Origin of the sequence: Candidatus Poriferisodalis sp. (assembly GCF_965237655.1) — a bacterium.
GTDB lineage: Bacteria > Actinomycetota > Acidimicrobiia > Acidimicrobiales > Poriferisodalaceae > Poriferisodalis.
The window spans coordinates 965,289-1,077,999 of record NZ_CBDEGB010000001.1 but is presented as its reverse complement, the minus strand read 5'-3'; the positions used below and the strand labels follow the sequence as shown (position 1 = coordinate 1,077,999).

General features: G+C 65.8%; 105 protein-coding genes (2 of these 105 only partly in view). 58 read left to right on the top strand and 47 right to left on the bottom strand.

Annotated features, from left to right (window positions below; all coding sequences use genetic code 11):
- Nucleotides 1-432, top strand: the 3' portion of a protein-coding gene (locus ACPXYO_RS05235) for a hypothetical protein (protein WP_423917299.1). 36 nt of this gene lie to the left of the window's left edge; 432 of the gene's 468 nt are visible here — the last part of the coding sequence; the start codon falls outside the window, past its left edge; it ends in the stop codon at nt 430-432.
- A gap of 10 nt (nt 433-442) precedes the next feature.
- Here the strand turns inward: ACPXYO_RS05235 and ACPXYO_RS05230 are convergent, their stop codons facing one another.
- From ACPXYO_RS05230 to ACPXYO_RS05180, 11 genes are read right to left on the bottom strand one after another with little or no spacing between them, the layout of a single operon-like run.
- Nucleotides 443-805 carry a hypothetical protein gene (locus tag ACPXYO_RS05230; protein ID WP_419551928.1) on the bottom strand — a complete coding sequence of 121 codons (363 nt, stop codon included), beginning with the start codon at nt 803-805 and terminating at the stop codon, nt 443-445.
- Nucleotides 802-1,092, bottom strand: coding sequence for a hypothetical protein (locus ACPXYO_RS05225; protein ID WP_419551927.1), 291 nt, complete (start codon nt 1,090-1,092; stop codon nt 802-804). The genes ACPXYO_RS05230 and ACPXYO_RS05225 overlap by 4 nt, the downstream gene beginning before the upstream one ends.
- Before the next feature lies 1 nt (nt 1,093).
- Nucleotides 1,094-1,360, bottom strand: coding sequence for a hypothetical protein (locus tag ACPXYO_RS05220; RefSeq protein WP_423917291.1), 267 nt, complete (start codon nt 1,358-1,360; stop codon nt 1,094-1,096).
- Between the two features lie 13 nt (nt 1,361-1,373).
- Nucleotides 1,374-1,601 (bottom strand): hypothetical protein, encoded by a 228-nt coding sequence (locus ACPXYO_RS05215; RefSeq protein WP_423917288.1) that lies wholly within the window; start codon nt 1,599-1,601, stop codon nt 1,374-1,376.
- Nucleotides 1,602-1,612: 11 nt separating this feature from the next.
- Nucleotides 1,613-1,864: a hypothetical protein gene (locus ACPXYO_RS05210; protein WP_420446347.1), complete on the bottom strand. Its 252-nt coding sequence runs from the start codon at nt 1,862-1,864 to the stop codon at nt 1,613-1,615.
- Between the two features lie 10 nt (nt 1,865-1,874).
- On the bottom strand, nt 1,875-2,459 hold the full coding sequence (locus ACPXYO_RS05205; protein ID WP_423917286.1) for an SRPBCC family protein: 585 nt from the start codon (nt 2,457-2,459) through the stop codon (nt 1,875-1,877).
- Nucleotides 2,459-3,418 carry an XdhC family protein gene (locus ACPXYO_RS05200; RefSeq protein ID WP_423917284.1) on the bottom strand — a complete coding sequence of 320 codons (960 nt, stop codon included), beginning with the start codon at nt 3,416-3,418 and terminating at the stop codon, nt 2,459-2,461. Before ACPXYO_RS05200 ends, ACPXYO_RS05205 begins: the two co-directional genes overlap by 1 nt.
- Nucleotides 3,415-5,796, bottom strand: coding sequence for an aerobic carbon-monoxide dehydrogenase large subunit (locus ACPXYO_RS05195; RefSeq protein ID WP_423917281.1), 2,382 nt, complete (start codon nt 5,794-5,796; stop codon nt 3,415-3,417). Before ACPXYO_RS05195 ends, ACPXYO_RS05200 begins: the two co-directional genes overlap by 4 nt.
- A 1-nt stretch (nt 5,797) precedes the next feature.
- Nucleotides 5,798-6,385 (bottom strand): (2Fe-2S)-binding protein, encoded by a 588-nt coding sequence (locus ACPXYO_RS05190; RefSeq protein WP_423917279.1) that lies wholly within the window; start codon nt 6,383-6,385, stop codon nt 5,798-5,800.
- A 1-nt stretch (nt 6,386) separates the two neighbouring features.
- On the bottom strand, nt 6,387-7,262 hold the full coding sequence (locus tag ACPXYO_RS05185) for an FAD binding domain-containing protein (protein ID WP_423917276.1): 876 nt from the start codon (nt 7,260-7,262) through the stop codon (nt 6,387-6,389).
- A 3-nt stretch (nt 7,263-7,265) separates the two neighbouring features.
- Complete coding sequence (locus ACPXYO_RS05180) at nt 7,266-7,520, bottom strand: hypothetical protein (protein ID WP_420622789.1); 255 nt, start codon at nt 7,518-7,520, stop codon at nt 7,266-7,268.
- Nucleotides 7,521-7,677: 157 nt separating this feature from the next.
- On the opposite strand from ACPXYO_RS05180, the gene ACPXYO_RS05175 reads away from it, so the two are divergent.
- Both ACPXYO_RS05175 and ACPXYO_RS05170 read left to right on the top strand, forming a co-directional pair.
- Nucleotides 7,678-8,220 carry a DUF2269 family protein gene (locus tag ACPXYO_RS05175; protein WP_423917272.1) on the top strand — a complete coding sequence of 181 codons (543 nt, stop codon included), beginning with the start codon at nt 7,678-7,680 and terminating at the stop codon, nt 8,218-8,220.
- 84 nt (nt 8,221-8,304) lie between these two features.
- Nucleotides 8,305-9,360: an isocitrate/isopropylmalate dehydrogenase family protein gene (locus ACPXYO_RS05170; protein WP_423917269.1), complete on the top strand. Its 1,056-nt coding sequence runs from the start codon at nt 8,305-8,307 to the stop codon at nt 9,358-9,360.
- A 338-nt stretch (nt 9,361-9,698) separates the two neighbouring features.
- Here the strand turns inward: ACPXYO_RS05170 and ACPXYO_RS05165 are convergent, their stop codons facing one another.
- From ACPXYO_RS05165 to ACPXYO_RS05150, 4 genes are all read right to left on the bottom strand, one after another.
- Nucleotides 9,699-11,297, bottom strand: coding sequence for an HNH endonuclease signature motif containing protein (locus ACPXYO_RS05165; RefSeq protein ID WP_423917266.1), 1,599 nt, complete (start codon nt 11,295-11,297; stop codon nt 9,699-9,701).
- A 360-nt stretch (nt 11,298-11,657) separates the two neighbouring features.
- Complete coding sequence (locus ACPXYO_RS05160; protein ID WP_423917264.1) at nt 11,658-13,025, bottom strand: ATP-binding protein; 1,368 nt, start codon at nt 13,023-13,025, stop codon at nt 11,658-11,660.
- Between the two features lie 102 nt (nt 13,026-13,127).
- Nucleotides 13,128-13,535, bottom strand: a complete 408-nt coding sequence (locus tag ACPXYO_RS05155) for a retroviral-like aspartic protease family protein (protein ID WP_423917261.1) — start codon at nt 13,533-13,535, stop codon at nt 13,128-13,130.
- 103 nt (nt 13,536-13,638) lie between these two features.
- Nucleotides 13,639-13,956, bottom strand: coding sequence for a hypothetical protein (locus tag ACPXYO_RS05150; protein ID WP_423917259.1), 318 nt, complete (start codon nt 13,954-13,956; stop codon nt 13,639-13,641).
- A 389-nt stretch (nt 13,957-14,345) separates the two neighbouring features.
- On the opposite strand from ACPXYO_RS05150, the gene ACPXYO_RS05145 reads away from it, so the two are divergent.
- From ACPXYO_RS05145 to ACPXYO_RS05135, 3 genes are all read left to right on the top strand, one after another.
- Nucleotides 14,346-14,582: a type II toxin-antitoxin system HicA family toxin gene (locus ACPXYO_RS05145; RefSeq protein ID WP_423917257.1), complete on the top strand. Its 237-nt coding sequence runs from the start codon at nt 14,346-14,348 to the stop codon at nt 14,580-14,582.
- An 88-nt stretch (nt 14,583-14,670) separates the two neighbouring features.
- The gene (locus ACPXYO_RS05140) at nt 14,671-15,792 is read left to right on the top strand and encodes an Ldh family oxidoreductase (RefSeq protein WP_423917254.1); all 1,122 of its coding nucleotides are present in this window, start codon (nt 14,671-14,673) and stop codon (nt 15,790-15,792) included.
- Between the two features lie 78 nt (nt 15,793-15,870).
- Nucleotides 15,871-17,064: an acyl-CoA dehydrogenase family protein gene (locus ACPXYO_RS05135; RefSeq protein WP_423917251.1), complete on the top strand. Its 1,194-nt coding sequence runs from the start codon at nt 15,871-15,873 to the stop codon at nt 17,062-17,064.
- Between the two features lie 21 nt (nt 17,065-17,085).
- On the opposite strand, the gene ACPXYO_RS05130 is transcribed toward ACPXYO_RS05135, so the two are convergent.
- The 4 genes from ACPXYO_RS05130 to ACPXYO_RS05115 form a co-directional block, all read right to left on the bottom strand.
- Nucleotides 17,086-18,759: a thiamine pyrophosphate-binding protein gene (locus ACPXYO_RS05130; RefSeq protein ID WP_423917248.1), complete on the bottom strand. Its 1,674-nt coding sequence runs from the start codon at nt 18,757-18,759 to the stop codon at nt 17,086-17,088.
- A 90-nt stretch (nt 18,760-18,849) separates the two neighbouring features.
- A complete protein-coding gene (locus ACPXYO_RS05125) occupies nt 18,850-19,434 on the bottom strand; it encodes a DUF4389 domain-containing protein (protein WP_423917245.1) in 585 nt (194 codons plus the stop codon).
- A gap of 39 nt (nt 19,435-19,473) precedes the next feature.
- Nucleotides 19,474-20,310 carry a phytanoyl-CoA dioxygenase family protein gene (locus tag ACPXYO_RS05120; protein WP_423917242.1) on the bottom strand — a complete coding sequence of 279 codons (837 nt, stop codon included), beginning with the start codon at nt 20,308-20,310 and terminating at the stop codon, nt 19,474-19,476.
- A 239-nt stretch (nt 20,311-20,549) separates the two neighbouring features.
- Complete coding sequence (locus ACPXYO_RS05115) at nt 20,550-22,085, bottom strand: FMN-binding glutamate synthase family protein (RefSeq protein ID WP_423917239.1); 1,536 nt, start codon at nt 22,083-22,085, stop codon at nt 20,550-20,552.
- Nucleotides 22,086-22,220: 135 nt separating this feature from the next.
- Between ACPXYO_RS05115 and ACPXYO_RS05110 the strand changes: the two genes are divergently transcribed.
- Together ACPXYO_RS05110 and ACPXYO_RS05105 are read left to right on the top strand one after the other, a co-directional pair.
- A complete protein-coding gene (locus ACPXYO_RS05110) occupies nt 22,221-23,303 on the top strand; it encodes a sucrase ferredoxin (RefSeq protein WP_423917237.1) in 1,083 nt (360 codons plus the stop codon).
- Between the two features lie 114 nt (nt 23,304-23,417).
- Nucleotides 23,418-24,641: a CaiB/BaiF CoA transferase family protein gene (locus ACPXYO_RS05105; RefSeq protein WP_423917234.1), complete on the top strand. Its 1,224-nt coding sequence runs from the start codon at nt 23,418-23,420 to the stop codon at nt 24,639-24,641.
- A 28-nt stretch (nt 24,642-24,669) separates the two neighbouring features.
- On the opposite strand, the gene ACPXYO_RS05100 is transcribed toward ACPXYO_RS05105, so the two are convergent.
- The 5 genes from ACPXYO_RS05100 to ACPXYO_RS05080 form a co-directional block, all read right to left on the bottom strand.
- Entirely contained in the window at nt 24,670-25,191 is a 522-nt protein-coding gene (locus tag ACPXYO_RS05100; protein ID WP_423917232.1) for a shikimate kinase, read from the bottom strand.
- Between the two features lie 9 nt (nt 25,192-25,200).
- On the bottom strand, nt 25,201-26,793 hold the full coding sequence (locus ACPXYO_RS05095) for a trimethylamine methyltransferase family protein (RefSeq protein ID WP_423917229.1): 1,593 nt from the start codon (nt 26,791-26,793) through the stop codon (nt 25,201-25,203).
- A 144-nt stretch (nt 26,794-26,937) separates the two neighbouring features.
- On the bottom strand, nt 26,938-29,436 hold the full coding sequence (locus ACPXYO_RS05090) for an FAD-dependent oxidoreductase (RefSeq protein ID WP_423917226.1): 2,499 nt from the start codon (nt 29,434-29,436) through the stop codon (nt 26,938-26,940).
- 151 nt (nt 29,437-29,587) lie between these two features.
- Nucleotides 29,588-32,137 (bottom strand): GcvT family protein, encoded by a 2,550-nt coding sequence (locus ACPXYO_RS05085; protein ID WP_423917223.1) that lies wholly within the window; start codon nt 32,135-32,137, stop codon nt 29,588-29,590.
- Between the two features lie 10 nt (nt 32,138-32,147).
- Nucleotides 32,148-33,386, bottom strand: coding sequence for an alpha-hydroxy acid oxidase (locus ACPXYO_RS05080; protein WP_423917220.1), 1,239 nt, complete (start codon nt 33,384-33,386; stop codon nt 32,148-32,150).
- Nucleotides 33,387-33,599: 213 nt separating this feature from the next.
- Here ACPXYO_RS05080 and ACPXYO_RS05075 point away from each other — a divergent pair, with 213 nt between their 5' ends.
- Nucleotides 33,600-34,889: an aspartate aminotransferase family protein gene (locus ACPXYO_RS05075; protein ID WP_423917217.1), complete on the top strand. Its 1,290-nt coding sequence runs from the start codon at nt 33,600-33,602 to the stop codon at nt 34,887-34,889.
- Nucleotides 34,890-34,902: 13 nt separating this feature from the next.
- Here ACPXYO_RS05075 and ACPXYO_RS05070 read toward each other — a convergent pair whose 3' ends face one another.
- On the bottom strand, nt 34,903-35,967 hold the full coding sequence (locus ACPXYO_RS05070) for a zinc-dependent alcohol dehydrogenase (RefSeq protein ID WP_423917215.1): 1,065 nt from the start codon (nt 35,965-35,967) through the stop codon (nt 34,903-34,905).
- A gap of 196 nt (nt 35,968-36,163) precedes the next feature.
- On the opposite strand from ACPXYO_RS05070, the gene ACPXYO_RS05065 reads away from it, so the two are divergent.
- Nucleotides 36,164-37,642 (top strand): MFS transporter, encoded by a 1,479-nt coding sequence (locus ACPXYO_RS05065; protein WP_423917212.1) that lies wholly within the window; start codon nt 36,164-36,166, stop codon nt 37,640-37,642.
- 65 nt (nt 37,643-37,707) lie between these two features.
- On the opposite strand, the gene ACPXYO_RS05060 is transcribed toward ACPXYO_RS05065, so the two are convergent.
- A complete protein-coding gene (locus ACPXYO_RS05060; protein ID WP_423917209.1) occupies nt 37,708-41,187 on the bottom strand; it encodes a carboxyl transferase domain-containing protein in 3,480 nt (1,159 codons plus the stop codon).
- Nucleotides 41,188-41,250: 63 nt separating this feature from the next.
- On the opposite strand from ACPXYO_RS05060, the gene ACPXYO_RS05055 reads away from it, so the two are divergent.
- From ACPXYO_RS05055 to ACPXYO_RS05045, 3 genes are all read left to right on the top strand, one after another.
- Nucleotides 41,251-41,925, top strand: a complete 675-nt coding sequence (locus ACPXYO_RS05055) for a nitroreductase family protein (RefSeq protein ID WP_420622754.1) — start codon at nt 41,251-41,253, stop codon at nt 41,923-41,925.
- A 72-nt stretch (nt 41,926-41,997) separates the two neighbouring features.
- The gene (locus ACPXYO_RS05050; RefSeq protein ID WP_423917205.1) at nt 41,998-43,248 is read left to right on the top strand and encodes an acyl-CoA dehydrogenase family protein; all 1,251 of its coding nucleotides are present in this window, start codon (nt 41,998-42,000) and stop codon (nt 43,246-43,248) included.
- A gap of 48 nt (nt 43,249-43,296) precedes the next feature.
- Nucleotides 43,297-44,019 carry a TSUP family transporter gene (locus tag ACPXYO_RS05045; RefSeq protein WP_423917202.1) on the top strand — a complete coding sequence of 241 codons (723 nt, stop codon included), beginning with the start codon at nt 43,297-43,299 and terminating at the stop codon, nt 44,017-44,019.
- Nucleotides 44,020-44,057: 38 nt separating this feature from the next.
- Here ACPXYO_RS05045 and ACPXYO_RS05040 read toward each other — a convergent pair whose 3' ends face one another.
- The gene (locus ACPXYO_RS05040) at nt 44,058-45,284 is read right to left on the bottom strand and encodes a pyridoxal-phosphate-dependent aminotransferase family protein (RefSeq protein ID WP_423917199.1); all 1,227 of its coding nucleotides are present in this window, start codon (nt 45,282-45,284) and stop codon (nt 44,058-44,060) included.
- 222 nt (nt 45,285-45,506) lie between these two features.
- Between ACPXYO_RS05040 and ACPXYO_RS05035 the strand changes: the two genes are divergently transcribed.
- From ACPXYO_RS05035 to ACPXYO_RS05000, 8 genes are all read left to right on the top strand, one after another.
- Nucleotides 45,507-46,736, top strand: a complete 1,230-nt coding sequence (locus ACPXYO_RS05035) for an aspartate aminotransferase family protein (RefSeq protein ID WP_423917196.1) — start codon at nt 45,507-45,509, stop codon at nt 46,734-46,736.
- A gap of 142 nt (nt 46,737-46,878) precedes the next feature.
- The gene (locus ACPXYO_RS05030) at nt 46,879-47,310 is read left to right on the top strand and encodes a nuclear transport factor 2 family protein (RefSeq protein ID WP_423917194.1); all 432 of its coding nucleotides are present in this window, start codon (nt 46,879-46,881) and stop codon (nt 47,308-47,310) included.
- A 113-nt stretch (nt 47,311-47,423) separates the two neighbouring features.
- Complete coding sequence (locus tag ACPXYO_RS05025) at nt 47,424-49,121, top strand: N-acyl-D-amino-acid deacylase family protein (RefSeq protein ID WP_423917191.1); 1,698 nt, start codon at nt 47,424-47,426, stop codon at nt 49,119-49,121.
- Between the two features lie 31 nt (nt 49,122-49,152).
- Nucleotides 49,153-49,749 (top strand): hypothetical protein, encoded by a 597-nt coding sequence (locus ACPXYO_RS05020; protein ID WP_423917188.1) that lies wholly within the window; start codon nt 49,153-49,155, stop codon nt 49,747-49,749.
- 31 nt (nt 49,750-49,780) lie between these two features.
- Nucleotides 49,781-50,008, top strand: coding sequence for a type II toxin-antitoxin system CcdA family antitoxin (locus ACPXYO_RS05015; protein ID WP_423917185.1), 228 nt, complete (start codon nt 49,781-49,783; stop codon nt 50,006-50,008).
- Complete coding sequence (locus tag ACPXYO_RS05010; protein WP_423917182.1) at nt 49,992-50,396, top strand: type II toxin-antitoxin system VapC family toxin; 405 nt, start codon at nt 49,992-49,994, stop codon at nt 50,394-50,396. Before ACPXYO_RS05015 ends, ACPXYO_RS05010 begins: the two co-directional genes overlap by 17 nt.
- 101 nt (nt 50,397-50,497) lie before the next feature.
- Entirely contained in the window at nt 50,498-51,658 is a 1,161-nt protein-coding gene (locus ACPXYO_RS05005; RefSeq protein WP_423917180.1) for an amidohydrolase family protein, read from the top strand.
- 96 nt (nt 51,659-51,754) lie between these two features.
- Nucleotides 51,755-52,354 (top strand): isochorismatase family protein, encoded by a 600-nt coding sequence (locus ACPXYO_RS05000; protein WP_423917177.1) that lies wholly within the window; start codon nt 51,755-51,757, stop codon nt 52,352-52,354.
- 39 nt (nt 52,355-52,393) lie between these two features.
- Here ACPXYO_RS05000 and ACPXYO_RS04995 read toward each other — a convergent pair whose 3' ends face one another.
- Complete coding sequence (locus ACPXYO_RS04995; protein ID WP_423917175.1) at nt 52,394-52,681, bottom strand: chorismate mutase; 288 nt, start codon at nt 52,679-52,681, stop codon at nt 52,394-52,396.
- Nucleotides 52,682-52,800: 119 nt separating this feature from the next.
- Here ACPXYO_RS04995 and ACPXYO_RS04990 point away from each other — a divergent pair, with 119 nt between their 5' ends.
- From ACPXYO_RS04990 to ACPXYO_RS04980, 3 genes are all read left to right on the top strand, one after another.
- Nucleotides 52,801-53,991 carry a thiolase C-terminal domain-containing protein gene (locus tag ACPXYO_RS04990; RefSeq protein WP_423917172.1) on the top strand — a complete coding sequence of 397 codons (1,191 nt, stop codon included), beginning with the start codon at nt 52,801-52,803 and terminating at the stop codon, nt 53,989-53,991.
- Nucleotides 53,988-54,446, top strand: a complete 459-nt coding sequence (locus ACPXYO_RS04985) for a Zn-ribbon domain-containing OB-fold protein (RefSeq protein WP_423917170.1) — start codon at nt 53,988-53,990, stop codon at nt 54,444-54,446. Before ACPXYO_RS04990 ends, ACPXYO_RS04985 begins: the two co-directional genes overlap by 4 nt.
- A gap of 85 nt (nt 54,447-54,531) precedes the next feature.
- Nucleotides 54,532-55,443 (top strand): MBL fold metallo-hydrolase, encoded by a 912-nt coding sequence (locus ACPXYO_RS04980; RefSeq protein ID WP_423917167.1) that lies wholly within the window; start codon nt 54,532-54,534, stop codon nt 55,441-55,443.
- Between the two features lie 23 nt (nt 55,444-55,466).
- Here ACPXYO_RS04980 and ACPXYO_RS04975 read toward each other — a convergent pair whose 3' ends face one another.
- Nucleotides 55,467-55,745 carry a pyridoxamine 5'-phosphate oxidase family protein gene (locus tag ACPXYO_RS04975; protein WP_423917164.1) on the bottom strand — a complete coding sequence of 93 codons (279 nt, stop codon included), beginning with the start codon at nt 55,743-55,745 and terminating at the stop codon, nt 55,467-55,469.
- Between the two features lie 35 nt (nt 55,746-55,780).
- Here ACPXYO_RS04975 and ACPXYO_RS04970 point away from each other — a divergent pair, with 35 nt between their 5' ends.
- From ACPXYO_RS04970 to ACPXYO_RS04920, 11 genes are all read left to right on the top strand, one after another.
- Nucleotides 55,781-56,794: an LLM class flavin-dependent oxidoreductase gene (locus ACPXYO_RS04970; RefSeq protein ID WP_423917161.1), complete on the top strand. Its 1,014-nt coding sequence runs from the start codon at nt 55,781-55,783 to the stop codon at nt 56,792-56,794.
- An 86-nt stretch (nt 56,795-56,880) separates the two neighbouring features.
- On the top strand, nt 56,881-57,591 hold the full coding sequence (locus tag ACPXYO_RS04965; protein WP_423917158.1) for a helix-turn-helix domain-containing protein: 711 nt from the start codon (nt 56,881-56,883) through the stop codon (nt 57,589-57,591).
- Complete coding sequence (locus tag ACPXYO_RS04960) at nt 57,563-57,823, top strand: hypothetical protein (protein ID WP_423918760.1); 261 nt, start codon at nt 57,563-57,565, stop codon at nt 57,821-57,823. Before ACPXYO_RS04965 ends, ACPXYO_RS04960 begins: the two co-directional genes overlap by 29 nt.
- A 32-nt stretch (nt 57,824-57,855) precedes the next feature.
- Nucleotides 57,856-58,257: a hypothetical protein gene (locus ACPXYO_RS04955; protein ID WP_423917156.1), complete on the top strand. Its 402-nt coding sequence runs from the start codon at nt 57,856-57,858 to the stop codon at nt 58,255-58,257.
- A gap of 229 nt (nt 58,258-58,486) precedes the next feature.
- Nucleotides 58,487-59,875, top strand: coding sequence for an ammonium transporter (locus ACPXYO_RS04950; protein ID WP_423917153.1), 1,389 nt, complete (start codon nt 58,487-58,489; stop codon nt 59,873-59,875).
- 164 nt (nt 59,876-60,039) lie between these two features.
- Nucleotides 60,040-60,255 (top strand): hypothetical protein, encoded by a 216-nt coding sequence (locus tag ACPXYO_RS04945; RefSeq protein WP_419551869.1) that lies wholly within the window; start codon nt 60,040-60,042, stop codon nt 60,253-60,255.
- Nucleotides 60,256-60,265: 10 nt separating this feature from the next.
- A complete protein-coding gene (locus tag ACPXYO_RS04940) occupies nt 60,266-60,394 on the top strand; it encodes a hypothetical protein (RefSeq protein ID WP_419551868.1) in 129 nt (42 codons plus the stop codon).
- A gap of 98 nt (nt 60,395-60,492) precedes the next feature.
- Nucleotides 60,493-60,924: a hypothetical protein gene (locus ACPXYO_RS04935; protein WP_423917150.1), complete on the top strand. Its 432-nt coding sequence runs from the start codon at nt 60,493-60,495 to the stop codon at nt 60,922-60,924.
- Nucleotides 60,925-61,005: 81 nt separating this feature from the next.
- Nucleotides 61,006-63,390 carry a DUF1989 domain-containing protein gene (locus ACPXYO_RS04930; protein WP_423917148.1) on the top strand — a complete coding sequence of 795 codons (2,385 nt, stop codon included), beginning with the start codon at nt 61,006-61,008 and terminating at the stop codon, nt 63,388-63,390.
- 89 nt (nt 63,391-63,479) lie between these two features.
- Entirely contained in the window at nt 63,480-64,823 is a 1,344-nt protein-coding gene (locus tag ACPXYO_RS04925) for a flavin-containing monooxygenase (protein ID WP_423917145.1), read from the top strand.
- A 29-nt stretch (nt 64,824-64,852) separates the two neighbouring features.
- Entirely contained in the window at nt 64,853-66,064 is a 1,212-nt protein-coding gene (locus ACPXYO_RS04920) for an NAD(P)/FAD-dependent oxidoreductase (RefSeq protein ID WP_423917142.1), read from the top strand.
- Here ACPXYO_RS04920 and ACPXYO_RS04915 read toward each other — a convergent pair whose 3' ends face one another.
- From ACPXYO_RS04915 to ACPXYO_RS04870, 10 genes are all read right to left on the bottom strand, one after another.
- Nucleotides 66,065-67,396 carry an NAD(P)/FAD-dependent oxidoreductase gene (locus ACPXYO_RS04915; protein ID WP_423917139.1) on the bottom strand — a complete coding sequence of 444 codons (1,332 nt, stop codon included), beginning with the start codon at nt 67,394-67,396 and terminating at the stop codon, nt 66,065-66,067.
- Between the two features lie 52 nt (nt 67,397-67,448).
- Nucleotides 67,449-67,919 (bottom strand): hypothetical protein, encoded by a 471-nt coding sequence (locus ACPXYO_RS04910; RefSeq protein WP_423917136.1) that lies wholly within the window; start codon nt 67,917-67,919, stop codon nt 67,449-67,451.
- A 1-nt stretch (nt 67,920) separates the two neighbouring features.
- On the bottom strand, nt 67,921-69,324 hold the full coding sequence (locus ACPXYO_RS04905) for an FMN-binding glutamate synthase family protein (protein ID WP_423917134.1): 1,404 nt from the start codon (nt 69,322-69,324) through the stop codon (nt 67,921-67,923).
- A 37-nt stretch (nt 69,325-69,361) separates the two neighbouring features.
- Nucleotides 69,362-70,156: a GXGXG motif-containing protein gene (locus ACPXYO_RS04900; protein ID WP_423917131.1), complete on the bottom strand. Its 795-nt coding sequence runs from the start codon at nt 70,154-70,156 to the stop codon at nt 69,362-69,364.
- Complete coding sequence (locus ACPXYO_RS04895) at nt 70,144-71,073, bottom strand: glutamine amidotransferase (protein ID WP_419551859.1); 930 nt, start codon at nt 71,071-71,073, stop codon at nt 70,144-70,146. The genes ACPXYO_RS04900 and ACPXYO_RS04895 overlap by 13 nt, the downstream gene beginning before the upstream one ends.
- A gap of 83 nt (nt 71,074-71,156) precedes the next feature.
- Nucleotides 71,157-72,575: a glutamine synthetase family protein gene (locus tag ACPXYO_RS04890; protein ID WP_423917129.1), complete on the bottom strand. Its 1,419-nt coding sequence runs from the start codon at nt 72,573-72,575 to the stop codon at nt 71,157-71,159.
- A gap of 158 nt (nt 72,576-72,733) precedes the next feature.
- Complete coding sequence (locus ACPXYO_RS04885; RefSeq protein ID WP_423917126.1) at nt 72,734-73,345, bottom strand: hypothetical protein; 612 nt, start codon at nt 73,343-73,345, stop codon at nt 72,734-72,736.
- Complete coding sequence (locus ACPXYO_RS04880) at nt 73,338-76,202, bottom strand: 2Fe-2S iron-sulfur cluster-binding protein (RefSeq protein WP_423917124.1); 2,865 nt, start codon at nt 76,200-76,202, stop codon at nt 73,338-73,340. Before ACPXYO_RS04880 ends, ACPXYO_RS04885 begins: the two co-directional genes overlap by 8 nt.
- On the bottom strand, nt 76,199-76,471 hold the full coding sequence (locus ACPXYO_RS04875) for a sarcosine oxidase subunit delta (RefSeq protein WP_423917121.1): 273 nt from the start codon (nt 76,469-76,471) through the stop codon (nt 76,199-76,201). The genes ACPXYO_RS04880 and ACPXYO_RS04875 overlap by 4 nt, the downstream gene beginning before the upstream one ends.
- Nucleotides 76,472-76,541: 70 nt before the next feature.
- Entirely contained in the window at nt 76,542-77,852 is a 1,311-nt protein-coding gene (locus ACPXYO_RS04870; RefSeq protein WP_423917118.1) for an FAD-dependent oxidoreductase, read from the bottom strand.
- Between the two features lie 94 nt (nt 77,853-77,946).
- Between ACPXYO_RS04870 and ACPXYO_RS04865 the strand changes: the two genes are divergently transcribed.
- Nucleotides 77,947-78,843, top strand: a complete 897-nt coding sequence (locus ACPXYO_RS04865) for a LysR family transcriptional regulator (protein ID WP_423917115.1) — start codon at nt 77,947-77,949, stop codon at nt 78,841-78,843.
- Between the two features lie 65 nt (nt 78,844-78,908).
- Here ACPXYO_RS04865 and ACPXYO_RS04860 read toward each other — a convergent pair whose 3' ends face one another.
- Nucleotides 78,909-79,856 (bottom strand): DUF222 domain-containing protein, encoded by a 948-nt coding sequence (locus ACPXYO_RS04860; protein WP_423918692.1) that lies wholly within the window; start codon nt 79,854-79,856, stop codon nt 78,909-78,911.
- Nucleotides 79,857-80,769: 913 nt separating this feature from the next.
- Nucleotides 80,770-81,054: a ribbon-helix-helix protein, CopG family gene (locus tag ACPXYO_RS04855; protein WP_423917112.1), complete on the bottom strand. Its 285-nt coding sequence runs from the start codon at nt 81,052-81,054 to the stop codon at nt 80,770-80,772.
- Nucleotides 81,055-81,341: 287 nt separating this feature from the next.
- Here ACPXYO_RS04855 and ACPXYO_RS04850 point away from each other — a divergent pair, with 287 nt between their 5' ends.
- Together ACPXYO_RS04850 and ACPXYO_RS04845 are read left to right on the top strand one after the other, a co-directional pair.
- Entirely contained in the window at nt 81,342-82,007 is a 666-nt protein-coding gene (locus ACPXYO_RS04850; protein WP_423917109.1) for a DUF6338 family protein, read from the top strand.
- A 4-nt stretch (nt 82,008-82,011) separates the two neighbouring features.
- The gene (locus tag ACPXYO_RS04845; RefSeq protein ID WP_423917107.1) at nt 82,012-82,191 is read left to right on the top strand and encodes a hypothetical protein; all 180 of its coding nucleotides are present in this window, start codon (nt 82,012-82,014) and stop codon (nt 82,189-82,191) included.
- Between the two features lie 44 nt (nt 82,192-82,235).
- On the opposite strand, the gene ACPXYO_RS04840 is transcribed toward ACPXYO_RS04845, so the two are convergent.
- Nucleotides 82,236-82,472 carry a hypothetical protein gene (locus ACPXYO_RS04840; RefSeq protein WP_423917104.1) on the bottom strand — a complete coding sequence of 79 codons (237 nt, stop codon included), beginning with the start codon at nt 82,470-82,472 and terminating at the stop codon, nt 82,236-82,238.
- A 197-nt stretch (nt 82,473-82,669) separates the two neighbouring features.
- Here ACPXYO_RS04840 and ACPXYO_RS04835 point away from each other — a divergent pair, with 197 nt between their 5' ends.
- Nucleotides 82,670-83,512, top strand: a complete 843-nt coding sequence (locus ACPXYO_RS04835) for an IS5 family transposase (RefSeq protein WP_423917101.1) — start codon at nt 82,670-82,672, stop codon at nt 83,510-83,512.
- Between the two features lie 1,093 nt (nt 83,513-84,605).
- Here the strand turns inward: ACPXYO_RS04835 and ACPXYO_RS04830 are convergent.
- Entirely contained in the window at nt 84,606-85,793 is a 1,188-nt protein-coding gene (locus ACPXYO_RS04830; RefSeq protein ID WP_423917100.1) for a phytanoyl-CoA dioxygenase family protein, read from the bottom strand.
- A gap of 170 nt (nt 85,794-85,963) precedes the next feature.
- On the opposite strand from ACPXYO_RS04830, the gene ACPXYO_RS04825 reads away from it, so the two are divergent.
- From ACPXYO_RS04825 to ACPXYO_RS04815, 3 genes are read left to right on the top strand one after another with little or no spacing between them, the layout of a single operon-like run.
- A complete protein-coding gene (locus tag ACPXYO_RS04825; RefSeq protein ID WP_423917098.1) occupies nt 85,964-86,281 on the top strand; it encodes a hypothetical protein in 318 nt (105 codons plus the stop codon).
- Entirely contained in the window at nt 86,278-86,691 is a 414-nt protein-coding gene (locus ACPXYO_RS04820) for a PIN domain-containing protein (protein ID WP_423917096.1), read from the top strand. The genes ACPXYO_RS04825 and ACPXYO_RS04820 overlap by 4 nt, the downstream gene beginning before the upstream one ends.
- Nucleotides 86,692-86,727: 36 nt before the next feature.
- Nucleotides 86,728-87,516, top strand: coding sequence for an enoyl-CoA hydratase/isomerase family protein (locus ACPXYO_RS04815; protein ID WP_423917094.1), 789 nt, complete (start codon nt 86,728-86,730; stop codon nt 87,514-87,516).
- Between the two features lie 80 nt (nt 87,517-87,596).
- Here ACPXYO_RS04815 and ACPXYO_RS04810 read toward each other — a convergent pair whose 3' ends face one another.
- Nucleotides 87,597-88,526: a Dyp-type peroxidase gene (locus tag ACPXYO_RS04810; protein ID WP_423917092.1), complete on the bottom strand. Its 930-nt coding sequence runs from the start codon at nt 88,524-88,526 to the stop codon at nt 87,597-87,599.
- A gap of 215 nt (nt 88,527-88,741) precedes the next feature.
- Between ACPXYO_RS04810 and ACPXYO_RS04805 the strand changes: the two genes are divergently transcribed.
- The 4 genes from ACPXYO_RS04805 (at nt 88,742) to ACPXYO_RS04790 (ending at nt 93,944) form a co-directional block, all read left to right on the top strand.
- Nucleotides 88,742-89,455 carry an alkylhydroperoxidase-related (seleno)protein gene (locus tag ACPXYO_RS04805; RefSeq protein WP_423917090.1) on the top strand — a complete coding sequence of 238 codons (714 nt, stop codon included), beginning with the start codon at nt 88,742-88,744 and terminating at the stop codon, nt 89,453-89,455.
- A 15-nt stretch (nt 89,456-89,470) separates the two neighbouring features.
- Nucleotides 89,471-89,857, top strand: a complete 387-nt coding sequence (locus ACPXYO_RS04800) for a hypothetical protein (RefSeq protein ID WP_423917088.1) — start codon at nt 89,471-89,473, stop codon at nt 89,855-89,857.
- A gap of 125 nt (nt 89,858-89,982) precedes the next feature.
- The gene (locus ACPXYO_RS04795) at nt 89,983-92,748 is read left to right on the top strand and encodes a TrlF family AAA-like ATPase (protein ID WP_423917086.1); all 2,766 of its coding nucleotides are present in this window, start codon (nt 89,983-89,985) and stop codon (nt 92,746-92,748) included.
- Nucleotides 92,749-92,756: 8 nt separating this feature from the next.
- Nucleotides 92,757-93,944, top strand: coding sequence for an RNA-binding domain-containing protein (locus tag ACPXYO_RS04790; RefSeq protein WP_423917085.1), 1,188 nt, complete (start codon nt 92,757-92,759; stop codon nt 93,942-93,944).
- A 95-nt stretch (nt 93,945-94,039) separates the two neighbouring features.
- On the opposite strand, the gene ACPXYO_RS04785 is transcribed toward ACPXYO_RS04790, so the two are convergent.
- Both ACPXYO_RS04785 and ACPXYO_RS04780 read right to left on the bottom strand, forming a co-directional pair.
- The gene (locus ACPXYO_RS04785; RefSeq protein ID WP_423917083.1) at nt 94,040-95,818 is read right to left on the bottom strand and encodes a hypothetical protein; all 1,779 of its coding nucleotides are present in this window, start codon (nt 95,816-95,818) and stop codon (nt 94,040-94,042) included.
- Between the two features lie 103 nt (nt 95,819-95,921).
- On the bottom strand, nt 95,922-96,458 hold the full coding sequence (locus tag ACPXYO_RS04780) for a YbhB/YbcL family Raf kinase inhibitor-like protein (protein ID WP_423917081.1): 537 nt from the start codon (nt 96,456-96,458) through the stop codon (nt 95,922-95,924).
- Between the two features lie 447 nt (nt 96,459-96,905).
- On the opposite strand from ACPXYO_RS04780, the gene ACPXYO_RS04775 reads away from it, so the two are divergent.
- The 9 genes from ACPXYO_RS04775 (at nt 96,906) to ACPXYO_RS04735 (ending at nt 108,682) form a co-directional block, all read left to right on the top strand.
- Nucleotides 96,906-98,729: an alpha-amylase family glycosyl hydrolase gene (locus tag ACPXYO_RS04775; protein ID WP_423917079.1), complete on the top strand. Its 1,824-nt coding sequence runs from the start codon at nt 96,906-96,908 to the stop codon at nt 98,727-98,729.
- Nucleotides 98,726-99,793: a LacI family DNA-binding transcriptional regulator gene (locus ACPXYO_RS04770; RefSeq protein ID WP_423917077.1), complete on the top strand. Its 1,068-nt coding sequence runs from the start codon at nt 98,726-98,728 to the stop codon at nt 99,791-99,793. The genes ACPXYO_RS04775 and ACPXYO_RS04770 overlap by 4 nt, the downstream gene beginning before the upstream one ends.
- Before the next feature lie 173 nt (nt 99,794-99,966).
- Nucleotides 99,967-101,364, top strand: coding sequence for an ABC transporter substrate-binding protein (locus tag ACPXYO_RS04765; RefSeq protein ID WP_423917076.1), 1,398 nt, complete (start codon nt 99,967-99,969; stop codon nt 101,362-101,364).
- Between the two features lie 197 nt (nt 101,365-101,561).
- The gene (locus ACPXYO_RS04760; RefSeq protein WP_423917074.1) at nt 101,562-103,181 is read left to right on the top strand and encodes a carbohydrate ABC transporter permease; all 1,620 of its coding nucleotides are present in this window, start codon (nt 101,562-101,564) and stop codon (nt 103,179-103,181) included.
- Nucleotides 103,178-104,131 (top strand): carbohydrate ABC transporter permease, encoded by a 954-nt coding sequence (locus ACPXYO_RS04755; RefSeq protein ID WP_420622708.1) that lies wholly within the window; start codon nt 103,178-103,180, stop codon nt 104,129-104,131. The genes ACPXYO_RS04760 and ACPXYO_RS04755 overlap by 4 nt, the downstream gene beginning before the upstream one ends.
- 112 nt (nt 104,132-104,243) lie before the next feature.
- Nucleotides 104,244-105,245: an aldo/keto reductase gene (locus ACPXYO_RS04750; RefSeq protein WP_423917073.1), complete on the top strand. Its 1,002-nt coding sequence runs from the start codon at nt 104,244-104,246 to the stop codon at nt 105,243-105,245.
- Complete coding sequence (locus tag ACPXYO_RS04745) at nt 105,242-106,360, top strand: Gfo/Idh/MocA family protein (RefSeq protein ID WP_423917072.1); 1,119 nt, start codon at nt 105,242-105,244, stop codon at nt 106,358-106,360. Before ACPXYO_RS04750 ends, ACPXYO_RS04745 begins: the two co-directional genes overlap by 4 nt.
- Nucleotides 106,357-107,433: an LLM class flavin-dependent oxidoreductase gene (locus ACPXYO_RS04740; RefSeq protein ID WP_423917070.1), complete on the top strand. Its 1,077-nt coding sequence runs from the start codon at nt 106,357-106,359 to the stop codon at nt 107,431-107,433. The genes ACPXYO_RS04745 and ACPXYO_RS04740 overlap by 4 nt, the downstream gene beginning before the upstream one ends.
- A 37-nt stretch (nt 107,434-107,470) precedes the next feature.
- Nucleotides 107,471-108,682: a Fic family protein gene (locus tag ACPXYO_RS04735; protein ID WP_423917068.1), complete on the top strand. Its 1,212-nt coding sequence runs from the start codon at nt 107,471-107,473 to the stop codon at nt 108,680-108,682.
- Nucleotides 108,683-108,845: 163 nt separating this feature from the next.
- On the opposite strand, the gene ACPXYO_RS04730 is transcribed toward ACPXYO_RS04735, so the two are convergent.
- Nucleotides 108,846-110,006, bottom strand: a complete 1,161-nt coding sequence (locus ACPXYO_RS04730; protein WP_423917066.1) for an ABC transporter ATP-binding protein — start codon at nt 110,004-110,006, stop codon at nt 108,846-108,848.
- A 101-nt stretch (nt 110,007-110,107) separates the two neighbouring features.
- Between ACPXYO_RS04730 and ACPXYO_RS04725 the strand changes: the two genes are divergently transcribed.
- The 3 genes in view from ACPXYO_RS04725 to ACPXYO_RS04715 are tightly spaced (at most 44 nt apart) and all read left to right on the top strand, a layout consistent with a single transcriptional unit that may run on beyond the window.
- On the top strand, nt 110,108-110,887 hold the full coding sequence (locus tag ACPXYO_RS04725; protein WP_423917064.1) for a class II aldolase/adducin family protein: 780 nt from the start codon (nt 110,108-110,110) through the stop codon (nt 110,885-110,887).
- Nucleotides 110,884-112,665 (top strand): glycerol-3-phosphate dehydrogenase/oxidase, encoded by a 1,782-nt coding sequence (locus tag ACPXYO_RS04720; RefSeq protein WP_423917063.1) that lies wholly within the window; start codon nt 110,884-110,886, stop codon nt 112,663-112,665. The genes ACPXYO_RS04725 and ACPXYO_RS04720 overlap by 4 nt, the downstream gene beginning before the upstream one ends.
- A 44-nt stretch (nt 112,666-112,709) precedes the next feature.
- On the top strand, nt 112,710-112,711 hold a 2-nt sliver of the coding sequence (locus ACPXYO_RS04715) for a crotonase/enoyl-CoA hydratase family protein (RefSeq protein ID WP_423917061.1). The gene runs 757 nt beyond the window's last position; a 2-nt sliver of its 759-nt coding sequence is all that appears in the window; the start codon is cut by the window's right edge — 2 of its three bases fall inside, at nt 112,710-112,711; the stop codon falls past the right edge of the window.

Sequence of the window (112,711 nt, the reverse complement as noted above, 5' to 3'; positions counted from 1 at the left end):
GAGGGACCCAGGGTGCTCGGCGGCTGGACGCCGCCTGCAATTGCGGCCGTGTTCGCGATCCTGTACCGAGCCGATCCCGACGGCCGACCATACGACTACGCCGTGATCGACGTCGACCACGCGGACAACCTGGCTGCGGCCGGGCTGCCGTTCGGCCACCCGCGAGCAAAGTGCTGGGAGCGGCGCGCCGGCAACAAGTGGAACCTCCACATCTGCACCTATGAGGTCCCAGGCGGGTTGCGCTCGCATCGCGAGCAGATCGTCCGCGAGCTGGTCGCCATCTACCGACCCGGCTGCGCGCCCGAACAGTTCGACCAAATTTGGAAGGACGAGTGGATCGGCAGCTACCGGGCCCCCACCGCAGGCCCGCTCACCACCACGCGCGATCCTGGGCGCTCGACTGGGCGGGCCTCCGAGTCGGACTTGAACTGATCGCTGACGGCTATTCGGGGTGGTAACCGACGGCGTCGTGGAGCCGGCTGCGGCGCGTGCCCATCGCGGGCCGGGCCGGCGCAGGCTCGCGAGGCTCGGGGTCAGGTTCATACGTGGCCCCAGCCACGATGCCTTCGGCCATGCCGTACAGCAGCGGCAACGCTCCCGCGATGACGCCGCTGGTGTTGTTGATGCGCTCGACACCTGGTTCGACAGCTTCGGCGTCTGCCTTGATCTTCCACACGATCTGCGAGCACTCTTCCAGAAGCCCGGCGATCCGGGTCAGCTGGCTTCCCACGATGAACAGGTAGAAGGCCAGCCCGGCGATCAGCAGGCCGATCAGGATGACGGAGAGAACTACAAGTGTCGTCATGTGCGCACCTTGTCGAGAACGCGGCCAAGGAACAGGTGGTGTTCGAGGCCTTCGGTCAGGACCGCATCGACCCCCTCGGCGGTCTCTGCGATGAGGGCGGTGTCGCCGGTGTTAGCGGCGGCACGCTCGAGCGTGCCCTTGATGATCCTCACCCGGCGCTCGATCGTGCGCACGAGCAGCACCAGCATGGTGAGCAGGGCAACGACAGCCACAATCACGACGAAGCCGCCGATGATGACTCCCCACCACAGGTTCTCTTGGGTGTCGGTCAACCCCAGTAGGTCCATCTCAGCCTCCTAACCGGGCCCGACCACGCTTCAGGCCGGCGACGATTGCCGATGCCGACTCGATCGTGGTGTTCAATTCCGCCAGCGACGCCGTGTTGGTGACCGCGTCTTCCAGCCCGGCGTTGATCTCCGATGCCCGATTGCCGATCGAACGAGCCAGCATCAGGATCGGCACGACGAGCGCGACCACCGCGATGACCGCGACGATGCCGATGACGTAGCCGATTATCCACCCGGTTGTCGACTCTTGAGCGAGTAGCAGTATCACGGCATTCCCTCCCTCAGATCGATTCGCAGAAGTCCCGCACGGGTTTGAGCGTCGAATTCACCGACGGCAACACGGTCGGGATTGTCGAGGTCTGGTCGGCGATGACACGAACGCCGCCCGCGACCGCGACGAGCGTGCTGTGGACCGCCCGCAAGTGGAGCGCCACTCGCAGCAACCCGACAGCGGCAGCCACGATGATCAGGCCGCCGATGATGACAGTGACCCAGGCAACAGCAGGCATCAGAACTCCCTTCAGCCCAAGAGCTTCCCGACCGAACCGGCGTAGCGCACCGCACCGTCTGCTACCTCTTCGATCGTCTCGTCAGTCGTTGCAAGCAGATCGCGCGTGGTGTCGAGTTCTCCGATGACCGCCACGCCCGCAGTCAGGATCTCGTCGCTGGCTTTGCGGATCCGCTCGATGGCAGCCAGTACCCGGTTCAGCAGTGCGACTGCCACCGGCACTACCACCAGCAGCAGTATCAGGTTTCCAATCCACCAGAGCACAACAGCCTCCTCAGACGGCCTCGGGGCGGTACGGCAGGACGAATCGACGTAGGACGCGCGCGAGCCCCATTCGCGCGGCGCGCACACCGATGGCAACGCCGCCGGCGGCTTGGGCTTGGCTGAGGGGATCGGGGTCACGGCCCGCCGCGATCGCAGCCAGTCGGTTCTGCACGTTGGCGGCAAAATCGTTCAGCAGCACTGCGGTGATGTCGCTCACCAAGCCACGCCCATACTGCGCGGCCGGCCCGGAGAGCTGCAGATCCATGGCGACGTCGACGGTGGTGCCGTCCGCAGCCGGGGCAAGGCTTGCGTTGAGCGCGAGCGTCGCTTGGCCCCGGCCCTTGCGATCGGCGCCGCTGGCAGCGACGGAGATCGTGCGGGCCTCAACGTCGCGGTGGGTGATCTCAGCGCCACCGTCGAAATCCATCTTGATCGGACCGAGACCGATCGACACCGTGCCGCCGTAGCTGTCGTCTCCCAGCTCGGTGGTCAGCTCCGTGCCGGGCAGGCACGCGGCAACCTGCGGGACGTCACCGAAGAAGTCCCACACAACCTCCAGCGGCTGAGCGACCTCGAACTGATTGGTGATCTCCATCAGGCGACTCCCTGTTCACGCGCATAGGCCGTCCGGCACCCTGCACAGCAGAAGTAGAAGACCTCGTCTCCCACCTCCAGTGAGACAGCAGCCGGATCGATCTGGACCGTCATGCCGCAGACGGGATCGATAGCCGTGGCTGTCGTGGGCGCTTGGGGGGTGACCGGGACAGCGAACGCACCCTGTGCTCGCAATTGCACCAGCTCGGCCAGGATCGACACAGCGACCTCTTTGTGAGAAGTGCTGCCGAGATCCAGTCCTGCCGGGACGCGTAGGGCGTCGAGTTGGGCTTGGTCGGCCCCCTGAGCAACGAGCTGTGCACGCACGCTCTCTCCCCTGCGGCTGGACGCGACGAGGCCCACATAAGCCGGAGCCGCCTTGAGCGCGGCCCCCAGCACGTCTTCGTCGCCGTGTCCTTGGGTGGCGACGACGACGATCGACTGCGGTGTGAGCAAACCCTCGCTGAACTCAGAGCCGGTGACCAGCTCGACACGCCAGTCGAGCTGACTGGCGAGCACCGACAGGGTTGTCGCCATCGGCGAGCTTCCGACGATCACCAAGTGAGGTACGGCCACGACGGGCTCCAGATAGATCTGCAGGGCGCCTTCGCTCTGGCACGACATGGCCACCGCGGTCGTGCCTTGGGGGAGATCGCCGAAACGATCGCTCGCGCCGAGCGCCAGCAACCGCGGCGTCCCGGCTTCAAGCGTTGCCATGGCCTCCCGGATGAACACCGGCTCAGCGCATGCGCCGCCGATCCAGCCGTAGATCTCGCCCGAGGCCGTGTAGATGGCACGAGATCCCTGCTGCCCCGAGGTCGGGGCTTCGCGCCAGACAACCGTTGCCAACACGAATGCCTCGCCGCTGCGTGCGAGTTCGATGGCCTGTTCCAGGACGCCCCAGCCTGCGACGGCCCCGCCCTCGACGGCCCTGTGCTCGGCAAGAACGGGTTCGCTCACGGCTCTGTCTTCACCGGCGGTGCGCCGGAGACGTCGTGACGCTGGGTGATGGCTTCATAGACCCGATCAGGCAGCAGCGGCATGTCGATATTGCGCACGCCGGTGTCGGAGATCGCGTCCATGACGGCGTTGACGAACGCTGCGGGACCGCCGACGGTGGCGCATTCCCCGATGCCCTTGGCCCCGATGGGATGGTGCGGGCACGGGGTCACCACCTCGTGCAGCTCGAAGCCCGGTGTCTCCCAAGCCGTCGGCAGCAAGTAGTCCATGTAGTTGGAGCCGATGCAGTTGCCGTCCTCGTCGAAGGTGATGAACTGCATGTTGGCCATGGCATACGCCTCGGTGAGGCCGCCCATGATCTGGCCCTCGACAATCATTGGGTTGATGCGCACACCGCAGTCGTCCACGGCCACCACCCGCAAGACGTCCCACACGCCGGTCTCGGGATCGACCTCGACGGTCGCGATGTAGCAGGCGAACGGCCACGTCAGGTTGGGAGGGTCGTAGTAGGCGTTGTTCTCAAGGCCCGGCTCCATGCCGTCAGGCATGTTGCTGTAGGCGGCAAATGCGCATTCCTGGATTGTCACGCCTCGGTCAGGGGCGCCGCGAATCGAGAACCGCCCGAGTTCCCACTCGATGTCCTCTTCGGACACCTCCAGCAGGTGAGCGGCAAGCTTGCGGGCCTTGGCGCGGATCTTGCGCGCCACCATTGCAACGGCCGCCCCGGCGACGGGGGTACTACGCGATGCGTAGGTTCCCATGCCGAACGGGGCCGTGTCGGTATCGCCCTCTTCGACGAGCACATCTTCGGCCGGGATACCGAGTTCGTGGGCGACGATCTGTGCCCATGTGGTCTCGTGGCCTTGACCCTGGGATTTGGCACCGGTGCGCAGCAGCGCCTTGCCGGTCATGTGCACCTTCAGCTCGGCGGAGTCGAACATCTTGATGCCCAAGATGTCGTATTCCCGGCTGTTGCCGGCCCCGAGGGGCTCGGTCATCGTCGAGATGCCGATGCCCAAGAGCCGGCCCCGCTTGCGGGCATCTTCCTTCTGCCGCAGGAAGTCGTCGTAGCCGATCGCCTCGAGGCCGAGGTCGAGGCACTTCTGGTACTGGCCGGAGTCGGTCAGGAATCCGAAGGGAGTGCGATGCGGGAAGTCGTCATCTCGAACCAGATTGATCCGGCGGAACTCGGCCTGGTCCATGCCGAGGTCGTCGGCGGCGGCTTGCACCATGCGCTCCTGGAAGTACATGGCTTCGGTGACCCGGAAGGAGCATCGATACGCGACGCCTCCCGGCGCCTTGTTGGTGTAGACGCCTTGGGCGGTGAGGTGGGCAGCCGGGATGTCGTAACAGGCAAACGCCGAGTGCATCAGACCGATCTTGAACTTGCTCGGCTGGGCATCGGAAAAGAACGCTCCATGGTCGGAGTCGGTGTGCATGCGCACGCCCAAAATGCGGCCGTCGTTGCGCAGCGCCAGCTCGCCCTTGAGGTAGATGTCGCGGCCGAATCCGGTGGAGATGAGGTTCCCGCTCTTGTCCTCGATCCACTTGACGGGGCATTCGAGCAGGATCGAAGCCAGGATCGACACCACGTAGCCCGGATACACCGGCACCTTGTTCCCGAAACCGCCGCCGAGGTCGGGAGAGACGATGCGGATCATGTGCTCGGGCAACTCGGCCACCATTGCCACCGCGGCCCGGATGATGTGCGGCGCCTGGGTGGTCATGTACACGGTGAGCTTTGAGGTCGCCCGGTCAAAGTCGGCGATCGAACCGCAGGTCTCGATGGGCGACGGGTGAGAGCGCGGGTAGTGCATCTCGATGGCCGAGACCACGTCGGCCTCGGCGAAGGCCCGATTGGTGCCCTCCCGGTCGCCGACCTCCCAATCGAACACCACGTTGTTGTTCTGACCGGTCTTGTCGTCGCGGATCAGCGGCGCATCGGGGGCCAGCGCCTGGGTCGGGTTGACGATGGGCGGCAACGGTTCGTAGTCGACGACGATGGCCTCGCAGCCGTCCTTCGCGAGATAGGGGTCGTCGGCGATGACACACGCGACCTCCTGCCCCTGGAATCTGACCTTGTCCGTGGCAAGGACCGCCTGAGTGTCATACGACAGCGTCGGCATCCACGCCAGATTCCGTGCAGCAAGCAAGTCGCCTGTGAGCACGAGGCGAACGCCGGGGATCGCCCAGGCGCCGCTGACATCGATGGACCTGATTCGAGCGTGTGCCAACGGGCTGCGGAGGATCTCCATGTGCAGCATCCCGGGCAGGGCGATGTCGTCGATGTAGTTGCCCTTGCCGCGGATGAAGCGGTTGTCCTCGACCCGGCGCCGGCTGGCGCCGAGGCCGCCGATCTTGATCTCGTCGAGCGCCATCTCAGCCCTCCTCTCCGGCCCCGTCGCCGGCGGCACTGCCACCAGCATCCGGGTCGTCGCTGTCGGGTGCGGCGCCGCGTAGCTTCTCGGCGGCCCACATCACCGCCTTGACGATGTTCTGGTAGCCGGTGCAGCGGCACAGGTTCCCGGACAGTGCCCAGCGGATCTCGTCCTCGCTCGGGTTCGGGTTCTCCTCCAGAAGGGCTTTGGCGCTGAGCATCATGCCGGGGGTGCAGAAGCCGCACTGCAGACCGTGCTCGTCCTTGAAGCCTTCCTGGATCGGATGCAGTTCGCTCGCGGTCGCAAGGCCTTCAACGGTGAGGATCTCATGACCGTCGGCTTGGACTGCGAACATCGTGCAGCTCTTGACGGGCACTCCGTCGTACAGCACCGTGCATGCACCGCAGTTCGTCGTGTCGCAGCCGGTGTGGGTCCCCGTCAGTCGGAAGCCGTTGCGCAGCAGGTGTGCCAGCAGCAGCCGCGGCTCGACGTCGGCAGCACGCCGTTCGCCATTCACGGTCAATTCCACCCGGCGAACCGGCACGTCGTCACCAAAGCTCGGCGGGACCTCTTCGAACAACGTGCTCATGTCAGGCCGCCTTCTGTCCAGACCGCTGAATTTGCGCCCCGAGGCGTCTCACGAATGTCGCGACGACGTGGCGCTTGTAGTCGGCGCTTCCCCGGTGGTCGGAGCGGGGCTGGGCCGCTTCGGCGGCGAGCTGAGCCGCCGCATCGACGGCGTCGCTATCGAGCGCCGTGCCGACCAAAGCCGCCGCTGCGTCGGAAGCGTTGATGGTGGCAGGCCCGACACCGGTCAGCCCGATGCCCGCCCGAGCAACACTGTCGCCCGACATCTCCACCGAGACCGCCACGCCGACGGTGGCGAAGTCGCCGACACGGCGTTCAAGCTTGAGGTAACCGCCGGCCCGGGTCCCACCCGCTGGCGGAACCACCGCCTCGACGGCGATCTCGTCGTTGGCGAGCACCGTCTGGAACGGACCGTCGATGAAGTCGTTGACCGGAATGGTCCGTTGCCCGTTCGGGCCTTGGGCCACGATGGCTCCCTCCAGCGAAACCATCACCGAGGCCCAGTCGCCCTGCGGGTCGGCGTGGCACACCGAGCCGACCAGCGTCCCTCGTGTGCGCACGAGCGGGTCGGCCACAATGGGGGCCGCCGCAGCGATTGTGGGTTGATGATCGCCGAGCGTTGCCGATTTCTCGAGATCGGCGTGACGGCACAGCGCACCGATGCGATAGGTGCCATCGGCATCGGCCCGGTGGTAGTCGAGACCACTGACGCCGTTGATGTCGACGAGCATCGCCGGGGCGGCGAAACGCAGCTTCATCATCGGGATGAGGCTCTGGCCCCCCGCAAGGATCTTCGCCTCGCCATCAGCAGCGGCGAGCAGGGCTATGGCCTCGGCGAGTGTCGAGGGGGCTTCGTAGCGGAAGCGGGATGGATACATACCTCAGCCCCCCGTCGACTGCCCACCAGGTCCCTGCGGATCCGGCACAGCTCGCGGCATCGCCTCGGCATCGGGATCGGGACGTCGCTCCTGGTGGGGCGGCCAAGGCCCTTGGACCGGCTGTCCGGCGACCTTGAGATAATCGACAATTTGCGGCCACGCCCAGATCGTCGGGCCGGGACCCTCGCGGGGCGTGCCCTCGATGACCTCGTACAGCCTCGGGTTGCCAGCACTATGGCCTGATGACTCGATCGGCATGGACTCCCCTTCCCCCGGAGATCCGGCCGTGTCTCTGCGGCACTGTGAACCTACCACTGACGGTGCTGGTGGCAAGAACGAAGCCCGATCGGCGGGCTTCACGTCTCGCTCGGCTACCCGCGCACCCATCGACCCGTGGGCACGGAATACTCAGGTCATGGATCACAACGCTGTGAGTTCGCTGCTGGCCGCCGGATTCAACTCAGGGCCATATCAAGTGCTGCTGGTGATTCATTTGCTCACCGCCGGTTTCGGATTCGGCGGCGCAGCGATGACTGCATTTGCAACACGTCGAACCATCAATGACGCGCTTGAGGACTCCCCCGAGTCGAACGAGCCCGTGCACCCAGCCGCAGCGGCGGTGGCGCAGCGATCCAACCGCTACGTCCTGACTCGCTTCGCGGACGTGTCGGTCTACGTTGCCGGTCTGGCGGGTTTCGCTGCGGTGTTGCTCGACGATCGCTGGGACTTCCGCCAAGGCTGGGTCACGATTGGCTTGGTCCTCTATTTCGCCTGGGTGGCCCTCGCGCACGGGGCCGTGCGGCCCACGACGCAGAAGCTGCTCGCAGCACTCGACGCCGGCAACAGCGAGCCAGCGGTGATCAGTGGCCTGCTTCGTCGCTGGCGCACGCTCGACGCAATGGCGAGCCTGGTCGTCGTGGCGGCAATCGCGGTGATGGTGACCAAGCCCGGCCTCTGAGCCCGCCGTCTCACAGCGACGCCGTGATCGCCTCGCGCAGGCGACGCCGGGCAATACGACAACTGGGCCGCGTAGCGTCGGCGCATGACCTCTGTTCGGCGGCACAAGGTGTGCGTGATTCCTGGCGACGACGCTGCGCCCGAGGCGATGTCGGCCTCGCTGCGCGTCTTGGACGCCCTCGACCTGCCGATCGAGTGGGACCACGTCCCAGTCGGCGACGAATTGGCCGCCCGCACACCCGAAGAGCGAGAAGCACTGGTCGGCGAGCACATCGACGCCGCCGACACGGTGCTGTTCGGCTCGTCAAATGGCACGACGCCAGGGGCAGGCTTCATGCGCTGGGGCAAGCGCACGTACGCCAACGTGCGTCCGGTCCGCTGGCGGCCGGGCTACGCCTCGCCGCTGGCTCGGCCCGAGGGCATCGATTACGTGATCGTGCGCGAGAACCTCGAGGACATGTACGTCGGCGTGATGGGTCCCGCCAAGTTGCTGCTGGATGCAGGGCTGACCGAAGGCCGCTCCCGTGTCCCGCCCGACGCCGCAAATGGCCGCTTCGCGGCGAAGATCATCACCCGGCCCGGCACGGAACAGGTCACTCGCTTTGCGTGCGAGCTGGCATTGCAGCGAGGCGGGAAGCTGACCGTGTCTGCCAAGACGAACATGCTGCCCGCCACCGATCGCTGGTTCTGCGACATCGCTCGTGAGGTCGCCTCGGAGTATCCGGGCCTGGAATACGAGCAGTTCATCATCGACGACATGGCACACCGGCTGGTCATGCGCCCGCACGATCTCGATGTGCTGCTGCTGCCCAACCTGTACGGCGACATCCTCTCCGACGAGGGTGCAGGCACCATCGGCGGGATGGGCCTCGCACCATCTGGCTGCTACGGCGACGACTGGGCCTACTTCGAATCGGCGCACGGCACGGCTCCCGATATCGCCGGGCTGGGCATCATCAACCCGACCGCCACGCTCGAATCCGCCGAGATGATGCTGCGCCACCTCGGGCTTGAGGCTCCAGCGGACCGGTTGGACCGGGCGCTGGAAGAGGTCTACGAACAAGGCGAGCGCCTGACGCCTGACCAGGGCGGCACAGCAGGCACCGAGGACTTCGCCTCCGCCGTCATCGACGTTATCTAGTGCTGTGTCCGGCAACGTCGGCGTGGATGAGGGCGACTGTGTGCTGAGGCGCTGAGTCAGCCGCTCGATGTCCGTCCGCCCGCCGGAGGCACCGAGTCGTAGTCGGTTCTCGGTGGACGTTGTGTCGTGGCTGGCTTCGTCGTGGTCGGTTCTCGGTGGACGCTCCGTCGTGGCTGACTCGTCATGGTTGGCTCTCGGCGGTCGTTGTGTCGTGGCTGACCCCGTGTCGCTGGGGGGGCTGTGGCTTAGGAGCCGAGCGAGTAGGCGGGCGACAGGTCGGGCAGGCGTCGTTCTGACGGCGCCCGCGTGCTTGACCAGTCGCCTGCCCGCTCAAGTCCCTATTCGCGTGGTGTGTGCAGCGGGCCGGCTGCTCGTGCAGTAGCGGTAGCGGCGGTGGCGTGGTTGGCGGTGCGGGTGCGGGGCTTGGCGGTCCATTCGCCGGTGGCTCGGTGTCGGTGGAGTTGCTGGTTGTTGTTGTGGAGCTCGTGGTGGCATTTCTTGCACAGAGCAGCGAGATTGGGCACGTCGGTGGTGCCGTTGTCGGCGGCCCATTCCTCGATGTGGTGGTCGTCGCAGCGGTGCATGGGTGCGCGGCACAGCACGCAGCCGCGGTCGCGGATCGCGACGGCGAGATGTTGGGCGACGCTGGCGTCTCGGCGGCTGCGTCCGAGCCACAGGATTTCTCCGTTGGTGTCGAACAGTGCGCCCCTGATGTGAGTGTCGGGTGAGAGGTTGTCGAGGATTGCCGGCGGGACGGGTCCGGTGCCGAGGAGTTCGCAGGTTCCGTGGGGTTTGGTGCCGTCGATGACGCCGATCTCGGCGATGATGATGAGCTGGTTGGGTGCTTGCGCGGGCCGCCACCGATCGATCGAGCGACCCGCCGGGCTGTCGGAGGCGTCATCGCCGTCGGCATCGCTGCGCCAGCCGTGGCCGTCATCGGTTCGTGGGCGGCGCGCGGTGTCGTGGCCGTGTGCGGCGGTGTGGTCGATGGTGGCCAGGGCGTTGCGGTCGGTGACCATCTCGAACAGGCTGTCCGCGAGGCGCTGGCGGTTGTCGCGAATCTGGTTGGGTGTGGCGTCGCGTCCGCCGTCGAGACGCCACAAGGCGTCGTTGTAGTTCTCGAGTGCTTGGCGCACCATTGCGAAGCTGACCGAGTCGAACTGGGCGTGCAACACACCCATCCCGGTGGAATCGTCAACGAACAACGACGCGCAGCGATCGCGGCGCTGACGGCCCAACTCGGTCTGCGCAGCGGCAGGGTCATGACGGGCCGCGAACTTCTTGGCTTGCTCGCGCAGCGTCTCAGGCGACACCACCGCGGCGGCTTCGAGCAGCTCTGCTGCGGAATCGACCGCGTCGGGCCTGGTGCGCCGCGCAGCGTCGGCAAGTACCTGGGCATGCTCGACGTTCAGCTCGCCCACCGCGAGGCCCCGAGCCACATTCGGCATCTGAGCGACCTGCTCGCTGGACTCGACGGTGCGCTTGGCGTTGCGCTTGCTCAGCCGCGCCCGGCCCACCAGCGCACTGCGGCCCGACCCAGGACGGGCGACCTCGAGCGCAGCAGTCGCTGAGAGCACCAGCGCGTCCGCGGCTGAGCGCAGCCGAGACGCCATGTCGATGACATCGGCGAGCGTGTCGCAGCCGGCATCGCCCAACGGCACCCGCGACGCCCGCGCGACGACGTCACGCGCCCCGCACAGCACCGACAACACACCCTCAACCGGCCCGGCCCGAAGCGGCACCGCAATCGATACCGGCTCAACCGGCCCGGCCCGAAGCGGCACCGCAATCGATACCGGCTCAACCGGCTCAACCCGAAGCGATGCCGGTTCGACCGGTGACGCCAGCGCGGGCGGAGCGGCCACGGCCGCGTCGCTCGCCGGCATCAAGCCGGTCGGCATTTCCGTCGAATCGCTGCGAACGTCTGAGCGCTTCATGACAATGACTGTAAATATGGGGTGTGATACGAAAGCCCCCGAACGACCCCCCAACGGCATCACCACACCCAAACCGACGCCAGCGCAACCCCCAGACACCGCAACGCAGCGCACTCGTGGCGGGCTCGCGCCCCTGTCCGATGACCGAGCCCGGACGAGCAGGTCGCGTCGCGCCATCAATCGTGCTGTGCGCACGCATGCACCCTCGCTCCCAGCCGACGCAGCCTGCCAGGACTGCGGAATGCCAGCACCGGGCTCGCCGACTACAGCGCAAACGCTTGCGGACACAGCTCTAGCAGGTGCCCGAACCGCATGACCAGCCGGCTTCCTCCGGCTACACGTCGCGAACTCATCAGCCGTTCATCGGGGCGATTGCCAAAGCGTGTCGAGGGAGGCTGACAGCACGCGATCGTCGTGGGGCAAGGTGTTGGCACCTGAGTGGAGCAGCACACCCGCGCGAAATGCTCCCGGTTCGACGGCATCGAGGCGGTCTCGGAAGTAGACCAGATTGCGCAGATCATCTGGCCTGGGCGACGATGTCGCCTTGATCTCCACCGCCACGACAGCACCGTCGGATCGTTCGAGTACCAGATCAACCTCGCGTTGAGCATTGTCGCGGTAGTGATGCAGTGACACCGGCATCTCCGCTGCTGAGCAGAGCCGCACGATCTCATTGACGGCAAACGTCTCGAAGAGCGGACCAGTCATCGGGTGATTCAGCGCTGCCAAAGCGTCAGCGCTCAGCCCGAGCAGCCCTGCGGCGAGTCCGCTGTCGGTGACGTGCAGCTTTGGGCGCTGTACGACTCTAGAAGTTCGGTTGCGCCGCCACGAGGACAGTTCATGGACCAAGAAAACTATGCGCAGCCAGCCAAGGTAGGACTGCACCGTTGCGCGATCCGCTCCGAGTTGATCAGCCCACCGAGACACGTTGAGCTCCGACGAGGTCTGAGCGGCTGCGAGGCGCAGCATCTGCGGCAACATCGCAGCGCGACGGATGTCGCCGAGCTGCGCTATATCCCGACTCACCACCGTTTCGGCGTAGCCCAAGAACCATCGGTTGCGTCCGTGCGCGCTGAGCTGCTGTACCTCCGGGAAGCCACCGATGCACACCTTCTGCAGGTAATCGCTGCGACTGGTGGAGGAACGCGCTGCTCGCCGTAGGGAGCTGTCTTGGTCGAACCACCGCTCGACGGCGTTGGTGGAGCGCGATGCGCCGACGGCGGATGACGTCAGCTTCGATTGCTGCGTTGGGTGTGCACTGACGGGGGGCATGGCGCCGGTTGCGCTGTGAGTGCCGACGGAAGACCCCCACAGTTCGGCTTGGCTGAAAGGCCACAGCGTCAAGATCGTCGCGCGCCCGGCCAGCGATTCGCTGATCGTCGGCACCGTGAGGAAATTCGTGGAACCGGTCAGCAGGAAGCGTCCTGCTGCATTGGTTCCGTCGTCCACAGCGATCTTCACGGCTCGCACCAATCGATCTCCGGCCCGCTGAACTTCGTCGATGACCACAGGCGGGCGGAATGCACGAACGAAGGCGTGTGGGTCGTCGAGGGCTAGAGCAAGAACGTCGTCGTCGTCGAGGCTGACGTAGTCGCCACCGCGTGCGGTGGCGATTCGTCGTGCCAGCGTGGTTTTGCCGCTTTGGCGCGGCCCATGGAGCACGACCACCCGTGATGTGTCAAGCGCGTCCGTGAGGTTCGCGCCCAGATGCCGCCGGTGCTCTTCCACGCGTCCAAACCTAGCGCCCAATCCACAATCTTCCTGCCTTCCAATCAACAATTAGTCAGGGAGCTCGTCAGCAATCTGTCTGACGCATAATCGACGATTTGTCTAGGTGCTCATCAGCAATCTGTGTGGTTTGCAATCGACCATTTGATCGACGACATGGCACACCGGCTCGTACTGCGGCCGAAGGTGAAGCGTGGCGGCAGGGCCATTCCATTCGAGGTGGCTGTGGCGGAGCACATCGAGACCGAGCAGCATGTCTTCTTGCAGAATGTCGGCACGTCCGACGATCAAATCCTGTGGGCTGCCGATGGGGGTACCTCGCGACACGAACGAGAAGGAAACGGCGTAGCAGACGGTGGCGGTCCGGCCGGTGGCGGTGCGCAGCACGGTGGAGCGGGTGGGGTCGAGACCCAGGGTTTGGGCAATGCGACCGCTGATCAGCGACATCTGGGTACCGGTGTCGATGAGTGCCCTGCCGCGCACAGGCAGGGGCAGGGGGCGTGCAACCATCCTGTGTTCCTGCACGTCGACGGGTGTCGCGTTCAGCTCGAAGTCGATGCGCGCACCACTAGCGCTGATACGCGCCGTCAGCGGCCAAGAACCCGCCAAAGCCTCAATGCCAAGCTCCCAGCGAGTTCACAAACACGTCTTCGTCGGTTTCGATGATTTGCTTCACGCAGAAACGGCGGGCCTGCGGATCGGCATAGCCAGCGCGGATGGCGTCCCACTCGTCGGCCCATACGTCAAGCAGCGGCACCCGTTTCGAGCCGCGGTAGATGAGAAGTGCCCACTGGTTGGGGTGTTCGCGCACCAGCGCAGGGCGCAGCTTCTCAAAACGGGCCTCCAAGCGGGTGAGCACGGTGTCAGGCAGCATCATCGGCGGGTTGACGCCGACATCGTCTATGCCTTCCACCTGCGACATCTTGCGCACGTCGGCAGCATTGCACACCTGCGGACGCAGGTCACGCCATTTTCCACCGCTCGCACCATCGGCCGTCGGCCAACAAACTATGCATCATCAACCCGACTGCCACGCTCGAACCCGCCGGGATGATGCTTCGCTGCCTGGGACTCGAAGCTCCGGCCGATCGGCTGGATCGGACTCTCGCAGAGGCCTTCGAAGCAAGTGAACACCTGACACCGGACCAAGGCGGCACAGCGGGAACTGAAGACTTCGCCTCTGCCGTCATCGAAGTGTTGTAGCGGGCGATTGAGAGCACAGAATTACGCTTGGAGCCATGGCGCAGACCCCGACGCAGCTGCCGCTGGAGAGTTGGCTTGACGCTGGGCTCGCCGGTGCCGCTGTCGAAGAGATCCGTGATGACGAAATCGCCGTTACTGCATGACCAGTCGGCTTCCTCCCGCCACACGTCGCAACTCATCAGATTCCTGAGTGAGCGAGGCTGGGATGGGCCTCGACCCGGCGGCAGTCACGAATTCATGATCAAGGGGACTCACAGACAGGTCATGCCAAGTGACCGCGAGATCCCCGCGCCGTTTCTGCTCCGCCTTCTCAAGCAGGCGGGCTACACACGCCAAGACTGGCTGAACCGCTAGCGGGGGTAACGGCGGTCACACACCGGCAGCGAGTTGCCCATGGGTGTACAAACTTGCTGCAGATCGAGCCGAGGGCGAGCGACCAGACATGAGTGAGAAGTCCACGAACCCCGGTGCACTGCCGCGGGGAATACCTGACGACCGTCCCGCAGCGGGCGATGACCCTGCTCCGCTGTCGTTCCGGCTGGACGAGCTGCGACCGTGGGGCATCGCGGCGTATGTGGCCGCCGGCATGGCGCCCGCCGATGCGGCAACAGTCGTCGACAATCAGCTGTGGTCGGACCGGCGCGGTGTCGACACGCACGGTTTCCAGCGGGTCAGCTGGTACGTGAACTGGTTCCGCGACGGCACCACCGATCCGACAGCGAAGTGTGAAATCGTGACCCGCACGCCGTCGGTGCTGGTGGCCGACGGGCACCACGGACTCGGTCAGCTCGTCATCACCCGCTTCATGGAGCAATTGATCGACGCTGCTCGCGAGAGCGGACTGGTCGTGGGCGTGATCCGTAACTCCAACGACTGGGGCTGCGGTGCGAACTACCCGTATCGCGCAGCTGAGGAGGGCTTCGTCTGCTACGGCACGACGACGTCGGTGCCGAATCTGGCGCCGTTCGGCAGCCGCCGCAAGCTGTTCGGCAACAACCCGATCGTGTGGACGTTCCCCCGCCGCAACGATCCGCCGATCGTGCTCGACATGGCGATCACCCCGGTCGCGCTCGGCAAGGTGCTGCGGGCCCGTTCTGAGGGCAAGGAGATTCCCGAGGCCTGGGGCTTCCTGGATCGCGACGGCAACCCCACCGTGGATCCCGATGTGGCAATGCGGGGCATCGTGCCGGCCATCGGCGGCTACAAGGGCATCGGCATGGTGACCGCTTCGAACGTCGCCGCCGGCATCCTCGCAGGCTCTGCCCACACTGGCGACGTGGCCGTCGGGCACCGGGGACAGTTCTTCCTCCTGATGGACCCCGGCGTGTTCCGCGACCTCGACGGCTACCACGACGACATCGAATCGATGGTCGACCAGATCCGCGCCGCGGGCGCCGAAGACGCCCTGCCGGGCCAGACGGTGTACCTACCGGGCGAACTGGAACAGCTAGAGATGGACCGTCGTACCGCCGTCGGCACAGTCAGCTATCCCGCGTCGGTGGTCCGCTCGCTGCGCCGTATCGGCGACGAGCTTGAGGTGCCGTTCGATTGCGAAGCCTGCTGACGACTGCGCCGAACCGGGGCTAGCAGGACACCCGGCAAGCATGAGGGCCGGCTACGCGGACGCTGTTACCGTGCCGCGATGACGCCCGCCGCTACGTCCGACGTCGTCGATGGTGAGGCGATGCTGGCTGCCGCGGCGAGCTTCTTAGGTGAACTGCGCGAACGCAGCGTTGAGATCGACCGTCTGCGAAAGCTGCCCCAAGACCTGGCGGACTCGCTCGCCGAAGCCGGCTTCTATCGGACGCTGGTGCCGCCGACCCTTGGCGGCCTCGGACTGTCCCCGACCACCGTGGCACAGGTGAGCGAGACACTCGCGACAGGCAATGCGTCGGCTGCTTGGTGCACGTTCATCGGCGCCACGTCGCAGATCATGTTCGCCGCGCTGACGCCGGAACAGCTGGCCGAAGTTCTCAGAAACCCTGACGTCATCACCGCCGGCGTGTTTGCCTCTTCGGGCCGTGCCACACCCGCCCCCGGTCCCGACGGCACTGACGGCTACGTCGTGGGCGGGCGCTGGGCGTGGGCGTCGGGCTGCCAAAACTCCGAGTGGATCTCAGGAGGCGTGCAGATCGACGGTCAGGACTCGGGCGATTCCGGACTGCCAGCACTGGGCCGTGCTTTCTTCCGACCTGACGAGATCCTGATTCACGACGACTGGCACACCAGCGGGCTGCGGGGCTCGGGTTCGAGCACCTTCGAGTGCCACGACGTGTGGCTCCCCACCCCTCGCATCGCCAACGGTGCCGACATCCTGCGATCTCCGTACGCCGCGGAGCCGTTGTACCGCTTTCCGCTCTTCGGACTGCTTGCACTGCCGATAGGTGCGATCGCGCTCGGCATGGCTCGTGCCTGCGTCGACGAGGTCATCGAGGTTGCCAAGGCCAAAGTGCCTCAGGGTTCCCGTCGCACCTTGGCGCAACGGCCGGCACTGCACAGCGCAGTGGCAGTGGCCGACACCGAAGTCCGCGCCGCCCGCACGCTGCTCTACACGACCATCGATGCAGCGTGGGATCGTGCACAACACACGCTGGCCGACATTGCGACCCGGCGCGACCTGCGCACCGCAACCGTCCATGCGATGCAGACCAGTGTGCGGGTGATCGAGTCCATGAACACCGCAGTCGGCGGCACTGCAATCTTCGAGTCGTCACCGCTGCAACGCCACCTGCGTGACGTGCATACGGCGTCGGCTCACTTCATGGTTGCGATGTCGGTCATGGAAGTGGCCGGCCGCACCTTCTTCGATCCCGACATGGATACCTCCGGCCTCTAGCCGGAGCGAAACGCGGGCGGCTCAGTCCTCCCGGCGGCGCTGGTGCGCGGGCAGCGGGAACGTGATGGGGATGAGAGCGGTGAGGTCGATGTCGAGCAGGGTTGGACCCACCGGACCTGAGGCGCCGTTGGCACGGTCGACGGCGCGGCCGAATGCAGCCTCGAACTCGGCAACGCTGGCGACCCGCTCGGCCGGCACGCCCATCGCCTGGGCGACGCCGACGAAGTCGATGCCGCCGATCTCGGTGCCGTGGTGGTCATCCCACAGCGCGTCCTGGATGATGCGCAGCACGCCGTAGCCGCCGTCGTTGAACACGCAGACAATGACCGGCAGGCTGTGCTCGGCCAGCGACGAGATCTCACCAATCGACAGCATCAGCCCGCCGTCGCCTTGGATGACGACCGTCGGCTTCCCAGTGCCGAGCGCGGCGCCCACAGCCATCGGCACACCGGGGCCGATGGCGGCGTTGGCAGCCCGGATTGATGTTCGAGGCGCAACGATCGGCAGTAGACGGTTCCCCCACATGTAGCCGGGAACCGTCGTGTCGCGCACGATGCGCGCATCGTGGGGCAAGAGCTGCCGCATCAGGTCGCAGATGGCGGCGTGATCGGCGCCGATCTCGTCACGCAACGCCTCCATGTCGGCGGCGCGGTGCTTGCGAGAGCGCTCCACGAATCCGTCATCGATCGTCGGCGCACCGTCGCCCAGTCGTTCGACCAGGCCCGCCAAGCTGAGTTTGGCGTCGCCGACCACCGCCAGCGACGGCTTGTAGTTGAGCCCGATCACGCCGGGGTCGACATCGAGGTGGATCAGCTCTGCTGGCAGCTCCAGCGCCCACACTCGCGTGGCGTAGTTCTGGAATCGAGTGCCGACGGCCAGCAGCAGATCGGCTTCTGCGAACACATCGGCCATCTGGGGGCGATCCGAACGGAACCCCAGCGACAGCGGATGCTCTTCGCTGATCGAACCTCGGCCTTCGATGGTGGTAAAAACCGGCGCGCCGAGCCGCTGCGCCAACGCCGCCAGCTCACCGGATGCATCCGCGATGTTGACGCCACCGCCCGCCCAGATGACGGGACGCTCCGCGGTCGCAAGACGTTCTGCGGCGTCGTCCAGCAATGCTCCATTGGGCGCAAGGCGAGCCACTTGCGGCGAACCAGCTTCGGCGGCGTTTCCCACGCGTGCGTACTGGAAGTCGATGGGGATCTCGACGGCACCGGGCTGGGGCCGACCGGTGCGGACGTCGTCGGCAACCCTGGCAATCTCGGTCGAGATCTCTCCCGGATGACGAACCGAGGCGACACTGCGGCACACCGAACGCAGCATGGCCAGCTGGCCCTCGTTCTCGTGCAGGAATCCCTTGCCTTTGCCGTAGAACCGCGATTCGGTCTGCCCCGTCACCATCAGCACAGCCGAGCTGGAGAAACCTGCTTCGTACAGCCCCGCCACGGCGTTCGCTGCGCCCGGGCCAGTCGACGTCAGCAATACCCCCATCTCACCCGTGGCCCGGAAGTAGGCATCTGCCGCGTGTGCGGCCGCCTGCTCGTGCCGGACCTTCACCACCTCGATGTCGTCGCGTACCGACAGCGCCTCGTACATCGGCAGGTTGTGGACGCTGACGATCCCGAACACGTGCCGCACGCCCAGACGCGCCAACGTCGCTGCGACGGCCTCGCCGCCGGTCATCTCACTCATCGCCATTACGCACCTTGGGCCTCGCTCATCGCCCGCACGGTAGCCCTGCGGTGCCGCAGGCCGCCCAAAGGCGGCGTGTCGTGGTGACGCTCAGGCGTCGAGGCTGAAGGGCGGGTACTCGTCGGTGAGAAGGGTCATGTACGCACTCAGCCGCAATTCAACACCCAGTACCGAGACAATCCAATTTCTCAACCCGCCCGGCCAGCGACCGGTGAACAGCACTGCGAAGAAGCCCAGTACGTGACAAACGAGCGAAATGAGACCGACAATGACCGAGAATATGAAGGCCGGAATGGCCAGGATCAGACGCACCAGCGTGGTCAGCCGATTGCGATCGTCGAGCTGAGGTTCGAACGACACCGTCACTGGCGTACCGCCCGGCTCCTCGGCGGTCATCTCGAACGAGAACGGCGGGTACTGCTCGTGCAGGAAACCCACGTAGGCGTTGACTCGCGTGTTGTATCGCAAGTACAGCACCTGAAGTCCGGCCAATCCCGAAGGAAGCCGACCGGTGAACAGAATGATGAACCACGAAATCAGGCCGACAATCTGGGACACATACGACAACACAGCCGTGATGATGATGTGCGGGATCGCCATGAGCCAATGGAGCAAGGGTCGCCAATTGGCCACGCGCTCTGGCGTTTCGACACTGACAGAAGCGGGGTAAGCCATGCGCAGGAACCTACTTGCTGCGCTTCCCTGCCCGGGGGCCTAAACGACCACCAGCGGGAACCGATTGTCGTCGGCCGGGTACTCGCCTGCCACGGCGATCGTGTCGTCGTCAGAGACGATGGGGTCGCAGCCCGGATGCGGGTACCACACCGCATCGTCGCCCAGCCAGCGGGTGGACAGCGCCACACGCCGGTGGTCGCCGGCATTGCCAGGCGAGCCGTGAATGATCCACGACGAGAAGAACAATGCGTCGCCGGGCTCGACGTCGAAGCCGACGATGTCGTAGCTGGCACGATCAGCCTCGACGTCGGGCATCTTCTCGCCTTCAAAGTCGGCCATGAAGCCCTTCGAGCCGTCGAACGACTCGGGCGCGTAGTACGCACCCCAGCTGTGCGAGCCGCGCACGAATTCCAGCGAGCTCTCTGCGACGGTCACCGGCGTCATCGCCACCCACGAAGAGCAGATCTGCTTGCCCATGAAGGGCCAGTACGGGATGTCCTGATGCCATGGTGTGGGGTTCGCGGTCCGCGGTTCCTTGATGAGCAGATGATCGAAATAGAACCGTGCTGACGACGATCCCATGAGTTCGGCTGCCATCTGCGCCATGCCCGAGTCGAAGACGAAGCCGCCGATCACAGGATCTTCCTGCCAGCGGTATCGCGTGGTGAACAGCCGGTTCGAGCTCGCGCCGGGGTTGGTGTCGGACACCCACTTGCCGGGATCGCGCAACTGCTTGTCGGCAACCTCGAGCACCCGCTCAATCCAGTCGTCGCCCACAGCACCGCTGACCTTGACAACTCCCTCGGCTTCGAACGTTGCCTTGTGCTCTGCGGTAATGCGGGCCCTGGCTGCTTCAAGCACCTGCTGTCGACTCATCGTTGTCTCCCGTCACGAGCTATCCCGCGGGGTCCGGCTCGGGCCGATTCCGCAGGCGACGTCGATGAGACAGATTCTGCCAGCGAATCAGGCTCTGCTGAGAGTCTGAGCAGATAGGCGGCGATGCCGGGCAGCCCCGCCGTTCTCGACTTTGCGCAGAAATGCCGCCGCAGGCGGCAAATTTGCACAAAGAACGCTCGACAGCAGCTTTCCGAGACGTCACCTATCCGCGCGGCCTCTTATGCGCGCTCGTCGATTCCGGGCTCGCCGTCGGCGCAAACTGCCCGCCGCAGCCCCGCTATGCGAGCCGGGCTGTGGGTCCGCTCCTGGTGAACGCCGAACGCATGGTGCGCCGGAACGAGATCGCCGAAGGGGCTCACCACGTTCACATTGTCGGCGCCGATCAACCCCGGATGCTCCACCCCGCACGCATCAGCGAGACGGAAGAGCTCCTTGCGAAGCCCGATGATGTAGTTCGCCAGCCGGACGCTCTTGTTCGTCGGATCGAGCCCCCGCGAGAGCCACTTGTTCTGCGTCGCCACGCCCGTCGGGCAGTGGTCGGTGTGACACCGCTGAGCCTGAATGCACCCGATCGCCATCATCGGCTCACGTGCGACGCCGATCATGTCGACGCCGATGTTGAAGGCAAGCGCCGCCGGGGCAGGAAAGCCGAGCTTGGCCGAGCCAATCATGACGATCTCGTCGGTCAGCCCAGCTTCGCCGAACGCCCGATGCACGACTCCGAACGCCCGCCAGAACGGCAGTGCTACGTGATCGGTAAACACCAAGGGTCCTGCACCTGTGCCGCCCTCGGCACCGTCGACCGTCACAAAATCCGGCCCGCGGCGGGTCTGGGCCATGTGCTGGGCCAGCTCGGTCCAGAAGGCCTCCTGGCCGATGGCCGACTTGATGCCCACAGGGAGGCCGGTTGCCCCCGCCACTTCCTCCACAAAGTTCACAAGCTCGACGACCGAGCCGAATGCGGAGTGCCGGCTGGGACTCACTACGTCCTTGCCGATCGGGACGCCGCGCGCCGCTGCAATCTCGGAACTCACCTTTGCCGCGGGCAGCAGGCCGCCGACGCCGGGCTTCGCCCCCTGGGACAACTTTACCTCGATGGCTCGGACCGGTGCTGATTCGACCGTTTCCAGCAGACGGTCCATCGAGAATGTGCCGTCAGGGTTGCGACACCCGAAGTAGCCGGTACCCATCTGGTAGACGAGGTCGCCACCGTTACGGTGGTACTTCGACACGCCTCCCTCGCCGGTGTTGTGCGTGCAGCCAGCCATCTGGGCCCCGCGATTGAGCGCCGCGATGGCCGGACCCGACAGCGAACCGAAGCTCATGGCGGAGATGTTGACCACCGAAGCCGGCCGGTATGCCTTGGCCCGATCCCGCCAACCGCCCATAACCTTTCCGCAGGGGATCGGCGCGTCCGGGGGCACATCCCGGCCAAGCGGGAAGGGGCTGTGGCGAAACGTGATGTGGCCGGGCTTGTCGATCTCATCATCGGTGCCGAAGCCGAAGTAGGTGTTCTGCTGCTTGGCGGTTGAGTAGACCCAGCGGCGTTCGTCCCGGTTGAACGGCCGCTCCTCTTCGTTGTGGGCGACGATGTACTGGCGCAACTCCGGGCCGATCTTCTCCAGAAAGAAACGGAGATGACCGATGACGGGATACGTGCGCAGAATCGAGTGGCGCTTCTGAAAGCTGTCGTGAATGAACACGAATACCAGAAATGCCCCGACGATGATCAGCCCCCACAACCACCACGGCATGAACCTGAACCTACCGCGGGCCTGCCTCATGCCGAAGCCGCGACCCGGTGATGCGTCGTCGACATCTTGGGACGGACACCTGCGGGGGCGAACCGTCATCCGACCCGGTGCGAAGCGGCTTCCTATGCTGGCCCGATGTCATCGGTACCGGCAGCCGGAATGCCCCAGCAGGGCATGCCGCTGGCCGTGCCGCCCCTGGCCCCAGAGGTCTTGGCGCTCCTGCCGGCACCCGACGAGGCGCCACGCTGCGCCGCCCACGCTTCGGCCATCGGCAGCGATCCCGGCGGCACTTCCATTTCGGCGGATGCTGTGGCGCTGGTGGAGATGCCACTGCCATGGCCGAAGCCCGTGTTCGCCAACGGGCTGCTTGAGGGCTTCAGACCGATGACGGACCTGGCGATGGGCCCGACACGGGTGCTCGCCGTTGTGCCACCGGATGAACGCAGTCGGGCGGACAGGATCCCTGTCGTGCTGCATTGGCGCGTGGGTGCGGGCACGCAAACGGCGTACTTCGAAGCTGACGGCGCCGCCGGCCTGCGCCAGCTGTTCGAGCACCTGGCAAGCCGCATGCCATCGGAGCCGATCCCGGACGGGGAGGGGTTCGTCTCGTTCGGACACACCGAGGGCGAGCGGGCCGTGCTCGTGTGCACCCAAGGAAGTCACGACGTGTGCTGCGGCAGTGAAGGCACCCGCCTTGCGGCCGATTTTGAAGCAGTGTTGCGTGCGTACCGCGACTCCGACGTCGATGAACCGTACGCAGGCGCGCCGACCGCCGGCGGACGAGTCTCCGTTCATCGCGTCAGCCACACAGGAGGTCACCGCTTCGCACCGACGGCGATGACGCTGCCCGACGGCCGCATGTGGGCCAGCATCGAGGCAGGCGAAATCGCTGCCATCCTCGACCGAACCGCCGACGCCTCGGCGTTGGCGCCCCGCTGCAGGGGATGGTGGGGGGCAGCTACTGGGCCCGCGCAAGTCGCTGAACGCGCCGTGTTCACCCAGGTCGGCTGGCCGCTCGAAGACATGACCCGCACCGTCAGCTTCAGACCCGCGGCAAACGGTTGGGACGTCGATGTCATCTCAGCGGAGGCGGAACGCGCGTGGACGGTGTCGGTGGTGGCCGGGCGGACCGTGCCGACGATCGCCTGCCGCGCGCTCGGAGGCCTTCCGGCCAAGCCAGCGACGGAGTTCATCGTCACCGGCGTTCGGGAGCACTAAGGGCTTCAGCGGATCGTCCGTCGGGACAGCTGCGAGTCGGGCGATCTAGCCTTGCCGAGTCGCGACCGGGCAAACCGGGACTATCCGGATCACGACTCACATGGGGCAATTGCGATGACATCACCGCTTGAAGGAATCCGGGTCACCGAGTTCGCGAACTTTGCCGCTGCGCCGTCGGCCGTCGCGATCATGGCCGATCTCGGGGCCGAAGTGATCAAAGTCGAAGCCATCGGCGGCGACCCGATCCGCGGCCTGATGAAGCAGGCGAAGGTGCCCGAGGGAGCTCACAACCCTGATGTGGCCTTCCAGTTCATCAACCGCGGCAAACAGTCGATCCAGCTGAATCTGGACGATCCCGACGGCTCAGCCATTGCCCGTCGCCTCGTCGCAGCGTCCGATGTCGTCGTGATGAACCTGCTGCCCGAACGCCGAGATCGTTTTGGCCTCAATACTGACGATCTGCTGGCGATGAAGCCCGACCTGGTGATCGGCCTGCTGTCGGGCTACGGCGAACTGGGCGACGAGATTGACCGGCCTGGCTATGACGTCACGGCGTTCTTCTCGCGCTCTGGGTTGTACGGGGCTTCCACGCCGCCCGGCGGATTGCCTCCCCACGCCCGTCCGGGCCAAGGCGACCACACCACCAGCCTGGCCTTCTTCGGTGCGATCATGACGGGTCTACGCGCCCGCGACGTCACCGGCGAAGGACAAGTCGTCGAGTCGTCGCTGCTGCGCACCGCTGCTTGGACGATTGCGATCGACCTCTCGACCTCGCTGGTGGACGGGCGCCCTAACACCGAGCGCCCGCGGGATCGAGGGCTCTCCCCGATGCTCGAGGCATTCGAGTGCGGTGATGGCCGGTGGATTCACTTCACGATGCCCGATACGGGCAACGCCTGGGAGCGGTTTTGCAAGGCGATCGAACGAGACGACCTGCTCACCAATCCCGACTACGAGACTGGCCGGCAGCGGTTCCGGGCAATGGGTGCCCTCGTGACCGACATCGAAGACACCCTGAAGTCGAAGCCATCCGAGTACTGGATGCCTCGTCTGGACGAGTACCGCTGCATTTGGGCACCGATCAACGACACCGCGTCGGCGGTGCAGGATCCGCAGGTGCGCGCGACGGGCGCCTTCGAGACCATTCACCACCCCGAAGCTGGAGAATTCGAGACGATCGCTGCCCCGTTCCGCATGCACAATGCCCCCGACGTGGGCGTACGCGGGCCTGCGCCACGAGCCGGCGAGCACACCGTCGAGGTGTTGTCGGACGTGCTGGGTCTCGATGCCGACGAGATCGCCGATCTGACCGAGCGCGGGGTCGTCGCCACCGACTGAACGGCCTTCAACGCTGCGTCGGCGCCGGTCAGATGCCGAGGCGCCCGATGATGTCCGCGGCGATGTCCTCAGGGGAATGCCGGGCGGTCGGGACCTGCTCGAACTGCCCGTAGCCAGCCGCTCGTTCGTTCAAGAGGCGAGTCACCGCAGCGGTCGCGTTCTTGCCCGCCAGCAGCGGTCGCACCGGGCCGTCGGTATCCGCCCGCAGGCGGCGGATGATCTCATCGGCGTCTGCAACGAGGCAGAAGACCCGACCTGTGGCGGTGAGAGCGTCGGCATTCGCCGCGTCAAGCAGCAGCCGACCGCCCGTGGCGATGACGTGATGCTGACGCCCGGCCACCTCAGCGGCCACCTCTCGCTCGTGTGCCCGGAATGCGTCCTCGCCGCGCGTCTCAAAGATGGCCTCGATGGTCCCGTGTCGATCCACGATGACATCGTCAGTGTCAACGAAGGCCCAGCCAAGTTCGCGAGCGATGAGCCGTCCGACCGTGGATTTGCCGGTCCCCATGAAACCGGTCAGCACCACGTTGGGAACCGCATCTCGCGCCACGGGCTCAAGCTAGGCGCGGCCCTGGGGTGACAGGCTGATCGGGAAGGCGTCGCGAATGGCGGCGTCGACGGCGGGACTGATGTGCGACGGCCAGTGGTCAGCCAACGTGGCCGTCACCCGATCATGCGCGACATCGTGTGCAGCCCGGCTGCCTGCATCGGCCCAGTCTTCGGGAGTGTCCCGGTTGCTCACCAGCGGGTACAGGTACTCGGTCTCCATGAGCTCGAGCGTCTGCGTTGAGCCGAGGAAGTGCCCTGGACCGGCAATGACCTCGGCGATGAGATCGGCCGACAGGGTGTCAGCGTTCACCTCAATGCCTCGAACGGTGCGGTTGATGGCTCCCAGCATGTCGTTGTCAATCACCAGTGCTTCGTGCGAGCACGCCAGCAGGCTGGCCAGCATCCCTGCCGACTCGTAGACGATGTTCGCTCCGGCGTGCGCGGCCAGCCCCACGTTCAGACCCTTCTCGTAGCCGGCCTGGGCGTCATTCACCTTGGAGTCCGTCATGCCCGCCGCCACGCCGGTGGGCAGTCCGAGCCAGTGGCCGACTTGGGCCGCGGCGGCGTTGAGGATGCCTTCCTCGCCCGATCCCCCGCTCATGGCTCCCGTGCGCAGGTCGGACACGAACGGCCACAAGCCCAGCAAGCATGGATGCCCGGGCGACAGCAGGTTCACGAAGGTCAGCCCGCCAAGGCACTCTGCCAGCGCCTGTGCCAGTGCGCCTCCGAGCGCCGCGGGCGCGGTGGCGCCAGCTTGTAGGGCCGAGAGCAGGTTGATCGGCATGCCTGTGCGCACCTGTGCAACCAAGCACCTCGCCGAATCGTGAGCGAAGCGCAGCGGGGGCACCACGAAGGTGTTGTTCGCAGCCATGAACGGACGCTTCGCAAACTCGCCCGGGCCACCAAGCACGAGGTCGAACATCTCGACCGATTCGTACACCCAACGTGGGTCGAACCACGAGGATCCGCCCGGTTTCGTGGTGCTGCACATCACTGCGTATGCCGTGGTGATGTCGAGGTCACGGGTTTCGGGCAGGTCGCGGGCCACGACTGTGCGCACGTAGAAGTGCAGGTTGTCGAGCGTGTCGACGAGACGGCCGCAGTCGTACACGTCCTGTGCCACCGAGTGCCGGAACGTGCGCGTGACGTGGTCGTATATGAGCACTGCCGCGCCCGAGGTGCCGAAGTAGACGTGCTCGCCGCCTACGTGCACCGACTGGTCGTCGTCGAAGCCGTGCCAGATCCACTCTTTGGCCGCTGTTGAAATGGCCCGCTCGACGATGCCGCGGGGCAGTCGCAGGCGACCGTTGTCGTCCACCCAGCCGCCGAGGGGCGTCGCCGCTTCAATGAACTCGTCGAGCGGCTCGCCCATGCCGATGTCTTCGAGCAGGGACAGGGCCGTCTCGAACACCTGCTGCATATCGGCATCGGTGAGCGGCTTGAAGCGGCCGGCGGGCAAGCCGGGCCGAACTGGACGGCGATCAGCTTCGGGAACGGCCTCGCGTATGGCGATGCGTCCCGCTCGGCCACCGCCGCGGCGTCTCCGCGGCGCTTCGCCAGAGGTTGACGTCGGAGACGCTTCGGGAGGATTGGTATCTGCCATTGCGGGGAACACCTCCAGGGCGCTCGTCGTCGTTGTGCTCGCTGAGGCGCTCACAACCTCGTCTGCTGCTCAGGCTCGAAGCCTGCGTTTCCTCTCAGGCGCGAAGCCAGTTCTTCCTGTCAGGCTCGAAGCCTGCGTTTCCTCTCAGGCGCGAAGCGCTTTGTTGGCGGGGTCATATGCGGCCTCAGCGAGCACGGTGGCGGTGCGGCGCTCGCCGAGCAGGTCGAGTTCGAAGGTGCTGCCGGATGCTTCGAATCGGGGATCCACATACACGAAAGCGAGGCTGCGGCCCACGGTGTGGCCCCAGGCGCCGCTCGTGCCGATTCCCATCGGCTCGTCGCTGCCGGTCGCAAATGCGGGCTCGTTACCTCGCACCTCGTTGTCGGTGGCGTCCACCTCGCAATACACGAGCACCATCGACAGCGGCTCGCCGCGATCTTCGGATTCGCGGCGCGCCGCGGCGGCGTCGCGACCGACAAACGGCCGTTGGTAATCAACGAAACGTCCGAGACGCGCCTCCACCGGAGTGATCTCGGTGGTCAACTCGCTCCCCCACGCCTTGTACGCCTTCTCGATGCGCATGACGTTCATGGCGTAGCTGCCGAAATGCACTAGGCCGTGCGGGCTGCCGGCTTCTGCGACGGCGTCGTAGAGCCGGCCCAAGTCACCCATCGGGCAATGCAGCTCCCAGCCCAATTCGCCGACGTAGGACACCCGCAGCGCGATGACGGGCACTCCCGCCACGGTGATCTGTTGGGCTGTGAGCCAGCTAAACGCGTCGTTGCCGAGATCGGCATCGGTCAGCGGGGCGAGCACGTCGCGAGCGCGCGGGCCGGTGACTCCCAAGATGGCGGTGGCGTCAGTGGCGTCGCGCACGCTCACCTGCTCGCCAGCCTCAACGTGGTCGCGCAGCCAGTCCAGGTCGTGGCTCTCGCCCATGATCGCGGAGGCCAGCCAGAACCGGTCCGGCGCAAGCCGTGCAATCGTCATCTCGCACTCGATGCCGCCCAGCTCGGTCAGCATGTGCGTCAAGCGGATGCCGCCGTCGCGCCCAGGCAAGCGGTTGGCCGACAGCCGGTCCAGCAAGGCGGCAGCGTCAGGGCCGCTCACCTCGAACTTGGCGAACGCGCTCAGGTCGGCGACACCGACACGTTCACGCACGCCCCGAACCTCGGCGCCGACGACGTCGTGCGCGTTGGAACGGCGGAACGAGTGCGCCTCCGGGCTGCCGTCGGGCGAGAAATACTGCGGGCGCTCCCAGCCATAGATTTCCTGCCATTGCGCACCCAAGGCGTCGAAGCGCTCCCACAGCGGAGTGCTCTTCACCGGTCGGCCGGCGGCGCGTTGCTCGCCCGGCAGCCGCACTTGGTACATCTCGTGGTACTCGTCGATGGCCTTCTCAAACGCAAACTGCGACTTGGGGCCGGTGTGGTCGCCGAAGCGGCGAGGGTCCATGCCGCGCACGTTGATCTCGGTCTGGCCGTGGACTATCCACTGCGCCAGGAACCTCCCGGCGCCGGGGCCCTGGGTGATGCCGATGGACGCCCCGTTGCAGTGCCAGTAGTTGCGCACGCCCGGGGCGGGCCCCATCAGGTATCCCGAGTCAGGCGTGTGGGTGATCGGCCCTGACACCACCTGCTTGATGCCGGCTTCGGAGAGCGCGCCAATGCGCTGCTGCGCGAAATCCAAACACTCCTCCAAGACGTCGAGATCCTGACCGGGAAGGTGGAAGTGCAGGTCCCAGTCGATGCCATCGATGCCGTACGACCGTGCGCCGGACATCTCATACGGCCCGATAAGCAGGCCGTCGATTTCCTGGCGGTAGTAGCAGGACGCGCGGGGATCGCGCACAACCGGCAGCTCGGCCTCGAGCGCAGCCACGGCCGGGACGGATTCGGTGACCAGATACTGGTGGATGACCGACACGATCGGCACGTCAAGCCCGATCATCGCCCCCAGCTGCGGTGCGTAGTGCCCCGCGGCATTGACGACGTGCTCGCAATGAATGGTGTCCTGCTCGTCGTCGCCGTTCGACCCGTTGCGGCGCCGCCCTGGTTCCGCGCCGCCGCGAACGATGGTCACGTCCCAGGTGCCGTCTGCACGCTGGGACATGCCGGTCACCAGCGTGTGCCGCATGATCCGGCAGCCGAGATCGCGGGCGCCCTTGGCCATGGCGTTGGTACAACTCGACGGGTCGGTCCAGCCATCGTTGGGGGTGTAGAAGCCGAGACGGACGTCGCTGAGGTCGGTCAGAAGCGGGTGCCGCTCGGCGATCTCATTGGGCCCGATGAGATAGGACTCGACACCGATCTGGGTGAGCATGGCGTGGACGTAGTGGTGCCAGTCGGCCTCGTCGGCAGTGCGTGCCAACCGGAGGGCACCGCAGCCGTGCCAGCCGGCGGAGAGCCCCGTCTCGGCTTCCAGCCGCGGGTAGAGCGCGATCGCCTCCTGATGGCACTTCGCCATGTTCAGATCGCCGATGAAGTTCGGGATCAGCCCAGCGGCGTGCCAGGTCGATCCGGAGGTCAGCTCCCCCTTTTCGACCAGGATCGTGTCGGTCCAGCCCTCGTGCGCGAGGGCATACAGCAGACCGGCGCCCATTGCCCCGCCGCCGATAATGACGCATCGCGCTTGTTCAGGCATGCTCAGTGATGCCGGGCCTGCTCAGCCATACACAGGTCCCCAATGTTCCAGGCCAGACGAGAGCCGTACCCCCCGGTACCGGCCCCGTGGCATGCCGACGTAGTGCGCACAAATTATCACCCGTTCCGCGCACCGCTGCGCGTATCCCGAACTACATGCGGACGCGCTGGTTGGTGGGGTCGTAGAAGCTGCGGATCGAGGGCGTGGCGGCGATGCGTCTCCCGGCGATTTCGATATCGAACGCGCCGGCGTCGAGCCAGGACTTGGTGACGGGCTGCGGATCCGGATCGGCCGCCGCCGGATGCGTCACGTAGCCCATTGCCAGGCAGCGGTCCTCGGTGTAACTCCACATGGCCGAAGTGACCCGGCCGACGAGTTCGCCGTCACGACGGATCGGCTCGTCGTGGTAGGCGAGCAGGTCGGGATCTTCCAGACGGAACTGCACCAAACGGCGGGTGCGCGGCTGGTGACGCTGTGCTTCCAGCGCTGCACGGCCGATGAAGTCGCGTTGCTTGTCCCATGCGATCGCGAACCCGAGTCCTGATTCGAGAGGCGTGTCCTCATCGCTGATGTCGTGCCCCCAGTGGCGGTAGCCGCACTCCAGTCGCAGCGTGTTCATGGCGTGGTAGCCGGCGTGCGCCAGCTCCAACCCGTCGGCGGCCTTGCCAGCGTCTCTCAGCGCCTCGTACACCGCGACCGCCTGCGCATTGGGGACGTACAGCTCCCAGCCGAGCTCGCCCACATAACTCATGCGTACCGCCAGGACCGACGTCTGGCCCGTCGCCGTCGCGATGTCGATGTGCTGAGCGGCGCCGAAGCCGAACGTCTCGTTGTCAAGGTTGGCCTCGGTGAGGGTGCAGAGCAGGTCCCTCGATTGCGGACCCATCAGGCCGAGCACCGCCCAGTCGTCGGTCACATCGGCGATCTTGACGTCGCGGCCACGGCAGGCACGGCGCAGCCACGCCCAGTCGCGTGTCTGACTGGCAGCCGACGTGACAACCCAGAATTCGTCGTCGCCCAGCCGAGTCACGGTCAGGTCGGCTTCGATGCCGCCCCGCTCGTTGCACCACTGGGTGTAGACGGCGCGCCCGGCGGGCACATCCACCGAAGCCACGCTCAGCGTGTCGAGCACATCGAGCGCGTCGGGACCGTGCACCGTGAACTTGGCGAACGACGACTGATCGAACACCGCCACACCGTTGCGAACCGCGTCGCATTCCCGACCCGAATTTTCGAACCAGTTCTGCTTGCCGTAGCTGTAGCGGTACTCGCGCCCCTGGCCCGGCTCGGCAAACCAGTTGGCCCGCTCCCAGCCGGCCGTTTCGCCGAAGACCGCACCGGCCGCATCCATCGCGTCGTGCAGCGCCGAGCGACGCTGATCGCGGGCGCTCGTGTACTGGAAGAACGGCCAGTGCATCGCATACAGCAGCCCGAGGCTCTCGCTGATGCGCTCGGCCAGGTAGCCGTTGTCGGCCTGAAACGGCATGGCACGCCGGATGTCCACTGCTGAGAGGTCCATCGGCGGGTGCCGGTCTGCGATCCAGTCGGCCAGCACCCATCCCGCCCCACCGGCGGACTGGATGCCGACGGAGTTGAAGCCGGCAGCCACGAAACAGCCGTCGACTTCGGGCGCCTCGCCCAGGTAGTACACGCCGTCGGGCGTGAACGACTCGGGACCGTTGAAGAACAGCTGCACGCCGCAGTCCTCGAGTGCGGGCACTCGGTGACAGGAGCGCTCGAACACCGGTCCGACGTGGTCCCAGTCCTCGTCGAGGGTGCCGAAGCTGAAGTCCCGAGGAACGCCGCCGAGGCGCCAGACCTTGGCCTCCGGTTCGAAGAAGCCGACCATGAGCTTGCCGGTCTCCTCCTTGAAGTACGAGAAGTTGCCGGGATCGCGCATGATGGGCGTCGTCGCGTCGACGCCATCGAGTGGCTCGGTCACGACGTAGAAGTGCTCGCAGGCCTGTAGCGGCACGTTGACACCGATCTGCGCAGCCAGATGGCGGGTCCACATGCCCGTAGCCAGCACCACCGTTTCGGTTTCGATGAGGTGATCGGGGGCTTCATCCTCGCCGCCGTTCGCCGATTCAGCGCGCACGCCGCAGATCGCGCCGTTGCGCGTCTCGAGGCCCGTCACCGCTACGCCTTCGACGATGCGGCAGCCGTGCGCTCGCGCCCCCTTTGCCAGCGCCATCGTCACGTCAACGGGCGAGACCATGCCGTCATCGGGCAGGTACAGCGCGCCCACCAGATCGTCGGTGCGGATCAGCGGCCACATCTCCGAGAGCTCGTCCATGTCGATCTGCCGGGATTCGACGCCGATGGAGGCCCCCATCGAGGCGCCTCGCAGGATCTCCTCCCAACGCTCGGCGTCCGACGCCACCGAGATCGAGCCCGGCGCGCGGAAGCCCGTGGCCTGACCCGTCTCGTCTTCCAGCGCTTCGAACAGGCGCACCGAGTAGGTCGCGAGCTTGGTGAGGCTGTAGGTCGATTTGAGCTGCGCCGCCAACCCGGCGGCATGCCATGTCGTGCCCGACGTGAGCTGGTTCTGCTCCAGCAGCAGCACGTCGCGGATGCCCCTCCGCACGAGGTGGTAGGCGATCGCGCAGCCCACGACGCCCCCACCCACGACGACGACCTCGGCTCGATCTGGGAGGGTGCGATTGGGCACTGCGCGGCCGGTCAAGGTCTGTTCTGCCATCAGGTCGGCCTCAGACGCGTTCAAGCAAGTCAGGCGTCAGATCCGCGGTGGAGCGGACGCCGTTCAGGCGCATCGTTCGGGTCATCCCCTCGACGAAGTAGTTGAGCACCCAGTCCACTCCGGTCTCGCCGGCAGCACCGAGGGCATACAGATACGCACGACCGATCATCGCCGAGTCCGCCCCCAGTGCCAGCGCCTTGACGATGTCGCTGCCTCGCCGGATCCCGCCGTCGCAGATCACCTCGCAGCGGTCACCGACTGCCTTGCGAATCGCCGGCACGCACTCCAGCGGGGCCGGGGCCCCGTCGAGCTGGCGTCCCCCGTGGTTGGACACGATCACGGCGTCGAGCTCGATGTCGGCGGCGATCTTCGCATCGTCCGGCGACAGCACCCCCTTGAGCATCACGGGGCCGTCCCAGCGATCACGGAACCACTCGATGTCGTCCCACGACAGCGACGGGTCGAATTGGCTGTTGATGTAGTCGGCGAGGGCGACCGCATCGCCGCCGTCGCCGCCGGTCCCCCCCTCGCAATTGGAGAACTTGATCGGCTCGTTGCTCAAGAAGTCGAGCAGCCATCGCGGGTGCAGCAGGCCATCGATGATCGTGTCGGGACCGAGCTTGGGCGGCAGGCTGAAACCATGGCGCACGTCGCGCTCGCGGCGCCCCAGCACCGCCGTGTCGACGGTGATCATGATCGCCTCATACCCGCAGGCCGCGGATCGCTGCAATAGATCGGCCATCAGCTGTCGGTCACGCCACACGTACACCTGGAAGAACTTGCGCCCTGAGCACACTTGGGCCACTTCTTCGACTGAGCGCGTCCCCATCGTCGACAGCGAGTAGGGAATGCCGGCGCGTTCAGCGGCTCGTGCCACCGCCAGCTCGCCTTGGGAATGGGCGATGCGGTCGAAACCCGTCGGTGCGATCACCAGCGGTATCGGTACGTCCTGGCCCAGCACCTTGCCCGAGATGTCCACCTCGGTCACATCGCGCAACACTCGCGGGCGAAACTGCCACCGGTGGTACGCCGACATGCTTCGCTCGGCGCTGATCTCATCCTCCGCTGCCCCGTCGATGTAGTCGAAGCAGCCACCGGGCATCCGGCGCTTCGCCATGCGGCGCAAGTCGGACACGTCGGCCGCCCGGATCAGGTGCCGCTTGTCGGCATCATGTTCGAACTCGCCGAACTGCATGACGCTGCGGGCGGTCTCGTACGCCTGCGAGACCCATGTCGCCAGACCCACCATCGTCTGTCTCCTCTCTGCCGGCCGCTCAGGGTCCGCTTGGACACGTCAGATCAAAGCCGACCCGAATGCGCGTGCCCGTATCGAGCACCGCCCGATCGGACCGGGTGCTATCAAACTCTACGATGTGGCCGAACTACACAGAGCCTGTCCCGCATGCACCAGCGCGTGCGGTTTGGGCGGACGAACATCCTGCCGACGCGAAAGTGAGCCCAGATGGCCGCTACCGCCGAACTTGCCGAGCGCTACCGGGCGATCATGCCCAGCTTCATCAGCCCGCTCTACGAGCAACCGATCTCGATCGAACGCGGCGAAGGCAGCTACATCTTCGACAACGAGGGCAACCGCTACCTCGACTTCTTTGGCGGGATCCTCACGACCATGATCGGTCACGCCAATCCCGTCGTGGCCCAGGCGGTGCAGGCGCAGGCGGCCAAGGTGATGCATACCTCGACGCTGTACCTGAACGAGGAAATGATCTCGTTCGCCGAGGAGGTCGCTGCTGTCTCGGGGATTCCTGACCCACGGGTGCTGTTCACCACCTCAGGCAGCGAGGCAAACGACACTGCGATTCTGCTGGCCACCAACTACCGCAAGAGCAATCAAGTGCTGGCGATGCGCAACAGCTATCACGGCCGCTCACTCACGGCCCAGGCCATCACCAGCCACCGTGCCTGGTCGACAACCAGTCACAGCGGGCTCGACGTGCAGTTCGTGCAGGGCGGCTACCGGCTGCGCAGCCCGTTCCGGCACCTCGACGACGACGCCTTCACCGATGCTTGTGTGGAGGATCTCATCCAGCTCATCGACATGACCGACTCGGGCGGCTTCTCGGCGCTGATCGCCGAGCCCATCCAGGGCGTCGGGGGATTCGCCATGCCGCCAGATGGCTTCTTCGGGGCAATGGGCAAGGTGCTGGCCTCGGAGGGGATCCTGTTCATCTCTGACGAGGTCCAGACCGGTTGGGGACGCACAGGCGAGCACTTCTGGGGATACGAGGCGCACGGCATCACGCCCGACGCCGTCACGTTTGCCAAGGGTGTCGGTAACGGCATCACGCTGGCGGGCATCGTGGCTCGTGCGGAGCTCATGAACTGCCTCTCTCGCAACTCGATCACCACATTCGGCGGGAACCCCCTCTCGACGGCGGCGGGCCGGGCCACGTTGCGCTATGTCCTTGAGAACAACTTGCAGGCCAACGCCGCTGCTCGTGGGGCGCAGATGCGTGAACGCCTGACACCTGTGTGCGATGCGTCGCCTCACGTCGCCGAGTTGCGCGGCAAGGGGCTCATGCAGGCCATCGAGTTCTGCCACCCCGGCAGCATCGAGCCCGACGCTGCGACCACGGCAGCCCTGCTGGAGTCCGCCAAGGACCGGGGATTGCTCGTGGGCAAGGGCGGGTTGTATGGCAACGTCATTCGCATCACGCCGATGCTGAACGTGACCGAAGCCGAGATGGACGAGGGACTGGACCTCATTGTCGCCGCCATCGAAGCGCTCGACTGAAAGCGGGCGCTCGTCAGTCGAAGCTGATGGAGACCTTCAGCGCGCCGGCTTCGTGCGGCTCGTGCGCGAGCCGGAACGCATCGCCGACGTCGCTGACGTCGAAGACATGACTGAGCAGCGGCGACACGTCGATGTCGCCGGAGGCAATGAGCCGCAGCGCTTGGCGGAATGACATGGAACCAGGCTCGTCCTGGGCGCCATAGCTGCTGGCAGCCGACAGCCGCTTGCGGAAGAACTCCTGGAAGCGCACATGGATGTTGTCGTCGGTCGACGGCAACCCGAACCACAGCAGCTGTCCGTCCATGCGCACCAACTCGACCGAATCGAGGAACGTGTCCGAACGTCCCACCGCCTCGATGACATAGTCGGCCCCGCGCCCACCGGTGATGTCGCACACGGCCTCAATGACGCCACGGTTATCCAGCTCCGAGGCGTTCAGGCACTCATCCGCGCCGTATGCCTCGGCCACCGCCAAGCGCGCTGGTGAGAGGTCCGAGACGATGACCCGCTCAGCTCCGGCCCGCTTCAGCAGGTGCGTGAAGAACAGCCCGGCGGAGCCCTGGCCCATCACCACGACGGTCTCGCCGGAGACGTCGCGGGGATGTTGGCGCATGGCATAGATGACCGTGCCGAGCTGCTGGGCCATGAGCAGGTGCGACCGGGGCAGGTCGCAGGCCGGAAGCGGCACGCAGTACCCGGCGCCGACTCGTTGGTAGGCGTTGAAGCACTCGCCTACCGGCGGATTCGGGAAGGTGAGCACGTGGGTGCCCTCAGGCAGGCTCGGCGTTCGGCTCTCCACCACCATGCCGATGCCCTCGTGGCCGGGGAACCCGTGCGGGCACGGTGTGGGGTGGGCCAAGCCGCTGCCCATCATCACCATGTGCAGGTCGCTGCCACAGATCGAGGCCATCTCGGAGCGCACCAGCACGTCGTAGTTCACCGCTGTCATGCCCAAGGCAGCGTCGGGCCGGGACGACGGTGCGGCGTCCGAGGAGACCCCGCCCAGCGAAGGCACTCCGATCTCCTCGCACTCCATGCGTCCGATGTCGACCATGCGGCCAGCCTTCATCATCTCCATCTGCCCGCTCCCTGCACTCTGGCTGCTGCGGTGGCTCAGTTGCCTCGCGAATACTGGCTCATGAACGCCCAGCCGTCAGCGGTGGCGCTGATGTCTGTGGTGACGTGAACCGCCCCGATCGCCACCGCCACTGCCGCGTGCACCAGAGGCTGCCCGACAGCGCATTCGGGCAAGTTAGCTGGCAGGCTGTCCGGCGATGAATGCCCCGCTCGCCGAAGCACCGCGCAGCGGGCCGTTCATCCGCGGGTGGGTCGTCCTGGCCGGCGTCTTCCTCGTCATGACGCTGACGTCGGGCTTCGCCTTCTACTCCCAGGGCGTCTTCTTGGACGCCCTCATCGACGAGCAGGGCTTCGCCAACGCGTGGGCCAGTGCGGGCGTGACGATCTTCTTCGTCGCCTCGGGCATCTGCGGCTACTTCACGGGCGGGCTCGTCGACCGATTCGACGTGCGCTGGGTCATGACCGTGGGCACTGTTGTGGCATCGGCGGGCTTGGCGATGCTCGGCGAAGTCCGCGAGGAATGGCACCTCATCGTGGTCATGCCGATCTTCGGTGCCGGATTCGCTTTGAACGGCCTCGTACCGACGACCACCCTCGTGACGCGTTGGTTCCAGCGTCGACGCTCGGTCGCGCTGGCGATTGCGTCGACAGGGCTTTCTGTCGGGGGCGTCCTCAGCTCGCAACTGCTCGCCGGTCTCGTCAACCGGGAATCGTTGGCGAAATGGGCGATGCCCTTCGCCCTCATGTTTTTCGGCTCTGTTCTGGCGGCGACCTGGCTATTTGTTCGCGACTCGCCGCAGAAGCTGGGCCTGCAGGCCGATGGCGTGCCGGTCGTGCTCAACGGCTCGGGCGATCAACCGCCGCCCGCGCCACCCGGCACCCCGTTCCGCGAAGCCGTGAGGTCACGGTTCTTCGTGTTCGTGTCCCTTGGATTTGTCTTGATCATGGGCAGCCAGGTCGGCGCGATCCAGCACGTCTTCAATCTGACGGAGAATCGCCTGTCGAGCGCCGCTGCCGGAGGGGCGCTCACCTCCCTGGCCGTGACGAGCGTCGTGGCTCGTCTGCTTGGAGGCATGGCGGCCATCAAGATCTCCCTTCGTGGGCTTGCATCGTTCTTGATCTGCGTGCAGCTCATCGGTCTCTATCTGCTCGCCAACGCCGACACGAAGCCGGCGGTCTTTGTCGGGACACTCATCCTCGGCAGCGCGATGGGCAACCTGCTCATGCTGCACCCACTCATCCTCGTCGACGCCTTTGGGGTGCGCGAATATCCCCGGATCTACGGCCTCGGGTCCCTTCTGATGATCGTTGGCGTCGGCGGCGGGCCCCTCCTCACCGGGATCCTCGAAGACAGCTACGACTACCGGATCGCGTACTACGCCCTGGCCCTGGTCGGGGCCGCCGGATTCATCGTGTACAGCTTCAGCGGCAAGCCAGCGCGCGACTACCTGAACGCACCGCCGCCGACCGGAGCACCTCAACCACGACGCGTGGTGGCTGCGCCCCGTCCGCTCGCCGACGGTCCCCGTCCTGTCGTTGCCATCGCCCGCAACGGCGCGAGCGGTGTTCGCGACCAGGCTCTCGTCATGGCCGGTGCATACGCTGCCGCCGCTGGCGATACCCCCGTCATCCGCCCACGCGGCGCACCCGAGGTCTGGTCGGTCAAACCCGTCTGACGTCAGGCGCTCCGCGACCATTCCGAGTTGCGGCTGCGGGCCGAGACGCTGGTGGCGCAGCGAGGTCAGGGACGGAAAGCGATTGGACGCGCCACGAGCTGAGCCGGCCGGCTGGCGATTCGATAGGCACCGTCGATCCACTCGCAGATCAGTCGGCGAGTCTCGCGAGGGTCGATCATCTCCTCGATCTGGAAGCGGTTGAGCGGACCGATCGGGCCACGCGCCGCCTCGATCCGCGCCTCCAGATCGGCCCGCAGCGCCACCGGGTCGCCCGCCTCCGCCAGCTGCCGCTTGTACGCAGCTTCGATGCCGCCCTCGGGCGGGATGCCGCCGACGTCCGCTGCGGGCCACACAACCCGAGCGCTGTGCTGCCGGCGGGGCGTGGCGTAGTTGTTGCCGGCCACGCCGAAGCTGCGCCGCATGAGCACAGTGAAGATTGGCACCGTGGCCTGGGCGAACGCCGTCATCCACGTCGCACCCTTGCGGATCGTCCCGGTGATCTCGTGCTCGACGCCGACCGCGAAGCCGGGGTTGTCGCACAGGTTCAGGATCGGCACATGAAAGAGGTCGCACAGGTCGATATGGCGGGTCAGCTTGTCGCACCCGTCGGCAGTCAGCGCGCCGCCGTTGCGATGCCGGCTGTCTGACGCCAGCACGCCGACCGGGCGCCCGTTCATGCGTGCGAACCCGACCACCTGGTCGGTGCCCCACAGCGGACCGATCTCGAAAAACGAGCCGCGGTCACAGATCATCTCGATGCCGCGGCGGATGTCGAACGTGGTGGTGCGCTTTCGGGGAATCAGCGTCAGCAGCTCGTCTTCACGCCGATCCGGCGGATCATCGGGGTCCGGCCGCAGCACGGGTGGCGTCTCATACACCGACGACGGCAGGTACGAAAGGAACTGTCGCACCAGCTCGGCTGCCTCCTCCTCGGTCTCGGCCAGGTTGTCCACCGAGCCGTTCGTGCAGTGGATGCGCCAGTCGCCGAGGTCTTCCTTGGAAATGTCGTAGCCCATCGCGTGGCTGACGACCGGCGGTCCTGCCACGAACAGCTGCGAGATGTCGCGCACCATGACGGCGAAGTGGCCCAGGACGGCCTTCGCGGCTCCGATGCCGACCACGCTGCCGAGCAGCATGTTGACCACCGGCACCGTGGCGAGCTGCTCGGCGTACTCGGTGCTGCCCAAGTGCGAAGGCAAGAACGAACCGCCGCCTCCACTCACCCGCGGGCGCCCGGCTTTAATGGCGCCAGAGCTCTCCTTGGCCGTGCTTTCCCCATCCTTGCGTTGCTCGGGCACCATCGAGGCAACGCTGCCACCGCCCGAAGAGCCATCGAGGAGCCGGATCGACGGCACCCCCAACTCGGTCGAGAGCAGGTCGAGGTGGAAGCTCTTGGCGCCGATTGCCCCGTCGGCATGGCCGCCGCGCGAGGTGAAGTCGTCTGCACAGACCACCACGCCTCGGCTCTCGATCGTGCCGGTTCCGCCGACGTGATTCGCGGGTGTGAACGCTGCGATCTCGCCATCGTCGTCGTAGGAGGCAAAGCCCGCGAGGCTGCCGACTTCGCGGAAGGAGCCCTCGTCGAGCAGCAGCCGGATGCGGTCCCGGCAGTGCAGCTTTCCCCGGCTGCGCTGGCGCACCACACCGGGCTCGTCCGAGTCGGGCCCCAGGCGTTTCTCCGCCAACCGCCGCAGGGTTTGCACCTCATCAAGCAGCGGTTCCCAGCCGCTGCGCGCCGCTTCTGCGGCCGCCGGTGTGCCCGACAAAGCCGTCGCAGTCACTACCGCGAGCACGTCGCCCGCGGCCAGCTGGTCGCCAGGCTGCAACTCACGCAGAGCTGTGATCGTGCCGGCGCTAGGCGCGGTGACCTCGGTCTCCATCTTCATGGCCGACAGCACCACGAGCGCCTGCCCTGCTGCCACAGCGTCACCTGCGCTTACCCGTACCTCGACGACGCTGGCGGGAAGTGGGCTGGAGACTGCTACTTCATCGTCACCGAGTTCGCGGTCCGGCCATGTCGATGGCGGCAACGCCGCCATAGCGGCAGGCGCAGCAGCGGGGTGTGGCAACGCCGGCTCCAAGAGGGCGGCGCGGCGCGAAGCGTCGCCGCCACCCATGCCGTTCGGACTGCCCGACGCTCCGCTTTGCGCCGTCACCATCTCGGCCAGCAACGTGGTGCGTGCGTCGCCATTGCTCACCGCCGGATGATCCAGGATGTCGCGGAGCTGGCCGATGTTCGTGGGCAGCCGACCGATGTGGAAGTCGGCTAAGGCCGATGACGTGCGGGCCACCGCGGCTTCGATGGTGTTCCCGGTGCCGATGACCTTGGCGAGCAGGGGGTCGTAGTACGGCGGCGGCGCGTAGCCGGAATATCCGGCGGCGTCGACTCGCACACCCACCCCGGAGGGCTCCTGGTATGCCGAGATTGCACCCGATCCAGTTGCCACCACCCGGGCCTGCACCGCGTAGCCGCGGGGCTTGGCGGCGCCAGCCGCGCCGATGCCCACCGCTGCGAGCGTCTCACCGGAGGCGATGCGGAACTGAGCTTCGACGAGGTCGATGCCGGTGACCTGCTCGGTGACGGTGTGCTCCACCTGGATGCGGGGGTTGCACTCGATGAAGTAGTGCTCGCCAGCTTCGGGCGAAACCAGGAACTCGACCGTGGCCGCATTCACCAGGCCCGCCTCGGCGGCGAGTCGGACGGCGTCGGCATGAAGCTGTGCCCGCAGTTCAGCACTGAGCCCATGGGCAGGGGCGATCTCGATGACCTTCTGATTGCGCTGCTGGACCGAGCAATCCCGTTCGTAGAGATGCGTCACATTTCCGTGATGGTCCGCCAGCACCTGCACCTCGATGTGGCGCGGCCGATCCACGAGACGTTCCACGAACACAGTACCGTCGCCAAACGCTGCGGCGGCCTCGCTCGAGCACCGTCCGAACGCCTCGTCGATGTCCTCGATGCGCTCCACGGCGCGCATGCCGCGACCGCCCCCGCCAGCAGCGGCCTTCAGCATGACCGGCAATCCAATCGCTGCGGCCGCGCCGGCTGCGGCAGCCGCGTCGGCAACAGCACCCGGCGATCCCCCCACGACGGGAATGCCGAGGGAAGTGGCCAGGGCCCGAGCGCGGATCTTGTCGCCGAAAAGCTCGAGCGTGCTCGCTGCCGGGCCGACGAATGCGATCCCCGCCTGAGCACATGCATGAACGAACGCTGCGTTCTCAGCAAGGAATCCATAGCCCGGGTGAACGCAGTCGCAGCCGTGCTCGCCTGCGATCCGCAGCAGGGCGAAGATGTCCAAGTACGCAGCCACCGGGTCGCTGCCGGGCAATGGAGCAACGTGGTCCGCGGCTACCAGGTGCAGTGAGCGCTCGTCGACGGGCGCGTAGACGGCAACCGACTCGATGCCAAGTGCGTCAGCAGCCTTGGCAATGCGGATGGCGATCTCGCCGCGGTTGGCGATGAGGACCCGGTCGAAGCTCACGATTCCCCCTGGCTCAGCGCCGTACGCGCTGTCGGTGTGGCGATTGTGGCCGCTGTGGCACATCGGTGCACAGGAACCGGTGTGTCGCACAGCACGAGGCACGCCCCACGATGCGAGACTGACGCGATGGAGATTTACGACGTCATGCGCACGACCTTCGCCGCTCGGGACTTCACCGACGACGAAGTCACCGACGAAATGCTGTACCGCATCTTCGACAACGCCCGCTTCGCGGCCAGCGGCGGCAACCGCCAGGGCTGGAAGGTCATCGTGGTGCGCGACCCCGCACGCAAGAAGCGCTTGGGTGAGCTGTGCTACCCGGCAATGCGCGTCGCAGCAGCGCAAGTGAAGGCCGGCGAGGTCTACTGGCAGAGCTACAGCCCCTCAGCGGTGAACATCGCCGAAGCGATGAACGACGAGTCGCTGAAGTTTCCGCTCCCGATGTTCCGGCACATGGACCAGGTGCCGGTGGTGCTCGTGGTCGTCGTCGACCTGCGCGTGGTTGCCTCCATCGACAAGCAGCTCGACCGCGTCGGTGTCGTGAGCGGCGCCTCGATCTACCCGTTCGCGTGGAACATCCTGCTCAGCGCCCGCAATGAAGGTCTCGGTGGCGCGATGACCACGCTGTTGTCGGCATCCGAGCCCGAAGCCAAGGAATTTCTCGGCCTCGAGGACTGGGAGGCGGTGTGTGGGCTGCTTCCGATCGGCAAGCCGACCAAGCAGCTCACCAAGCTCAGTCGCAAGCCCGTCGAGGAGTTCGTCGTTCGCGAGCGCGGCGACGGCGAGGCCTTCACGCTGTAGCGCACTTGCGTCAGAACCCGCAGTCGCGGATCTGCGGGGTCGCCTCAGCCATACGGGCACGAGGAGGTACCGATGGCCATCGATTTCAGCTTGAGTCCAGAACTCGAGAAGCTGCGCGCTCGTATCGCCGACTTCATCGACGCAGAGGTGCGCCCCGTCGAGAGCCGCATCGACGCGGAGCGACTCGAAGAAACCGATCGCGATGCGTACGTCACGGCTCTGCTGGGCATGCGCAAGCGCGCACGCGAAGAACACCTGTGGCTGCCGCACATGCCCGCCGAATGGGGCGGCATGGGGCTCGGCCACGTCGAGATGGCGATGGTGCAGGCCGAGGCTGCCAAGACTCGTTTCGGCCCGTGGGTGCTCAACTGCCAAGCCCCCAACGAGGGCAACATGCACACGCTGCTGCACTGGGGCACCGACGACCAGAAGCAGCGCTACCTGGCGCCGCTGTGCGAGGGCCGAGCCGAGTCGTGCTTCGCGATGACCGAGCCCGAGGTGGCCGGATCAGATCCGACGCTCATCCAGACCCGCGGCTATCCCGACGGTGACGAATGGGTGCTCAACGGCCACAAGTGGTTCATCTCCAATGCGCATCGCTCGAAGTTCGCGATCCTGATCGCCCGCACCGAGGACAACCCGGATATCCCGCAAGCGGGGAACACCGCGTTTGTTGTGGATCTGCCCGCTGACGGGTGGACCGAGGTTCGACAGATCGAGACCATGCACGGCTCCACCGGTCACAGCGAGATCCTGATCGAGGACTTGCGTGTCGGCGGGGGCCAGATGCTGGGCGGGCGCGGCCAGGGCCACCTGCTGGGCCAGTACCGGCTCGGGCCAGCGCGGCTGGCGCACTGCATGCGCTGGATCGCCCAGGCCCAGACTGCGCTCGACATGATGGTCGACCGGTCGCTCAACCGGTTCTCTCACGGCTCGCTGCTTGCCGAGAAGCAAGGCATTCAGTGGATGATCGCCGACAGCACGGTGGAGCTGTACCAAGCGAAGCTCATGGTGCTGCACGCGGCCTACAAGGTCGATCGCGCCCAGGCCGGACACGGAGACGACTTCAAAGCCGAAGTCTCGATGGCGAAGCACTTCGTAGCGAACATGCTGGGCCGGGTCATCGACCGCTCGATTCAGGTGCACGGCGCGCTCGGCTACTCCACCGATACGCCGTTGGCGCATATGTACCAGCACGCCCGCTGGGCCCGCTTTGCCGACGGGGCCGACGAGGTCCACCAGATGCGCATCGCCCAGCGAACCATCGCCGCCTACAGCGACACCAACAGCACCGCCGCAGCGACCGGCAACCTGCCGATCTGAGTGTGTTGCTGACGATGGACGTTCGATGAGCCGCGCAAAGAACGTCCGATGAGCGTCCTCGAATACTTGCTGGCAGCGTTGTTCGTCGCCGCCGGTGCTGGCACACAGGCGTGCATCGGCATTGGCATGGGACTCATAGCCGGGCCGGTGCTGGTGGTCATCGAGCCGACCGCGGTGCCCGGGCCGATGCTGATGATTGCGGGCGGCATCAATCTGCGCAACGCCATCGCGGACAGAGCCTCGCTGAACGCACCCGCTCTGCGGCGGCAGTTGCTCGCGGCACCGCTGGGTCTCGTCGGGGGCATGGCATTGCTGTCCGCGTTGAGCGATCGTGCGCTGGCAATTGCCGTGAGCCTGTTCGTGCTGTTGGCCGTTGCAGTCCAGGCGTTCGGGGTGCGGCCGCCCGAGGGCCAGCGAGCTGACTATGCCGCAGGGGCCGGCACTGCGTTCTCGTCATCGGTGGCAGCAGTGCCCGGTCCGGTGTACGCCGTCTTCGCCAGCCACTGGCAACCTGCAGCGTTGCGAGCCACGCTGGCCACCTACATGCTCATTGTCGGCACGGTCATTATCAGCGCCCTAGCCGTCTTGGGCGATTTCGGCCTCCGACAGCTCTGGCTCGGGCTGGGCCTGCTGCCCGCGGTGGCACTCGGCTTGCCGTTCGGAAGGTGGCTACGGCCGCGCCTTGCGGGACCACGCTTCCGGATGATCGTGCTCGCCGTCGCCGCCACCAGTGCAACGGTCGTGCTCATCCGCCAGATCGTCATCGGCTGAGGGCAGCGCGCCAGCCGGCGCTTGTCCGCCGCCGATGGTCAGGACCAGGGGTCCTCGGGGCCAGGCGGCGGCTTGGGCGCCGGAGTCGTCGCCTGCGCGATGACCTGGGCAGCCGCGGCCACACCCGAGCCGCCGATGGGGGCGTCGATGGCCGCAAGGGTGGCCTCGATAGTGCCGAGCGTGCCGAGCAGCATCGGCGGGTTGAGGTGTCCCATGTGGCCGATGCGGAACTCGGCGTCAGGACGGCCTGTGATGCTGAGTCCGAGCGTGAGGCCCGCGTCTGTCTCGCACGTGGCGCGCAGCTGTTGTGCGGAGACGTCGCCGGTTCGGATCATGGTGACCGAGCTCGACCGGTGCGCGGGGTCGAGCACGTTGAGCTCGAGACCTCCCGGCGCTGACCACGTGTCGACCGCCGCATGAATCGCGCTCGCCATCACACGGTGACGTTCCCAGACGTTTTCGAGACCTTCTTCGTCGAGCATGTCGAGCGCCTCGGCGAGGCCCCACAGGTGCTGGACCGGCGGCGTGCCGCAGAAGATCCAGTAGTGCGCGTCGGGGTCGGTCCGCCTCGTCCAGTCCCAATACGCGGTGCGAAGATCGGCTCGCTGGTGGGCCTCCCACGCCCTAGGACCGACCCACACCATGCCGAGGCCCGGCGGCACCATCAGGCCCTTCTGACTGCCCGCCACGGTGACGTCCACGTCCCACGCGTCCATCTCAAAGGGTTCGCACCCCAGCGAGGCCACGCAGTCAGCCAACAGCAAGGCCGGATGGTCGGCATCGTCCATGGCACGACGCACCGCGGCAATGTCGTTACGCACCGACGACGCAGTGTCGGTCTGCGCCACGAGCACTGCTGCGAATTCCCGCCCGACGTCTGCTCGCAGTCGTTCGGTCACGGCATCGGGGTCGATCGCGGCCCGGTCGGCCGCATGCAGCACCTCGAACTTGACGCCGCTCTGGGCCGCCATCTCGGCCCAGTTCGTGGCGAAGTGCCCGACTTCGAGCACGAGCACCTTGTCGCCACGAGACAGCGTGTTGGTGATGGCCATCTCCCAGGCGCCGTGGCCGTTGGAGATGGCGATGTAGGCACGATGCTCGGTTCGGGCGAACGCGGGCAGCCGCTCCAGCAGCGAGTAGGTGAGGTCCACCACCTCGCCCTCGTAAATGTTCGGAATCGATCGGTGCATGGCCGACAGCACTCGATCTGGGATCACCGACGGGCCCGGAATCATGACCAGCGGACGACCGTGTCGCAATGACATTGCATCTCCCTCCGACGATGGCGCAACAACTGCACATCGCCGAGAACACCAAGCCTACGAACGGCCCGGGCAAGGCCTGCGCAGGTTCGAATGTCATGTGGCCCGCGTCCGGCGACACCCGAGCGGCGCTAGTCAAGCATGCACGCATTTGCGGGCCGGTCCGCCAATCGCCGCGGGCGTAGGCTGCGCTCAATCTCCCAGAACAGAAGGCGGGGTTGTTCGATGAGCGGCAGCGCACTGATCCATCCATTCTCGGTCCTCGCACAGCATGAGAACGAATTCATCAAGATCGTCTCCGGCGAGGGCGTCATGCTGCGCGATGACGCCGGCAACGAGTACATCGACGCACTCGCCAGCCTGTGGCTGTGCCAGATCGGGCATGGCAATCGCACCGTCATCGACGCCATCACCGCACAGCTCGATCAGCTGCAGACGTACAACACGTTCGCGCCGTTCTCGAACGGACCCGCTGTCGAAGTAGCCGAGATGGTGCGTGCGCGCTCCCAGCATCCCGACGGCCGCGTGTTTCTGGGTTGCTCGGGCTCAGAAGCCGTCGACACCGTGCTCAAGTTCGCTCGGCGAGTCCATCAACTGCGCGGCGATGTCGACCGGCAGATCTTCGTGCGGCGCACGGGCGGCTACCACGGCGTGAATGTCGGCGGGACGAGCGTGCAAGGACTCGAACCGATCCGGACCGGCTGGGGCGATCTGCTGCCCCACGTGGTCGAGATCCCCAACGACGATGTCGAGCCGGCGGCTCAGCTCTTCGCTGAGCACGGCGACCGCATTGCGGCGGTCATCTCCGAGCCCATTCAGGGCGCCGGTGGCGTGATCCCGCCGCCGGACGGTTATTTTGAGGGCCTGCGCCGCCTGTGCGATGAGCACGGCGCCCTGCTCATCTTCGATGAGGTGATCTGTGGTTTCGGACGCACCGGCTCATGGTTCGGCGGTCAGACCTTCGGCGTGACGCCTGACATGTTCACGTTCGCCAAGGGCGTCACCTCGGGCTATCTCCCACTGTCAGGTGTCGTGGTGTCACGCGAGATCGCCGAATTGATGGAATCAGACCCGGAGAAGTTCATGCACGGCTACACCTACTCTGGGCACCCCACGGCATGCGCCGCTGGTGTTGCCAACATCGGCGTCATCGAGTCAGAAGGGCTCGTGGAGCAGGCAAGCCACATCGGCACCAAGATGGAAGAGGGCTTCCGGGCGCTGCAAGGCGACGGCATGCTCGCGGGCTACCGGGGCCTCGGGGCCATCTGGGCAGCCGATCTCGGCTATGACGCCGCCGAGACTCGTGAAGCGTTTCTCAAGCGCGGCGTCATCTCGCGCCCGGTCGCAAGCGCCCTCATGTTCTGCCCGCCCCTCGTCATCTCTGATGCCGAGATCGGGCAGATCTTCGACCGACTCGAAGACGCGATTCGAGCAACCTCGCCAGTCACCGCCTAACGCTGCTTCGGACGCGGCCCCGACGGCAGCCGAGCATGGGCGCGCGCGTCGGTGCGAGACTGAGGCAGACGCAGCGGGGGCGGTAGGGCCGGCCCGCCCGGGTTGTGCTGCGCGCATGCCGGCCGTCGAAAGCTGAGCGACCATGGAGACTGCTGAGACCCGGGAACTCGTCGAGCGCTACTACGCCGCGCTGACGTCGGCTGACCAGGACGGGATGTTGGATTGCCTCGACCCTGATGTGGTGTGGGAACCTCCCGCCACGGCCGCTCTGGGCAACGCTGTCGACACGATGTCCGGGGCGAAGGCAGTCGTGGATGCTCTGGGTGGTCGCGTTGTCCGGCAGGCCTTCGACATCAAGAAGCCGATCAACCTCGAGATTCGCAAGATGACAGTGGAGGGCGACACGGCCGTCGTGCAGCATCGGCTGACTGCCACTGCCAAGGCGACCGGCAACGACTACGACAACCAGTACTGCTGGGTCTACACCTGCTCCGGGGGCCGTATCACCTACATGGAGGAATACGTCGACACGCTCTACGCAGCGCGCCAGATGGGTTGGGATCTCGACGCCTGACCGACTCGGCTCCGCCGTCAGGCACGACCAGAGCCTCACTTGGCACAATCGATCAGAATCAATATCGATCACAATCGACAAGGACAGACGCAAGAGCATCAGGAGCGGTTGTCATGAGCACCTACGACATCGTCATCAAGGACGGCATGATCTTTGACGGCACCGGAGCGCCCAGGGTGCGCGGCGACGTCGGCATCGTCGGCGGCAAGATCGCCGCCGTTGGGCGGGTCGATGCCCGCGAGGCGGCCAAGGTCATCGACGCCTCGGGCATGCACATCGCCCCCGGCTTCGTCGACCTGCACACCCACTACGACGCCCAGGTGTTCTGGGACCCCTACTGCACGCTGTCGGGCTGGCACGGCATCACCTCGGTGGCCATCGGCAACTGCGGCTTCGGCTTCGCCCCAGTCGACCCCGACATGCGCGAGTACGCCATGCGCTCGATGACCCGGGTGGAGGCCATTCCCTACGAGTCGATGCGCCAAGGCATGCCGTGGGACTGGGTGACGTTCCCCGAGTACCTCGACAGCCTCGAGCGCACCCCCAAGGCGCTCAACATCCTGCCGTACGTGCCGATCGGGCCGATGCTCGTCATGGTGTTGGGCCTTGACGACGCCAAGGAAGGCCGGATGCCGACGGTCGGCGAGCACGAGATGCTGGCCAAGCTGGTGCACGAGGCCATGGACGCGGGCGGCTGCGGCTGGTCCGCTCAGCGGCTGCCTCCGACCGGTCCCGCCGCGGTGCAGCGTGACTGGGACGGTACGCCGATGCCGACCGACATGATGAACGACGAGACGGCGCTGGTGCTGGCCCGGGTTCTGGCCGAACGCAACGAGGGTGTCGTGCAGATGACGCTGACCAGCGGCAACGTGGCCCACGATCTCGCACACCTCGAAGAGATCGCGTCGATCAGCGGCCGCCCGCTGCTGCACAACGTGGTGCAGGCCTTCGAGGACAAGCCGAACATCCACCGCCGCCAGATCGAATGGCTGGAACGCTGCCGTGAGCAGGGCGTGCCGGTCTACGGCCAGGGCGTCACGAGCGATGCGGGGTTCACCTTCACGCTCGAGGACTGGAACCTCTACGACGACTCTGAGGCCTGGATGGAAGCCTGCATGGGCGACAAGGAAGAGCGGCTGGCGAAGATGGCCGATCCCGAGCGCCGCCAAGCCCTCAAGGACACGCTTCCTCGCACTGCGACGGCGCCGCTCGAGACGGTGACGATCCTGTCGCCGCGCAGCGAATCAACCGAGCGGTACCGGGAGATGTCGGTGGGCCAGGCGGCCGAGATTGCCGGCAAGCACCCGGTGGATCTCATGCTCGACGTGGCCGTGACCGACGGACTCGACACCCTGTTCTTCGTGGCGCCGCCGCAGGGCAACTCAGACCTGTTGCGCGACTTGGTGCAGTACCCGCACATGCTGTTCGGCGTGTCCGACGGCGGTGCGCACACCAAGTTCCTGACGGCGGGTCGCTACCCCACCGAGACGCTGACCGAACACGTGCGCGAGAACCAGTGGATTACCTACGAGGAAGCCCACCGTCGCCTGTCGGCGCTGCCCGCACAGCTCGCCGGCTTCCGTGACCGGGGCCTGATCCGAAACGGCGGACCCGCCGACGTGCTCGTGTACGACCCGGAGAATCTGGAGATCGGCCCGAACGAAGTCGTCCACGACCTGCCGGGCGGCGAGTGGCGGCGAGTCCAGCGGGCCAGCGGCTACCGCAGCGTCATCGTGAACGGCCACGAGACCATCTCCGAAGACATCCAAACCGAGACCTACAGCGGCCAGCTCCTCCGCCACGGCGGCTAAGCAGACCCGTCCAACGGGCGCGGCGACGGAAATGCCCGAGGGCTACCTAGCAGACGAGTCCGAGCGCAGACGGGTCTCCATTGGCGGTAAGCCAAGGAGGCCGTGCGGAACATGGGCCGCAGCCCAATGGCACAGTGAGCATGGCGAGAGCCTCTGCGAATCCTGCGCAGAGGCATCGAAACGCTGGGGACGGTTCGTCAGGGCGCGCAACAAGCTCAAGCGACAGCGGGCGGCGGGTGCATCCGCTGCAGAACTGGGCGAACTCAATGCGGCGAAGCTCCGGCTCGAGTTGGAGTACCGATCTTTGGAGCGCCTTACAGATACGCCTGTTCCGCCAAGTCATCGATGGGAGGTCTATCGGTTCAAGTTCGAGACAGGCGAGAGTTACGTGGGTATAACAGAGCGCTCGGTGGCTGCTCGGGAGGCAGAACACATCTCTGGGGGCGAGAGGCTGACGGGGGGCTCCGCGAAGATCAGCGAACTCGTAGCGGCGGGTGTCGACTACGAACTTGAAACGATCGCACACGGTCTCACTGAAGGGAAGGCACGCGCGCTCGAGAGCAAGGAGATCTCCATGCAAGAGCGTCCACTGAACGTCCATGGGCGCGTCCAGCGTTGGACCGAGTGAGATGAGGAAGTCAAGTGTGTATCATATGCGCATGGCCCGCGTAAACGTGTACTTGCCAGACGATCTCGCAGCGAATGCGCGGGCAGCCGACTTGAACGTGTCCGGCCTCGCGCAAGCTGCCATCCAGCGTGCGCTCGACGATCACTCGCTCGACCTCTGGCTTGACGAAGTGGCGGCTCTGCCTCCCACTGGCATCGACGAAGCGACTGCACATGCGGCTGTCGCCGCAGCGAAGGACGAGCTTGAGTTCGGCAAATGAGGTGCTGATCGTCGACGCGTCGGCCGTGGTCGATCTGCTCATCGACGCATCGGCGGCAGACGCAATCCGAGCCCGCTTGAGGCAGAACGAGCTACATGCACCTGCGCATCTCGACGTCGAAGTCCTGTCAGCAATAGGCCGATTGCACCGCGGCGGTCTCTTGAGCGCGAAGCAGGTGACGCAGCGGTTGGAGATCTTCCGGCGCCTGCCCATCCGACGGCACTTGCTGGATCCGCTGCTCGCGGCTGCATGGGAATACCGTCATGATTTGCGGCTCACGGACGCGCTCTACGCCGCACTGTCGGATCAAGTCGGGATGCCTATCGTCACGACCGACCGGGGACTCGTCGCCGCTGTTCCACAAGCGGATCTGCCGACTGCTCCATAGAAGACGATTGATCTCGGGGGACTCTGCGAGTGCGGCTCATTCTCGGCTGCAAGACTCGGAAGCTGAGGCTTGCGTTCCGACAACAAACTCGAGGGGAAGCCATGGCGACATACGCCGGTGAGCGATTCATTCACGACACCGACAGCCATCTCATGGAGCCGGTGGACTGGCTGGCCAGCTACGCCGACGGCGCCACCGCCGAAAAGCTCCGAGATCTCAGCCTGGCCGGCGGGGGCGATGCGGCGACGTTCGAGCTTGTGGAGAAATGTTGGGAGCGTCGCAACGATTCCGACGAGACCGCGAAGCTGGCCGCCGACGTAGTGAACGGGCCGAAGGGCTACTACGCCTATGGCTCGATGGATGCCAACGAGCGGGTGGGAGCGCTCGACCAGTTGGGGTTCGCCAGCCAACTCGTCTTCACGACGTTTGCGCACACCCAATTCCACGGCCGCAGCGACCTCAACTTGGTGTACGGCGGTGCGTCGGCGCACAACCGCGGCATCGCTGACTTCTGCTCGGTCGACCCGCGCCTGCTCGGTGTGGCGTTTGTGCCGCTGGAAGACCCGCAGCGCACCATCGAGTGCGCTCGCGAGGCCATCGAGGCCGGCTGCCGGGCCGCATGGATTCCTCACGGCGTGCCGACCGAACTGAGCCCGACGCATCCGGACTTTGATCCCCTGTGGGCGTTGCTGTGCGAGGCGAGCGTGCCCGTGCTCTTGCACCTGGGGCCCAACGGCGGCAACCAGCTGCCGAAGACGTACCACAACAACGGCCGTAACCCCGGCAAGGACTTTGTGGGCGGCGGTGAAAACCTGCGCTCGAAGGATTTCCTGAACCTGTTCCACGATGCCGAGAACCTGCTGGCGTGCATGGTGATGGACGGCATCTTCGAGCAGTTCCCCAAGTTGCGTTGCGGTCTCATCGAGCTGGGCGCGGGGTGGGTGCCGAACCTGCTGCGCTCGCTCGACAACAGCATTACGGCGTTCGGACGACACGAGCCCGAGTTGGCGAAGCTGACCATGGCACCGTCGGACTACATCCGGCGGCAGGTGCGATTCACTCCGTGGCACTTCGAGGACGTGGGCTGGCTGGTGTCGAACTGCGGACCCGAGCTGTTCCTGTTCTCGTCCGATTGGCCGCACCCCGAAGGCGGCCGCGACCCCATTTCGGAGTTCCAGGCGTCGTTCACCGCCGCCGGCCTCGGCGAGGGTGCCACTGCGCCGTTCTGGGCCGGCAACGCCTCATTCCTGCTCGGCGTCTAGCGCTGCCGGAGCCCGCGCGGGCCAGCGGTAGATTTGGCCACAGGGCGCTGCGGGAGCCGCGCCCGGCGGCACGAGCCTCGGCGCAGGAGAGCAGACATGGCTCAGAACCCAATCCAGCGCGAGCAGTCGCGTACGGCCCTGCTCGTCGTGGATGTGCAGCCCACCTTTTGCGAGGGCGGCGCCCTTCCCGTCGAGGGCGGCAACTCCGTTGCCTCGCGGTTGGCAGACCTGTTGGCCGGCGACCATGGCTACGACTTGGTGGTCACCACCCAGGACTGGCACGTCGATCCCGGCGACCACTTCAGCGACGAACCCGATTTCGTCGACACGTGGCCGCCGCACGGAGTAGCCGGCACTGCGGAAGCGGAAGTGCATCCGAGCCTCGATCCTGTCAGTGACCGGATCGGCGCCAGCGTGCGCAAGGGCATGGGGGCCGCGGCATATTCGGGCTTCGAAGGAATCGACGACAACGGCCGGACGCTGGACGAGGTGTTGGCCGCTGCGGGGGTGACCGACGTTGACGTCGTCGGGCTGGCGTTCGACCACTGTGTGCGCGCCACCGCTGTCGATGCAGCTGCCAACGGCTACGCCGTCACGGTGCTCGAGGACTTCTCTGCGTCGGTTGCACCAGAGACTGAGGCCGCAGCCCGTACCCAGCTCGCCGACGTCGGCGTCACCGTCATCGCCTCACGCTGAGCCGTCGTCAGGGGAGCCGAGGGACGTCAGGAGGGGCCCTCAGGAGTCTGTCTCGACGATACGAACGTGGTTGCGGATGACTTCATCCATCACGAAGCGCACAAACTTCTCACAGAAGTCGGGATCGAGGCCCTCCTCGGCGGCGAGCTGGCGCAACCCGTCGATCTGCTCTTGCTCACGTACCAGATCGATCGGCGCCATGCCGTGGGCCGCCTTGTGCACGCCGACGGCATGCGTGATGCGGAATCTCTCGGCCAACAGGCGCACCAGGGCACCGTCGACCTCGTCGATGCTGCGGCGGTAAGCAGCGAGCTCGTCGTCGGACATCGGCTCTGTTTCTAGCCCATCGAGCCACGACAACCACCGGATCGGCAGCCGACGTCCGGTTGCGCTGTGCCGCTCCACACTCGGGCGGCACCGGGCATCACTTGGCTACGGTTTGCGCCGTGAGTGCTTCGGGTCAAGGGATGCGCGGTCGAACCGCTATCGCGGGTGTCGGCGAGACCACCTACTTCAAGCGAGGCCAGTCGCCCGACCCTGAATTCGTGCTGGTGCTCAAGGCGATCCTCGCCGCTTGCACCGACGCCGGCATCAAGCCACGTGAGATCGACGGCTTCTGCTCCTACAGCAACGACCGCAACACCCCGGCCCGGCTGGCGAATGCGCTGGGCCTCTCCGAGCTGAGGTATTCGAACATGCAGTGGGGCGGCGGCGGGGGCGGCGCAGCCGGTGTCGTGCAGAACGCCGCCGGCGCGGTGCTCGCCGGCTCGGCGGACGTCGTGGTGGCCTACCGGGGTCTCGCCCAGGGGCAGTTCGGACGGTTCGGCCAGGGCAGCCGGCGGCCGGCGATCAGCGGCGAGTACGCCTACACCATCCCCTACGGCGTCATGAGCCCAGCTCAGACCTACGCAATGCGCACCACCCGGCTCATGCACGAACACGGCATCGACCGATCCACGATGCGCGCTGTGGCCCTCGCCGCGTACCACCACGCGCAGAACAACCCCAGAGCGGTCATGCACGGCCGGCCATTGGATGCCGAGACGTACGACTCGTCGCGCTGGATCACCGAGCCCTTCCGCCTGTACGACTGCTGCCTGGAGAACGACGGTGCCGCCGCGATGATCATCACGTCCGCCGAGCTGACCGCCAATCTCAGCGACACGCCTGTGCTGGTGCTCGCAGCCCAGCAGAGCGGCGGGCACCGCTCCGGCGCGTGGGCCCACAACCCGACCGATTACGCCACGTCCAGCTTCAAGTTCGCGGCACAGCATCTGTACGAACAGGCAGGCGTGACCCCTGAAGATGTCGACGTTGTGCAGAGCTACGAGAACTTCACCGGCGCCGTGGTGATGAGCCTCATCGAGCACGGCCTGTGCACCTACGAGAACGCCAACGAGGTCTTGACGTTCGAGAACCTGCGTGCCGACGGTGGCTCGCTCCCGCTGAACACCAGCGGCGGCAATCTGGCCGAGTGCTACATGCACGGTCTCGGGATGCAGATCGAAGCGGTACGCCAGGTGCGCGGCGACTCAACCAATCAGGTGCCCAATGTAAAGGTGTCGCTCTCGAACGCCGGCCCGATGGTCGAGATTGCATCGACCGCCATCTACGGCACGGCCGAGGCACTCGGATGAGCACCCTCTCCGGCTCCACCTACCTACCGAAGGGCCTGACGCAGCCGGCACCCATGCGCGACGGCCTCGACCTTCCGTACTGGGAGGGCACCCGCGAACACGAGCTGCGAGTCCAGCGCTGCGCCGATTGCGGCACCCACCAGTGGGGTCCCGAGTGGATGTGCCACGCCTGCCAGTCACTCGACGTCGAATGGGTGTCCGTCGAGCCCACCGCCCGCATCTACTCATGGCAGCGCGTCTATCACCCGGTGCATCCGGCGCTCGCTGACCACGGCCCCTACATCGTGGTGCTCGTCGAACTCCCCCATGCCGACAACCTGCGGATGATCGGCAACCTCCTCGGCGACCCGATGGCCGACATCGTCATCGGCAGCGACGTCGAGGCCGTCTTCGAAGACCACGACGACGGCGGCCCGCCCTTCACCCTCGTCCAATGGCAGGTGAGCGCGGCCTGACGCTCCGCTCGCCAACCGTAGAAATGCGCGCGTAGCGGCGGGGCGTACTTAGTATTCGAGCGAGAGCCACTAGGGGGTGCAAGCGATGGCACGTGCCGATATGGCTCACACTGACAACGTCGACGGGCCATGGTTCGTCGACACGCGCTGCATCCGGTGCGATGTCGCCCGGCACTGGGCTCCCGGTCTCATCGAGATGGACGACAGCGGGCTCTCGTACCTGGCGCGCCAACCGGAGAGCCCAGCCGAGACTGCCGCGTTGTGGCGAGCGGCCGAGGCTTGCCCGACGCAGTCGATCGGCAACCTTGACATCCGCCGCCCGCCCATCCGGCCATTCCCCTACGAGCTGACACCCGGTGTGTTGGCGCTCGGGCACAACGCTCGATCCTCATTCGGGGCGCACTCGTACCTCGTTGAACGGCCAGACGGAAATCTCATGGTCGACTCGCCTCGGTACCTGCGCGGCTTGGCCGAAGGAGTGGACGACCTCGGCGGCATCCGGCACGTGCTGCTCAGTCACCGCGACGATGTCGCCGACGCCGACCGGTGGGCCGAGCGTTATGGCGCGGAGGTGTGGATTCATGCGGCCGACGCGGACGCCGCTCCCTACGCCACCGTGATCCTCGACGGCGACGACCCCGCCTTGATCTCTCCGGGGATCGTCGCCATCCCGGTGCCGGGCCACACCGAAGGCTCGGTCGTCTTCCACGTCGACGACCGGTGGCTGTTCACCGGCGACACGCTGCATTGGAACCACCGCCGGCACGAGCTGGACGTCTTTCCCGAGCAGACCTTCCACTCGTGGGACGAGCTCGCCGGCTCGATGGACCTGCTCTCGACGCTCCGTGTCGAGTGGGTGTTCGCCGGACACGGCTCGTGGAACGACGTCGGAACCGATCTGTACGCCGACCAGATGTCGAGCCTCGGCGACGAAATGCGCCAGACCGGCCGAGCCGGTTGGGCGCAGCGACCCCTCGCCGCCTACGACTGGTATTGAACCCCGCCCGAACTGAGACGCCGTCACGGCAGCAGGCCAGCCTCGCCGGAAATGATCTCGGCTTGGCACTCGAGCTGGACCCATCGGCCCAACCACTTCTCGGGGAACACGCACAGCCAGGACTGCGGGTCGCAATGCAGGTTCTTGGTCTTGAAGGCCGTGTCGCGGGTGCTCATCACCACCGTGTCGTCGACGACTGCGACCGTCACCGGCGACAGCTGCGGTGTCCCGTCGCGCGCCTTGGTCGCCAGAACTCCCCGGTCGTTCTTGCGCACGTAGTCGAGTGCCTTGGAGATCTCCATGGGCACAGCGTCGCACACACCGCATCGTCAATTCAGTGGAGTTCGGCTCGGTCCGCGAGACTGCCGCCATGAAGATCTCCGCTGCGTTTCCGCCCGTTCCCGAGACACCCGACCACATCGTGCTGGCCGAGGAGTTGGGCTACGAGACCGCGTGGGTCTACGACACCCCTGCGCTGCAGCTCGACGTCTGGATGACACTCGCACTCGCGGCGATTCGCACCGAGCGCATCCGTCTCGGACCGGGCGTGCTCATCCCGTCGCTGCGCCATCGCCTCACTACCGCCTCGGCTATCGCAACGCTGGTTGGCCTGGTCGGTGCCGACCGGGTGATCGTCGGCGCCGGCACCGGCTTCACGGGCCGCCGGGCCATGGGTCAAAAGCCGTTGCGCTGGGTCGACTTCGGGGGCATGGTCACCGACGTGCAAGCACTGCTTCGGGGCGAGATTGTCGAGGTCGACGGCAGGGCGACGCGGATGCTGCACTGGCGCGGCCAAGCAGTTGAGCGACCCATCGAGGTGCCGTGGATCCTGGGCGTGAACGGCCCCCGAGGGCTCGCCGCGGCCGCCGAGATGGGCGCCGGCGTGTTCACCTCACGACCCCGTTCTGATGACGACTACAACGGGATCGACGACGTCATCCTGCTCGGCTTCGGCACGATCATGGACGACGACGAATCGATCGAGTCCCCTCGCGTGATGGACACCGCCGGCCCCGGTGTCAGCGTGGCGTACCACGCGTTTCTGGAACAACGCGACGCCCGGCTCGGCACGTTGCCGAATGCTGAGCACTTCGCCGAGATCACTGGGGACATGGACCCCGCGACCATTCACCTGTCGCTCCACGAAGGTCACCTCACCCAGTTGAACGCCATCGATCGCCAGGTCCTCACGCCTGAGTCGCTGCGCATTGCCCCGTTCGTGTGCCATGCCGCCGAGGTGCCCGAGCGTATGGATCGGCTCGCCGCCGCTGGCATCACTGAGGTCTCGTTCCAGCCGATGGGCGACGTCGAGCGCGAGCTGCGCACCTTCGCCATAGCAGCCGGAGTCTGAGTCTGAGCCCCAACGCGTTCAGCCGGCCAAAGCACATTGGGTCGGCCCGTTACGGTTCACAGCCGCTATCTGGCACTATCGGGGCGATGACGAGTGGCGGGGCAACGATCCCGGACCCGCTGGAGAGCCCCGAGGGGATTCCTGTCCTCGGCGATCCCGACTCGCTGAACCTCGCGGGGGTGGCCATCGAATCGCCGCTCACCACTGCCGAGCTCTGCCGCGTGGTCGGCAGCCGCGTACGCGAACTGCGCCAGGCGTTGAACATGACGATGTCGGCCTTCGCCACTGACGCCGGCATCTCGCTGGGGATGCTTTCCAAGATCGAGCACGGCCAGAGCGCGCCCAGCCTGTCGACGCTTGCGCGCCTGGCGGCAACAGCCAAGGTGCCGGTGACCGCGTTGTTCCGGGGCCTCGACGAGGAGCACGACCTGGTCATCGTTCGGGCGGGCGAGGGCCATGAGATCCACCACGACCGGGGCGGACCAGAGCGGCTGTACCAAGACCTCGGCACCCTGCGCGGACCCAACCGGATCATCGAGCCGATGATCACCACCATCATCGAGCCGGGAGGCGTCTTCCCGCTCTACCAGCATCCCGGCGTGGAGTTTCTCCACGTCCTGGATGGGTCGCTCTCCTACGGCTACGGCGGCAAGGCCTACCTGCTGAACAGAGGCGACACCATGCAGATCCACGGCGAGGTGGCCCACGGCCCGGTTGAGCTCGTGGAGTTGCCGGTACGGTTCATCTCCATCAAGGTGTACCCCGCCAGTGAGCCGCGCGGAGCGGCGGGAGGGTGACGCGATGGGCTTGATGTTCGTCGCCGACTGGATCAGCGAAACCGGCTTCGCTCGCCGGAACATCTGGCTCTGGATCCTCCTGGCCGCGGCAGTCGGTCTCACCTACTGGGAATGCCGCGAACGCGGCTACCGGCAAACGGTCTTACTGTGGTGGGTGTCTTTCGTGGCTATCACTCATGTGGTGGGCTACCTGATCCTGCGCTTCGTCGTTCGCCCGCCCCAAGACGACTGACCCCTCAAGCTCGCGAGCCGTAGGACGCCAAGATGCCTGAACACGAGTCGATACCCGATAAGCCGAAGGGCCTGCTCGGCCGCATCAATGCGATGCCGGGGCGCCCGATGCTGCTCATCGTGGTTGGCCTGATCCTGGTCGTTTTCCTCGTCTTCTTTCCAGGAAGCTGTTCTGGAATCGACATCGAGGAGGGCCAGGCCATCGCCACCGCCCGCGCCGCCCTCGAAACCCATCCCCGAGCCTTCACACCTGAGCGGACCGAGACCAAGATTCTCCGCCAAGGCTTCCCCCCGACTGCAATGTGGGTCATTGTCTTCACGGTCCAAGACCCTGAAGGGGGACCGGAGGAATTCCTCCAACACGCAGCCATCTGGGTGGACGCCGGCACCGGGGAGGTCCGCCAAGTCAACGTCGGCAAGCCTGTCGACAACTGACCGGCGCCGCACGGTCGTCGGCGAGGCTCAGCTCAATAGCGCTGCTCCGTCGCTCGCGGCGCGCGGCTGCCCGGCTGAATTCGCGCGCCAACCGTCCGCGAGGTTCAATATCAACCCATCGGGTGGGTGATGTTCAGGCGAACATTGCGAACGTGTTACGGTCTCATCCAATTGGTCTGGCGCCGGGTTGTTTGGAACTCAAGCGCAAACCAAAACGAGGGGAGGCGCGATGGACACGTCTGTTGTGTTCACGGAGGCTTATTACTTCTTCACTGTCGCGATCATGTGGCTGCTGCACGTAGGTTTCATGACCTACGAGGCAGGCGTCAGCCGACGCAAGAACATCATGTCGACGGCGATGAAGAACATCATGACGATCGCCGTAGTGACGCCGACGTTCTACTACGTCGGTTGGTACGTCTACTTCTGCATGCAGGAGGGCCTGAAGTTCACAGGGACCACCAGCGGCAACAGCCCCGCAGGACTTGCGGATCTGTTTTTTTGCGGCGACCAGTACGGCCTGCCCTGGGACGGTACTGCGGGACCGAACCTCGGTGACAACATCACCGGCGTCTTCTGGGCAGCCTTCGTGCTGTTCTCTTGGACAACCGGTTCGATCATGTCCGGCTCGGTGCTAGAGCGAATCCGAATTTCGGCCTACCTCTGGCTCACCGCCCTGATGGGCGGCATCGTCTGGGTGGTTGCGGCCGCTTGGGGCTGGAGCTACGGCGGCTGGCTGACTGTCCACTTCGGATACCACGACTTCGCCGCTTCAGGCGTGGTCCACGGCGTCGCCGGAATCTTCGCCCTCGGGGTGCTATTCAACCTCGGGCCAAGAATCGGCCGGTACGACAGCAATGGCGGTACACGGGCCTTCAAGCCCCACAACCTCCATCTGACGTTGATGGGGCTGATGATCATCTTCACGGCCTTCTACGCCTTCTACGCGGCGTGCCTGGCCATCACGGCCGACACCACTCCGGGTTGGGCGAACATCTACTTCAACCCGGCCACGTTGTCGGCGATCACCTACACCATCACGATGGGCTTCGCAGGCGGATTCGCAGGCGGCTACATCTTCAGCAAGGGCGATCCGTTCTGGACCATCTCCGGAGGTCTCGCCGGGGTCGTGGCTGTGTCGGCAGGCGCCGACATCTACAGCCCGAACCTGGTGCTGATCCTCGCCTTCTTCTCCGCCGGTGCCGCCTTCATGGTGGGCAGCTGGATCGAGCAAAAGGCCCGCATCGACGATGCTGTCGGAGCGGTGGCAGTCCACGGTGTCATGGGATTCTGGGGCGTCATGGCCGTCGGCATCTTCGCTGCGGGCTACCCGACAGGACCCGCAGGGGTGAAGACCACCATCCTGGGCCAGCTCGTTGGCGCAGCGGCAATCTTCGCATTGTCGTTCGTCACCGGGTACTTCGCATCCTTCATCCTGAAGAAGCTGAATCTGCTTCGGGTGCCGCCCGAGGTGGAGGTCGAGGGCCTCGACATGGCCGAGTTCGAAACGGACTTCTATCCGGAGTTCGGCCGAGCCGATGAGCCCATCATCCACGCCGACGGGTCGGAGAGTTCCGCAGAAGAAACGCTGCGGGCCGACCTCGCCGCCAACCGCTAAGTCGGGTGTCCGCCTCGTGGATGCAGTTCGTTCTTGCGATCGTCGTCATGTACCTGCTGGTTGCGGCCGCCGGGTACTGGGGCAAGCAGAAGCGAGCGCAGCAGGAGGCACTGGGACATGACCGACACGATGACTGACATCGTTCAGGACTTAAGGAGGACTGAATGAACACCTTCCCCTACGACAGTTGGGAAGCCGCCCTCGAAGCAGCCGACGGCACGACCGGGTACTTCACCTGGGGTCCAGGTGGCAACACCGGCTCGTACGTCCTTGCAATCATCGGGATTGCGGTCTCGGTGGTTGCGGCACTGCTCGTGACGGCGCGTGAGGACAAGCTGCTCAACGATGCAGCTGATCGTCTCGCTGACAAGTACAGCTAGGAGGACCGACATGGCTCGACGCAAGCAGATCGAATTCCAAGGACTGCATGGTCACAACAAGGCGGTCGAGATCGGGGTGGTGGTATTCACCATCGCCTGCATCGTCTTCACCATCATTGCCATCCAGGTCGTCGGCTGACAGCAGTCAGCAGACGCAACCTGATCAACCCGGCAGACGTCGCGCCGCCCATCGGCGACGCGGCGTCTGCTGGCGCGTGGAGGACTTAGGTTGGCGTTGTGAGAGTCGCCCGTCTGCGAATCGCCCAAGCGTGCACTGCGGTTGCCGGCGCAGCGATGTTCCTGCCGTGGCACGTCAACGCCGGACTGAGTGGCACCCAGACCGTGCGCGGCATCGGCACCGGTATAGGCAGACTTCTCTTTGTCGTCTGCATCATCACGATCGCGCTGGTACAGATCCGTTGGCGTCCGGCGTGGATCGGCGCCGGATTCGCGGGCGCAATCGCAGTGCGCGAAGTCTTGGATCCGTCCGGCGTCGGCAGCCCCGATCCAGGCTCGGGTTTGTGGGTCGCGATCATCGCCTCTGCCGTGGCCGTCGTAGTGCTGGTGTGGGAAATGTTCGCCGGCGTTTCGGCTGGTGACGATGACGGCGGCGACGCCGACGAGCCACCGCGGCGTGGACTGTCGGGCCCGTTGGGTCGTCGGCAGTGATGCTGCGACCGGTCCTGGGAGACGGCGAAACCCAGACAGGCGGACCGGCCTGACATCGACACGACACTCACAGAGGCAGCAATGACGACGCTCGCAACCGAACAGTCACAGGTGTTGGTTCCAGGGCTGATGATGCTGGGACCGGGTGTGGAGCGCTACCGGGTGACCGGCGGCGGCGCAACGGTGCTGGCGCTCGCCGCCGGCGACGAGTTGGAGATCGTCGATCCTGAGGGATGCCAGCCCTGCGAGCTGATCGCCTTCGATCAGACCGGGATGTCAGACCCTGGATTGCTGGCGATCGCAGTCGGCAATGGGAGCGGGCGAGTTCCGTCATCGAGCGTGCCGGCCGCTGTAAGCATCCTCTCAGCGGGCCTGCACGACTCCCGCCGAGTGCGAGCCGGGCTCGAGCGCGTCGGCATCGACATGGCCAAAGTGCAGGCAGCGGCGCCGCTCCGGCTCTTCGACGTTGACACGCCTCCCAACAGCAGCGCTCGCGTGGTCGCGCATGCCGATGTCGCCTGCGTCGTGGCAGCGCCGGGCGGCCCCATGTCGGCCCATGGCGGTACTCCGCCCACCGACCTGATCGCCTATGTCCACCGCAGCAAACCTGACGGCGTTGACACCGAGCCGTTGCTGCCGACACCGCTGGCCGACCCCAGTCAGGACTTCATCGTGCTGCGCAGCACAGCTCGCGCCTACCAAGTGTCCAAGGGCAACTGGTTCCAAGTAGTGGACATGGAGGGACGGCAGTGCTCGGACTTCCAGTGCTTCGCAGTGGCGGACCTCGAAGCGGGCTCCGAGCTCGGCCTCAACGCCACCATCACCCGCTCCCTCATGGGAGCAAGCTGCCCGGCACCCGGCCTGTACTCGAAGTTCTTCAACGCCAAGATGCAGCCGCTTGTCGAAGTGGTGCAGGACACGGTGGGCCGCCACGACACCTTCAACACTGCCTGCAACGCCCGCTACTACGAGGAGATGGGCTACCCCGGCCACATCAACTGCACCGACAACATCAACGGGGTCCTCGATCCCTTCGGAGTCGCTGCACGGCGGGGCTGGGAGGCGATCAACTTCTTCTACAACACCCAAGTGGATGACGCGAATCAGATCTACCTCGACGAGCCGTGGTCGCGCCCTGGCGACTATGTGCTGCTGCGGGCGCTGGAGGACTTGGTGTGCGTCAGCACCGCGTGCCCGTGCGATGTCGACGCTGCCAACGGCTGGAACCCCACCGACATCGCGGTCAGGGTGTACCCCGCAGCCAACATGTTCAAGAAAGCGACGGCGATCAGAATGACCGCTGACTCCGAAGCCCAGCTCACCCAAGAGACCGGATTCCACCCCCGCACCTCCGCCTTGACGCGGAGCTTCAGCGAGTACTGCGGCTACTGGCTGGCCGACCATTACACGGCACACGGCGCCGTCGAGGAGTACTGGGCCTGCCGGCAGGCCGCGGCGGTCATCGACCTGTCGCCGCTGCGCAAGTACGAGGTGACGGGGCCCGACGCCGAAGTGCTGATGCAGACGTGCGTGACCCGCAACGTCCGCAAGCTGGCTGACGGACAGGTCGTGTACACCGCTATGTGCCACCCCACCGGCGGAATGATCGACGACGGCACCGTCTTCCGGCTGGCGCGCGAGAACTTCCGCTGGATCGGCGGCCAGCTCGGCTACAGCGGCATCTGGCTTCGGGAGCAGGCCGAGCGGCTCGGGCTGGCTGTCTGGGTGCGCAATTCCACCGAGCAGCTCCACAACCTGCAGGTCCAAGGCCCCGACAGCCGCCGCATACTCGACGAGGTCATCTGGACGCGCCCCGACCAGCCAACCGTGGGGGAGCTGGGCTGGTTCCGGTTCGCGATTGCGCGGATCGGGGACCACGACGGCATCCCGATCGTCGTCTCACGCACGGGCTACACCGGCGAGCTCGGCTTCGAAGTGTTCTGCCACCCCTCCGACGCCCCGGCAGTGTGGGACGCCATCTTCGAGGCGGGCACACCCCACGGGCTCGTGCCCATGGGCCTGACTGCGCTCGACATGCTGCGCATCGAGGCCGGGCTCGTCTTCGCCGGCCACGAATTCTGCGACGAGACCGATCCCTATGAGGCGGGAATCGGTTTCACGGTCCCGCTGAAGACCAAAGAAGACGACTTCATTGGGCGCGATGCCCTGTTCGACCGGCGCGACAACCCTCAGAGGCGGCTGGTGGGGCTGGAAGTTGAGGGGGGCGAGCCGGCGGCGCTTGGCGACGGCGTATACGTGGGGCGCAACCACGTCGGTGTGATCACCAGCGGCACCATCTCCCCCATCCTGCGGAAGAACATCGCCCTGTGCCGCATGGCGTTGCCCTACAACGAGATCGGCACGGCCGTCGAGGTGGGCAAGCTGGACGGCCACGAGAAGCGCATCAGTGCCGAGGTAGTGCGGTACCCGTTCTACGACCCGGACAAGTCCCGAGTCCGCGCTTAGGCGTGTTCTGCAGCCCTGCGCGGGGATGCAAGACCGAGAATTGTTCTACTCTCGTTGCATAAACATCTAACCACAGGGGGGATCTCGTCATGACACGGGTAGCCATCATCGGCGCGGGGCCATGCGGACTCTCGCAGCTGCACGCGTTTGCCAGCGATGCCTCGTCGGAGGCAGCAGAACTCGAACTCGTCTGTTTCGAGAAGCAGTCGGACTGGGGCGGTCTGTGGAACTACACTTGGCGCACCGGACTCGATGAGCACGGCGAGCCGTGCCACGGGAGCATGTATCGCTACCTGTGGTCCAACGGTCCCAAGGAGTGCCTGGAATTCGGCGACTACGGCTTCGAGGAACACTTCGGCAAGCCGGTGGCGTCATTCCCGCCTCGCGAGGTGCTCTACGACTACATCGTCGGCCGCGCCAACCGCAGCGGCATTCGCGACAAGATCCTGTTCAACCAGGCGGTACGGCGCGTCAGCCGGTCGTCCACCGGCAATGGCTTCACGGTGACGACGCACGATCGCGCCGCAGACGCCACCTCCAGCGAAGAATTCGACTGGGTCGTGGTGTCCACCGGACACTTCTCGACACCCAACATGCCCCATTACCCCGGCTATGAGACCTTCGGGGGCACGCTGCTGCATGCCCACGACTTTCGGGACGCCGTGCAGTTCGAGGGCCGCGACGTGCTCGTCATCGGGTCGAGCTACTCGGCCGAGGACATTGCATCGCAGCTGTGGAAGTACGGGGCGCGGTCGGTCATCTGCTCCTCACGCAGCGGTCCGATGGGCTTCGACTGGCCCGACGGCATCACCGAGACGCCGATCCTGACCCACGTGGACGGTCGCACGGTGCACTTCACCGACGGCACCAGCACCGAGGTCGATGCCATCGTCTCGTGCACGGGCTACCTCCACCACTTCCCGTTCATGGACGACGAGCTTCGGCTGGTGACCGCCAACCGGCTCGCCTCGTCGATGCTCTACCGGGGCGTGGTGTTCCAGCCCGAGAACCGGGTGCTGTACCTGGGGATGCAGGATCAGTGGTACACGTTCAACATGTTCGACGCCCAGACTTGGTATGCCCGTGACGTCATCCTGGGCCGCATCGAGCTGCCCGACGCCGACGAGCAGGCCCGCTGGATTGACGACTTCCAGACCGCGGAAGACGAAGTGCCCGACGACTACGCCGCCATTGACTTTCAAGGCGACTACACCCAGGACCTTCTCGACCAGACCGACTGTCCCGACCCCAACACACCGCTCATCAACAAGATGTTCAAGGACTGGAAGAAGCACAAGAAGCAGTCGATCCTCGGCTACCGCGACCACGGCCATACTTCGCCGATGACGGGCACGATGGCGCCGATACACCACACGTCCTGGGAGGAAGCTCTCGACGACTCGCTGGAGTCCTACCTGGCCGACTCGGGGTGATCCGCAGGACCACGTCCCAGGGACACCTCATGGCGCCCGTGCCCTCCGAAGTCGATGCCGTGGTGATCGGTGCCGGGGTGATCGGTGCCAGCATCGGCTACCAGCTCGCCCGGCACTCGGACTTGCGAGTGGCCATCGTCGATGCTCGGGCGCCCGTCGGGGGCATCTCGGGCCGGACGTTCGGCCAGATCCGCCAGCACTACTCAAATGAGCTGATGGTGCGCATTGCCCAGCGCGGGTTCCACTGCATCGGCAACTGGGACTCCGAGGTGGGCTACGGCGACCCTGGCTATGCCCGGCTCGGCTACATGCTGTTGGTGACCTCCGATCAGCTGGATGGGCTGCAGTACAACATCGACCTCGGCCGCGGCCTCGGCGTCGATACACGCTTCGTCGTGGGCCGCGAGATCACTGAGATCGAGCCTCTGGTGAACGCGGACGGACTCGCAGGTGGCGCCTACGAACCTGACGGCGGCTTCATCGACGTCACGAAGATGGTGCTGAGCTGGCTTACGGCTGCAACCGCAGCGGGGGCTGCAGTGCTGGCGCCGGTCGCCGTGGACCAGATCCTGGTGTCTGGCGGCGCCGTGGCGGGCGTGGCGACGTCAGCTGGGGAGATCCGGGCTCCGATCGTCATCGCCGCCACTGGCGCCTGGGCGCGCGACCTGCTCGATCCGCTGGGCGTGGAGGTGCCTGTCGAGCGGCGACGGCTCGACATGGCGGTGTTCTCCCAGCGGCCCGGAGCGCCGGCGCTGGGAACCTGCATCACCGATGGCAACTCCAACCTGGTCATCCGCCCCGACATGGGACGCCACGTCGTGGCCGTGGCCTACCCGCCTGAGATGCCCGTGGTCGACGACCCGCTCGCCGACGCGTCGGAATCGGACCACTCGGCCCACGCCGTGCGCCTCGAGGCAGCCATCGCCGAACGCCTGCCCGAGATGTCGGTCGTAGCCACGGTGAGCACCACCAGCGGCGCCTACGACGTATCGCCGGACTACCACCCCATCTTGGGATGGGCCGCCGAGATCGCCCCGGTGGACGGCCTCTACCTGGCCATCGGCCTCTCGGGGCACGGGCTCAAGCTGTCGCCGGCCCTCGGGGAGATCGTCGCCGCACACGTGCTCGGCCTCGAGTGTGTGGGCGACGCGCCAGCCATCGACACCCGGGCGCTGCGCCCCTCACGCTTCGCTGAGGGCGACCTCATGCACTTGTCGTACGGGCCGAGCGCCCGCGCCTAGCTAGCTCCAGGGATAGGGCGAGTTGCTCACCGGGTGGAGCCGGCCTTCGGCGTAGCGCGAATAGCGGAACGGCTCCAGCAGCGCCTGAGGCTCTCCGAGCAGCTCCTTGGCCACCAGCGCACCCACGCCGATCATCTTGTAGCCGTGGTTGGAGTCGGCAATGAAGTAGGCGTTGTCGCAGAAGGTGTCGAACACAGGGAAGTTGTCGGGCGAGAAGCTGCCGATCCCCCCTGAAGGCTCGTCGCTGATGAGGTGGGTCTTGCCCTCGAAGCGCTTGTGACAGTGGGCCAACGCGGCGGTCCAGGTGCGATAGAAGTCGCCCCCCACAACGAAGTCGGGCGAGTCGGGTCCGTAGGGGTCGACGGCCACATCGGCAGACGGCTTATCCACGACGTAGGGCATATAGCCGCCCTGGACGCCGCCGAAGTTGAAGTCCGGCTTGTAGTAGATGCCCCACGGCCCCTCGGTGACGAGCCCGTCGGCGTCGTACAGGGGAGCGTCGGTGTCAATGTGCACCACCGGCGGCATGTTGCCCTCGTTGTCGGTGAGGAAGCCGGGGTCGACCGTGAGCGTGCCTTCCTGCAGGCACATGTAGGTCCAGGTCGGGCGGCTGTGCACCTGGCCGTCGCTGGCGAGAACCTCGGTGGTCGTCGGCAGGTCGAGCATGGCCCAGATCTTCTGCACCCACGGCCCCACCGCCACCACCACGTGATCGCAGGCCACGGGTCCTTGATCGGTAAGCACAGCAGTGACCGCTCCAGAGGCATCCTGGTCGAACCCGGTCACGGTGACACCGCCCACCACGCCGACGCCTTCTGCCTCGACCTTGCCGAGCAGCCCCTTGAGCGAGGCCATGTTGTTGGCATACCCGCCCCGGTGCTCATGCAGGACGCTGGTAATGCCCTGCGCCTGCCAGTCATCGAAGATCCCACGCATGTAGCTGGCCGAGGCCTCGGCACCTTCAACGAACGTGGACGAGTAGCCGATGGCCTTCTGCTGCGCATGGATCGAGGCCACGTCGTCGCGCATCGCCTCATGGCTGATCTGCATGTAGCCCACAGGGTGATACGAGAACGCCTCGGGATCGCTATCCCAGACGTCCACCGAATGGGTCATGAGCTCACGCATGGCCGGTTGGAAGTAGTTGTTGCGAATGACACCGCAGGCGATGCCCGAAGCGCCCGCACCCACGCCGGTCTTGTCGATGACGACGATGTCGTCGCCCGATCCCCGTCCCGACGACCTCAGATCGCGGGCAAGGTTCCAAGCTGTCGACAGGCCGTGAATGCCTCCGCCGATGATGACAAAACGAGCCCTGGTCGGCAGTGCCATAACCGCAGCCTCCTCGGTTCAGTCTCTTTGAGTGGCTTCTCTGAGTGACGGCTCAGTGGCCGCCGGGGGCTGTCCAGCCCTCCAGCACCGGCTTGCGCCAGTCGGTGCCGACGATCCGCGATTCTTCGACCCACGGCCCCAGCTCCACCTGCGGGAACTTGCAATGGATGTCTTTGAGGGTGATGCCGTAGCTGTTGCCCTCGATGAGGTGCTTCATGAGCACCTTGCGGGCGATCTCGTCCTCGCGGCCAGGCGGAATCTCGAAATAGATCTTCAAGAACGAGTTCGAGTACCGATCGAACACCGCCGGCACCCCGTCCTCTTCGAGAAGGGTGATGTCCTCTAGCCAGTTGATGTCGAGTCCTGGGGTAACCGCCAGAAGATCTATGTCGGTGATCAGCGACATGTCTTCTTGGTAGGCGAACCGCTTCCCCGCCAGGACTTCGGCGTCGATGGCGACGGTGCGGGTCTCGCGCGAGCTCTCGCCTGTGTGCGCGGATGCTGTGTTCGTGGTCTCGGCCATGTCACACTCCCTTGTCGATCACGTAGCGGTCGAAGAGGTCGCGGATCTCTTGCATGTTCCGCTCCTCGGTGACACCCGGGATGTAGGTGGTGCCCGCGAGAGGCACCTTGGCCATGGCGGCCGCCTCGTGGGTGAGCGCGGCCAGGTCCTCGGGCTCCAGAGAATGCACATCGGTCTTGCCGCAAGCCCGGGCCAGCATCTGCACTTCCATGGTGAGGGTGATGAGGAAGTTGTAAACCCGCAGGGCGGCCTCATCGACGTCGAGGCGCTTGCGCAGCTCGACGTCCTGGGTGGCCACGCCGACGGGACACCGACCGGTGTGGCAGTGGTAACACTCGCCCGCAGGCACGCCGATCGTGCCCTCGTAGTCGGTGACGCCAGGGATCTCCTTGTTGCAGTTGAGCGCCATCAGCGCCGCTGTGCCCAGCGCGATGGCATCTGCACCCAAGGCCAGGCACTTGGCCACGTCGCCGCCGTTGCGAATACCACCCGCCACGACCAGGTTGATGTCGTCGGCGAGGCCCACATCCTCGAGCGCCCGGCGGGCCTCGGGGATAGCCGCCATCAGCGGAATGCCGGTCTCCTCAGTAGCCAGATGCGGTCCCGCACCAGTGCCACCCTCAGCACCATCGAGGTAGATGACGTCGGGGCCACACTTGGCCGCCATGCGCACGTCGTCATACACCCGGGCAGATCCCAGCTTGAGTTGAATGGGGACCTGGTAGTCGGTGGCTTCGCGAATCTCCTGGATCTTCAGCGACAGATCGTCGGGGCCAAGCCAGTCAGGGTGGCGGGCCGGCGACCGCTGGTCGATGCCCGTCGGCAGCGACCGCATCTCAGCAACCTGCTCGGTGACCTTCTGGCCCATCAGGTGGCCGCCGAGACCAACCTTGCAACCCTGGCCGATGAAGAACTCCACGGCATCGGCCAGCATCAGGTGGTGGGGGTTGAAGCCGTAGCGGCTCTGGATGATCTGGTAGTACCACTTGGTGGACAGGTCGCGCTCTGGCGGGATCATTCCGCCCTCGCCGGAGCAGGTGGCGGTGCCAGCCATGGACGCGCCCTTGGCCAAGGCCATCTTGGCCTCCAGCGACAGCGCACCAAAGCTCATGCCCGTGATGTACACCGGGATTTCGAGTTCGAGCGGCTTGGCGGCGAAGCGCGAGCCGATGACTGTGGCGGTGTCGCACTTCTCGCGGTAGCCCTCGATCACGAAACGGGTGAGGGTTCCAGGCAGGAACACCAGCTCATCCCAGTGGGGGATCTTCTTGAAGATCGAAAATCCCCGCATCCGGTAGCGGCCGAGTTCGGCCTTCACATGGATGTCGTTGATGACCTCGCGGGTGAAGATCCGACTCTTGCCGAGCACATCGGTGCTCTCGTTGACCTCGTTCGTATCGGCCATGTGTCTTTCCCTGTATCGATTGACGAGCTTGCGCTCGCTAGTGAATGACGAGCTTGCGCTCAGAAGGCTCGAGCAAGTCGTAGTTGTGCAGCACTTTGCCGCAGACGAATTTCTGGAATTCGGGCGGATCGCCGAGTGAGTGGATGCGGAACTTGCGCTCGATGAACTCGGTGTCGGCGTCGTCCCACTCGCCGGGCACGCAGTCGACGCCCAGCGAACTCACCTTGCCGCCCACGTAGAGGGCGCCGTCGTACATGGAGTCGCCCAGGTGCTGACCCGCGTTGCCGCAGATGATCTGGCGCCCCCGCTGCATCATGAATCCGGTGTTAATGCCGACGTTGCCGAGCACGATGATCGTGCCGCCCTTCTGGTCGATTCCCGTGCGGGCACCCACGTCGCCCTTCACGATGAGGTCGCCGCCACGGATGGCTGCACCGGTCAGCGAGCCGGCGCCGCGCTCGATGGTGACGACGCCGGACATCATGTTTTCGGCCACCGACCAGCCCACACGGCCGTTGATCGTCACTTCAGGGCCGTCGATGAGCCCGCACGCAAACCAGCCAGGGCTTCCCTCGAAGTGAATCCGGCAGCGCTTCAGTATCCCCACCGCCAACGAGTGCTTCGAGGCGGGATTGAGCACGGTCACGTCGCTGATGCCGTCGTCGTAGATGAGCTTTCGCAGCACCATGTTGATCTGACGAATGGTCAGATCGGCTGCATCGAAACGGGCCCTGGCACCGTCGACCTCGACGTTGTCGGGCATCTCCGCATGGGGCTCCACGAGCCCCCGGGCGTCATAGGCGACCCCGCTGCGGGAACCTACACCTGCCATACCAGCACCTCTCGCTCGTAGGGATCGCGGGTTTCCACCTCGCGATGCACCAATGCTCGGATGGCCACTTCCTCGGTGGCCACCGCCACCAGCGGCTCGGACTCGAACAGCACCAGCGGCTTGGCCGCCATTTCATCCTTGGCGATTCCCATCTGGTTGCCGGTGACGCACACGTATGTGAACACGCCGTCGAGCTCATCGAGGCTGTGCTTCATCGACGTTTCCAACGACAGGCCCCGCGACATGTACTCAGCGAGATACACGGCGATGATCTCGGAGTCGCACTCGCTCTGGAACCGGTGGCCATGTTGTTCGAGACGCCGGCGCCACTGGTGGTAGTTGGTGAGCTGGCCGTTGTGCACCACGGCCACGTCCGCGAACGGGTAGGCCCAGTAAGGATGTGCGCTGGCCAGGTCCACTTGGGATTCGGTGGCCATGCGCACATGGCCGATGCCGTGAGTGCCGCGGAACGACCCCAAGTTGTACTGGTCGCTCACCGTTGCAGCGTCGCCCAGGTCCTTGATGATCTCCAGCGAGCTGCCCAGCGACAGCACCTCGCAGCCAGGCACGTCCTCGAGGTAGTCGGCCAGCGCCTTGAGGTCGCCGCCGTAGCGGATGGTGGCCCGGAATGCGTACCCGGTTTCGCCGGTGACCGCGGCCACCTCGGCACCGATCTTGGCCAGGCGACTTTCCACTTCGGCGCGGTTGCGTTCGAGGCGCTCGGCCATGCCGAAGCCGGCGCTCTTGTTGGGCTCAGCCAGCACGAACCGGATGACGACGAGGTCGTCGGCCGGCCCGTACACCGCGTAGCCGGTGGAGTCCGGCCCCCGGTGCTTCATCGATTGGAGCATCGCGGTGAGCTCCGCTCCGATGTCGGCGCTTCCGTCGCGGTGGATCACTCCGGCTATGCCGCACATGGTGCTACCCCCTTCGTGGGTGCGTGTGTTCTGTCTCGGTATGTCTCGTGTGCCAGCCCCGCGAGATCAGAGCAGGCGGGCGGTCAGGGCAGGACGTCGAGATACTCCTCCACGTCCCAGTCGGAGACGGTGTGCAGGAACCGCTCCCACTCATCGGTCTTGTAGTGCATGAACACCCTGTACATCTCGCCGGGCAGGGCCGCCTTGACCACCTCGTCGGCGTCGAACGCCGCAAGCGCCTCACCCAGGTTCAGCGGGATCTTCTGCACGTCCTTGCCCGACTCCACGGCCTCATAGATGTTGCGCTCCTCGGGCGGACCCGGGTCGAGGCTGCGGTCGAGGCCGTCGTCCATGGCCATCAAGAGCCCCGCGAAGGACAGGTGCGGGTTGACCGAGCTGTCGGCCGTTCGGTACTCGAAGCGGCCCGGCGCGCTGATCCGCAGGGCGGTCGTGCGGTTCTGGAAGCCCCAGTCTGCGAAGACGGGCGCCCAAAAGCCGGTGTCCCACAGCCTCCGGTAGGAATTGACCGTCGGCGCGCTGAGGCAGGTGAGACCTCGGACGTGCTCGAGGATGCCGCCGATGGCCTTCATGCCGATGGGACCGGGCAGCTGAGGGTTGTCACCTTCGGGCATGAACTTGTTGTTGCCCTCGGAATCCCACAGCGAGATGTTGTGGTGACACCCGTTGGCGGACACGCCCATGAACGGCTTGGGCATGAAGCACGGGAAGGCCCCGAGCTCGCGACCGACCTGCTTGCACACTTGGCGATAGGTGGTGAGCCGGTCGGCGGTGAGCTCGGCTCGGTCGAATTGGAAGTTCAGCTCGAGCTGGCCGGGGGCGTCCTCATGGTCGCCCTGGATCATCTCGAGTCCCATGGCCTCGCAGTACTCGATCACCCTGTGGATCAGCGGCTGCAGTTCGGCGAATTGGTCGATGTGATAGCAGTTGGGCTTGGTCATGCCCTCGACGGTCGGCTTGCCGTCGGCGTCGGCCTTGAGCCACATCATCTCGGGCTCGCAGCCGGCTCGCAGGTGCAGACCGTGCTTGGCCTCGAACTCGGCGTGAAGCCGCCGCAGGTTGCCGCGGCAGTCGGAGGTCAGGAATGCACCACCGTCCACCTCTTCCTCACGACCCCGGAACAGCGTGCACCAGACTCGGGCCGTCTTGCGATCCCACGGCAGCGGCATGAACGTTTCGGGCTCGCCGATGCCGACGAGCTCGCGGGCCTCGGGGCCGTAGCCGATGTAGTTGCCGTGACGGTCGGTGAAGAGGTTGGCAGTGGAGCCATAGACGAGCTGAAAACCCTTGCGGGCGATCATCCCGAAGTGTTTGGCGGGAATCCCCTTGCCCATGATGCGGCCGGTGACCGAAACGAACTGGCAGTACAGGTACCGAATGCCGTCCGCTTCGATGCGGGCCTCCACTTCGGCGATCTGCTCGTCTCGTCCGTCTGCGCCGACAAACATCTCAAGATCGGTGGCCATTGCTTCCCCTGTCTGCATGACTTCTTGGTTCACACGAACCGTAACGCCCCGGAGCCCGTGCGCTCGAACGTGCCCAGATCCCGCCGAAACGTAGCACAGTTCTCGCCGTCATGTCTAATCTGAGTAGCGGCTCTTTCCTCTGAGTAGAGCAACGCTGCAGCTCAGGAATGCCGGCCTTAGGCGCCGGCAGTTGCGACAGACAGGCCGAATTCGTTGCCAGCGTCAATCAAGGCATCGAAGAGGTACTGGCCGAACGACCTGTCGCAGAAGATGAGGTAGGAGGGTGCACCGCCGGTGTCGTTGCGGGCGATGTCACAGGTGACCTTGGCCACTGAGGCCGACGACACTGCACCGTCGGGCGTCATCGGATCGGCCCAGTCCAGGCTGCACACCTTCTCCAGCATCCGCGCCGACTCGCGGCCGGTCACACGGAACATCGCCCGGCCGTGGGTCCAGTCCAAGGCCGACATGAATTCTTGGGAGTCAAGCCCGTCCAGCTCGGCAACCACGGCCGCAACCCCCGATGGTGTGCCGAGCACGATCCATTCGCCGGGCCGGGAGCCCAGCACCAGCGCGCCGGAGGGCGCGACCTGCGACGATCCGAACCTCGCGCCGAGCAAGTCGGCTGCCGGTCCCTGTGCACCGGCCCGGACCAGCCACTTGGTTGTGGCACTGACATCGGACAGCGTCAGCTCGCCTGCTTCGGCCGCCGGGTAGCTCCGCACGACCGGGCTCTCGAACTCCGGGCTCTCAGACGCCGAGACCTCAAGTGATCGGGCGTCAGCCACGGAGACGCTCCCCGGCCGGATCGAAATGGGCGTGATGGTCGATCACAGTGGCGCTGATGCGCTCCCCGGAGATGAGCAGCACCGTCAGCTTGGTACCGCCGGCGGCCAGTTCGGGCTCGACCTGCCCGAGGCAGATCGACCGGTCGAGCGTGGGTGAGAACCGCGACGAGGTGATCCGGCCCAGGATCTCGTTGGTCTCGCCGCGCACAATCTGGCTTGCCTCGTCTGGAACGATGCGGGGGTCGTCCGGCTGGATGGCCACGACCTGCGGCAGTTGCCGGTCGGCCGCCCAGGCCAGCTCGGGCTTGCCGGCGAAATCGTCCTTGTCGAGCTTGATGAGCGAACCCAAGCCGGTGCTGGGACCCAGGGTCAGCCCGTCGGTGTCCTGGCCCACGATGAAGTGGCCCTTCTCGAGACGCATGATGCGCTGACCTTCCAGGCCGAAGGGCCCGACGCCCAGGTCTTGGCCCGCATCCATCAGGGCCTCCCACACCCCTAGGCCGTGGCCAGCGGGCACGTGCAGCTCGAACGACAGCTCGCCGGTGAAGCCGATGCGCCACATGAAGCAGCCCGACACGCCGGCGACTGTGGCCGAACGAACGGTCATGTACCCGAAGGCCTCGGGCGACAGGTCCACTCCCTCAGTGACGCGGCTCATCAGCTCGCGCGACTTGGGGCCGGCCACGTTGATGCTGGCGTAGGCGGTGGTCACCGGGGTCACATGGACCTGCCAGTCGGGCCGTTCGGTCTGGAGCCAATTCTCCACCCACTCCCACACGCCGCCCGCGCCCGAGCTGGTAGTGGACATCACGTAGTGGTCGGGGCCAAGGCGGCCGGTGACACCGTCGTCAAGCACCACCCCGTCTTCAGCGCACATCATTCCGTAGCGAACCCGGCCCACGTCCAGCTTCATCCACTTGTTGACATACAGCAGGCTGAGCAGCTTCGGGACGTCGGGGCCACGCAGATCGAGCTTGCCCAGCGGCGTGACGTCGATGAGCCCGACATTCTCACGGACGTTGCGCACTTCGGCGGCGGGATCGCCGTAGTGATCCGGGCGGATCCACTGGCCGGCCTGGATGGTGGTCACGCCGTTGGCTTCGTGCCATGGATGGATGGACGAGACACGAACCGGCTCGAAGACCCGGCCAGCGAGTGCGCCCAGCGTGAGGGGTGCATAAGGGGGTCGCCACACCGTGGTGCCGACCTCGGCGATCGTCTCGCCCCGGGCCTCTGCGATCGCCGCGACGGTATTGACCGTCTCCAACTTGCCCTGCGAGGGTCCCATAGTGGCGGTGGTGTAGCGCTTGGCCAGCTCGACCGAGTCGTACCCCTCCTTGGTTGCGGCGACGAGGTCCTTGGAGCCGACGTCCTCGGAGTAGTCGACCATGCCGTGGGTGTCGGAGCGGTACAGCTCGGGATGGGCGTCACGGCCCAGCGCTACCCGTTCGTCGGGCGCCCAGGCGGGCTCATCGCCCGCCACCGGGAGCGCTCTGGTCGTGCAGGCCTGCAGGCGATGGCGCACGGTCGCGGCTCGGGCCGCGGCGAGGCGGCCAGTAGCGGCGCCATGGGAACGAAGTTGGTCAAGACTTCCGTCGCCGGCGATGCCCCCTGTTGCCAGGACGTTGCTCGGTGGGTCGGACGGGAAGAACCGAGCCGCGGCTGCGTCGTAGACGGGACGGTCGCCCGCCATGTTGAGCAGTGAGGTCGGGGCGGTCCAACCGGCGGCCACGACCAACAGGTCGGCATCGATGCGCCTATTGCTGGCAAGCCCTGCGTCGGCGATCACGGCATTGACCGCCCGGGAAGAGCCCTGAGTTGCGCTGACTCGGTGACCCTCGCGGCCGTCGATCACGCTGGCGATCTCCACCCCGGCCCGCTCCAGGTCGGTCGCAGCCGCATCGCCATCGGCGTTGGCGGTGAACACCACCGCCCGCTCACCCGGCTTGACTCCCCACAGATTGATGAGGCGCCGGGCCGCTCCCGACGTGATGACGCCCGGCCGGTCATTGCCCTCGAAGACGTAGGGCCGCTCGATGAGTCCGGGAGCCACGACCAGGGTCTTGGCCCGGGCTTTGATGAGCCGTTCTACCGCGATCGGGTGGCTGCGCTGGCAGATGCCGAGCCAGTTGTCCTCATACCGACCAGTGACCGTCGAGTCGGCCAGCACCTCGATATCGGAGGCTGCGAGCGCCGCTCGCAGCTCGGCCAGCGCGGCTCGGTCGGCGGCGTCACTCGAATAGCGGAGATGGCCGCCCACCGCATGCTCGTGTTCGACGAGCAGCACCCCGGCGCCGGCCTCGCTCGCAGCCAGAGCTGCTTCGATGCCGACTGGCCCGGCGCCGGCCACCACCACATCGGGATGGATGTAGCGCTTGTCGTGGTAGCCGTGAGGGGTGTCGATGTCGATCTTGCCGCCTGGCGCAAACGTGGCGAGCACCCGCTCGTAAGTGGGCCAGAGCCACTGCGGGCGCATGAAGGTCTTGTAGTAGAAGCCGGCCGACAGGAAGCGCCCGAGAAGGCCGTTCGCCGCCTTCAGGTCACGGTTCAGCGACGGCCACGCATTCTGCGAGCGGACGTCCATGCCGGCTTCCAGCAAGCGATGGCCTGCCCTGACGTTGGGGTCGTCGCCCACCTGGACCATCAAGTTGGGGTCCCAGTAGTCGGCCGTGAGGATGCCGCGGGGACGGTGGTATTTCATCGAACGCGAGAACACATTGACGCCCGATGCGGCCAGCGCTGAGGCGATCGTGTCGCCCTCGAAGCCGCTGAACCGCTTGCCGTTCCAGCTGAAGCGCAGCTTGGCAGCCCGCTCGATCACCTCAGTGGGCTGGACGCCCTGCCGGCTCATTGTCATGCCGCACCGCCTCGCTTGTCACCCGGCAGAGGCGGATCCCGGAACTCGTTGGTGGCGGTGTTGCGTTCGATCGTGAACCACCGGCGGCAGCCCGACGCGCAGTACCAGGTCTCGCGCAGCCACCCGGCCGGGTTGTCGCGCAGGTACAGGTAGCTCCGCCACTGCGAGGGGGACGCCGTGTTGGGATCGGGACGTGTATGTGACTCGCCTCCGTACCGGAGATCGGCCGAATTGCGTGGGCCGCAGTGAGGGCAAGGCACGAGCAGCATCAGTGACCCACCACTCTCGCGACGGCGGCGGTGGGCACAACGGCACCGTTGGGAACGGGTACGAGCACCATCAGTGACCCACCGCCGCTGCGCCCTTTTCGCCCACCAGCTCGCCGCTCTCGAAGCGGCTGAGGGCGAAGGCCTCGATCAGTTTGGGCGTCTTGCCGGTGGCCACCGCCTCGGCCATCTGCTCACCCGACACCGGGGCCGCCTTGAATCCGTAGGTGCCCCAGCCGACATCCACCAGGAAGCCGTCCACGGGCGTGAAGCCCATCACCGGCGAGTAGTCGGGCGTCATGTCGCACAGCCCCGACCACTGGCGCAGCACGCGCATGCGCGAGATGCCGGGCATGAGCTCGAGCACATGGCCTGCCAGTTCCTCGGTGAACTCGAGCGAGCCGCGCACCGAGTAGTTGGCGATCGGGTCAACCGCAGCACCGAATACAAGCTCGCCCCGGTCGGTCTGGCTCACATACACATGCAGCGACCCCGACACCACCACCGTGGGCAGGAACATCTTCACCGGCTCGGTGACAGCGGCCTGCAGGGGATGGGTGGTGATGGGCAGCCGAATGCCGGCCATGGCGGAGATGAGTGATGCCCAGCCAGCGGTGCAGTTGACCACGACCGGGGTTGAGATGTCGCCTCGGTTGGTGCGGACGCCAGTCACGCGGCCTCCGGCGCCCTTGCCGTCGGGACCTTCACCGCCAGTGCAGATGATGTCGGTGACCTCGGTTTTCTGGTGCATCTCGACGCCCAGGTGGTCGGCGGCCCGGGCGTAGCCCCACACCACCGCATCGTGGCGCACCACGCCGCCGGGCGGGTGGTAGAGCGCCCCGAGGATCGGGTAGCGAGGATGATCGGACGTGTCCAGGCTCGGAGCCTCTTTCTTGATCTCGTCGGGGCCGATGACGCTGGAGTTGACGCCCTGCAGCTTGTTGACCTCGGCTCGCCAGTGCATGGTGCGCAGAGAGCTGTCGGAGTGGGCCAGGGTCAGGTGGCCCCGCTGGCTGAACATCACATTGATGTTCAGGTCGACAGCCATTGTGCGGTAGAGCTGCACGGAACGGTCGTAGAACGCCACGCCAGCCGGGGTGAGGTAGTTGGAGCGCACGATGGCGGTGTTGCGGCCCGAGGCGCCGCTGCCGAGGTAGGCCTTGTCGAGCACGGCGACGTCGGTAATGCCGTGATTGCGGGCCAGGTAGTAGGCGGTGGCCAAGCCGTGCACTCCGCCGCCGATGATCACCGCGTCGTAGGAGCGCTTCAGGTCGCAATCACGCCACACCCGCGGCCAGCTCGTGCCCCGCAGACCCTTCCAAGCCAGCGCCGCCGCCGAGTACTTCGGCGGGCGCCGCCGGAGCCGGCGCATGGGTCCCGTCATCACCATGCAGGCTAAGCATCGCTCTAGGTGAGTCAAAGTATCAAATTACGATGAATTCAGACTGATTGAATATGAATAGGGGTAGTGTTGCTCGATGAACCTGCAGCGATTGCGCTACTTCGCGGCAGTAGCCGAGGAGCTGCACTTCGGCCGGGCGGCCCAGCGGCTCCACATGTCCCAGCCGCCGCTCAGCCAGCAGATCCGCTTGCTCGAACGGGAGCTCGACACGGCACTGTTCGATCGCAGCACCCGGCGTGTGACCCTCACCGACGCCGGGAGATACCTGTACCCGGAGGCCGTCCGTCTCCTGGCGGCAGCCGACGGCGTCGACAGACTCATGGAACAGCGCAGGCATGGCCAGACGGGCACGCTGCGGGTGGGCTTCGTCGACTCGGCTGCCTATGAGGTGATGCCGCGTGTGCTGGGCGAGTACCGGCGCCGCCGACCCCAGGTCGACTTCGAGCTGCACACATTGAGCTCCGACGAGCAGGTGAAGGCCTTGCGAGCCGGTCGTATCGACCTGGGCATCGGTCGGGCCGCTGCCGATGCCGGCGGGGTAGAGGCGACACTGGTGATGCACGAGCGATTGCTGTTGGCCGCCGGCGCGTCCCACCGACTCGCCGCATCGAGTTCGGCAAGTCTGGGCGACCTTGACGGCGAGCCGATGATCGGATTCGACCGCAACGTGTCACCCAGCTTGCACGCTGTGCTCGCAGGGATGCTCAGCGCTCAGGGCGTCGCGTATGACCCGATGATCGAAGCGACCGAGTACACGACGATCTTGGGATTTGTCGCTGCCGGCGAGGGCGTGGCCATCGTGCCCGCAGGCGTCCAGACGTTCCGGCCGCCTGGTCTGCACTACATGCCGCTGACCGATGCAAGCGCCTCGGTGCCCTTGCTGCTGCTCAGGGGCGCCGGTGAGCCGCTCCCCTTGGTGTCGCACGCCTTGGAGGTCGTTGCCGAGCTCTACGATCCGCCGACTGCAGCCTGAGAGTCCGAGTACGCCTGGACCTCACCAGGTCTCACAGGGGCTGAGGGTCCAAGTACGCCTGGACCTCACCAGGTCTCACAGGGGCTGAGGGTCCCGGGGTGAATCGCCGCGGGTGGCGAATGTTCTGGCGAGCGGTGCTTGGGTTTGCGCGAGGGGGCCGGGTTCGAGGGGCGTGCTGGATTTGGGGGGCTGAGACGGAAGAGGTCGTCGCGGACGATGACCTGCCAGTTGTGATCGTGGATGCGGTCGTGGCAGGACCAGCAAACCAGCACGAGGTTGTCGACACGGGTCTTGCCTCCGCATTTCCACGGAATGACATGGTGCGCTTCGCAGTCGCCCGGCGGCGCCCCACAGGCGATGCATGCTCCGTCGCGTGCGACTAAGGCGCGGCGTTGTGCTGCGGTGGGCGCCCGGCGCGCGACGGTCTCGTACAACGGGGTGAGCTTGTCGGCGAAGATCTCGAGCCACGCGTCGGAGTTGCACGCGAGCCGTTCCAGCGTGCTGGGTGGGATCGGACCGATGCCGGCGATCTCGGCGACACCGCCGGACTGACCCGTCAAGGCCGCCAGATCTGCGCGCACGATGATCTCTGCAGCGGCGCCTTTACGCTCGCTTTGGGCCGGCGGCCGTGCCTTCGAGGCGTCGGCGCCGGCCCGGGCAGCGGCGGCGAGGAGCGTGTCGAGCGCGTCTGCCATGCGCTGGTCGTGGGTGCGCGCGGCAGCATCATCGCCGTTGTCGTTGTCGCCACCGGGTTCACGTTGGGGTTGAGGCTGGGCTTGTCGACGACGATCTGCTTGACGGAGCTGCTCTGCTTGGCGACGCAACCGGTCTTGAACGCGGGCGCCAGTCTCGGCGTCGAATGAACCGCGCATCTGCACCGAGCCGTCGTCGCCGTTCCAAAAACGCACATGGCGGTTGCGCCGGTTGCGGCGATGCTGCGCAGCCAGATCAGCAGCGTCTTGGTGGCGGGCCGTCCAGCGCTGGGCGGCTTGGGCGAATTCGTCAGCGGGCAGGCTGAGCCGAGTTCGGTCTTGGCGAGCCCGACCAGCTCGGGATCGCCTTGCACCGCGTCGGGGCTGGTTTTGCGGGCGGCCTGCGCGAGCTTGGCGGCATTCGCCAAGCTGATGTGCCCTTCGGACACTGCGGCGTGCGCATCGGGTAGCGAGGCCAGCTCTGTGTCTGTGCGCACGTTGCGAGCGGCGTCGGAGCGGGACAGGCCGCTGTGCTGGTGCAGCAGCCCGGCGCCGCCGTCGCCGTGGCGTTCGCGCTGCGCAACGAGCGCAGCGGCCTTGGTCTCGAGCAGTTCGACGCGGCTGCGCAGCTGCTTGGACAGGCCCAGGGTGCGGCGCAGCAGCTCGCTGGGCGCAACCTCGACCTCGTCGAGCGCGGTGTTGAGGTGTTCGAGCGCCTGCTCCACGTGGGAGAACATGTGTTCACTCTAGCGTGCGGCTGTCACAAACAAGCGTTTTCGACCCAATCAGTTCATTGCAGTTATATTACATATATTTTCGATATAACTCAGTGTTACACATGTCCAACTGGATTCCGGCCGAGGCGCTGCGTGGAGTCGCTTCCGCCGGACCCTCGCCCAGCCTCTCAGCTTGTCAACCCGGACGAGCTCTTCCTCGGCAGTGATGAATGCGGCTGCTTCAGTTCACAGCACTTGGTAGTCCTCTTTCTTCGTGACTCCTTCGACGCGTCGTATGCCGTCCATGTGGTGTGACTGGGCGGCGACCTCTTGTTCATCGCTGTTACTGCAAGCGATCAGCGATGTGGCGAGAAGAGCAAGGCAGATCAGTAGGCACATGACGATTCTCCCGAGCGGAAGTCATCGTGCTTTCTGTCCAGACAGCCATGGGCTGCATGGATGCCATGGAGGAGCTCGAGGCACGCGCGAATGCGTTCGCCGGCCAATCGGGAACTGTGTTATCCCTCAAAGACGCGTTGGCCACGCTTGTACAGCTCATCACGGGTCCAGCCCCTCGAGAGCGTGCCTGGGGCCGCCGCCTGATCCTCTGGAGTCAGCGTGCGGCCGGTCTCGGCAAGCATCTCGGTGAGCACCGCATCGAAGCCGTCTTCGGCAGCGAGCTGCTCGCGGGCGGCGCGTTCGACGAAGGCCGACACGCTCTGATCGCGTCCGGCTTCAACCGCTGAACGGATCCGTGCCAGCACGTCCTCTTCCAACGCGACAGAGATCTTCGCCTTGGCCATGTCTGACATTGTGCCTTCCGTGATGCTGCTGGGAGCACTGCGCCGCAATCGCTGATGGCGAGGTCGTTCGGGTTGTAGTCGCGTATGACTCTTTCAAACGCTGCGTCGCACCTGCCGCGCTATCAGAGCCCTCCCTCCGTGGACTTCCTGCGCAACCAACGACGTTTGGGCAAGTTCGGCGTGCCGTCGCCTGCAACGTGATCGCTGGGAAATTGACTGTCTGGGCGACTTCGAGAGGCGCGAGACTGCGAAGCGCTTCTGGACCCTTGGCCGCCGGTGGAGTCGTGATGTTGCCCGAGTTCGAGACGATCGCTCGCACGGCTGCGGTGGCGTTCGTTCTGCTTATTCCTGGAGCAGCTGCCGCCGCAGGATTTGAGTGGCACTCAGTGCGCTATGGCCGCCGGGGGCGCGACTGGGGGCTGCGACTGCTGCTGTTCTCGGGAGTGTGGCTAGCTGCGGGATTCTGGGTCTGGCACTCATTGGCGCTGCGCTACTGGGACGATCTAGTGACTCGAAGACCAGTCTCGTGGTGGGTGTACCTCGTACCCCTCGGATTCGTTGTCGTCCCATACCTCGTCGGCTGGGGGTTGGGATGGCTCACGGCGAAGCATCCGCGCCGAATGCGAAGGTTGCTAGGGGTGAATCGTGCCCCGACGGCATGGGACCAGCTCTTCGGGAGCCGCGAAGCCGGTTTCATCCGCTGCAGGCTTCGTTCTGGTCGCTGGGTTGGGGGGCTGTACGGGAACGCCGAGCCGATCCCCTCGCACGCCGCAACCGGCAATGAGCGATGGGACGTCTACATCGCACAAGCCGTGTTCTTTGACGAAATCGGTGTGCCAGCGCGCGACGACGAGGGCGAACTGTGGCTGACGGGGTCCGGGCTGCTGCTGGAGTCCCAGGAAATCGAGTCGTTAGAATTCATAGTGATACCCGATCCGGCCGACGGAGGTTGATCCGATGAGCCGAGACAAGCCGAGCGACCGGATCGAGAGATCAGAGCCCCGTGAGATCCGTCGAAGCGTGCACGACGGCTACACGCCCACTGCATCGATCGAGCCGAAGGACGTCCCCAAAGGCGCATACGAGCCGCCGCCCAGCGCTTCCGGATCCTCCGGCAGCGGTTCGGGAGACAAGTAGCAACGCACAGGTCCGTCTTGGTCCGGAAGGGATGGGCCAAGGGTTCATTCGAGCCCGGTGATCTCTCGGGGGACAGACCCCTCGATGATCCACCTTTGGATATTGACGAACTCGTTTAGAGCCGCCTCGCCGAGGCCTTCGAAGCGAGGCTCGCGCGGCAGCGAATGGAGGACTCTCAAGACTGAGGCCTCCTGGTTTGCGTCCAGAAGGCCAATGACGGCTGCCAAGACCGACCGAGTCGCCAGCAGCCTCCCTCGGAGCTCATTCTCAGTTGCTGTCACTCGCCCTTGTCCCAGCACTCTCGTGGGGTCTGGCTATTGACCCGCAGGCACTCAACCCGATAGTTCGCCACACGCTGCTCTTGGAGCTCCACTAAGAGGCCGCGCGAATAGGCGACCATCCACCAGTCGTCGGGTTGGGCCCGCTGTGATGCGGGCTGCTGTTCCAACCGACGACATGGTGGAGGTGCCTGCTCATCATGCGCGCTCTGACAAAGGCAGTGGTGGATGTCATCTGGGCGGCAGTCGAGCCGCTTTTGCCCCGCTCGCCGGATCGTCACCCGTTGGGCTGTCACCGGCCCCGCGTGTGCGACCGATTGTGTTTGCGGGGGATCATCTGGCGGCTGGTATTGGGCTGCTCATGGCGGTCCGTGGAGATCCTGTTGGACAACGCGGTGTCCGACACGACGCTGCGGTCACGCCGCGACGAGTGGGTCGCTGCGGGCGTTTTCGACCAGATCGCAGCCGAGGCGATCGCCGCATGGGACCGCATCATGGGCCTGCGACTCGGTGATGTGTGCATCGACGGGTCCGTCCACAAGGCGCCCTGCGGCGGCCCCGGGACCGGCAAAAGCCCTGTCGACAGACGCAAATCGGGCTGGAAGTGGTCCCTCGCGGTCGACGCCGAAGGCGTGCCGGTCGCGTGGTGCGCGGACGGCGCGAACCGCAACGACATCATGCTGTTCGAGCCCACCATGGCCGAGCTCGAACGACAAGGACTGCATCACGACATCGACACCATCCACCTCGACCGCGGCTACTGGGGCGCCCGCGTCGACGCCGCCGCGGACGCGGCCGGGATCTGCGACTTGGCGCGGCCGCCCAAACGCAAACCCAGCGCCGGCCCTGCCGAGCCGGCCACCGCCCCGCTGGGGCTGCGCTGGCATGTCGAGCGCGCCAACTCATGGCTCGCCGGCTACGGGCAGCTCAGACGCAACACCGACCGCCGACCCGAGCACCGCCAAGCCCAGCTCGCCCTCGCCGTCACCTTGATCATCACCCTCAAACTCATCGACCACCACGACCGCTGGCAACCCCACTGACCCACCTATCCGCTCATCCTCTAAGTGTTCGATCAGCAACAAATCCCGCAATTCTGAGCAGTGTTGACTCAGATCTCGATAGCTCTCACGCATGTCGAAGACAGCCTGATTGAGCGTCTTCCACAAGCGTGGTCCGTGACCATTCGTCACCCCGCGCCGCTGACCGTCAAGCATCAATTCTCTGACTCCGGTCACGGCACCTGCCTTTTCCGCGTAAGAGACCGCGAGATTGAAACAGCGGCGAAGCTCGCCGTGCTGTTGATCTGGGGTTGACGCAGTCGGCCACGAAGAAGTTGGGGTTGCGGTGCCAGTAGGGCGCGCAGCCGAAGTCACGCTGACCCGGGCATTCCCGGTGAGTGGGGCCGCCACCGTCGATGAAGTTACGAGCTGTTAATGCTCAGCGAGCACGGGCTCGATGACCGAGGTGGCGGTCTCTTGGGAGCTGTTCGAGCAGGCGACCAAGGCCGCCACGAGCAGGGCGATGCAGACAAATGCACGCATGGCGGCTCCCTACGAGCGGAGCCAGGGCTGCATTTGACTACCGCCCCGCCCGAGAATGAGTCCCGGCACATTCGGGCCCGCGTCGAACTTGACCGACGCGCACGGCTGCTTCTGCTCCACATCGAAGCGGTCCTGCACCAACTGCACGTGCAGACCACACAGTTCGTCACCGAGGCGACAGGAGAACCGATTGCTCCGGTCGCGCATAGACGACGTGGTCCTACTGCCGGCGACCCGCCACCACGTGCCCTGCGGGCAGCTGGGGTAGGTGCACTTCACCACACTTGCAACTTAGGACACGAAGAATTGTCTGTTGCCCATGTTCTGAATTGCCGACTGTCCGGACACGCCGCCAGCAAGTTCAGGAAGTGCTCGACGCAAGGAGTCCTCCACGCCGCAGAATTACGAGCCGACACCCGGCGCGCAAGTCGCACCCGCAAATTGGGCGATGCACTCACTGCGGCCGTGGCCGTCATTCGACGGCTTTCGCTGGCTGCCCGCAATATTGCAAACTTCGAGCGTCGCGACGTCCGCCTGATCAACCCTTGGGAGTGACCAGCATGTAGAGGGCCAGCCGAGAGTGGCGGTTGGCTTAGATGGCGAGGTCGTTGAGGTTGTAGTCGCGGATAACCCGTTCGAACGTCTCGTCGCTGAAGCGGAAGTCGTCCTCGAGGCCGACGAAGGGGGCGTAGGTGTAGCGCCGCTCGTTCGGGCGGTGCTGGGCCCGGGCGTCGATGGCCACCGCTATCACCGACGAGCGCTTGAACACCCGCTCTTCGTCGTAGACGACCACCGAATCTCGTGCGTGCACCCTCAGCTGACCGGCCACGCCGATCACCGACGACCGTCGGTGAAAGCCGAACGTGACCGAAATGCGCGGGTCGGGCGAGGTGTTGGCATACGAGCCGTGGACCATGTGCCGGTTCACCACCGTCGCATCGCCCGGCTGGCACAGCAGCGGGATCGCGTCGGGAAGCATCACGCTGCCGCCGTTCGAAGCCACCTTCTGTTTCAAGTCGATGCGGCCTTCGGTGTGCGTGCCAGGCACCACCCACAGCGCATTTGCCGCGGTTGTCTCGTACAGCTGGACCTGGAAGTTGAAGCCGTGGATGCCCATGTCCCAGTCGGGGCTGTCCCAGTGGGTGACGCCGTCCTGGTGCCACGCCACCGAGCCGCCAAGACCGGACTCCTTGACGAAGATGGCGTCGTTGTAGGGCACGAAGTCGGGGCCGTTGATGCTCTCGGCGATCGACATCAGGTCGGGATGCCCGTACAGCCGCAGTGCCGCGGGCATCGTCTGGCACATGCTGAAGATCAGGTAGACGACATGGGGTGGGGCGTCGGCATCAGGCGCGGGCTGTTCCATCTGCACCTGATGACGGCCCGCCAAGGCGTTGGTGCCGCCGTAGGGGTCTGACAGCGGCGGGATGAGGACGTAAGGCTCCACGGCCAAATCGCGCCCGAGCGCCGGCCGGCCGTGTTTGTCGACCTCAGCGCCCGTGCGCACCGGCGCACGATCGATGACTTCGGCGACGTCGGCTCGCAACTCGGCAATCTCGGCGGCATCCACGACTCCGGTGAAGACGTAGAAGCCCTGCTTCCAGTAGACGTCCAGGATGTCGGGATGCAGCTTGCCGTCGGGGCCATACCGAACCGGCCCCCGGTTGCCGGTCTCGTGAGCGCGTCGCTCGCCGCCAGCGAGGTAGTCGGCCATCTGCGCCAAGTGCTGCTCCCTTGACGGCGCATCGGCCGCCTGCACCGGATCCGCAACATCGGTCATCGCACGCCCCCTGCCGTGGTCCCCGTGGAGCGATCTCCGGCACACATGAGCCGTCGGCGCCGGAAATCGATCATTCGACGAATGGTAGCCGTGGCAGGCTCGGCCGGTCCCGACGCCCTTCCGCATATGAACGGCGATCCAGGAAACAAGTCCAATATAGACTACTTACCGTGGAAGAGAGCGAGCCCATGGTCGCCAACCTTGCCGAACGTTCGACGACTGGTTCCCGTGTGTGGACCATTGCCGAAGCCAAGGCGCGTCTGTCGCACATCTTGCGTTGCGCAGAGGAACAGGGTCCCCAGCGCATCGGAACTCGCAAGACATTCGTCGTCGTTCCTGAACATCTGTGGGAGGAACACACTGAACCCGAGGTGCACTTGGGACGGTGGCTCATAGAGAACATGCCGCGCGGCTACGACCTCGAACTCCCCGATCGCTCCTCGGATCGGCCCAACCCATTGCTCGTTGCCGAGGGAATCGAGGAGTGAGCGGCATCCTGCTCGACACCAACGTCATCTCCGAAGCAACCAGGCCCACACCCGATCAGAACGTGCTGGCTTTTTTGGCGGCTTCACAGTCCTTCTGGCTGTCTGCAATCGTGGTTCACGAACTTGAGTACGGCATTGGGCAGATGCCCAGTGGACGCCGGCGTGATCATCTCGCCGCAACGATCCGGTCATTCGTCGCAGAGGCCGGTGATCAGGTCTTGCCGGTTGGCGTGCCTGAATCCGTGCGCGCGGCCGAATTCCGGGTCTTCGTCCGCCGGTCTGGTCGCACGCTGACCATTAGTGATTCACTGATCGCTGCAACGGCGTCGGTGAACCACCTCACACTGGCGACGCGCGATACGAGCGACCTCACCGGTCTCGACCTCAGGGTGGTCAATCCCTGGGAGTAGCAAGCGCACCGGCAGGGGTTCTGCGAGCATGAGCGGATGGAGTTCCACGAGTACGCAGATCGTTACCGCACCGCCGATGTGACCCGGGACGACGCCGGAGTCGTGACCGTCCGCATGCATACCCGCGGCGGGCCGTTGCAGTGGGGCGGCCGTCCTCACCGTGAACTGCCCGAGCTGTTCATGGCGCTGGCTTCAGACCGTGACATCAAGGTGGTGATCCTCACCGGCACCGGGGAGTCGTTCATCGAGCTGCCCGAGGAGGTCAACGCGCTCGCCGAGGGACGTGCCAACGCCACCGTCTGGGACCGCATCATCTGGGAGGGCAACCGTCTCGTCGACCAGTTGCTCGACATCGAGGTGCCGATGATCGCTGCGGTGAACGGTCCGGTGACCGTGCATTCCGAGCTGGCCGTGCTGTGCGACATCGTGCTCGCCACACCCGACACCTACTTCCAGGATGCGCCGCACTTTCCAGGCGGGCTGGTGCCCGGCGACAGCATGCAGATCGTGTGGCCGCTGCTGCTCGGTCCGAACCGGGGGCGGTATTTCCTGCTGACCGGCCAGCAGATCGGTGCCGCCGAAGCCCACGACCTCGGCATCGTGGGCGAGGTCCTGCCAGCCGAGGGGCTGATGGACCGGGCGCTGGAGATCGCATCGGAACTGGCCGAGCTCAACCCGGTACTGCTGCGCAACACCCGTCACGCACTGGTGCGCCCCTTGAGGCGGGCCATGGCCGACGACCTGCACACCGGTCTGGCGCTCGAGGCGATCGCAGCGATGTCCGCCCGCGAGTGGTTCCGCGACCAAGACAGCGCCCAGAGCTGAGCACCCGCTCCCAGAATGCCAACGGCCCGGGCCGAAGCCCGGGCCTGTAGCGCTTGTGCAGCCGCCCGAAGCGGCGGCGATCAGCCAGTGATGGCGTCGAGGGTTTCCTCGCTGGGCGCGAAGTAGAACGAGCCTGACGCGGGGTTCGAGAAGCTTGTGATGGCATCGCGGACGCCGTTGGCGTCATCGAGGCCGTACATCCGGCGCAGACGCCGACGCAGCGGTGCCTGATCCTTGCAGAACGCCATGAAGTACAGCCCGACGGTGCCGTCGTGGAACGCGTACGGCGTGGAGCGGCGAGCGATCTCGTTGATCTTGTCGCTGCCCTCGTTGCCGTGGTTGCCATCCGCGCGCAGCTCGACGTGGCTGAGGTGGCTGTACGGCTCCTGGGTGTCGGTCTTTTCGATCTCCGGGTACTTCTGGCGACCGAAGTTCTTCTCCTGCTGCGCGTCGGACAGGGCGTTCCAGCCGTCGAGGTCGTGCACCCAGCGTTGGGCGATGATGTGGGCGCCGCCAGCGCCGGCGTCGCCATCGGGCACGATCGCCGCTGCCGGCTGGTCCTCATCGGCGGGGTTGCCAGTGCCGTCCTTGAAGCCGGTCATGTCCAGCGAGTCACCGTAGATGAACGTCGGCGTCTCGCGGGCAACGGCCATGTGGCCGGCCAGCGCGGTGCGGGCGTCGTACTGCGCCTTCCACACCTTGTCCTTGGCGCCGTGGTTCAGCCACAGCAGCAGTTCTTCCTGCGTGCCCTTGGCCTCGCGTCCCGAACCGTCTTCGGACTGCACCGTGACGTAGGCCTGGAAGTCGTCCGGCACGTCGTCGGTGAGCTCCGGCAGCAGGCTGGAGCCAAAGCCGAGCGTCAGGTTGATGCCCTCTGCGTCACAAGCAGCGCGCAGGTCGGCGAGCACGGACCTAATTGCGCCGAGGTCGGCACCCTCGACGCGGCTCAGGTGGACGTACCACTGGTTGGCGCCCATCTCGTTGAAGATGGCCTTCTGCGGCGTTGGCATCTGTGCTCCTTGAGGGGTCGGTGGTGCAAGCGAAAGCGACCCCGCCGGGCGACGCTTGCGGCGGCGCTGCAGCGAGATTGCGGGGCTGATCGTAGGCCAATCGCTGCGGCGCGCGCACCCCCGCTCCCCACTGCTTGACGCAGCTGCTGCCTAACTGCTCGACGTATGCCAGCATGTGATGATTGTCACTGCCCCCGACCGGCGGAGTAGCGCTCATGAGCATCGCAGCACCACAGCGCACCTACGACACTGAGCTGCCCATCCGGGACGATCTCGCAGCCGCTCACGGAGAGATCGCGGCACGCTGGGCCCGGCCGGGAACCTGGTGGGCAGCAGCCCAGCGTGCGGAGATCGTGCGGCAAGTGAGGGCAGCGCGCGACCATCGCACCGACAACGGCGACGTGCTGCCTCCGTGGGTCCAGCCCAGCAGCATCGACGGTCTGGTCGATGCCGACGGCCCCCTGCCCACCGCCGCCGTCGACGCGATCTGGCGCACTACCAACCATCCAGGAACGCTGACCGAGGACTGGTACCAGTCGATCATCGACCGCGGCGTCGATCCCCTGGCGTACGTGGAACTGGTTGGCGTAGTCGCGCAGGCCAACTGCGTCGATCGGTTCGCAGACGCTTTGGAGCTGCCGCGGATCGATCTGGACGAGCCCGCCGATGGCCCACCGACGAGAGAAGGCGCGCCCGCGGCGGTGAAGTACCACTGGGTTCCCACTGCCGACATCAAGATGCCCAACGTCATCAAGGCCCTGAGCGCCGTACCAGCGGAAAACGAGTCGCTCTTCATCCTCTCCGACGCTCAGTACGTGCCGATGGAGCGTGTGCGTGGCGAGCTGATCAATGACCAGAACTCGCTGAACCGTCCGCAGATCGAGCTGCTCGCGGCGAGAACATCGAAGCTCAACGAGTGCTTCTACTGAACATCCGCCCACGCGATGCTGCTCGGTCTGAGCGGCCAACAAAAGGACATGGAAGTCGGCTACGGCGCCGTCAACGGCTCTGACGGGGGCGATGGCGGAGTGCAGCACGGCGCCCTGCTGGCCCGCCTCGCGGAGGCGATGTGGGAAGGCGACAGCGAAGCCACGGCTGCTGCGCGTGCCGCTGTGATCGATGCCGCAGGAGCCGACGTCATGGTCGATGCTGTGGCCGTCAGTGCCAACTTCCACATGATGACCCGCGTCGCCGACGGCACCGGCACCCCGCTGGATCCAGGCACCTACGACATGACCAGGTCCGTGCGCGAGGCCTGCGGCCTCAACGACTTCGTGACGCGCCGCGATCCTCAAGGCGAGCGCCAAGGCGCCAGCGGTTCCTCGAACTGACACAGCAGGCGAAGTGTCTCGGAAGGGCACCCGCTCGTCGCATCGGGGGTGTTCGGTAGTCGCAACTTCGAACTGAACGACGAGCGCTGTACCGTCGCGAACTAGGACTCACCGGCTCAGGAGGCATGCAGTTGAGCTTCGTGCGTCAGCAGGCAGAGAATTGGCGCCGCGACATTCCTGGGGCGCGCTGGTTCAAGGCCGACCTGCACATCCACACCATCGACGATGCCCCCGGCGGGCAGGCCAGATTGCCGGATGGCATTGGTGAGCCTGCGGACTCACCCGAAGCGCTCACTGCTTACGCGCGTCGATTTCTTGACGCTGCCGTCGAGAGCGGTGTTCAGGTGCTCGGGATCACTCCACACTGCCCCCGCATGTCCGTCGCCGATGATCTCAGTGCCGTCTGGAAGATCGTGGAGGAGTGGAACAGCGGTGTCGACGACACTGGCGTCCCCTACGGCGAGCAGATCTTTGCCGCCTTTCCAGGATTCAAGCCACGACTGAGTGATGGGCGCGGCGGCCTGCATCTGCTCTTCCTGTTCGATCCGGAAATCGGTCGCGACCGCTACCTGCGCATGTTCGACCTAGTGATGCACGGCAGACCGCCATGGAACGGCAGACAACGTGCCGCTTCTCCTCTCGGCCCAGAGGCAGTGTTCGAACTGTTGCGCGACAACCGGCTACAGGACGAGACCTCTGACGACGCCACACCCTGGGATTACCTTGCGCTGGCTCCGAACGCATTCAGTGAATCAGGCCTTCTCGGAACTCCGAGTGAACACATTGAGAGAAAAGACTTCGACGCCCGAGACATTGTCGCTCTCGAGCTCCCAGAGAACTCGCTCCAAGACGAAGCCCTCCAAGGCAAGCCTTGGGTCAATGAATTCGTGGCCTCCAATCGTTTGGCGTTCTTTCACGGCAGTGCAGCTCACGCCATCGACGACATCGGCAAGCGCCACGCTTGGGTCAAGATGGCCAGCCCAAAGATCGAAGCGCTACGCCAAGCGTTCATTGCGCACGATTCCCGCTTGCGCATCGGGCATGAACTCAGCCCCAACGGCGATTTTCGGGATCTGAGCGACCCACCTGACACGATGCGGCACGAACGCCCGTGGCTGAGGTCCGTCTCAGTGCAGGGAACTGCGGCGTTCTTTGACTCCAAGCATGATGAGCCGCCAGTCACGTTCGAGTTCAGCCCCGATCTGACCTGCGTCATCGGCGGCAGCATGACCGGCAAGAGCACGCTCCTCGACGGGCTGCGTGTGCATGTCGGCGCCCCGCCACCGCAGGACGACCGCATGCAGCGGCAGATGGATGAGCGCGCCGCTGAACGATTTCTCGCCGGCGCACCGACAGTCGAACTCGACATTCCAGGCAGCGATCCCACCGCAGAGGCGCACGAGCGGTGGCCTGCTGAGTTCTATACACAAGGCGAGCTGCAGCGCCTGGCGCAAGATCCGGAAGCGGTACAGCACATCCTGTCCCGGCTGGACGCCTCGTTGACCGATGAGATCCATCACCGCGAACGCGATCTGAGCGCACGCGACCGAGAACTCGGAAGGATCGCCAGCCGGCTCGCGGAGTTCGACCATGAGCTCGCGGAGGCTGAGCAAGCGCTTGACCGCAGCTCGCACGCACGCGACGAGCTGGGAGTCTTCTCCGAAGCCGGCATGGAGGAGCTGAACAGTGCCGCCACGTCCGCGTCGGCGTGGCGCGACGTCACGACGGCGATCAACGACACCGTGGACAAGACTGGCGATCTCATTTCGTCGATGAACGCAGTGAGGCTGCCGGTCATTGCGACCGCTCTTGACGAAACGACGGAGCAGATCGACGTCGAAGCGGAGCGACTCGACCAGCGATGGACATCGGCTGCGGAAGCCGCTGACGCTCTTCGCGACTGGCTTGTCGAGGCGCAACGCGTCGCCGCGGCAGGCCTGCGGACACACGAGACACGGCGCGACGAATTGCATGTGCAAGTCGAGCGAACTCTCGCTGATCAGGGATTTGACGGCGCGCGGATCAACGAGTTTCAAGCGCTCAACGCGCAGGCGGCCCTACTGGACAGCTACGAAGCGAACCTCGACACGCTTCGCGCCGCTGCCGATGAGCTCCTATCGGTATTCAAACAAGGACTGCAAGAACGGCAAGAGCTCGTCGCTGAGCAACGACTGGCCTACGACAGAATCCTGCATTCGATACGGGCGCGCTTCAGTGGACGCATCGCAGCACGGCGCGTCGACGACGGCGGCTCGGAGCCGCTTGAGGCATTCCTTACTGATCTCGGCCAACGCGGCGTCACCCGCTGGTGGAACGACGGCAAGAATGAACTCCGTCCTTCGCCGCGAGTGCTGTTGGCGCGACTCGACAACGGAACCCTGAACGCCGTCGGCATGAGCAGCACAGTTCAACAGACGTTCGGCAGTTGCATGACTCCGGCCATGCGTCGAAACCTCGCAGCGCTGCGGTGTCCTGATCGCTATCGGCTCGAATTCAGGACTATGGACGCGCAGTACCGACCGCTCGACAAGTTGTCTGGGGGCCAACGCGTCAATCTGCTGTTGTCGCTGTTGCTTGCGACGAGTGACAGCCGTCCGCTAGTCATCGACCAACCTGAGGATGAGCTGGACAATCGATTCCTGCTAGAGACGCTGCTGCCCGCACTCCACCGTTTGAAGGGGCGGCGGCAAGTCATTGTCGCGACACACAACGCCAATATCGTTGTGAACGGCGACGCGGATCATGTCATTCAATTGGACGCGGAAGCCGAGCACGGGCACGTCGCTTGCTCCGGCGCCATCGAAGATCCGGCAATGCGCGACGCGATCGTGCAGACGGTGGACGGAGGCGACGAAGCCTTCCGCCTGCGACGGCTCAAGTACGGGTTCTGAGGCTTTCCATGGAATGGACCGATGTCCTCAACCGGATCGCTGGGGGCGAGGACGGGCACACCGAATTCAAACCGAACTTCAAGGACAAGTCCAAAGTCGGCAAGACGATCTGCGCCTTTGCCAACACAAGGGGCGGACTCGTCGTGCTCGGGGTCAGTGATTCCCGGCAGATCATCGGCGTCGACGAAGACAGCGAGCAGGTGCAGGAGCGGCTGACGTCGTTTCTGCAGACTGGTTGCAGCTCCCCGGTCAATGCGCGTCTCAGTCGGCACCAGGACCCGAAGGGTTGGGTCCACTGGTTGGAAGTACCACGTCAACGCGGATATGAGCCTTTGCGCTACGACGGCCGTGTGTGGGTGCGCCGCGGTCGCAGCAGCGTGCAGCCTTCGCCGACTGAACTGCAGGAGCTTTACAACATCTTCGGTTACGTCCTGACGGAAGAACGGGCGATAGGTGCGGCGTCGAGCGCAGATATCGATCTCGAAGCCTTTCGGGCCTACCTGCGACAGCTAGGCATCGAGACCGAAGAGAGCCCTCAACCGCACACCGACGACGACCTGCGCAATCGAACAGTCGTTGTTGACATCGGCGGACAACTGCGACCGACTCTGTATGGCGTACTCGCATTCGGCAAGGAACCACAGCGCTATCCCCAAACCGCGAACTTTCGAATCGAGTGTGCTGCGTACGCCGGTACCGACCGGGCCTCCGTACCGCTCATAGTCGCCAGCGCCACCGGGCGGCTCGACGAGCAGTTGAGACGAGCATTGGCTTGGTTTCGATCGCTCGGACGCTTCGAGACATACAACGAATTCGTGCGGCGAGACCGGTACCTACTCCCGCCTGAAGCACTGCGGGAGGCTCTGACCAACGCGGTCGCCCATCGCGACTATGCCATTACCGGGTCCAAGGTTCAGTTCGATTTCTTCGCAGACCGAGCCGAGCTGACCAGCCCGGGCTCGCTGCCAAATCACATGACCACCGCCAGTGTTCGCGCTGGGGGGACGGCGCGTTCCCGAAATGAATCCATCGCCAATTACCTGCTCACCATGAAGTTCATGGAGCAGCGTGCACGTGGTTGGCCGCTCATGCGCGCCGCGATGCGCGAATTCAACGGCACCGAGCCCGAGATTGACCACAGCGCCGAGAGCAGGTACGTCCGGGTCACATTCCGACTCGGCGATGCGGACGACTGAGCGCGCCATCGTCCCTCGTCGAAGGAGGATCAGCTCGGGTCCCCGTTTGCGCTCACGTGGTGCCAGCGTGCCACGCGGCATCTGCGGTGACTGCTTCAGGACCTGAAACGCTTCGTCGGCAGGTGTGGGCCGATGTAGCCCACATGCACCTTGCCAGTGGTGCCACGCGTGTCATCGTGGAAGTAGAGCCGCGGTGCCAACGATCCGTTCGACAGCTTGAGATGAGCTTGCATCTCGAGGCGGCCCGACGTCGAACCAGGCACGCGAGTCGACACCGGAAACCGCCGGTGCTTGAGCAGTTCCGGCTGACGCATGACCTCCTTCGACTCCTTCATCGCGAGCTTCTTTCCACTGGGGGGCCACTTGCGCGGATTCTTGGTGCGAATGCACCATTCCCGGAAATCACCCGCTGCGTCGTCGGAGTGGGCGTACGCCTCGAGTGCCAAGAGCCCGTCGAGCGCACTTCGAGCCCAGGTACGTGACTCCAACGCGCTGTCGAGCTTCTCCAAACGCTGCTCGACCCCTGCAGGTATTTCCACCTTGCGCAGGTTCTCCCGAGCCGATGCGATCGCGTCGCGTACCGATGTCGGTTGGCGGTACGCGCGCTTGGACGCGTCGAGCGGGGGCGACATGGCTGCATCTCCCGCCGCCACCAACTCACCGACCTTCCTGTCCACGATCGCGTTGAGCTTGGACACCTCGTCGCGCGACTCGTCCAAGAGCAGCTGCAACTGCTCGATGCGTTCTTGTGCCCCCTCGAGTTCCTCGAGCACGCCATACAGCTGATCGGACTGTTCGTCCCGCTCGGCCCGTGCAGCCGCTCGCTCTGTACGAGCCTGATACAGCGCATCCCATACCGCCTCCACCTCGACTTCGAGTGCTGCGGCTCGCTCGGCAGCGTCGAAGTCGGGCGGCGGCTCGTACCGCTCGCGGCGATCACCCAGCAATTGGCGGGAACGGCGGTACAGGTCAGGAGGTTCGCGTTCGACAAGCATGGTCTGCAGCAAGCGACCGAACCAGCGACCCGTCTCATCGGTGCCGCTTCGAACGAACTCGGGTGCGAGGGTGCGATGCCGGTGCGGTTCATGCTCGCCAGGCAGGTACAGACGCGCCTCCCCCGGGGTCACGTACCACTCCTCTCCCATGACGACCTGGAATGCATTGAGGCTCTGAGCGGGGAGCACGAAGACTCTCGCGAGGCCGGCGAGCTGCTGCGCCGTCACACGGGCGACATCTACATCCTTCGCCGGGCTTCCCAGCGGGTCGTACGCAATCACGACATAGGGAAGGCGCCGGGCAGGATCACGGATCCTGTCAGCGAACGGCACCATGAAATCGCGCCGAGGCTCCGCCCAATCGGCTGACGTTCGGAGCAGCTCGTTCCCGAGTCGCGGCCGCCCACCGCCTCGCTCAGCCTCGTCGAGCAGTGTGCACACGAGATTCTGTACGCCAGTACCGCTCATGGTGCCATGGCGGTCTCCGGGCATCTCCACGTCGACCCAGATCCAGCTGTCCGAGCCATTCGTCAACACCCGCATGACGACCAGCGACGATCCCTCGAGAATGTGTTGATCGAGCTCGAGCAACGTCTCCGACACGCCACCATGGGCTGCCGTTTCTCGGCGCAGATTTACCCTCGTGTCGCTTGCACCGTTACCGTCGCCTCCGGTCGACGGTTGGGACTGCTGTCGTTCCTGTGAAGGTGACGTCGCTTCGGGAGACGTGTGGTCACCGCCGCCGAGTTGGGGATGCAGGGATCTCGCCCAAGCTCGAAATGAGCGAGCGGCGAGTTCGTGCAGGCCGGGTCGATCGTCGTTCCACATCGCCCGGTACACCACCGGCGTCGCAGTGGGCCGTATCTGGGCGGTACTCATGGGGCAACCTCGGACGAGCCGACGACCAATGTTGCCGCCAAGCCGCTCTGCGCTGGAGCCTGCGAGTCCGGGACGCCGCAGCGGGCACCTCCGGTCAGCATCACTAGCTCTGTTCGTAGATGGGCGTGATGAAGGCGCGGCCCAGCGTCGTGCCGAACATGTTGAAACCGCAGATCGCCGGCGAGACGCTCGTGTCGATCGGCAGTGAGGGCACGCTCAACGCGTGGACCGCGAACATGTAGCGGTGAGGGCCATGACCCGGAGGCGGCGCGGAGCCCAGGTAGCCATACATCCCGGCGTCGTTGCACAGCTGCTGGGCGCCTTCGGGCAATCCGCTGCCTTCCGCCTCACCGGCACCTGAAGCGAGCTCGGTGCACGACATAGGAATGTCGAACACCACCCAGTGCCAGAACCCGCTTCCGGTCGGCGCATCGGGATCGAAGCACGTGACCGCGTAGCTCTGCGTGCCCTCAGGCGCTCCCGACCACGCCAAGTGCGGGGACCGGTCTTCGCCGCCGGCACCGAAGATGCCCGAAACCTGCGGCATCGGCAGCATCTGTCCCTCTGCTACGTCGTCGCTTCGTACCTCGAACGATGCAACCGCAGGAAGAAAGTCGTAAGGACTCGGAGGTTGTGACATGGCAGACGCCTTTCTGTTGCTCATTGATTCGATCATCGTGGGGCACAGGGTGCGTTCGGCGATCGGGCCGTTGCAGCTGGCCCGGAACCGTCCGCACGGCCGCGCTTGACACTATTCGTTTGGAATTCAGTCGCTGCACGTTGCGAGAGGGCGCTGCATTGCCGCGATCCACCGCGAAAATCGCGCGCGGGATGGAACCCGTGTGGTGGGCCGGTTCATGCCCCTATGCAGCACCTTCACCGATGTCGCGGGCAACGAATTGGCACGCGCTCACCGTTTTGCACTAGACAGGCCACGTGTTCACCGCTCGGGGTGTAAACCCCGGGCTGCACATCACACAACCCAAACTGACAGACCAAGGACCGGCCCGCTTCTGCGGGCCGGTCTTTGTCGTGGACCCAGTCACCTCGAAGTCGACGAGAGACAGGGCGGCACACTTTGGGGGGCATGCCGCAAGCGGTTGCAGTCACGCGGCAGACTGACGGGCATCAGAACATCGCCCCCAAGTCGCGGCTCATCCGGCACCGACGCCGGCGTCGGCCAGCACTGTGCATTCAACAACTGGAGGTGGTCGTGAAGCGCCGCAGCCCCGCATCCGTCCCAGGCACGCTGCAGCGCTGGTGGGCGGATGCCGTCGGCTACCAGGTGTACCTGCGTTCGTTCGCCGATTCTGACAACGATGGCGTGGGCGACCTTGGCGGGGTGATCGAGAAGCTGGATTACTTGAAGCGCCTCGGCGTGGACTTTGTCTGGCTCACGCCGTTCTACCCGTCGCCGGGGGACGACTGGGGATACGACGTGGCCAACTACCGCGACGTGGATCCGCTCTTCGGCGATCTGGGAAAGTTCGACCAGTTGGTGGCGGAAGCGCACGACCGCGACATCCGCATCGTCACCGATCTGGTGCCGAATCACACCAGCAGCAGCCATCGCTGGTTCCAGGCGGCGCTCGGCAACTCGGGCGCAGCAGAGCGCGAGCGCTACCGCGACTACTACATCTGGCGCGACCCGGCGCACGGCGGCGGCCCGCCCAACAACTGGGTGGGCTACTTCGGTGGCCCGGCATGGACCCTTGAACCCGACTCGGGCCAGTACTACTTGCACCTGTTCCTGCCGTCGCAGCCCGATCTGAGTTGGCGCAATCCAGCCGTCGCATCCGAGTGGGACGACATTCTGCGGTTCTGGCTGGATCGCGGCGTCGACGGTTTCCGGGTCGACGTGGCCGGTGGCTTGGTCAAGGACGTGCAACTGCGATCCAATCCGCAACTACAACCCATTCCGCCACAGGCGTCACGCTGGGAACAATGGGACTGTTTCGAGCACCGCCACGATGTCTTCCAACCGGAGAGCCAGGACGTCTTCCGACGCTGGCGCGCCATTTGCGATCGGTATGGGGCGTTCCTGCACGGTGAGACCTACCACCTCGACCCGGGGGGCATGGACGGCTTGTTGCCGCCCGACGGCATGCACAGCGGCTACTGGTTTGCACCAATGCACATTGAGTGGGCGCCGAAGGCAATCCGCGAGGCGCTCCAAGCCCCGTCCGACAACTTGGCCAGTCGGCTGCTGTGGGCTACGAGCAGCCATGACATGCCACGCGCACCGACACGTTTCGCGCCACCCGACACCGCCGACCGACCGGCAGGAACTCGAGACGACTGGGGTGCTGCGCGCACGCTCGTCTTCAACGTGCTGACGGCCTTCCTGCCCGGCACTTTCGTGCTGTACCAGGGAGAAGAACTCGGTCTGGCCGATGGTGAGGTTGCCGCGGCGGACAAGCTCGACCCCATCGGCCCCGACGGCGACGTGACCGCCGGTCGTGACGGCTGCCGCACGCCGATGCCCTGGGGTACCGGCCCCTACAACGGTTTTTCCGGCGTCGAACCGTGGCTGCGTGCGGCGGACCGTCCTCATCGCGAGTCAGCCGCGGCGCAGGCGGGCGATGAGCGATCGTGGCTGCGGGCTTATCAGGGGCTGCTGGAGGTGGAGCGGCGAGCGCGGCCAGGCTTCGCAGAGAACAGTGCCGCTGTCGAGTGGAGCGACAACGGCAGTGGACCCATCATCTCGTATCGCCGGGGCCGCATTGCTGTCGCTGCGAACGTCGGTGAGACCGCTCACGAGGTGCAGGCTCCCGCCGCTGCGACGGAGTTGTATGACTCCGCTGCGGCGTGCCAGCACCCACATGCCGACGTTCCCGGTCCATGCGCTGGCGACTCATCGAGCGGTACGCGCCTGCTCGCACCAGCGAGCGCCGTGGTGTGGGAGACATGAGCGCAGACCACCACCCGGACACCGGCAGCGAGCAACGGCCCAACGGCAGTCCGACGATCCGCATCGGCGACGTCGCTCGAGCCGCGGGAGTATCCACCGCCACAGTCAGCCGCGCGCTGCGAGGTCTGCAGCATGTCGCGCCAGCCACACGGCAGCGGGTGCTCACCGTCGCAGCCGAACTCGACTATCGGCCCAATCTGCCGGCGGCCCGGCTGGCTGCAGGTACAACCGACACGATTGCCGTGGCGGTGCCAGACCCTGCCACTTGGTTTAATGCGACGATCGTGGGCGCTCTGGGCCGCGAGACGGCCTCCGCGGGGTACGACTTGCTGCTGTCAGGCGTCGCAAGCGGGAATGAAAGGCGACGCTTCATCGAGCTGAACGGTGTGGGATCGGGCCGCAGCGATGCGGTGGTGCTCATCGACGTCGCCCTGGACGAGACGGTTGCGGATGCATTCGTCGCGCAGGGCGGGTGCGCCGTCAGCGTCGGCCTCAGGACTCCGGCGCTCAGCTCGGTGACGGTGGACAACGTGGAAGTCGGCTTTTCTGCCACCCAGATCCTTCTCCACCACGGGCACCGGCACATCGGACTGCTCAGCCTTGACAGCGGCGACTCGCTGAACTTCGCCATACCCAGCCATCGGGCCGAGGGCTACGCCCGGGCGCATGCCGAGGCAGGACTGACGCCAAACCCGGCGCTGACCGTATCGACGAACAACAGCTGGACCCAAGCGCGTCGGGCCGCCCATGTGCTGCTGAGCTCTGCCGGACGGCCGAGCGCAATCTTCGCCATGTGCGACGAACAGGCCTTCGGTGCGATGCTCGCAGCACGCGATCTCGATCTGCGCATTCCCGAAGATGTGTCACTCGTGGGCGTCGACGACCACGATCAGAGCCGCCTCGTGGGCTTGACCACCGTTCGACAGCACGTCGCCGAGCAGGGAACTGCCGCCGCGGAACTCGTGCTGCGAATGCTCGGATCGAGCACTGCACCGCCGCAGCATGTGCAACTCCGTACCGAGCTGATCGTCCGTGACTCGGTGGGGCCGCCGCGCCCCGGCTGAGCATGGACCCAAATGCCCCGTGGTACACCGCCAGTGCGGTGCAGCCGGTGCTACGGCATGGCCACGGCCGTCTTGCGCGTTGAGCCGTCGCGCTATGCTTCGGCCACGGTGACTGCAAGCGCTTGCAACATGGACAGGCTCATCGTCTTGCGACCCTTCAGGGAGGAACACGCATGAAAGATCACAACACCAAACCGACCCGGCGCCGCGGAGCGCGGCTCTGGGCGATCGCACTGGCATTTGGGCTCATTGCAGCGGCGTGCGGCAGCGATGACGACGGCGCCGACGAAGCCGCCGCTCCCACCGCGGCGCCTGCGGTCACGACAGCCGCGCCGACGACCACCGAAGCGGACCCGCTCGCGGGCACCAAGGTGACGGTCTACGGCCCCGAGTCGAGCGATGAAGAGGCCGGTGCATTGCAGGACGCTCTTGACGTCTTCGCTGCCGAGTCGGGCATCGAGATCGTCTACACCGGCGCCCGCGACTTCTCCGACCAGATCAACGCTCAGGCAGCCGGCGGCAACCCGCCGGACATTGCGGTCTTCCCGCAGCCGGGCAAGGTCGGCGACTTCGCTGCAGAGAACTACATCCTGGCCGTACCCGACGACGTGAAGGCCGCGGTCGCGGCCCAGTGGCCTGCGGGCTCGCTGGACACCGTCACCTTTGGCGGCACCCTCTACGGCGTCCCCAATAAGACCGACCTGAAATCGATCGTCTGGTACAACACCTCGATCTTCTCCAGCGGCGGCTACTCCGTGCCTGAGTCGTTCCTGGAGCTGGGCGCCCTGTCGTTCCAGATGATCGTCGACGGCGTCACGCCGTGGTGCGTCGGCATCGAGTCCGGTCCCGCGACCGGCTGGGCCTTCACCGACTGGATGGAAGACCTCGTGCTGCGCATCGAGGACGAGAACGTCTACGACCAGTGGGTCGCCGGCGAGGTCGGATTTGCCGACCCGCGCATCGTGGGAGTCGCTGAGACCGTGCTCGAACTGTGGAACGCGCCGGGAGCGGTGTACGCCGCCGGCGGTTCGATCGCTGCGACGCCGTTCGGCGACAACGGCGAGCCGCTGGTTGCCGGTGACTGCGCCATGCACCGTCAGGCATCGTTCTTCGCGGCATTCCTGCCTGAAGGCACCAGCGTCGGCCCAGGCCAGGACGTGGACGTGTTCTACTTCCCGGCTGTCGCAGCCAAGGGCAACCGTCCGGTTCTGACTGCAGGCACCTACGTCTCGGCTTTCCGTGACGCTCCTGAGGTGTGGGCTGTAATGGAGTTCTTCGGCAGCGCCGAGTACGCCAACGCCCGCCAGGCTGCGCAGTCAGCTCGAAAGGGCGGCGGCCAGTCCGGCTTCCTGTCGGCGAATCTCGATCAGGATCTCGGCGTCTACAACGACCTCGAGCAATCGTTCGTGTCGATCCTGCAGACGGCCAGCCCGGCCCGGTTCGACGGCTCCGACCTCATGCCGGCAGCTGTCGGCGCAGGCACCTTCTGGTCGGAGGGCACCAGCGCGGTCAACGGTGACAAGTCGATCGCCGAGGCCTTCGCTGCCATTGACGCTTCCTGGCCCCAATAGCCAGCACTGCCGGCTGCCGCTTCGCCCGCTGCTGCGGGCGAGATCAGGCGCAACAACAACCAGACAACGGACCGGAGGCCGGCCCGCACCAGCGGGCCGGCCTCTGCCGTTGCCAACAAAGTCACGAGCTTCCGCAGGCGCGACCCGGTTGCGCGGGAAGGCAAAACCCCAGCTAACACACCTGCAAGACTGCGCCGGTGGACGCTCTGGGAGGTGCGCTGGCGAGCGTCGTCATCGCCATCGCAGCCAGCGCTGCGTTGTTCGTCGGAGCGAGCAGGCTGTTCGACCTCGCCGTCGATCGCTGGCGCAGCTTCCTCACCGTTTCTGGCGCTCTCATTGGCGTCGTTGTGGGCGCGGTGCTCGCCGGCAATCACGTGTTCGGCGGGTTGTCGTTGCTGTCGGCCGAGGCGTCCACAACATTTTGGCTATGGGCCGTGGTGGGAAGCGCGATTTGGCAGTGGGCCGTAGTAGGCGCCTTAGCCGGCGGTGCTGCAGGCGCCGTGATCGGCTCGCTTGGTGCGCCGTCGCGCGCCAGCCGAGAACGCCTCACCGAGCGTGGGCGCATCGTCACGTTCTTGGGCCCGGCAGTGCTGTTTGTGGCCCTCGGACTGGTGATCCCGCTGATCCGAACCATCTACTTGTCGGTATTCGACGAGCGCACGGTCGAATGGGTCGGCCTGGCCAACTACGGCGAGATCCTGACCAACGAGAAGAGCATCGACCTGAGCGGCTGGGCCGACATCTTCACAAGCCGCTTGTTCTTCGCCGCCGCCGTGCTGGTCGCAGTCGGCCTGCTGATCGGCATGATCGCCGGGCGCCGTCGTGGCAGGGTGCTCGAACCGTTGCCGTCAGTGATCGGCCCGATCGGCATCGGGCTGTTCGTGCTCTCATTCGCCGTGCTCTCGACGCTGCGCGGCACGGTGATGAACAACCTGTGGTGGGTGGTGGTAGTCACGGCGCTCTCGACGGGACTTGGCCTCGCCGCGGCTGTGCTGGCCGACCGGGTCCGGTGGGAGTCGGTAGCGAAGAGCCTCATCTTCTTGCCGATGGCCATCTCGTTTGTCGGCGCAGGCATCATCTGGCGTTTCATGTACATCGCGCGGCCACCGCAGAAGCCCCAAACGGGTGTGCTGAATGCCATCTGGGCCGGGCTGGGCAGCTTGCGACCGCGCACGACGGGTTCATGGGTGGCCGTTGCCCTCCTCGGCGCTGTCACGGTGGCGCTTGCGGGTCTGTGTGCTTTCGGATTGCGGCGGCGGCAGATCGGACTCGCCGTCGGAGCCGCCGTGAGCGCCGTGCCGGTGCTGTGGCTGATCTACCGCTTCTTGGGCCCGGGCGTCGGCGGTTCAGTGCCGGGTCCCAACGGCGAGCACATCGCCGGAACCATTCTGTTCCTGCAGGAAGCCCCCTTCAACAATGTCTGGCTCATGGTGGTGCTCGTGTGGATCCAGACCGGGTTCGCCATGGTCATCCTGTCCGCCGCCATCAAGGCCGTGCCTTCCGAATTGCTCGAAGCTGCACGGGTGGACGGCGCCACCGAGCGGCAGACCTTCTGGCACGTGACGATGCCGACCATCGTGCCCACCATCACCGTCGTCGCTACCACCCTCATCGTGCTGGTCATGAAGGTGTACGACATCGTGAAGGTGATGACTGCGGGCAACTTCGGCACACAGGTCATCGCAAACGAGATGTGGCAGCGCGCCTTCACCGAGCTGAACTTCGGGCTCGGCTCTGCCCTGGCGGTAGTGCTGTTCCTGGCGGTTGTGCCTGCGATGGCCTTCAACATCCGCCGCATGCAGCGAGCGGACGCATGAGCGTCACGACCCCCGAGCACAGCACCGGGCCGGTGGATCGCGCCGGCAAGCTCGTCTACGGCATGTTGCGCCGCATCCCGTCGTGGCTGCTGTTTGTGCTCGTCATCGCGTGGAGCGTCCCCGCCGGCAGCCTGCTGCTGAATTCGTTCCGCACCCGTGACGCGCAGCGAGGGAGCGGATGGTGGGTGTCGTTCACCGAGGGCGGCTGGACGTTCGCCAACTACACCGAAGTGCTGGGCACCGATCAGACAGGCGGGCTCGCGCGGGCGTTGGTGAACTCGTTCGCAATCGCCATTCCGGCCACGGTGATCCCGGTGGCGATCGCAGCGATGGCGGCCTATGCCTTCGCCTGGATCCCGTTCAAGGGCCGCGAATGGCTGTTCATCGGCTTCGTTTCGCTGCTGGCGCTGCCGAACCAAGTTGCGCTGCTTCCGCTGCTGCAGCTGTACGCGGGCGGCGCGCACTGGACCCTGCCAGGTACGGAGTTCGTACTCACATTGCTGCCCGATCTCGATCTTGCCGGCACTGCCGCGGCCGTCTGGCTCACCCACACCGCGTTCGCCATGCCATTCGCCGTGTTCCTACTGCACAACTACATCTCGTCGCTGCCCGGCGAGCTGTTCGAAGCAGCGCGCATCGACGGCGCCGGACACGTCACGATCTTCTGGCGGCTCGTGGTGCCGCTGTCGGTGCCCGCGCTGGCGGCGTTCACCATCTTCCAATTCCTGTGGACCTGGAACGACTACCTGGTGGCCATCACGATGATCGGAGCCAACGGGGAGGCGTGGCCCGCAACCATCCGCATCGCTTCGCTGGCCGGTGAATTCGGGCTGCGGGAGCATGTGCTGTCTGCCGGCGCGTTCATCCAAGCAGGAGTGCCGTTGCTGGTGTTCTTCGGCCTGCAACGGTTCTTCGTGCGGGGTCTGCTGGCAGGTTCGGTGAAGTCCTGAGCTGCGCCACGGCCTTCCTCCAACGACGCGACGAGAGTTCAGCGCACGCAGTCGGGATCGGTCCGGCAGACTGCGCCCCGATCCGACCGACGACAGAGCAGAGGAACGAAAGATGAACTCCGATGCACGGGCGGGGCTCGTGCGGACTACGCCGAGGCGCCTCGGGCCCAACGGACCTGATGTCGGACCGCTCGCGCTGGGACTGTGGCGGTTCACCGGCAGCGATGTCGGCGCCAATGCGGCGCTCGTCGAAGCCGGTCTGGACTCGGGCATGAACCTCGTGGATCTCGCCGATGTCTATGGCCTGGACTGGGGAGGCACTGGCTTCGGTTCGTGCGAGGCCAACCTCGGCGCCGTGCTCGACGCCCGGCCCGAGCTGCGGGAGCAGATGGTCCTCGCCACAAAGGGGGGCATCGTGCCGCCGCTCCCGTACGACTCCGGCGCAGCGGCACTGCGGGAGGCGTGCGACGCATCGCTGCAGCGCCTGCGAACCGATCGGATCGATCTGTACCAAATCCACCGGCCCGACATGTTCACGCACCCCGCCGAACTTGCCGACACGCTGGACGGGCTGATCGCGAGCGGCAAGGTAGGCGCAGTCGGCGTGTCGAACTACACGCCAGCCCAGACCCGTGCGCTCGCGGCACACCTTGACCATCCGCTCGTCTCGACCCAGCCCGAGTTCTCGGCGGCCTGCCTCGATCCGATGCGCGACGGCACGCTCGACCTCTGCGCCGAGACCTCGATGGTGCCACTGGCATGGAGCCCGCTGGCAGGCGGGCGACTCATGCGACAGAGCCCGCTGGCAGGCGGGCGACTCATGCGACAGAGCCCGCTCGCAGGCCGGCGACTCCCTTCCGAGGGCGAAGGCGAGGGTGAGGGTGTGCGGCCGGAGCTGCTGGAAACGCTCGACCGATTCGCAGAGCGCGAGGGCGTCGATCGCGCTGCGGTGTGTCTGGCCTTCGTCCTGGCACATCCGTCTGCACCGGTCGCGATTGTGGGCACGCAACGCATCGACCGACTGGCAGCGGCACAGGCTTCCCTCAGAGTCCATCTCGACCGCAACGACGTCTACGACGTCGTCGAGGCGTCCGAGGGAGTGCCCTTGCCGTGAGTGCCAGCGTGGCTGCATCGAGCCGACCGCTGCGATTCGGCGTCATCGGAACCGGAATGATGGGGCGCGAACACATTGCCAACGTCATGGCGCTGGACGGGGCCGAGGTCTCCGCGCTGTGCGACAACTGGACGCCGTCGCTCGATGCCGCCCAGCAACTGCTCGGCGCCGGCGCCGGCGTGCTGCGATTCGCCGACCACCGGGAGTTGCTGGATTCTGGTGCGTGCGATGCGGTGGTGGTGGCGACTCCGAACCACCTGCACACCGACATCATGCTGGATGTCGCGGCCACAGGACTGCCGCAGCTGGTGGAAAAACCGCTCGCCACCACACTCGCGGACTGCCGAAAGATCATCGACGGCGTCGGGAGGCTGACCACTCCTCCGCTGGTCTGGGTGGGCCTGGAATACCGCTACATCGCACCAGTCGCCGAACTCATCCGTGAGACCCACGCTGGCACCGTCGGCAGCGTCCGCATGGTCGCGATCCGCGAGCACCGGTTTCCGTTCCAGCCGAAGGTGCGAGACTGGAACCGGTTCAACCGCAACACGGGCGGAACGCTGGTGGAGAAGTGCTGCCACTTCTTCGACCTCATGCGGCTGATCGTCCGCAGCGACCCGGTGCGCGTGCTCGCCTCCGGCGGCCAGGATCTCAACCATCTCGACGAGAGCTACGGCGGCGAGGTGCCCGACATCTTGGACAACGCGTTCGTGATCGTGGACTTCGCCTCAGGCACCCGGGCCCTGCTCGATCTGTGCATGTTCGCCGACGCCACCCGGAACCAGGAGGAGATCTCCGTCGTCGGGGACGACGGGAAGCTCGAAGCGCTCGTGCCCTCGTCGGTGCTGCGCGTCGGCGTGCGCGGACGGGATTGGATCGGCAACGTCGAAGAGCGCGAAGTGACGTCGACGGCACCACTCGAAGGACATCACCACGGCTCGTCGTTCATCGAGCTGGAGCGGTTTCGGGACGCCGTGATCGGCGGAACTCCAGCCGAGAGCACGTTGGACGACGGACTGTGGTCGGTCGCCATCGGTCACGCCGCCCATCGCTCCATCGACGAGGGTCGGCCGATCATGCTGGACGAGGTGCTGAACGGTGCGGTGGCGACATGACCAGTGACCGGCCGCTGCCCGAGGTTGCGTGGTTCTCGGCGCTCTGCGACGACGACTACGAGTTTCTGGGCGCGCCGGACCCCGCGCTGGCGAGCTCGTGGGAGCACTGCGCGGACATCGTCCAAGCAGCCGAACGCAACGGCTTCGACAATGTCTTGCTGCCGTCGGGCTACGCGCTCGGCATCGACGCCAGTGCGTTCGGCGCGGGCATCGCCACGCGGACGAGCCGGATCAACCTGCTGCTGGCGGTCCGGATGGGCGAGCTGTGGCCACCCCAGCTGGCCCGCCAGCTCGCCACCATCGACCAGATGTCCGGCGGCCGGCTGACCATCAACATCATCTCCAGCGACCTGCCCGGCGCCCCGCTGCCATCAGCGCCTCGCTACCAGCGCACCCGCGAGTACATGACGGTGCTGCGCACCCTGCTCGACGGCCAGCCGATCGACTTCGACGGCGAGTTCGTCTCGGTCCAGCTCGATCCGCCCCGCATCGGCACGGTGAGCGGACGCTGCCCGCCGTTCTATTTTGGCGGTTTCTCCGAAGACGCCAAGCAAACAGCCGCAGTCGCAGCGGACGTCTTTCTGACCTGGCCCGACACCGTGGAGGGTGTCGCCGCGACGGTCAACGAGATGCGCGACCGAGCGGCAGCGGTCGGGCGCGAGCTGCAGTTCGGCCTGCGATCGCACGTGATTGTGCGTCCCACCACCGCTGAGGCTGTCGACGCCACCAAGCGGCTGGTGAGCCAGCTCGACGACGACACAGGGGCGGCGATCCGGTCACGGGCTCTCGATTCCGCCTCGGTCGGGGTCCAGCGACAGGCACAGCTACGCGAAAGCGCCGACCGCGAGGGCTTCGCAGAAGAGGGGCTCTGGACAGGCATCGGGCGGGCACGCAGCGGAGCCGGCGCTGCCATCGTCGGCGACCCCGACCAGGTCGCTGCGAAGCTCGGCGCCTACTCCGATGTCGGCATCGACGCCTTTATCTTGTCCGGCTACCCGCACATCGCCGAGTGCGACCTCTTCGGCCGCCTCGTCCTCGAAACGATGCCCCACGGCCCTCTAATGACACGATGATATGTATTACATATCGATATCTGATAGCTTCAATCTCATGTCAGCCGGTGTATTCGTCACGCCAGAGCCGGACGATGCCGATCTGATGGTCATCAAGGAGATCGAGCGGTTTCGCCGTGAGCTATCGCACTATGTCGTTCACCGACCCCGACGGTGGGCGGGACACCTGCGGCGAATGAGTTTCGCGCGAGCTGTGCGAGGCTCCAATTGGATCGAGGGTTACCGGGCGTCTCTCGACGACGTTCTCGACGCCATCGAGAACGAAGAACCCGTCGCTACTGCTGAACAGACCCGCTTGGCACTCACCGGCTACCGCGACGCCATGACGTATGTGCTCTCACTGGCAGAAGACCGAGTCGAGGTCGATGAGTCGCTGCTGAAGTCGCTCCACTTCATGATGACCAAGCATGAGCTGCGGATCCGGCCCGGCCACTACCGCACCGGGGACGTATGGGTGGAAGACGAGACCGCGACTCGCGTCTACGAAGCACCCGACGCACATCTCGTCGGCGATCTGATGGCGGAACTCGTGGAGTCGCTGCAGAGCAGCGGTTCGGTGCCGGTCATGTTGCGTGCGGCGATGGCCCACCTCAACTTGGTGATGATCCACCCTTTCCGGGATGGAAACGGGCGCATGGCCCGGGTGCTGCAGACGATGGTTCTTTCGGCCGAAGGCATCGTCTCGCCGGAGTTCTCATCAGTCGAGGAGTACCTCGGGCGAAATACCGCCGACTACTACGCGGTGCTCGCCGAGGTGGGGCAAGGAAGCTGGCGCCCGGCGAATTCGGCAAGGCCGTGGACCCGCTTCATGTTGCGAGCGCACTATCGCCAAGCGTGCACGCTGCAACGGCGCGTTCACGAGACTGAGCAGCTCTACGACAACCTCTCCCAACTCGTCGCCAGGCGAAAGCTGCCGTCTCGGGCGATCGGTGCCCTCGCCGACGCCGCTCGCGGCCGCAGACTCCGACGGTCGATCTACGCCCGGCTCGTCGAGATGACCGACGGTGACCCCATCTCGGATCTCACCGCCAGCCGAGATCTGAAGGCCCTTGTCGACGCTGGCGTGCTTGATGCTGCCGGTGCAGGGCGGGGCCGTACCTATCACGGCTCTCCTGAACTGCGCGAGTCGTGGCGCGATGTGCGGTCGAGCCGGCCGCCGAGATCGGACGACGATCCCTACGTGACACTTGCACAGCGATCACTGCCCGGCATGGGGACAAGCGGGGTCTCCGAGCTGCACGACCGGTGACTGAGGCGACGACAACCGTGGGCTCGGAGCAGACATCGAAGGACTGGAGGCGTCACGACACCGATCACGCCTTCTTTGCGCAAAATTGCCGTCTGTGGCGGCATTTCTGCACCGAGAAAGCGTGACCGGCGTTTCCCGAGCCGTGACCCATCGGCGCGGTCTTTCAGGCGCGAATGGTCAGCTCGGTCTGCGGGTCGAAGAAGTGCAGGTTCTCGGTGTCGACGCTGAGCTCGACTGTCGTGCCGGGGCGCGCGCTGCTGCGCGGGCTCACTCGTGCGATCACCATCCGGTCGTCGATGCCTTCGAGCGTGTCTGGATCCCCTGCCTCCACCGAAGGCGCATCGAGCGGGAAGTGCAGCAGCAAGTCCGAACCGAGCGCTTCGGTGAGCGACACGACCGCCCTCAGGCGAGAACGTCCGTCATCGCCCCCCACGGATGCGTCTTCGATGGCCTCGGGCCGGATGCCCACCACGACCTCTACGCCGTCGTAACCCCGAAGCGCGGGGTGTGTGTCGAACACAGATTCAGCGAGGCCCAGCGCCTGTGACCCCAGTTGCAGCTGCCAGCCGTCGTTTCCGCTCGACAGGCGCGCCATGCGCAGGTTCATTGCCGGCGCGCCGATGAAGCCGGCAACGAACAAGTTGTCGGGTTGCTCGTAGAGATCTGTCGGCGCGGCCACTTGCTGGAGCAGTCCGTCCCGCAGGACTGCCACGCGGTCCCCCATTGTCATCGCCTCGACCTGGTCGTGGGTGACGTAGATGGTGGTGGCGCCGAGCCGATGCTGGAGCCCGGTGATCTCGGCTCGCATCTGGACGCGCAGCTTGGCGTCGAGGTTCGACAACGGCTCGTCCATCAGGAACACGGCGGGATCGCGCACGATGGCCCGACCCATAGCGACACGCTGGCGCTGACCGCCGGACAGCTGCGCCGGCTTGCTGGCCAGCAGCGGCTCGAGTTCGAGCAGGCGCGCCGCTTCGAGAACCTTCGCTTCTGCCTCTTGCTTCGGGACGCCTGCCAGCTTGAGTGGGAATCCGATGTTGCGGGCCACGTTGAGGTGTGGGTACAGCGCATAGCTCTGGAAGACCATCGCGATGTTGCGATCCTTGGGCTCCACCTCGTTCATGCGATCGCCGTCGATCAGAAGGTCTCCGTCGCTGATCTCCTCAAGACCGGCCACCATGCGCAGCGCCGTCGATTTGCCGCACCCTGATGGCCCCACCAGCACCAGGAACTCGCTGTCCGCGATGTCAATGTTCAGCTCGGTTACCGCGACGAAACCGTTCGGGTACTTCTTTGTCAACCGGTCGAGCGTGACGGTTGCCATGAGACCCCCATCTCGGGGCACTGCGGCCCAGTTGGTCGAGATTACTTCGCATCCCCAACGGGAGTTGCCTGTCGAATCGCGGCCGTGGCAGAATCCACGCAGTGAATGCTCGCAACCTTGCGGCGGATGCCGCTGAACCGTTCGAGGCCGATCCGCACGTCGAGCGCGCCCGGCTGCTTGAGGATTTGGCTCAGGCGTACCGCCTGTTCGGAACGCTGCGCTGGGGCGAATTGGGTGACGGCCACATCACCTGTCGCGATCCGTTGCGCTCCGACCACATGTGGCTGCTTCGCTACGGAGTGAGCTTCGAATGGGCCACCGTGGATGACCTGGTGTTAGTGGCGCCCGACGGCACCGCCGTCGACCGTGATGGCCGTGTCGCTCCGATCAACAACAGCGCCTACAACATTCATCACCCAATCCATGAGGCCCGTCCCGACATCGGCGCTGTGGCTCACACGCACACCCAGTGGGGCACGCCGTTCTCGGCCGAGCGGCGGATGATCGAGCCGACCAATCAAGAGGCGACGTGCTTCTTCGAGGACCACTCCCTGTTCGACGACGGAGAAGTGCAGGTCCGTTCCACCGACGGGGGCAAGCGCATCGCCGCCGCACTGGGCGATTGCCGGGCCGCGATCCTGGCCAACCACGGTCTGCTCACGGTCGGAGCCAGCCCGGCCGATGCCGTCGGCTGGTTCGTACTCATGGAGCGAGTGGCCGAGGTGCAGATGAAAGCCCCGAACGGGATTCCGATCTCGGCCGAAGCGGCACGCACCGCCCAGGATGACCTCACGCAGGGCGATTTCGGCTGGATCCTGTTCGGCTGGGCCACCCGGCGACACCTGGCTCACGAATTCGCCAGCGGCCCGAGCGGCCGGTGAGCGAAGCGAACACCAGGCTGGGACCGACACAACGTGCGGCCTGGCTTGACGAAGTGGGTGGCGGCCGCGTCGATGTCGTGGTCATCGGCGGCGGTGTCACCGGCGTCGGCTGCGCGTTGGACCTAGCGCTGCGCGGCCGCTCGGTCGCGCTGCTCGAACAGCGAGACTTGGCGTCGGGCACCTCGAGCCGTTCGTCAAAGCTGATCCACGGGGGCCTGCGCTACCTGCAACGACTCGAATTCGGCCTCGTCAAGGAATCGCTGACCGAGCGTCGGCTGCTGCTGGGCAGGCTGGCGCCCCACTTGGTCCGGCCGGTTCAGTTCCTGTATCCGATACGGCGGGGCTGGCGAGAACGGCTGCGCACTGGAGCGGGCATCGCGCTGTACAGCGCGATGGCCGGTCGGAGGCAACACAGCATCGGATCCCACCGGCACCTCGGCGCCCGCCGCACACAGCGACTCGCGCCAGCGCTCGATCCAGGAGTCGTGCGCGGGGGAATCACCTACTGGGACGGCCAGACCGATGACGCTCGGCTTGTGGTTGCGATCGCTCGCACCGCTGCAGAACATGGCGCACGCATCCTCACCTCGACCCGCGTACAGGAACTGCTCGTCACCGATGGCGCGGTGCGGGGCGTGATTGCGCACTGCGGCGAAACCGGTCGCACCTTCAAGCTGGACGCCGACGCCGTCATCAACGCCACCGGCGTATGGACCAGCCAGATCGAGCAGCTCGCCGAGCGCGACTCGACGGACGCCGCAGCGCCCCGGACTCGCATCCGGGCATCGAAGGGCATTCACCTACTAGTCCCCGCAGAACGGATCGATCTCGACTGCGGGCTCATCGTGCCGACACCCCCCAGCGTCCTGTTCGTCGTTCCGTGGGGAAACCGCTGGATCATCGGCACCACCGACAGCGACTGGGATCTCGACAACGCCCATCCCGCAGCGAGCAGCGCCGACATTGAGCTGCTGCTGGAGCGGGTCAACAGCGTGCTGTCCGACCCGATCACCCGCGACGACATCTGCGGCGTCTATGCCGGCCTGCGGCCGCTGGTGGCTGGCGACACCCCTTCGGTAAACGAGCTGTCAGCCAAGCTGAGCCGCGAACACGTGGTTGCCCGGGTTGTACCGGGGCTGGTCTCGGTGGCCGGCGGCAAGTACACGACGTACCGGGTCATGGCGGCGGACACGGTCGAACTCGCACTCGCGGAGGTCGAGGCGGCCCATGGCCGAAGGCCGCCGAAGCTCCCCCATCGTCGGCGCGACGCCGCCGCCCACCGATCCAAGACAACGATCACGCCACTCGTGGGCGCCAAGGGTTACGAGGAGCGCCGTCGGCGCCATGACGAGGTTGCCGCTCGTGCGGGCTTGAGCCGCGCCACCCTCGTTCACCTGCTGGACCGTCACGGCGACCAGATCGACGAGGTGCTCGAGTTGATCGCCGCTCAAGGAGACCTGGGCGAGCCGCTGGCGCAGGGGCACCTCTACCTGCGTGCCGAAGTGACCCACGCCGTCCGCAGTGAGGGCGCCCTGCACCTCGACGACGTGCTGACCCGGCGTACCCGGCTGTCCGTTGAGTCGTGGGACCGCGGCGTCGACGTAGCCCAGGACACGGCCGAATTGATGGGCGCAGAACTCGGCTGGTCGCCTGAGACGATCGAGCGCGAGGTCTGGCACTACCAGGCGCGGGTCGAGGCCGAACGCGACAGCCAGACCCGGCCCGACGACCAGACCGCCGACGCTGCCCGCCTTGGAGCACCCGATATCCGCCGCTGAGCACCGGGACGGCAACGAGCCGTCCGGCCTCTTAGATTGGCGCGAT

What these genes read in the sequence shown, in the direction of transcription:
- ACPXYO_RS05230 (WP_419551928.1), bottom strand. Translation starts at nt 805, where the DNA reads ATGACGACACTTGTAGTTCTCTCCGTCATCCTGATCGGCCTGCTGATC.
- ACPXYO_RS05225 (WP_419551927.1), bottom strand. Translation starts at nt 1,092, where the DNA reads ATGGACCTACTGGGGTTGACCGACACCCAAGAGAACCTGTGGTGGGGA.
- ACPXYO_RS05215 (WP_423917288.1), bottom strand. Translation starts at nt 1,601, where the DNA reads ATGCCTGCTGTTGCCTGGGTCACTGTCATCATCGGCGGCCTGATCATC.
- ACPXYO_RS05205 (WP_423917286.1), bottom strand. Translation starts at nt 2,459, where the DNA reads ATGGAGATCACCAATCAGTTCGAGGTCGCTCAGCCGCTGGAGGTTGTG.
- ACPXYO_RS05195 (WP_423917281.1), bottom strand. Translation starts at nt 5,796, where the DNA reads ATGGCGCTCGACGAGATCAAGATCGGCGGCCTCGGCGCCAGCCGGCGC.
- ACPXYO_RS05190 (WP_423917279.1), bottom strand. Translation starts at nt 6,385, where the DNA reads ATGAGCACGTTGTTCGAAGAGGTCCCGCCGAGCTTTGGTGACGACGTG.
- ACPXYO_RS05185 (WP_423917276.1), bottom strand. Translation starts at nt 7,262, where the DNA reads ATGTATCCATCCCGCTTCCGCTACGAAGCCCCCTCGACACTCGCCGAG.
- ACPXYO_RS05180 (WP_420622789.1), bottom strand. Translation starts at nt 7,520, where the DNA reads ATGCCGATCGAGTCATCAGGCCATAGTGCTGGCAACCCGAGGCTGTAC.
- ACPXYO_RS05175 (WP_423917272.1), top strand. Translation starts at nt 7,678, where the DNA reads ATGGATCACAACGCTGTGAGTTCGCTGCTGGCCGCCGGATTCAACTCA.
- ACPXYO_RS05170 (WP_423917269.1), top strand. Translation starts at nt 8,305, where the DNA reads ATGACCTCTGTTCGGCGGCACAAGGTGTGCGTGATTCCTGGCGACGAC.
- ACPXYO_RS05165 (WP_423917266.1), bottom strand. Translation starts at nt 11,297, where the DNA reads ATGAAGCGCTCAGACGTTCGCAGCGATTCGACGGAAATGCCGACCGGC.
- ACPXYO_RS05155 (WP_423917261.1), bottom strand. Translation starts at nt 13,535, where the DNA reads ATGGTTGCACGCCCCCTGCCCCTGCCTGTGCGCGGCAGGGCACTCATC.
- ACPXYO_RS05145 (WP_423917257.1), top strand. Translation starts at nt 14,346, where the DNA reads ATGACGAAATCGCCGTTACTGCATGACCAGTCGGCTTCCTCCCGCCAC.
- ACPXYO_RS05140 (WP_423917254.1), top strand. Translation starts at nt 14,671, where the DNA reads ATGAGTGAGAAGTCCACGAACCCCGGTGCACTGCCGCGGGGAATACCT.
- ACPXYO_RS05135 (WP_423917251.1), top strand. Translation starts at nt 15,871, where the DNA reads ATGACGCCCGCCGCTACGTCCGACGTCGTCGATGGTGAGGCGATGCTG.
- ACPXYO_RS05130 (WP_423917248.1), bottom strand. Translation starts at nt 18,759, where the DNA reads ATGAGTGAGATGACCGGCGGCGAGGCCGTCGCAGCGACGTTGGCGCGT.
- ACPXYO_RS05125 (WP_423917245.1), bottom strand. Translation starts at nt 19,434, where the DNA reads ATGGCTTACCCCGCTTCTGTCAGTGTCGAAACGCCAGAGCGCGTGGCC.
- ACPXYO_RS05120 (WP_423917242.1), bottom strand. Translation starts at nt 20,310, where the DNA reads ATGAGTCGACAGCAGGTGCTTGAAGCAGCCAGGGCCCGCATTACCGCA.
- ACPXYO_RS05115 (WP_423917239.1), bottom strand. Translation starts at nt 22,085, where the DNA reads ATGCCGTGGTGGTTGTGGGGGCTGATCATCGTCGGGGCATTTCTGGTA.
- ACPXYO_RS05110 (WP_423917237.1), top strand. Translation starts at nt 22,221, where the DNA reads ATGTCATCGGTACCGGCAGCCGGAATGCCCCAGCAGGGCATGCCGCTG.
- ACPXYO_RS05105 (WP_423917234.1), top strand. Translation starts at nt 23,418, where the DNA reads ATGACATCACCGCTTGAAGGAATCCGGGTCACCGAGTTCGCGAACTTT.
- ACPXYO_RS05095 (WP_423917229.1), bottom strand. Translation starts at nt 26,793, where the DNA reads ATGGCAGATACCAATCCTCCCGAAGCGTCTCCGACGTCAACCTCTGGC.
- ACPXYO_RS05090 (WP_423917226.1), bottom strand. Translation starts at nt 29,436, where the DNA reads ATGCCTGAACAAGCGCGATGCGTCATTATCGGCGGCGGGGCAATGGGC.
- ACPXYO_RS05085 (WP_423917223.1), bottom strand. Translation starts at nt 32,137, where the DNA reads ATGGCAGAACAGACCTTGACCGGCCGCGCAGTGCCCAATCGCACCCTC.
- ACPXYO_RS05080 (WP_423917220.1), bottom strand. Translation starts at nt 33,386, where the DNA reads ATGGTGGGTCTGGCGACATGGGTCTCGCAGGCGTACGAGACCGCCCGC.
- ACPXYO_RS05075 (WP_423917217.1), top strand. Translation starts at nt 33,600, where the DNA reads ATGGCCGCTACCGCCGAACTTGCCGAGCGCTACCGGGCGATCATGCCC.
- ACPXYO_RS05070 (WP_423917215.1), bottom strand. Translation starts at nt 35,967, where the DNA reads ATGGAGATGATGAAGGCTGGCCGCATGGTCGACATCGGACGCATGGAG.
- ACPXYO_RS05065 (WP_423917212.1), top strand. Translation starts at nt 36,164, where the DNA reads ATGAATGCCCCGCTCGCCGAAGCACCGCGCAGCGGGCCGTTCATCCGC.
- ACPXYO_RS05060 (WP_423917209.1), bottom strand. Translation starts at nt 41,187, where the DNA reads ATGTGCCACAGCGGCCACAATCGCCACACCGACAGCGCGTACGGCGCT.
- ACPXYO_RS05055 (WP_420622754.1), top strand. Translation starts at nt 41,251, where the DNA reads ATGGAGATTTACGACGTCATGCGCACGACCTTCGCCGCTCGGGACTTC.
- ACPXYO_RS05050 (WP_423917205.1), top strand. Translation starts at nt 41,998, where the DNA reads ATGGCCATCGATTTCAGCTTGAGTCCAGAACTCGAGAAGCTGCGCGCT.
- ACPXYO_RS05045 (WP_423917202.1), top strand. Translation starts at nt 43,297, where the DNA reads ATGAGCGTCCTCGAATACTTGCTGGCAGCGTTGTTCGTCGCCGCCGGT.
- ACPXYO_RS05040 (WP_423917199.1), bottom strand. Translation starts at nt 45,284, where the DNA reads ATGTCATTGCGACACGGTCGTCCGCTGGTCATGATTCCGGGCCCGTCG.
- ACPXYO_RS05035 (WP_423917196.1), top strand. Translation starts at nt 45,507, where the DNA reads ATGAGCGGCAGCGCACTGATCCATCCATTCTCGGTCCTCGCACAGCAT.
- ACPXYO_RS05030 (WP_423917194.1), top strand. Translation starts at nt 46,879, where the DNA reads ATGGAGACTGCTGAGACCCGGGAACTCGTCGAGCGCTACTACGCCGCG.
- ACPXYO_RS05025 (WP_423917191.1), top strand. Translation starts at nt 47,424, where the DNA reads ATGAGCACCTACGACATCGTCATCAAGGACGGCATGATCTTTGACGGC.
- ACPXYO_RS05020 (WP_423917188.1), top strand. Translation starts at nt 49,153, where the DNA reads ATGCCCGAGGGCTACCTAGCAGACGAGTCCGAGCGCAGACGGGTCTCC.
- ACPXYO_RS05015 (WP_423917185.1), top strand. Translation starts at nt 49,781, where the DNA reads ATGGCCCGCGTAAACGTGTACTTGCCAGACGATCTCGCAGCGAATGCG.
- ACPXYO_RS05005 (WP_423917180.1), top strand. Translation starts at nt 50,498, where the DNA reads ATGGCGACATACGCCGGTGAGCGATTCATTCACGACACCGACAGCCAT.
- ACPXYO_RS05000 (WP_423917177.1), top strand. Translation starts at nt 51,755, where the DNA reads ATGGCTCAGAACCCAATCCAGCGCGAGCAGTCGCGTACGGCCCTGCTC.
- ACPXYO_RS04995 (WP_423917175.1), bottom strand. Translation starts at nt 52,681, where the DNA reads ATGTCCGACGACGAGCTCGCTGCTTACCGCCGCAGCATCGACGAGGTC.
- ACPXYO_RS04985 (WP_423917170.1), top strand. Translation starts at nt 53,988, where the DNA reads ATGAGCACCCTCTCCGGCTCCACCTACCTACCGAAGGGCCTGACGCAG.
- ACPXYO_RS04980 (WP_423917167.1), top strand. Translation starts at nt 54,532, where the DNA reads ATGGCACGTGCCGATATGGCTCACACTGACAACGTCGACGGGCCATGG.
- ACPXYO_RS04975 (WP_423917164.1), bottom strand. Translation starts at nt 55,745, where the DNA reads ATGGAGATCTCCAAGGCACTCGACTACGTGCGCAAGAACGACCGGGGA.
- ACPXYO_RS04965 (WP_423917158.1), top strand. Translation starts at nt 56,881, where the DNA reads ATGACGAGTGGCGGGGCAACGATCCCGGACCCGCTGGAGAGCCCCGAG.
- ACPXYO_RS04955 (WP_423917156.1), top strand. Translation starts at nt 57,856, where the DNA reads ATGCCTGAACACGAGTCGATACCCGATAAGCCGAAGGGCCTGCTCGGC.
- ACPXYO_RS04950 (WP_423917153.1), top strand. Translation starts at nt 58,487, where the DNA reads ATGGACACGTCTGTTGTGTTCACGGAGGCTTATTACTTCTTCACTGTC.
- ACPXYO_RS04945 (WP_419551869.1), top strand. Translation starts at nt 60,040, where the DNA reads ATGAACACCTTCCCCTACGACAGTTGGGAAGCCGCCCTCGAAGCAGCC.
- ACPXYO_RS04940 (WP_419551868.1), top strand. Translation starts at nt 60,266, where the DNA reads ATGGCTCGACGCAAGCAGATCGAATTCCAAGGACTGCATGGTCACAAC.
- ACPXYO_RS04930 (WP_423917148.1), top strand. Translation starts at nt 61,006, where the DNA reads ATGACGACGCTCGCAACCGAACAGTCACAGGTGTTGGTTCCAGGGCTG.
- ACPXYO_RS04925 (WP_423917145.1), top strand. Translation starts at nt 63,480, where the DNA reads ATGACACGGGTAGCCATCATCGGCGCGGGGCCATGCGGACTCTCGCAG.
- ACPXYO_RS04920 (WP_423917142.1), top strand. Translation starts at nt 64,853, where the DNA reads ATGGCGCCCGTGCCCTCCGAAGTCGATGCCGTGGTGATCGGTGCCGGG.
- ACPXYO_RS04915 (WP_423917139.1), bottom strand. Translation starts at nt 67,396, where the DNA reads ATGGCACTGCCGACCAGGGCTCGTTTTGTCATCATCGGCGGAGGCATT.
- ACPXYO_RS04910 (WP_423917136.1), bottom strand. Translation starts at nt 67,919, where the DNA reads ATGGCCGAGACCACGAACACAGCATCCGCGCACACAGGCGAGAGCTCG.
- ACPXYO_RS04905 (WP_423917134.1), bottom strand. Translation starts at nt 69,324, where the DNA reads ATGGCCGATACGAACGAGGTCAACGAGAGCACCGATGTGCTCGGCAAG.
- ACPXYO_RS04900 (WP_423917131.1), bottom strand. Translation starts at nt 70,156, where the DNA reads ATGGCAGGTGTAGGTTCCCGCAGCGGGGTCGCCTATGACGCCCGGGGG.
- ACPXYO_RS04895 (WP_419551859.1), bottom strand. Translation starts at nt 71,073, where the DNA reads ATGTGCGGCATAGCCGGAGTGATCCACCGCGACGGAAGCGCCGACATC.
- ACPXYO_RS04890 (WP_423917129.1), bottom strand. Translation starts at nt 72,575, where the DNA reads ATGCAGACAGGGGAAGCAATGGCCACCGATCTTGAGATGTTTGTCGGC.
- ACPXYO_RS04880 (WP_423917124.1), bottom strand. Translation starts at nt 76,202, where the DNA reads ATGACAATGAGCCGGCAGGGCGTCCAGCCCACTGAGGTGATCGAGCGG.
- ACPXYO_RS04875 (WP_423917121.1), bottom strand. Translation starts at nt 76,471, where the DNA reads ATGCTGCTCGTGCCTTGCCCTCACTGCGGCCCACGCAATTCGGCCGAT.
- ACPXYO_RS04870 (WP_423917118.1), bottom strand. Translation starts at nt 77,852, where the DNA reads ATGACGGGACCCATGCGCCGGCTCCGGCGGCGCCCGCCGAAGTACTCG.
- ACPXYO_RS04865 (WP_423917115.1), top strand. Translation starts at nt 77,947, where the DNA reads ATGAACCTGCAGCGATTGCGCTACTTCGCGGCAGTAGCCGAGGAGCTG.
- ACPXYO_RS04855 (WP_423917112.1), bottom strand. Translation starts at nt 81,054, where the DNA reads ATGGCCAAGGCGAAGATCTCTGTCGCGTTGGAAGAGGACGTGCTGGCA.
- ACPXYO_RS04850 (WP_423917109.1), top strand. Translation starts at nt 81,342, where the DNA reads ATGTTGCCCGAGTTCGAGACGATCGCTCGCACGGCTGCGGTGGCGTTC.
- ACPXYO_RS04845 (WP_423917107.1), top strand. Translation starts at nt 82,012, where the DNA reads ATGAGCCGAGACAAGCCGAGCGACCGGATCGAGAGATCAGAGCCCCGT.
- ACPXYO_RS04835 (WP_423917101.1), top strand. Translation starts at nt 82,670, where the DNA reads ATGCGCGCTCTGACAAAGGCAGTGGTGGATGTCATCTGGGCGGCAGTC.
- ACPXYO_RS04830 (WP_423917100.1), bottom strand. Translation starts at nt 85,793, where the DNA reads ATGACCGATGTTGCGGATCCGGTGCAGGCGGCCGATGCGCCGTCAAGG.
- ACPXYO_RS04815 (WP_423917094.1), top strand. Translation starts at nt 86,728, where the DNA reads ATGGAGTTCCACGAGTACGCAGATCGTTACCGCACCGCCGATGTGACC.
- ACPXYO_RS04810 (WP_423917092.1), bottom strand. Translation starts at nt 88,526, where the DNA reads ATGCCAACGCCGCAGAAGGCCATCTTCAACGAGATGGGCGCCAACCAG.
- ACPXYO_RS04805 (WP_423917090.1), top strand. Translation starts at nt 88,742, where the DNA reads ATGAGCATCGCAGCACCACAGCGCACCTACGACACTGAGCTGCCCATC.
- ACPXYO_RS04800 (WP_423917088.1), top strand. Translation starts at nt 89,471, where the DNA reads ATGCTGCTCGGTCTGAGCGGCCAACAAAAGGACATGGAAGTCGGCTAC.
- ACPXYO_RS04795 (WP_423917086.1), top strand. Translation starts at nt 89,983, where the DNA reads ATGCAGTTGAGCTTCGTGCGTCAGCAGGCAGAGAATTGGCGCCGCGAC.
- ACPXYO_RS04790 (WP_423917085.1), top strand. Translation starts at nt 92,757, where the DNA reads ATGGAATGGACCGATGTCCTCAACCGGATCGCTGGGGGCGAGGACGGG.
- ACPXYO_RS04785 (WP_423917083.1), bottom strand. Translation starts at nt 95,818, where the DNA reads ATGAGTACCGCCCAGATACGGCCCACTGCGACGCCGGTGGTGTACCGG.
- ACPXYO_RS04780 (WP_423917081.1), bottom strand. Translation starts at nt 96,458, where the DNA reads ATGTCACAACCTCCGAGTCCTTACGACTTTCTTCCTGCGGTTGCATCG.
- ACPXYO_RS04775 (WP_423917079.1), top strand. Translation starts at nt 96,906, where the DNA reads ATGCCGCAAGCGGTTGCAGTCACGCGGCAGACTGACGGGCATCAGAAC.
- ACPXYO_RS04770 (WP_423917077.1), top strand. Translation starts at nt 98,726, where the DNA reads ATGAGCGCAGACCACCACCCGGACACCGGCAGCGAGCAACGGCCCAAC.
- ACPXYO_RS04765 (WP_423917076.1), top strand. Translation starts at nt 99,967, where the DNA reads ATGAAAGATCACAACACCAAACCGACCCGGCGCCGCGGAGCGCGGCTC.
- ACPXYO_RS04755 (WP_420622708.1), top strand. Translation starts at nt 103,178, where the DNA reads ATGAGCGTCACGACCCCCGAGCACAGCACCGGGCCGGTGGATCGCGCC.
- ACPXYO_RS04750 (WP_423917073.1), top strand. Translation starts at nt 104,244, where the DNA reads ATGAACTCCGATGCACGGGCGGGGCTCGTGCGGACTACGCCGAGGCGC.
- ACPXYO_RS04740 (WP_423917070.1), top strand. Translation starts at nt 106,357, where the DNA reads ATGACCAGTGACCGGCCGCTGCCCGAGGTTGCGTGGTTCTCGGCGCTC.
- ACPXYO_RS04735 (WP_423917068.1), top strand. Translation starts at nt 107,471, where the DNA reads ATGTCAGCCGGTGTATTCGTCACGCCAGAGCCGGACGATGCCGATCTG.
- ACPXYO_RS04730 (WP_423917066.1), bottom strand. Translation starts at nt 110,006, where the DNA reads ATGGCAACCGTCACGCTCGACCGGTTGACAAAGAAGTACCCGAACGGT.